Origin of the sequence: Cardinium endosymbiont of Dermatophagoides farinae (assembly GCF_007559345.1) — a bacterium.
Lineage (GTDB): Bacteria > Bacteroidota > Bacteroidia > Cytophagales > Amoebophilaceae > Cardinium.
Window position 1 is genome coordinate 865,072 of record NZ_VMBH01000001.1, and the last position, 115,343, is coordinate 980,414.

110 protein-coding genes, 1 tRNA gene, 1 other RNA gene and 8 pseudogenes (2 of these 120 only partly in view) are annotated in these 115,343 nt (G+C 39.2%); 32 read left to right on the forward strand and 88 right to left on the reverse strand.

Annotation, left to right across the window (positions count from 1 at the left end):
* The 10 genes from FPG78_RS04050 to FPG78_RS04095 all read left to right on the forward strand — a co-directional run.
* Positions 1-374: the end of a hypothetical protein gene (locus tag FPG78_RS04050; RefSeq protein ID WP_144086731.1), read on the forward strand. The gene continues 565 nt to the left of window position 1, outside the view; only the last 374 of its 939 coding nucleotides appear in the window; its start codon lies off the left edge, out of view; the stop codon is at positions 372-374.
* Between the two features lie 110 nt (positions 375-484).
* The gene (locus FPG78_RS04055; RefSeq protein ID WP_144086732.1) at positions 485-724 is read left to right on the forward strand and encodes a hypothetical protein; all 240 of its coding nucleotides are present in this window, start codon (positions 485-487) and stop codon (positions 722-724) included.
* A 24-nt stretch (positions 725-748) separates the two neighbouring features.
* A complete protein-coding gene (locus FPG78_RS04060) occupies positions 749-1,072 on the forward strand; it encodes a hypothetical protein (RefSeq protein ID WP_144086733.1) in 324 nt (107 codons plus the stop codon).
* A complete protein-coding gene (locus FPG78_RS08120; RefSeq protein WP_144086734.1) occupies positions 1,050-3,239 on the forward strand; it encodes a VirB4 family type IV secretion system protein in 2,190 nt (729 codons plus the stop codon). The genes FPG78_RS04060 and FPG78_RS08120 overlap by 23 nt, the downstream gene beginning before the upstream one ends.
* A complete protein-coding gene (locus FPG78_RS08125) occupies positions 3,236-3,508 on the forward strand; it encodes a TraG/VirB4 family ATPase (protein ID WP_255431782.1) in 273 nt (90 codons plus the stop codon). Before FPG78_RS08120 ends, FPG78_RS08125 begins: the two co-directional genes overlap by 4 nt.
* Positions 3,501-4,037 carry a hypothetical protein gene (locus FPG78_RS04075; RefSeq protein WP_144086736.1) on the forward strand — a complete coding sequence of 179 codons (537 nt, stop codon included), beginning with the start codon at positions 3,501-3,503 and terminating at the stop codon, positions 4,035-4,037. The genes FPG78_RS08125 and FPG78_RS04075 overlap by 8 nt, the downstream gene beginning before the upstream one ends.
* A 17-nt stretch (positions 4,038-4,054) precedes the next feature.
* On the forward strand, positions 4,055-4,318 hold the full coding sequence (locus FPG78_RS04080) for a hypothetical protein (RefSeq protein WP_144086737.1): 264 nt from the start codon (positions 4,055-4,057) through the stop codon (positions 4,316-4,318).
* Positions 4,319-4,576: 258 nt separating this feature from the next.
* Entirely contained in the window at positions 4,577-5,062 is a 486-nt protein-coding gene (locus FPG78_RS04085) for a VirB8/TrbF family protein (RefSeq protein ID WP_144086738.1), read from the forward strand.
* Entirely contained in the window at positions 5,049-5,390 is a 342-nt protein-coding gene (locus FPG78_RS04090) for a hypothetical protein (RefSeq protein ID WP_144086739.1), read from the forward strand. The genes FPG78_RS04085 and FPG78_RS04090 overlap by 14 nt, the downstream gene beginning before the upstream one ends.
* Positions 5,391-5,515: 125 nt before the next feature.
* On the forward strand, positions 5,516-5,869 hold the full coding sequence (locus tag FPG78_RS04095; RefSeq protein WP_144086740.1) for a hypothetical protein: 354 nt from the start codon (positions 5,516-5,518) through the stop codon (positions 5,867-5,869).
* On the opposite strand, the pseudogene FPG78_RS04100 reads toward FPG78_RS04095, so the two are convergent.
* Positions 5,819-8,716 (reverse strand): annotated as a pseudogene (locus tag FPG78_RS04100) (Tn3 family transposase). The gene FPG78_RS04095 and the pseudogene FPG78_RS04100 sit on opposite strands and share 51 nt — an antisense overlap.
* A gap of 167 nt (positions 8,717-8,883) precedes the next feature.
* On the opposite strand from FPG78_RS04100, the gene FPG78_RS04105 reads away from it, so the two are divergent.
* The 4 genes from FPG78_RS04105 (at position 8,884) to FPG78_RS04120 (ending at position 12,049) form a co-directional block, all read left to right on the forward strand.
* Positions 8,884-9,438, forward strand: a complete 555-nt coding sequence (locus FPG78_RS04105) for a recombinase family protein (protein ID WP_320411055.1) — start codon at positions 8,884-8,886, stop codon at positions 9,436-9,438.
* Positions 9,439-9,516: 78 nt separating this feature from the next.
* Complete coding sequence (locus FPG78_RS04110; RefSeq protein ID WP_144086741.1) at positions 9,517-10,221, forward strand: VapE domain-containing protein; 705 nt, start codon at positions 9,517-9,519, stop codon at positions 10,219-10,221.
* A 114-nt stretch (positions 10,222-10,335) separates the two neighbouring features.
* Positions 10,336-11,205, forward strand: coding sequence for a hypothetical protein (locus FPG78_RS04115; RefSeq protein ID WP_144086742.1), 870 nt, complete (start codon positions 10,336-10,338; stop codon positions 11,203-11,205).
* Positions 11,206-11,368: 163 nt separating this feature from the next.
* Positions 11,369-12,049 (forward strand): SMI1/KNR4 family protein, encoded by a 681-nt coding sequence (locus FPG78_RS04120; protein WP_223262001.1) that lies wholly within the window; start codon positions 11,369-11,371, stop codon positions 12,047-12,049.
* Between the two features lie 1,050 nt (positions 12,050-13,099).
* Here the strand turns inward: FPG78_RS04120 and FPG78_RS04125 are convergent.
* Complete coding sequence (locus tag FPG78_RS04125; protein WP_320411056.1) at positions 13,100-13,654, reverse strand: recombinase family protein; 555 nt, start codon at positions 13,652-13,654, stop codon at positions 13,100-13,102.
* Between the two features lie 184 nt (positions 13,655-13,838).
* Between FPG78_RS04125 and FPG78_RS04130 the strand changes: the two are divergent.
* Together FPG78_RS04130 and FPG78_RS04135 are read left to right on the forward strand one after the other, a co-directional pair.
* Positions 13,839-16,718: pseudogene (locus tag FPG78_RS04130) on the forward strand (Tn3 family transposase).
* 146 nt (positions 16,719-16,864) lie between these two features.
* Entirely contained in the window at positions 16,865-18,436 is a 1,572-nt protein-coding gene (locus tag FPG78_RS04135) for an ankyrin repeat domain-containing protein (protein ID WP_144086744.1), read from the forward strand.
* Between the two features lie 74 nt (positions 18,437-18,510).
* Here the strand turns inward: FPG78_RS04135 and tsaD are convergent, their stop codons facing one another.
* The 9 genes from tsaD to FPG78_RS04180 form a co-directional block, all read right to left on the reverse strand.
* Positions 18,511-19,521, reverse strand: coding sequence for a tRNA (adenosine(37)-N6)-threonylcarbamoyltransferase complex transferase subunit TsaD (gene tsaD, locus FPG78_RS04140; RefSeq protein ID WP_144086745.1), 1,011 nt, complete (start codon positions 19,519-19,521; stop codon positions 18,511-18,513).
* Positions 19,522-19,583: 62 nt separating this feature from the next.
* Entirely contained in the window at positions 19,584-20,423 is an 840-nt protein-coding gene (locus FPG78_RS04145) for an ABC transporter permease (RefSeq protein WP_144086746.1), read from the reverse strand.
* Positions 20,420-20,806 (reverse strand): hypothetical protein, encoded by a 387-nt coding sequence (locus FPG78_RS04150; protein WP_144086747.1) that lies wholly within the window; start codon positions 20,804-20,806, stop codon positions 20,420-20,422. The genes FPG78_RS04145 and FPG78_RS04150 overlap by 4 nt, the downstream gene beginning before the upstream one ends.
* A 4-nt stretch (positions 20,807-20,810) precedes the next feature.
* Positions 20,811-22,286, reverse strand: a complete 1,476-nt coding sequence (gene proS / locus FPG78_RS04155) for a proline--tRNA ligase (RefSeq protein ID WP_144086748.1) — start codon at positions 22,284-22,286, stop codon at positions 20,811-20,813.
* Between the two features lie 16 nt (positions 22,287-22,302).
* An RNA gene (gene rnpB, locus FPG78_RS04160) (RNase P RNA component class A) lies at positions 22,303-22,720 on the reverse strand.
* An 8-nt stretch (positions 22,721-22,728) separates the two neighbouring features.
* Positions 22,729-23,829, reverse strand: a complete 1,101-nt coding sequence (gene lepB / locus FPG78_RS04165; RefSeq protein ID WP_320411063.1) for a signal peptidase I — start codon at positions 23,827-23,829, stop codon at positions 22,729-22,731.
* Between the two features lie 272 nt (positions 23,830-24,101).
* A complete protein-coding gene (locus FPG78_RS04170) occupies positions 24,102-24,299 on the reverse strand; it encodes a hypothetical protein (protein WP_144086750.1) in 198 nt (65 codons plus the stop codon).
* Positions 24,268-24,879 carry a PorT family protein gene (locus FPG78_RS04175; RefSeq protein WP_144086751.1) on the reverse strand — a complete coding sequence of 204 codons (612 nt, stop codon included), beginning with the start codon at positions 24,877-24,879 and terminating at the stop codon, positions 24,268-24,270. The genes FPG78_RS04170 and FPG78_RS04175 overlap by 32 nt, the downstream gene beginning before the upstream one ends.
* Before the next feature lie 79 nt (positions 24,880-24,958).
* Positions 24,959-26,569 carry an ABC-F family ATP-binding cassette domain-containing protein gene (locus tag FPG78_RS04180; RefSeq protein WP_144086752.1) on the reverse strand — a complete coding sequence of 537 codons (1,611 nt, stop codon included), beginning with the start codon at positions 26,567-26,569 and terminating at the stop codon, positions 24,959-24,961.
* Positions 26,570-26,917: 348 nt separating this feature from the next.
* Between FPG78_RS04180 and lipA the strand changes: the two genes are divergently transcribed.
* On the forward strand, positions 26,918-27,781 hold the full coding sequence (lipA, locus tag FPG78_RS04185; RefSeq protein ID WP_144086753.1) for a lipoyl synthase: 864 nt from the start codon (positions 26,918-26,920) through the stop codon (positions 27,779-27,781).
* A 294-nt stretch (positions 27,782-28,075) separates the two neighbouring features.
* On the opposite strand, the gene FPG78_RS07730 is transcribed toward lipA, so the two are convergent.
* From FPG78_RS07730 to FPG78_RS04215, 6 genes and pseudogenes are all read right to left on the reverse strand, one after another.
* Positions 28,076-28,294, reverse strand: a complete 219-nt coding sequence (locus tag FPG78_RS07730) for an SET domain-containing protein (protein ID WP_223262002.1) — start codon at positions 28,292-28,294, stop codon at positions 28,076-28,078.
* A gap of 232 nt (positions 28,295-28,526) precedes the next feature.
* Positions 28,527-28,727, reverse strand: a pseudogene (locus FPG78_RS04195) (IS66 family transposase); the annotation flags it as partial.
* A gap of 15 nt (positions 28,728-28,742) precedes the next feature.
* A complete protein-coding gene (locus FPG78_RS04200) occupies positions 28,743-30,605 on the reverse strand; it encodes an insulinase family protein (RefSeq protein WP_144086755.1) in 1,863 nt (620 codons plus the stop codon).
* Positions 30,606-30,658: 53 nt separating this feature from the next.
* Positions 30,659-31,612, reverse strand: coding sequence for an insulinase family protein (locus tag FPG78_RS04205; protein WP_144086756.1), 954 nt, complete (start codon positions 31,610-31,612; stop codon positions 30,659-30,661).
* A 106-nt stretch (positions 31,613-31,718) separates the two neighbouring features.
* Complete coding sequence (locus FPG78_RS04210) at positions 31,719-32,039, reverse strand: MerR family transcriptional regulator (RefSeq protein ID WP_144086757.1); 321 nt, start codon at positions 32,037-32,039, stop codon at positions 31,719-31,721.
* A 20-nt stretch (positions 32,040-32,059) separates the two neighbouring features.
* Positions 32,060-32,971 (reverse strand): Rpn family recombination-promoting nuclease/putative transposase, encoded by a 912-nt coding sequence (locus FPG78_RS04215; protein WP_144087067.1) that lies wholly within the window; start codon positions 32,969-32,971, stop codon positions 32,060-32,062.
* On the opposite strand from FPG78_RS04215, the gene FPG78_RS07170 reads away from it, so the two are divergent.
* Positions 32,909-33,055 (forward strand): hypothetical protein, encoded by a 147-nt coding sequence (locus FPG78_RS07170; RefSeq protein WP_186292504.1) that lies wholly within the window; start codon positions 32,909-32,911, stop codon positions 33,053-33,055. The two genes, FPG78_RS04215 and FPG78_RS07170, sit on opposite strands and share 63 nt — an antisense overlap.
* A gap of 180 nt (positions 33,056-33,235) precedes the next feature.
* Here the strand turns inward: FPG78_RS07170 and FPG78_RS04220 are convergent, their stop codons facing one another.
* From FPG78_RS04220 to FPG78_RS04235, 4 genes are all read right to left on the reverse strand, one after another.
* Positions 33,236-34,204 (reverse strand): M23 family metallopeptidase, encoded by a 969-nt coding sequence (locus FPG78_RS04220; protein WP_144086758.1) that lies wholly within the window; start codon positions 34,202-34,204, stop codon positions 33,236-33,238.
* 318 nt (positions 34,205-34,522) lie between these two features.
* On the reverse strand, positions 34,523-36,439 hold the full coding sequence (gene dnaK / locus FPG78_RS04225) for a molecular chaperone DnaK (protein ID WP_144086759.1): 1,917 nt from the start codon (positions 36,437-36,439) through the stop codon (positions 34,523-34,525).
* A 168-nt stretch (positions 36,440-36,607) separates the two neighbouring features.
* Entirely contained in the window at positions 36,608-37,807 is a 1,200-nt protein-coding gene (locus FPG78_RS04230) for a MutS-related protein (protein ID WP_223262003.1), read from the reverse strand.
* Positions 37,804-38,796: a hypothetical protein gene (locus FPG78_RS04235; RefSeq protein ID WP_144086761.1), complete on the reverse strand. Its 993-nt coding sequence runs from the start codon at positions 38,794-38,796 to the stop codon at positions 37,804-37,806. The genes FPG78_RS04230 and FPG78_RS04235 overlap by 4 nt, the downstream gene beginning before the upstream one ends.
* A 714-nt stretch (positions 38,797-39,510) precedes the next feature.
* Between FPG78_RS04235 and FPG78_RS04250 the strand changes: the two are divergent.
* A pseudogene (locus FPG78_RS04250) lies at positions 39,511-40,819 on the forward strand (Npt1/Npt2 family nucleotide transporter).
* A gap of 286 nt (positions 40,820-41,105) precedes the next feature.
* Here FPG78_RS04250 and mnmA read toward each other — a convergent pair.
* Positions 41,106-42,223, reverse strand: a pseudogene (mnmA, locus tag FPG78_RS04255) (tRNA 2-thiouridine(34) synthase MnmA).
* Between the two features lie 981 nt (positions 42,224-43,204).
* Between mnmA and FPG78_RS04260 the strand changes: the two are divergent.
* On the forward strand, positions 43,205-43,714 hold the full coding sequence (locus FPG78_RS04260; protein WP_144086764.1) for a SpoIIE family protein phosphatase: 510 nt from the start codon (positions 43,205-43,207) through the stop codon (positions 43,712-43,714).
* Positions 43,715-43,879: 165 nt separating this feature from the next.
* Here the strand turns inward: FPG78_RS04260 and FPG78_RS08340 are convergent, their stop codons facing one another.
* The 33 genes and pseudogenes from FPG78_RS08340 to ftsA form a co-directional block, all read right to left on the reverse strand.
* The gene (locus tag FPG78_RS08340; RefSeq protein WP_144086765.1) at positions 43,880-44,164 is read right to left on the reverse strand and encodes a PD-(D/E)XK nuclease domain-containing protein; all 285 of its coding nucleotides are present in this window, start codon (positions 44,162-44,164) and stop codon (positions 43,880-43,882) included.
* A gap of 313 nt (positions 44,165-44,477) precedes the next feature.
* Positions 44,478-44,957 carry a 50S ribosomal protein L17 gene (gene rplQ, locus FPG78_RS04270; protein ID WP_144086766.1) on the reverse strand — a complete coding sequence of 160 codons (480 nt, stop codon included), beginning with the start codon at positions 44,955-44,957 and terminating at the stop codon, positions 44,478-44,480.
* Between the two features lie 217 nt (positions 44,958-45,174).
* Positions 45,175-46,158, reverse strand: coding sequence for a DNA-directed RNA polymerase subunit alpha (locus tag FPG78_RS04275; protein ID WP_144086767.1), 984 nt, complete (start codon positions 46,156-46,158; stop codon positions 45,175-45,177).
* Positions 46,159-46,254: 96 nt separating this feature from the next.
* Positions 46,255-46,863 (reverse strand): 30S ribosomal protein S4, encoded by a 609-nt coding sequence (gene rpsD, locus FPG78_RS04280; protein ID WP_144086768.1) that lies wholly within the window; start codon positions 46,861-46,863, stop codon positions 46,255-46,257.
* Between the two features lie 186 nt (positions 46,864-47,049).
* Positions 47,050-47,442, reverse strand: a complete 393-nt coding sequence (rpsK, locus tag FPG78_RS04285) for a 30S ribosomal protein S11 (protein WP_144086769.1) — start codon at positions 47,440-47,442, stop codon at positions 47,050-47,052.
* 59 nt (positions 47,443-47,501) lie between these two features.
* On the reverse strand, positions 47,502-47,879 hold the full coding sequence (gene rpsM / locus FPG78_RS04290; protein WP_144086770.1) for a 30S ribosomal protein S13: 378 nt from the start codon (positions 47,877-47,879) through the stop codon (positions 47,502-47,504).
* 3 nt (positions 47,880-47,882) lie between these two features.
* On the reverse strand, positions 47,883-47,999 hold the full coding sequence (rpmJ, locus tag FPG78_RS04295; RefSeq protein WP_014934282.1) for a 50S ribosomal protein L36: 117 nt from the start codon (positions 47,997-47,999) through the stop codon (positions 47,883-47,885).
* Between the two features lie 11 nt (positions 48,000-48,010).
* On the reverse strand, positions 48,011-48,238 hold the full coding sequence (gene infA, locus FPG78_RS04300) for a translation initiation factor IF-1 (RefSeq protein WP_114910315.1): 228 nt from the start codon (positions 48,236-48,238) through the stop codon (positions 48,011-48,013).
* Positions 48,239-48,511: 273 nt separating this feature from the next.
* On the reverse strand, positions 48,512-49,801 hold the full coding sequence (secY, locus tag FPG78_RS04305; RefSeq protein WP_144086771.1) for a preprotein translocase subunit SecY: 1,290 nt from the start codon (positions 49,799-49,801) through the stop codon (positions 48,512-48,514).
* Entirely contained in the window at positions 49,794-50,252 is a 459-nt protein-coding gene (rplO, locus tag FPG78_RS04310; RefSeq protein ID WP_144086772.1) for a 50S ribosomal protein L15, read from the reverse strand. The genes secY and rplO overlap by 8 nt, the downstream gene beginning before the upstream one ends.
* A 6-nt stretch (positions 50,253-50,258) precedes the next feature.
* Complete coding sequence (gene rpmD, locus FPG78_RS04315) at positions 50,259-50,438, reverse strand: 50S ribosomal protein L30 (RefSeq protein WP_144086773.1); 180 nt, start codon at positions 50,436-50,438, stop codon at positions 50,259-50,261.
* 7 nt (positions 50,439-50,445) lie between these two features.
* Positions 50,446-50,961 carry a 30S ribosomal protein S5 gene (gene rpsE, locus FPG78_RS04320; RefSeq protein ID WP_144086774.1) on the reverse strand — a complete coding sequence of 172 codons (516 nt, stop codon included), beginning with the start codon at positions 50,959-50,961 and terminating at the stop codon, positions 50,446-50,448.
* Positions 50,962-50,966: 5 nt separating this feature from the next.
* Positions 50,967-51,320, reverse strand: a complete 354-nt coding sequence (gene rplR, locus FPG78_RS04325) for a 50S ribosomal protein L18 (protein WP_144086775.1) — start codon at positions 51,318-51,320, stop codon at positions 50,967-50,969.
* A gap of 107 nt (positions 51,321-51,427) precedes the next feature.
* A pseudogene (gene rplF / locus FPG78_RS04330) lies at positions 51,428-51,977 on the reverse strand (50S ribosomal protein L6).
* An 11-nt stretch (positions 51,978-51,988) separates the two neighbouring features.
* On the reverse strand, positions 51,989-52,387 hold the full coding sequence (rpsH, locus tag FPG78_RS04335; RefSeq protein ID WP_144086776.1) for a 30S ribosomal protein S8: 399 nt from the start codon (positions 52,385-52,387) through the stop codon (positions 51,989-51,991).
* Between the two features lie 96 nt (positions 52,388-52,483).
* Positions 52,484-52,753: a 30S ribosomal protein S14 gene (rpsN, locus tag FPG78_RS04340; RefSeq protein ID WP_144086777.1), complete on the reverse strand. Its 270-nt coding sequence runs from the start codon at positions 52,751-52,753 to the stop codon at positions 52,484-52,486.
* Between the two features lie 11 nt (positions 52,754-52,764).
* Positions 52,765-53,318: pseudogene (gene rplE / locus FPG78_RS04345) on the reverse strand (50S ribosomal protein L5).
* Positions 53,311-53,658 carry a 50S ribosomal protein L24 gene (rplX, locus tag FPG78_RS04350; protein ID WP_144086778.1) on the reverse strand — a complete coding sequence of 116 codons (348 nt, stop codon included), beginning with the start codon at positions 53,656-53,658 and terminating at the stop codon, positions 53,311-53,313. The pseudogene rplE and the gene rplX overlap by 8 nt, the downstream one beginning before the upstream one ends.
* A gap of 3 nt (positions 53,659-53,661) precedes the next feature.
* The gene (rplN, locus tag FPG78_RS04355) at positions 53,662-54,030 is read right to left on the reverse strand and encodes a 50S ribosomal protein L14 (RefSeq protein ID WP_114910306.1); all 369 of its coding nucleotides are present in this window, start codon (positions 54,028-54,030) and stop codon (positions 53,662-53,664) included.
* A 2-nt stretch (positions 54,031-54,032) separates the two neighbouring features.
* Positions 54,033-54,287 (reverse strand): 30S ribosomal protein S17, encoded by a 255-nt coding sequence (gene rpsQ / locus FPG78_RS04360; RefSeq protein WP_144086779.1) that lies wholly within the window; start codon positions 54,285-54,287, stop codon positions 54,033-54,035.
* A gap of 5 nt (positions 54,288-54,292) precedes the next feature.
* On the reverse strand, positions 54,293-54,496 hold the full coding sequence (gene rpmC, locus FPG78_RS04365) for a 50S ribosomal protein L29 (protein ID WP_144086780.1): 204 nt from the start codon (positions 54,494-54,496) through the stop codon (positions 54,293-54,295).
* Between the two features lie 210 nt (positions 54,497-54,706).
* Entirely contained in the window at positions 54,707-55,132 is a 426-nt protein-coding gene (rplP, locus tag FPG78_RS04370) for a 50S ribosomal protein L16 (RefSeq protein WP_144086781.1), read from the reverse strand.
* A gap of 30 nt (positions 55,133-55,162) precedes the next feature.
* Positions 55,163-55,867 (reverse strand): 30S ribosomal protein S3, encoded by a 705-nt coding sequence (gene rpsC / locus FPG78_RS04375; protein ID WP_144086782.1) that lies wholly within the window; start codon positions 55,865-55,867, stop codon positions 55,163-55,165.
* 27 nt (positions 55,868-55,894) lie between these two features.
* Positions 55,895-56,281, reverse strand: a complete 387-nt coding sequence (gene rplV / locus FPG78_RS04380; RefSeq protein ID WP_144086783.1) for a 50S ribosomal protein L22 — start codon at positions 56,279-56,281, stop codon at positions 55,895-55,897.
* Positions 56,282-56,289: 8 nt separating this feature from the next.
* Positions 56,290-56,555, reverse strand: a pseudogene (gene rpsS / locus FPG78_RS04385) (30S ribosomal protein S19).
* On the reverse strand, positions 56,555-57,382 hold the full coding sequence (rplB, locus tag FPG78_RS04390) for a 50S ribosomal protein L2 (RefSeq protein WP_144086784.1): 828 nt from the start codon (positions 57,380-57,382) through the stop codon (positions 56,555-56,557). The pseudogene rpsS and the gene rplB overlap by 1 nt, the downstream one beginning before the upstream one ends.
* 39 nt (positions 57,383-57,421) lie before the next feature.
* Positions 57,422-57,709, reverse strand: coding sequence for a 50S ribosomal protein L23 (gene rplW / locus FPG78_RS04395; protein WP_144086785.1), 288 nt, complete (start codon positions 57,707-57,709; stop codon positions 57,422-57,424).
* A 3-nt stretch (positions 57,710-57,712) separates the two neighbouring features.
* Positions 57,713-58,342: a 50S ribosomal protein L4 gene (gene rplD, locus FPG78_RS04400; protein ID WP_144086786.1), complete on the reverse strand. Its 630-nt coding sequence runs from the start codon at positions 58,340-58,342 to the stop codon at positions 57,713-57,715.
* A 1-nt stretch (position 58,343) separates the two neighbouring features.
* Positions 58,344-58,973, reverse strand: a complete 630-nt coding sequence (gene rplC / locus FPG78_RS04405; RefSeq protein WP_144086787.1) for a 50S ribosomal protein L3 — start codon at positions 58,971-58,973, stop codon at positions 58,344-58,346.
* Between the two features lie 195 nt (positions 58,974-59,168).
* Positions 59,169-62,288: a preprotein translocase subunit SecA gene (gene secA, locus FPG78_RS04410; RefSeq protein WP_144086788.1), complete on the reverse strand. Its 3,120-nt coding sequence runs from the start codon at positions 62,286-62,288 to the stop codon at positions 59,169-59,171.
* A 41-nt stretch (positions 62,289-62,329) separates the two neighbouring features.
* Positions 62,330-62,401: transfer RNA gene (locus tag FPG78_RS04415), tRNA-Phe, on the reverse strand.
* A gap of 213 nt (positions 62,402-62,614) precedes the next feature.
* Positions 62,615-64,018: a cell division protein FtsZ gene (gene ftsZ / locus FPG78_RS04420; RefSeq protein ID WP_144086789.1), complete on the reverse strand. Its 1,404-nt coding sequence runs from the start codon at positions 64,016-64,018 to the stop codon at positions 62,615-62,617.
* Positions 64,019-64,113: 95 nt separating this feature from the next.
* Complete coding sequence (ftsA, locus tag FPG78_RS04425) at positions 64,114-65,412, reverse strand: cell division protein FtsA (RefSeq protein WP_144086790.1); 1,299 nt, start codon at positions 65,410-65,412, stop codon at positions 64,114-64,116.
* 480 nt (positions 65,413-65,892) lie between these two features.
* Here ftsA and FPG78_RS04430 point away from each other — a divergent pair, with 480 nt between their 5' ends.
* Positions 65,893-66,477, forward strand: coding sequence for an ankyrin repeat domain-containing protein (locus FPG78_RS04430; protein WP_144086791.1), 585 nt, complete (start codon positions 65,893-65,895; stop codon positions 66,475-66,477).
* An 80-nt stretch (positions 66,478-66,557) separates the two neighbouring features.
* Here the strand turns inward: FPG78_RS04430 and FPG78_RS04435 are convergent, their stop codons facing one another.
* From FPG78_RS04435 to atpD, 4 genes are all read right to left on the reverse strand, one after another.
* Positions 66,558-67,940, reverse strand: a complete 1,383-nt coding sequence (locus FPG78_RS04435; protein WP_144086792.1) for a peptidylprolyl isomerase — start codon at positions 67,938-67,940, stop codon at positions 66,558-66,560.
* Positions 67,900-68,724, reverse strand: a complete 825-nt coding sequence (locus tag FPG78_RS04440; RefSeq protein WP_144086793.1) for a hypothetical protein — start codon at positions 68,722-68,724, stop codon at positions 67,900-67,902. The genes FPG78_RS04435 and FPG78_RS04440 overlap by 41 nt, the downstream gene beginning before the upstream one ends.
* A 189-nt stretch (positions 68,725-68,913) precedes the next feature.
* Complete coding sequence (locus FPG78_RS04445) at positions 68,914-69,576, reverse strand: OmpH/Skp family outer membrane protein (protein ID WP_144086794.1); 663 nt, start codon at positions 69,574-69,576, stop codon at positions 68,914-68,916.
* Between the two features lie 413 nt (positions 69,577-69,989).
* Complete coding sequence (gene atpD, locus FPG78_RS04450; RefSeq protein WP_144086795.1) at positions 69,990-71,486, reverse strand: F0F1 ATP synthase subunit beta; 1,497 nt, start codon at positions 71,484-71,486, stop codon at positions 69,990-69,992.
* 625 nt (positions 71,487-72,111) lie between these two features.
* On the opposite strand from atpD, the gene FPG78_RS04455 reads away from it, so the two are divergent.
* The 3 genes from FPG78_RS04455 (at position 72,112) to FPG78_RS04465 (ending at position 75,395) form a co-directional block, all read left to right on the forward strand.
* Complete coding sequence (locus FPG78_RS04455; protein ID WP_144086796.1) at positions 72,112-72,594, forward strand: deoxycytidylate deaminase; 483 nt, start codon at positions 72,112-72,114, stop codon at positions 72,592-72,594.
* 89 nt (positions 72,595-72,683) lie between these two features.
* Positions 72,684-74,354, forward strand: coding sequence for an AAA family ATPase (locus tag FPG78_RS04460; RefSeq protein WP_144086797.1), 1,671 nt, complete (start codon positions 72,684-72,686; stop codon positions 74,352-74,354).
* A gap of 660 nt (positions 74,355-75,014) precedes the next feature.
* Positions 75,015-75,395: a hypothetical protein gene (locus FPG78_RS04465; protein WP_144086798.1), complete on the forward strand. Its 381-nt coding sequence runs from the start codon at positions 75,015-75,017 to the stop codon at positions 75,393-75,395.
* Positions 75,396-75,496: 101 nt separating this feature from the next.
* Here the strand turns inward: FPG78_RS04465 and FPG78_RS04470 are convergent, their stop codons facing one another.
* Together FPG78_RS04470 and FPG78_RS04475 are read right to left on the reverse strand one after the other, a co-directional pair.
* Positions 75,497-75,880 carry a hypothetical protein gene (locus FPG78_RS04470; RefSeq protein ID WP_144086799.1) on the reverse strand — a complete coding sequence of 128 codons (384 nt, stop codon included), beginning with the start codon at positions 75,878-75,880 and terminating at the stop codon, positions 75,497-75,499.
* Between the two features lie 348 nt (positions 75,881-76,228).
* A complete protein-coding gene (locus tag FPG78_RS04475; RefSeq protein WP_144086800.1) occupies positions 76,229-77,263 on the reverse strand; it encodes an ankyrin repeat domain-containing protein in 1,035 nt (344 codons plus the stop codon).
* Positions 77,264-77,727: 464 nt separating this feature from the next.
* Between FPG78_RS04475 and FPG78_RS04480 the strand changes: the two genes are divergently transcribed.
* Positions 77,728-78,600, forward strand: coding sequence for a hypothetical protein (locus FPG78_RS04480; RefSeq protein WP_144086801.1), 873 nt, complete (start codon positions 77,728-77,730; stop codon positions 78,598-78,600).
* 86 nt (positions 78,601-78,686) lie between these two features.
* On the opposite strand, the gene FPG78_RS08135 is transcribed toward FPG78_RS04480, so the two are convergent.
* The 7 genes from FPG78_RS08135 to FPG78_RS04515 form a co-directional block, all read right to left on the reverse strand.
* The gene (locus FPG78_RS08135) at positions 78,687-79,085 is read right to left on the reverse strand and encodes an aminotransferase class V-fold PLP-dependent enzyme (protein WP_255431749.1); all 399 of its coding nucleotides are present in this window, start codon (positions 79,083-79,085) and stop codon (positions 78,687-78,689) included.
* A gap of 41 nt (positions 79,086-79,126) precedes the next feature.
* Positions 79,127-79,810, reverse strand: a complete 684-nt coding sequence (locus FPG78_RS08140; RefSeq protein ID WP_186292459.1) for a cysteine desulfurase family protein — start codon at positions 79,808-79,810, stop codon at positions 79,127-79,129.
* Positions 79,807-80,355 (reverse strand): DUF6913 domain-containing protein, encoded by a 549-nt coding sequence (locus FPG78_RS04495; RefSeq protein ID WP_144086804.1) that lies wholly within the window; start codon positions 80,353-80,355, stop codon positions 79,807-79,809. Before FPG78_RS04495 ends, FPG78_RS08140 begins: the two co-directional genes overlap by 4 nt.
* Positions 80,352-82,388, reverse strand: a complete 2,037-nt coding sequence (ligA, locus tag FPG78_RS04500; protein WP_144086805.1) for an NAD-dependent DNA ligase LigA — start codon at positions 82,386-82,388, stop codon at positions 80,352-80,354. The genes FPG78_RS04495 and ligA overlap by 4 nt, the downstream gene beginning before the upstream one ends.
* 61 nt (positions 82,389-82,449) lie before the next feature.
* A complete protein-coding gene (locus FPG78_RS04505; RefSeq protein ID WP_223262063.1) occupies positions 82,450-83,127 on the reverse strand; it encodes a ZIP family metal transporter in 678 nt (225 codons plus the stop codon).
* Positions 83,102-84,184 carry a 16S rRNA (cytosine(1402)-N(4))-methyltransferase RsmH gene (gene rsmH / locus FPG78_RS04510; RefSeq protein ID WP_338140436.1) on the reverse strand — a complete coding sequence of 361 codons (1,083 nt, stop codon included), beginning with the start codon at positions 84,182-84,184 and terminating at the stop codon, positions 83,102-83,104. Before rsmH ends, FPG78_RS04505 begins: the two co-directional genes overlap by 26 nt.
* A gap of 683 nt (positions 84,185-84,867) precedes the next feature.
* Positions 84,868-85,794, reverse strand: a complete 927-nt coding sequence (locus FPG78_RS04515; RefSeq protein WP_144086807.1) for an Rpn family recombination-promoting nuclease/putative transposase — start codon at positions 85,792-85,794, stop codon at positions 84,868-84,870.
* 772 nt (positions 85,795-86,566) lie between these two features.
* Between FPG78_RS04515 and FPG78_RS07745 the strand changes: the two genes are divergently transcribed.
* The 3 genes from FPG78_RS07745 (at position 86,567) to FPG78_RS04525 (ending at position 89,245) form a co-directional block, all read left to right on the forward strand.
* Entirely contained in the window at positions 86,567-87,163 is a 597-nt protein-coding gene (locus FPG78_RS07745) for a hypothetical protein (protein ID WP_223262005.1), read from the forward strand.
* Positions 87,133-87,684: an HD domain-containing protein gene (locus tag FPG78_RS07750; protein ID WP_223262006.1), complete on the forward strand. Its 552-nt coding sequence runs from the start codon at positions 87,133-87,135 to the stop codon at positions 87,682-87,684. The genes FPG78_RS07745 and FPG78_RS07750 overlap by 31 nt, the downstream gene beginning before the upstream one ends.
* Before the next feature lie 406 nt (positions 87,685-88,090).
* Positions 88,091-89,245, forward strand: a complete 1,155-nt coding sequence (locus FPG78_RS04525) for an endolytic transglycosylase MltG (RefSeq protein WP_144086808.1) — start codon at positions 88,091-88,093, stop codon at positions 89,243-89,245.
* Positions 89,246-89,260: 15 nt separating this feature from the next.
* Here FPG78_RS04525 and FPG78_RS04530 read toward each other — a convergent pair whose 3' ends face one another.
* The 6 genes from FPG78_RS04530 to FPG78_RS04550 all read right to left on the reverse strand — a co-directional run bounded on the left by FPG78_RS04530 (position 89,261) and on the right by FPG78_RS04550 (position 98,537).
* The gene (locus tag FPG78_RS04530; RefSeq protein WP_255431750.1) at positions 89,261-92,293 is read right to left on the reverse strand and encodes a sodium:solute symporter family transporter; all 3,033 of its coding nucleotides are present in this window, start codon (positions 92,291-92,293) and stop codon (positions 89,261-89,263) included.
* Entirely contained in the window at positions 92,278-92,832 is a 555-nt protein-coding gene (locus FPG78_RS07755; RefSeq protein WP_223262007.1) for an SLC5/6 family protein, read from the reverse strand. Before FPG78_RS07755 ends, FPG78_RS04530 begins: the two co-directional genes overlap by 16 nt.
* 276 nt (positions 92,833-93,108) lie before the next feature.
* A complete protein-coding gene (locus FPG78_RS08145; RefSeq protein WP_144086809.1) occupies positions 93,109-94,383 on the reverse strand; it encodes an AAA family ATPase in 1,275 nt (424 codons plus the stop codon).
* Positions 94,376-94,855 (reverse strand): AAA family ATPase, encoded by a 480-nt coding sequence (locus FPG78_RS08150; protein ID WP_144086810.1) that lies wholly within the window; start codon positions 94,853-94,855, stop codon positions 94,376-94,378. The genes FPG78_RS08145 and FPG78_RS08150 overlap by 8 nt, the downstream gene beginning before the upstream one ends.
* Before the next feature lie 273 nt (positions 94,856-95,128).
* The gene (locus FPG78_RS04545; protein WP_144086811.1) at positions 95,129-96,967 is read right to left on the reverse strand and encodes an AAA family ATPase; all 1,839 of its coding nucleotides are present in this window, start codon (positions 96,965-96,967) and stop codon (positions 95,129-95,131) included.
* A gap of 322 nt (positions 96,968-97,289) precedes the next feature.
* A complete protein-coding gene (locus FPG78_RS04550; protein ID WP_144086812.1) occupies positions 97,290-98,537 on the reverse strand; it encodes a hypothetical protein in 1,248 nt (415 codons plus the stop codon).
* A gap of 591 nt (positions 98,538-99,128) precedes the next feature.
* On the opposite strand from FPG78_RS04550, the gene mutL reads away from it, so the two are divergent.
* Positions 99,129-100,925: a DNA mismatch repair endonuclease MutL gene (mutL, locus tag FPG78_RS04555; protein ID WP_144086813.1), complete on the forward strand. Its 1,797-nt coding sequence runs from the start codon at positions 99,129-99,131 to the stop codon at positions 100,923-100,925.
* Between the two features lie 91 nt (positions 100,926-101,016).
* On the opposite strand, the gene FPG78_RS04560 is transcribed toward mutL, so the two are convergent.
* The gene (locus FPG78_RS04560) at positions 101,017-102,807 is read right to left on the reverse strand and encodes an AAA family ATPase (protein WP_144086814.1); all 1,791 of its coding nucleotides are present in this window, start codon (positions 102,805-102,807) and stop codon (positions 101,017-101,019) included.
* A gap of 401 nt (positions 102,808-103,208) precedes the next feature.
* Complete coding sequence (locus FPG78_RS04565) at positions 103,209-103,529, reverse strand: ankyrin repeat domain-containing protein (protein ID WP_186292460.1); 321 nt, start codon at positions 103,527-103,529, stop codon at positions 103,209-103,211.
* On the opposite strand from FPG78_RS04565, the gene FPG78_RS07770 reads away from it, so the two are divergent.
* Positions 103,507-103,809, forward strand: a complete 303-nt coding sequence (locus FPG78_RS07770; protein WP_223262070.1) for a hypothetical protein — start codon at positions 103,507-103,509, stop codon at positions 103,807-103,809. The genes FPG78_RS04565 and FPG78_RS07770 overlap by 23 nt on opposite strands.
* Here the strand turns inward: FPG78_RS07770 and FPG78_RS07180 are convergent.
* Entirely contained in the window at positions 103,796-104,290 is a 495-nt protein-coding gene (locus tag FPG78_RS07180) for a hypothetical protein (protein ID WP_186292462.1), read from the reverse strand. The genes FPG78_RS07770 and FPG78_RS07180 overlap by 14 nt on opposite strands.
* 247 nt (positions 104,291-104,537) lie before the next feature.
* Positions 104,538-104,765, reverse strand: coding sequence for a hypothetical protein (locus FPG78_RS04575; protein ID WP_223262008.1), 228 nt, complete (start codon positions 104,763-104,765; stop codon positions 104,538-104,540).
* 300 nt (positions 104,766-105,065) lie between these two features.
* Between FPG78_RS04575 and FPG78_RS04580 the strand changes: the two genes are divergently transcribed.
* Positions 105,066-105,623 carry an Rpn family recombination-promoting nuclease/putative transposase gene (locus FPG78_RS04580; RefSeq protein ID WP_223262009.1) on the forward strand — a complete coding sequence of 186 codons (558 nt, stop codon included), beginning with the start codon at positions 105,066-105,068 and terminating at the stop codon, positions 105,621-105,623.
* A gap of 187 nt (positions 105,624-105,810) precedes the next feature.
* On the opposite strand, the gene murG is transcribed toward FPG78_RS04580, so the two are convergent.
* The 3 genes from murG to FPG78_RS04595 form a co-directional block, all read right to left on the reverse strand.
* The gene (murG, locus tag FPG78_RS04585) at positions 105,811-106,938 is read right to left on the reverse strand and encodes an undecaprenyldiphospho-muramoylpentapeptide beta-N-acetylglucosaminyltransferase (RefSeq protein WP_144086817.1); all 1,128 of its coding nucleotides are present in this window, start codon (positions 106,936-106,938) and stop codon (positions 105,811-105,813) included.
* A gap of 23 nt (positions 106,939-106,961) precedes the next feature.
* Complete coding sequence (gene lptC / locus FPG78_RS04590; RefSeq protein ID WP_186292463.1) at positions 106,962-107,450, reverse strand: LPS export ABC transporter periplasmic protein LptC; 489 nt, start codon at positions 107,448-107,450, stop codon at positions 106,962-106,964.
* A 118-nt stretch (positions 107,451-107,568) separates the two neighbouring features.
* Positions 107,569-109,152 (reverse strand): Do family serine endopeptidase, encoded by a 1,584-nt coding sequence (locus FPG78_RS04595; protein ID WP_144086819.1) that lies wholly within the window; start codon positions 109,150-109,152, stop codon positions 107,569-107,571.
* A 152-nt stretch (positions 109,153-109,304) separates the two neighbouring features.
* On the opposite strand from FPG78_RS04595, the gene cysS reads away from it, so the two are divergent.
* Complete coding sequence (cysS, locus tag FPG78_RS04600) at positions 109,305-110,792, forward strand: cysteine--tRNA ligase (RefSeq protein ID WP_144086820.1); 1,488 nt, start codon at positions 109,305-109,307, stop codon at positions 110,790-110,792.
* Positions 110,793-110,829: 37 nt separating this feature from the next.
* On the opposite strand, the gene FPG78_RS04605 is transcribed toward cysS, so the two are convergent.
* From FPG78_RS04605 to mgtE, 7 genes are all read right to left on the reverse strand, one after another.
* Positions 110,830-111,138: an ankyrin repeat domain-containing protein gene (locus FPG78_RS04605; RefSeq protein WP_223262010.1), complete on the reverse strand. Its 309-nt coding sequence runs from the start codon at positions 111,136-111,138 to the stop codon at positions 110,830-110,832.
* Entirely contained in the window at positions 111,125-111,427 is a 303-nt protein-coding gene (locus FPG78_RS04610; RefSeq protein WP_186292465.1) for a hypothetical protein, read from the reverse strand. The genes FPG78_RS04605 and FPG78_RS04610 overlap by 14 nt, the downstream gene beginning before the upstream one ends.
* A 32-nt stretch (positions 111,428-111,459) precedes the next feature.
* Complete coding sequence (locus FPG78_RS07775) at positions 111,460-111,678, reverse strand: hypothetical protein (protein WP_223262011.1); 219 nt, start codon at positions 111,676-111,678, stop codon at positions 111,460-111,462.
* 316 nt (positions 111,679-111,994) lie between these two features.
* Positions 111,995-113,272, reverse strand: a complete 1,278-nt coding sequence (locus FPG78_RS04615; protein ID WP_144086823.1) for a dihydrolipoamide acetyltransferase family protein — start codon at positions 113,270-113,272, stop codon at positions 111,995-111,997.
* A 19-nt stretch (positions 113,273-113,291) separates the two neighbouring features.
* Positions 113,292-113,498, reverse strand: a complete 207-nt coding sequence (locus tag FPG78_RS04620; protein WP_144086824.1) for a hypothetical protein — start codon at positions 113,496-113,498, stop codon at positions 113,292-113,294.
* Entirely contained in the window at positions 113,434-113,952 is a 519-nt protein-coding gene (locus FPG78_RS04625) for a hypothetical protein (RefSeq protein WP_144086825.1), read from the reverse strand. Before FPG78_RS04625 ends, FPG78_RS04620 begins: the two co-directional genes overlap by 65 nt.
* Before the next feature lie 111 nt (positions 113,953-114,063).
* Positions 114,064-115,343: the 3' portion of a magnesium transporter gene (gene mgtE, locus FPG78_RS04630; RefSeq protein WP_144086826.1), read on the reverse strand. The gene runs 112 nt beyond the window's last position; 1,280 of the gene's 1,392 nt are visible here — the last part of the coding sequence; the start codon falls outside the window, past its right edge — the gene reads right to left on this strand; its stop codon occupies positions 114,064-114,066.

Sequence of the window (115,343 nt, forward strand, 5' to 3'; positions counted from 1 at the left end):
AAAAAGCTGAAAAAGAAGCAGAATACCAATCTTTTCAAAGAGAAACTAGGCGTGCTATAGAAGATGAGCGCAAAACTAGAGAGGCCGATGTTGAACATTTAGAAGAAGAAATAAAAGACCTCTGTGAAAGTATGGACGAATTAGCCTCTAAGGTAAGAAGACATGATGGAAATATTTTAGATTTAAATGAGTCGTTTGATAAATTCATTAAGGATAAGAAGGATCTACTATATAGGTTAAGTAGATTAGAATCAGAAGTAAACAAACACGATATGGAAATAGATAAAATAATTGATAAAGTGTGTTATCTATTAAGTAAACGTAGTGTGGTTAGACCAAATAAAATAGATAGAAAAGTATCTGACTCTGACTAGGTTCTTACTTTAAACTCTAGAAAAATAAAGTATTCTTTCCCATTAGCTCGTTCTTTTTTGGTCAAAAAAATCCTTACGCAGTAAGGGTATAACATTAAAACAGAAGAAAAATGATATTGCTGGATATCACAGGTGCCCTTGAGGGTTGGATTACAAGTGGCTATCAGTTGCTAACCTTGGTAGCCAAACTACTAGGCGTAGTAGGCGCCTTTAGACTAACCTATTTGTACAATATTGGTAGGGATAGAGGCATGATATTTCATGAGTTATTACACTGGATAGCTGCTATTGTCTTTTTTTCGTCAATTGGCCCCTTGTATGATATGATTTCTAATTTTTTTAAACTCTAAATCAGGTAAAAAAATAAATATAACATGCAAAAATTAGTCAATAGCCCCTACTTAAAAGAAAAAGGCTTTTTAGGTCCTTTTTCGTTACCAGAAGCCTTAGTGTCGCTAGGTATTTGCTGCCTGACCTATATTACCTCTTGCTACTGTGAGGATTGGTTACACTACAACCGAATGTGGACCATTTCTTTAACCAGCCTCATGGTTATTATTTCTTTTTTGGTAAAAATATTCTTGAAAAATAGTAATCCTGCCTGGTTATCAAGTATTTTTGCTTATCAGTTTTTGCATGTACCGATAGATAGTTTTAGGATAAAATTTAAGATCAATGCTTTTCTCAAAGAAAGATAAGAAAGAAGACTTACATAGAGTCCTACCTTTTGTAGATTTTCATGATGATATGGCCATATCTGCAGATGGGACTATTTCTGTTCTATTTAAAGCCTCTTTAGTCTTTCAGGAACAGTATACCGAGCAACAGTATATAGATTGGACTACTATGCTCTCTAATAGCATGAAAGAATTGCCCTGTAACAGCCTTGTGCAACAAGTAGATATATACTACCCAGATCAATGGCATAACCCATCCATAGATAGTAACGAGCTTGATTTCTTTAAACAAAAACAATTCAGTCATACAGAAAGTCGTCCTATACTGCGCCATGAATCCTATATCATACTTTCCTTTCCTGGATTGTATAAGGACCATACGCCACTATCTACTTTTTATTCTAGGGATGAGACAAAAAGTTTTAGTAAAAATCCATTTGCTAGTTTAGAAAAGCGACTCACAATAGCTAAAAAAGATGCTGCCCAATTTCGTCAAAGTGTATCTATCCATCTTCCCTTAACCCCTCTTACTGCTGGTGCATTTTCCAGACTGGTACATAGATGTTTATCCTTAAACTTTGAAGATCCTGAAGGCACATTATATGGTGGCTTTGTCAAAGACAAGGAATATCTATTACTAGCTAATAGAAAAGCACAAGTAATTTCTTTAATGGAAAGTGCTGCTGAGCCTAGTTATACAGTGTTGGATAAATTTGGTAACAATGGTGGCGTTTATGCCCCTTTAACAGAAGGTCTTGGGCGTAGCCTAGACTTTCCACATATCATTTCTAGAGTCATTCGTATGATTGACTCTGAAGCATTTTTAAAAAACCACTTCAATGCATTTGCCTGGAGTGAGGCTACCAAACTAGATGAGCGTAAGCTGCAAAACATCAGACATATACGCAGCGAGATGGCTAAATTTGAACAAACCCTTCTCCAGCGTAACGAACCCATTGTCTATTTATCTTTCTTAGTCATACCATTTGGCATAACTGATTTGGATACCCTTAATCAATATACTTCTCAAGTATTAGCTGCTTTTTCAGGTATAGGCATGAGGGGTTATTTAGAAACCATCGATACCGCTAACTTATTTTGTACTGCTTTACCAGGCAATGGCAATCAAGTATATGGACGTATACCTATTCCTTTGTTAACAGCGGTCGCCCATATGAATAGTACCACACCCTTTACAGGCTATAAAGAAGATGTTTTACTGGTCAATAGATACAGAGAACCCATCTATTTCAACCCATTTAACACCGATTTAGACAATCAAAATACATTTATTTTCGGTCCTTCTGGATCTGGAAAATCCTTTTTTAACGGCAAAATGATTAAAGATCGATTTGAAGCAGGCCATATAGTTATTGTCATTGACAGTGGTGGCACCTATCGTCACTTATTCGGGGCTTTAGGAGGCAAATATATTGAACTCAGTGCAGAAAAATCTTTAGGCCTAAATCCTTTTTTATTTCCATCTGATGAATCTGGCAGATACCTGCCAGATAGCAGCAAAATCATCTTTCTGGTTCAACTGATTGGCAAAATGTGGAAGGGAGATTTGAATGAAAATCCAATGAGTGAAGTAGAAAAATCTTTACTCTCTCAATGGATTAGTGATTATTATAGAGATTTACCAAAAGCGGTCATCCCTACTTTAACGGGATTTTATGACTATTTACAAGCATTGGTAGCAGCTAATGGACAAGCTATTCTTGATCTAAAAAAAGATCAGTTATTCCCTTTTCAAGAATTTTTTATTGTTTTACAGCCTTTTGCCCATGGTATTTACAAAGATCATTTTAGTGCATTATCGCAAGACTATCTAGTCGACCATATGTTAGTATGTTTTGAACTAGAGGCCATTAAAGGAAATAGCAAACTCTATCCATTGGTGGTGCAAATTCTTTTTGACTTTGCTTTTGAGATGGTCGCTAAACATCCAGACTCTACTAAGTTCATAGATATTGAAGAAGGTTGGACGAATTTAGATGATGCTTCTAGAGAGCACATAGAAGCTTTTTACCGAAAAGGCAGAAAAACCAAGACTTCTATCCGAATCATCACACAAGATATTCAAGAAATAAAATCATCTAAGATAGCCAGTGCCATTAAAAACAATACAATGCAGCTACCTTTATCCTTCTGTATAACGAAAAAGCCTCTAGTAGGGAAGAAATAGGTGCTTTCCTAGGTATGAATGAGTTAGACATGCAAAAGTATGCCAGTCTGCGCAGACACAATGGCCCAGGCGGTTTTAGGGAAATCTTTATTAAAGAGATGGGTAAAAGCCATGTGTGGCTGCTAGAACCCTCTCTTTGGGAGCATGCTATATTTACCTCTCATCCATCAGAAAGAAACCAAATCGCTGCATTGACTAAAAAACATGGAAATATAGAAGATGACATTGCAGAATGGGTATATCATACTAAACAAAAATATTATGTCTAGTCATTTTCAAGGTATTCTATCTTCTTCAGTTCACCTAAACCTGGAAGCACAAAACCTAATGGTGGATACCACCATTGGAAAGATGATTGAGTTAGCCAAGTTATTACTATTGCCTTTCTTGTTGGTACGTTTAATGGTCTATTATTTTCAGTATCATTTAAGCACTGCCGAGTTATTAAAATCCTGTTATACCAGTCTGTTAACACTGACTGTTACCTTTTTGCTTTTACAGTTCTACTTGGATATTTTTCATATGCTAGACAAATTAACCGCTTTGATTATGAAGGGGTTTGATTGGCATGATCTTGTTAAACCTGATAGTTTTGAAAGTATAAAAGATCCTTCCGTAAGTATATGGCAGCTGATTAAAAATGGTTTTTCGAATGTTACTATTAGCTTTTTAAAAGGAATATCTCGTGTGATGGGTTTAACCACTACTATATTCCGTCATCAATCGATCCTATTTACCCTACAAGTAGGCCCTTTGGCCATTGCTGCTAGCCTCTTACCAGGAAATTTTAGTGGATAGTTAATTATTGGCTCAATATGCTGATTTCCTTTTTAATGTGGGGGGTAACCATTGATTTGCTAGACTATTCACTGATTTCTTTAGAGTTCAATAACGTAGATGGTATCGGTGCTGCCATAGCTACTTGCTTGATGTATGCTATGGTAGGTCCGCTTACCTCTCTATATATAGGTAACACGGTAGGGAACAGCCTTTTTGCGATAGGAGAAGCAAAGACCAGTCAGTTTATGGCTTATGGGGTTAGTCATCTGCCAAAATTTGGAAAAAAAGATAAACAATAATCCTTACTGCGTAAGGACTTTTGACAAACGAGCTAATGGGAGAAAAGGGTTGTAATTCTATTATAAAAAACTTAATAAAATATGTCAGATTAAAAAGATTATCAGTCATCAACCGTTCAATCGATTCATAAGCTAAACAGCTATCATTACGGGAATATCATTAACCTACTACGATTTTTAGTCGTTTTTCTTTTGGTATCCTTAGGTGGTTTATCTGCTTTTTTAGGCTATTTGGTATTTAAATAGAACAGAAGTGATTTGGTCTATTTTGCTACCCTTGAAGGGACCCATGTAGGTATAAGAAAAGATAATCCTACTAATAACAGTAAAGAAACCTTTGAGGTAGAAAATTTTGCTATACGCTTTATCCAAGATGGCTTTGCCCATAGCGAAAACAATTACCAAGAAAACATTGAAAGAGCTTTAACCGTTATGAATAATACCTCTAGAGTCACCTTAAAAAAACTCTTTTCTGATGATAGTTTGTTTCAAGTATATAAGGAATCTAATGGGGTAACTACGGTTTATGTTAAAAGCATACATACTGATACACAGAACTATCCCTATAGATCACAGATTTACTTTCAAACAGATTTAAAATTTTTAACTGGACAAGGGAAAGTCAAAACCCATAGCTACCATCAAGGCATTGCATTAGAAATGCAACCAACAGCTAGATGCAGTAAAAATCCATATGGGTTAATGATAACTGATTTAACCTTTTTAAACCATGAAGAAAAATAGCTTATTCATATTTTTGGTATCTTATTTTCCTGTTTTTGCATTGGATATCAAAGTTTCAGATCAATATCCTATTTTGCTGGAACTCAATGGTACGATTGAAAAGATTTCTTTTGGCAATGGAGATAAAGAGTATGTATCCAAAGAAGAAGGTAGGTTTTTAGAAGTCAAGGCTAAACATCCGAAAACAGGTAAAACCACTATTACAGTCTTTTACCTATCCAACGAAGGCAAAAAAATGAAAAGGTTGATGTATTTTATGGAACCGTTAGTTATGATGCAGGCATACAGCCAATGTATGATCTTACCCAGCATAAAGTTAAGCAGATAGAAGAAGCAGAGAAATGGGACACCGATGAACCTTTAACTGAATCCTTAACAGAAGCTTATAGAATACGTATCGCAGGAACAGCCAAATATTAAACGTTTTCATCAGACTAAACAATAAGTTGTTTTTTGAGTAATGCGGTAAGCACAGGGGAAGAAATTGTTTTAAAGTTTGTATTGAGAAATGGATCTCCTTATAACTATAAGGTAGGAAGCGTATATTTTGTAGGAAACAACAAAGACAAAACCGCTATTCCTATTAAACTAAAACCTAAACGAATGGTAGTAGCGCCTGGAGAAATCATACCTATGATTTTCGTTATCAAACACAAGGTAGAAAAATCAGGTATAATCGTTCGTTTTGAAGAGAAAAAAGGTCGTAGAGATTTAAGTTTGAACCTACCTAACAGGGGTCTCCTTGGATATGGGAAATTATTGTACGTTAAGGCTGTTTTTGTATTTTTCTATGTTAGCCGGTCGTAGAGGTCGGAACTTACTTAATGTTTTTTACGCTTTCTTGTCCAGATATAATCTCCTGTCAAATTGATATGCTCCCATCCTAATGGAGATAGATGTGATAACAATTGATCATTGATTTTTATTCCCTGTTTTTTCAGAGAGTCTACAGCTCTTTCGATGTAGACCGTGTTCCATAGCGTGATGGCAGCTGTGAGCAGTGTTAGTCCACTGGCACGATAGCTCTGATTTTCCAGGTTTCTGTCCCTGATTTCCCCCAACCTGTGCATAAATACCGCACGGGCAAGGGCATTACGGGCTTCTCCTTTATTAAGCCCTTTTTGTACACGTCGACGCAATGCTGGATCTCGAAACCAGTTCAGCATGAATAATGTTCTTTCTATTCTCCCGATTTCTCTGAGAGCTTTTGCCAGACCGTTCTGTTTTGGATAACTGGCCAACTTCTTGAGCATTAGGGATGCAGTAACTGTCCCCTGGCTGATCGAGGTGGCTAGACGAAGCACGTCAGCCCAGTTTGATTTGATATCTTTCAGATTCAGGCTGTTCGAAGATATAATAGACTGAAGTCCAGGGTATTGTTGGGCTTTTCCTTGAATAAAAAGCCGTTTGTCATGTAGATCTCGAATTCTTGGGCAGAATTCAAAACCAAGTAGGTGCATCATGGCAAATACATGATCGGTGAAACCAGATGTATCGGTATAGTGTTCCCGGATTTCTAGATCACTTTCGTGATACAGCAAGCCATCGAGTACATGAGTTGAATCTCTTACCCGGCTGATAACCCTGGTATAAAATGGACTGTATTGATCAGAGATATTCGTATAAAACTGAATACCAGGATCCTGTCCATATTTAGGATTGACTTGTCCAGCGTAGCGTCTAAGGCTTCCGACTCTGAAGTTCTGACCGTCTGAAGACGATGTAGTACCGTCACCCCAGTATATCGCCATAGGTTGCTTTCCCTGCGCATTAACTAATTCAGCAAGAGCAGCTGAATACGTTTCATCTCGTATATACCACGCCTGAATACTTTCCAGTGAAGATCTAGTAACTCCAGGACAGGCCTCTACCATTTTACCTAGCCCAAGGTTAATTCCATCAGCCAGGATAGTGGTTAGGAGGAGCCGAGTATCAGGGCGGATGACCTCATTTTTGAGATGAGAAAAATGGTCAGTAAACGCTGTCCAGTCGTTTACTTCATCCAGTATCTCTGTAATTTTAGGATGAGGTAACATACTATAAACCAGGGCTGTCAGCGGTGAAACCTCTGCAGGAACACTATTATCCAATGGCGTGACCTTTACTCTTTTATTAGATATTTCAACATTAGGTAAATCACCTATAAGGGCCATTTTGTTTACCTCTTCGAGTCGTGATTTCAATAATGTTAGGCGACTTCCAATATATTGACTGTAATCAAAAGGGACAGAAAGTGGTAACTGATGATTCTGAATCAACTTATTAAACTCCTTTTTAGGAATGAGGTAATCGTCAAAATTTTTATATCGGCGAGAACCTTTTACCCAGATATCCCCTGAACGAAGCGCGTCTTTCAGTTCGTTAAGAGCGAAAAATTCATAGTACTGTCGATTTATTCCGGTGGGTGCAATAACCACTTTCCTCCAGCTTTCAGGGATAAAATCCAACGGTTCCATTGGTGGGACCTTTCGTAACTGTTTATGATACATTTCTCTGATGACTGTCAGAGCCTCGGCTAGTGACTGTGCAGCTGGCGTGGCATTCAGTTCCAACGCAGACAACATTCTTGGAGCGTATTTACGTAACGTACTATATTTCTCAATAATAATATGCAGTGGATCAAAATTACTTTTTTTGGTCAAAAAACGGGTTTCTTCTAGACTTATAATAAATTTTTGCCATGGCATAACATGTTCAATAGCAGTCCATGGATCTTCTCCGGATTCACGGGCTTCAGTTAATGCTTGACCAATAGCAATATACTGGTACAGTTTAGACTGGATAAGTTTACCTGTTTGCTGGAGTCGCTCCGCCTGAGTCCTTTTAGCCCGGCTGAACATACTGTTCAAGATACGCTCATGCAAATCGATGATCTCATCTGTAAGTGTAGCTCTGGCTTCTTCAATCACACATATTAGAATAGCGTATCGTCTGCTTGATGAGAACTTAGTCAAATCTCGGCTGCTCATATTCCGACCCCTCACGGGCCAGTTTCAGTAACCGATTCTGATGAACTAAACGTCCGATCCCTACCGGTAAGTCTATTGCCATGATCGTATTCAAGCGTTCAATGTGCTGTAATACATTTTTTCCGTTAATTTTACCAGGAGGTTGAAGAATCCAAGATAGACGTGAAAGATGATTATTTAATGCAATCAGAAGGCTGTCTAGATTGACCTTATACTCTGATATAAGTTGAGCATTCAGTTCCGAGAATACTATTTTATCACCAGCAGCCATGGCCTTTGAGCACGTTCGTTCCAGTACATCAATAGTGGGAATAATCACGCAATTCCGCTGCATATACTTTAGAAGTTCTTGTGCAAGAAGAATACCCTTGTCAGTGCGTTTTGCAAGTGGAATTAAATACGAAATGCAATCATTTTGAATCTGTTTTGTAAATTTTTTTAGTCCTAGATAGTGGTATAGTTCTATTAAATGTTCCCTGCGAGTGGTGTCTCGTCCTGATGCATAATCTTTCCAAAGTTCATTTGATAAATTAAGTCTGCTAGCGATATGCTTGAGTAAAAAATCGGAAAGTAGTGATTTTTTATCTGGGATCATCCCTATGTTCTTCAGGTAACAAAGCAAGACAGAAAAACCGAACCTATTGGCTGGCTTGCGGTGCGTATTAAATATTTGTCTCCTAGGCATATAGTTTGCATTGATAATTATTTTGTAGATTAATTTTCGTTTAAATTTTTATCGCATAATGGTACACCTCAATGAAATATCTTAAAAATTATTAAATTGAATCAATGAAATAACCTATATGCAATAGATTCAATGACATAACCTAAATACGATAAATTCGTTAGAATATGTTCATCAGAGCTTATTTGAGAGCTTCAATAGAAGATCAGTTTGCAGATCGAGCAAAAGAAATGCTCGAGCAGTTTGTTCAGGAGAGAGGACACAAAATCGCTAGCTACTACCGAGAAAATATCAGCGGAACAAAACTGGAAAGACCAGAACTGGGACGATTACTAATGGATAGTCACCGAAATGATATTCTACTAGTAGAACAAATAGATCGGCTGACCAGACTTAGTAACAGTGACTGGCTAACACTCAAAAAGCAGATTGAACATCATGAATTGAGAATTGTAAGTCTGGACATCCCAACTTCATGGCAGGTTTTGTCTGACAAAGAACCATCACAAAATGATCCAGTAACTCGTGCTGTGATTTCTGCCATCAATAATATGCTCATGGATCTAATGGCCGCAATGTCGTATAAGGATTGGTTGAGTCGTCAGCAACGGCAAAAACAGGGAATCGAAAGAGCACGTCAAGAGGGTAAATATCGTGGAAAACAGGCTGATCATGAGCGTCACCAGAAGGTAATATATTATCGAAGTGTTAAAAAACTATAAGCATTCAAGATATCGCACGAGCTACCGGGTACAGCGCTTCGCAGGTATGTCGTATTCAGAAATTGTACTTTGTAAACAATGAAAAAAGCGATGCTAAGCACTTTTAATAATAGGAAATATTACAATGGTAATCCGATTATAAGCAATGAAAAAGATGCTCAAAAGGCTCTTATAAGAAACTTTATTATAGATTTGGATGAGCTACATCAGCTCCGTTCTAACTCAGAGGTAATTAAGACTTGGCTGTCTCAGCCTTATATTAATGTACGTTTGCCTTATCAGGAAGATGAAATAACAGCATCACGTATAGCTTCTTTTGTAGGTAGTACCAATAATATTGAATTTTTAAGGTCAGATTTGGGTAATAGTAGATGGATTAGTTTTGAAATAGATTCCATTGACTATTTAGATGATGAGGCCATATATATATTAGAGAAAGCCTGGGAACAAGCCTATAGTTTGTATAAATTAGATCACGGTAGTGGGGAACTAAGTGAAGAAGAATTTTTAGAGTTAAAAACTCGTTCTAATCAATTTAATACTAAGTCTACAGAGTCTGAATTGATAGTCCAGTATCTTTATCCCTCTACTAAGGAAGAAGGTGAGTTTATGACTACTACTGATATACTGAGATATATACAGAATATTGTTGGTACTACTATTAGACTGAATACTAAATTGATAGGCAGTGCTCTAAGAGAATCAGGGTTTATTAGGGTTATGTATGGTAATTTAAATAGAGGACCTTTGTATGGCTATTTTGTTCAAAAGTTAAATGTTTAGTTTTTGTGGAGTGGTATATGTCTGTAATCATTTGCAGATTTTTTGATTTTTTTATAAAATTAGTGGTCTTAATTGTATTAAGACGTTATTAATGTTTTGGATTAAGGTTAACGTATGGCAGGTATAGTAAATACATATAGAGGGGTATGGTATTCATTTTCTTCATTAATTGGGTTATTATTATGGTTTTTTAGTTTTTTCTTACAGTCTTGTAGCTCTATTTCATCTGGTAAGTTAAATGTGCATCTTAACAGAGGCGATTTATTAAGAGAAAATCTATTAGAAAGGCGAAAAAGGGATATTCAAGAAGGCAGACCTATTACAGTAAGAGAGGAGAACCAACCAATGCTCCATGAGATAAGAGGTAAACTTGGAAGATTGCGAAATGAAGGTTTTTTGGATCATTATAATATTCCTGCTAATCCAACTAGGATTGACAGGATGAAAAAAGAATTAATGTTTGTGTTCTGTAATTGGCTTAGGTGCAAACAAAGCAGAGATATGAACGTTCGGGCCAAGGTTACACATTTTTCTCGATTTATAGATATACAAGGACGTTATTATTACCCCAATCTTATAGATAACCCAGGTGTACAGGAGCACCCAGACACACTTTGGAAACTTATATATAATATAGAACATGATAGAGCAGAGTTTAAAATAAAAGATCTTTATAATGATCAAAGAATTCTTATGGCTGATCCTGATGAACGAGATGAACTAAAAGAGGAACAGGCTAATAATTTAGATAATACAGAACGTGGGGTAGCACCTCATTCAGATTTCGGGGAAGGATTTGAAAGGGTAGACATAGACCATTTAATTAGAAATAACCATGTGACGATCGAGTTACCATACAGTTTACATAAGTTTAAAAATAGATTTATAGATAGTCTTACAAATATTCCTAAAAGAACTGTAGATAGGAATTCCCGTGTTTATTGGATAAGCAGATTTGAAGAGAGAAATGCAGGAATATTCTAAAATAGATTTAGAGAATTTGTTAGAAGGTAGTGTTATAAATCGAATAAAAATAGGTTGACAGGATAAATTCAAAAGTAAAATAAATATTATGTGCTATACAAAAAATCACGTTATGTTAAGTATAAATAATATATACAATATATACCCTTTTTTATTAATGTGTGTGGCACAATTAGGATGTTCATCAAGTTATCGTTGTCAAATGAATACAGGAGGTGAAGGGTCTAGTTCTAAGGAGGAAATCATGTGTAGTGTATCTGGAGAAGGAGATAACAATAGCGTACCTATTGATGAAAAGATAAAGAAGTTATTGGATAAAGAAGATTTTAAAGAAGGATCACCTATAACTAGTACAGAAATAGCTTCTGTAGTTAAAGAGTTAGGTAGGAGTGTAGATATGTTCACAGTGGATAGTATAGATAAAGAGTATATAGGCTTCTTGAATAAATATGGCTCTATAAATGGTGGGGGCTTTTATATATGTGGACCTACTCAACGTACTACTAATAAAGTTAGATATATGTCATCAATACAACGTGGATTTGAAAATCGTTGTAAATCGAATGGAATGAAAGCTTTACAAATAAAATCATGTTGGTTAATAGCAGGCATAGATCAAGGTGACGAGTATTATATTAATTTATCTAGGACAAATAAAAATAATATATATTCTATGAGCCTTGATGGTAGGTCCAGCTTATTTGCTAGAAGTTTTTCAGAGTTTTTAGATAAGTTTTCTGAAGCTTATGAAAGGAAAAATGAGAAAGAAGATTATGAAAAAGATCTTTATAAGGAAGAGGAAGACGTAGAGTCGGAAGAGTTCAATCGTATGTATCAAAACTAAAAAAAATATAAAAATTTAAAAATGGGCCTGTCTGCGTAAGTGTGTAATTATGTGTGTGGTTCGTATAGGTTATTAAACCTCCCTTGTCCGGTCAAGTTTAAACCTGAAAAGTAGAAGATTGTGAAATGCTTTTGCTCACATTTCGCACCAGAAAATATTTAATAAATTGATTATTTTCTACTGATTCATAATATTTTATAACAATTATGTTTTTTACAAAAAATGATATATTTTCTTATTAAATTATAGTGGAAAATTTTTGCATTGAAAATCAGTCATCCGAAAATTAATTATAAATTAAGCGATTTTTATATTTCGCTCATAATCAATATTAAGTTTGATTAGGAATATGAGTTTTGTGTTTTCTAAGTGATTTTAATATTAGATCATATTTATAATTTTTCGTCATAAATGGCTCTTTTGACGGAGTGTAATTTTGGACCAGCAGGAGAGAATGGACATAAAGTTAGGGTTTCAAGACAAAATTCTAATAGATTTAGTTTTTGAACTTTAATTCTCTGGTTCAATTTCCATAAATAAATCTCACGGATACTTATGATTTCTAATAAAATATGTCCAATTTGGTAGTACATGTTTGCATGAGGGTACTAGTAAAAATCGCTCGTGTAGGGTCGAACAATGGCGCGGTGGTGTTATCCCCGTTTCCATTGCCCGCCTCGTCAAACGTAGCATACAGATTTCCCGTACTACGCTTTCCTGACAACTTCTTATCATTACCTATGGCCTATCTAATAGTTTTGCTTTCAGAATAAGTCTTACTCCACCTTGAACTATAGGGGTCTCCTTGGATATAGGAAATTATTGTACGTTAAGGCTGTTTTCTGTACTAAAGATGTTCTTCTTTTTCTTCCAGGTTATTGTATAAATTTACCTGATTAGCAACATGTTTCAGACATTACTTTTCCCACTTTCCAGCAATTTATTAAAAGTGCTTAGCATCGCTTTTTTCATTGTTTACAAAGTACAATTTCTGAATACGACATACCTGCGAAGCGCTGTACCCGGTAGCTCGTGCGATATCTTGAATGCTTATAGTTTTTTAACACTTCGATAATATATTACCTTCTGGTGACGCTCATGATCAGCCTGTTTTCCACGATATTTACCCTCTTGACGTGCTCTTTCGATTCCCTGTTTTTGCCGTTGCTGACGACTCAACCAATCCTTATACGACATTGCGGCCATTAGATCCATGAGCATATTATTGATGGCAGAAATCACAGCACGAGTTACTGGATCATTTTGTGATGGTTCTTTGTCAGACAAAACCTGCCATGAAGTTGGGATGTCCAGACTTACAATTCTCAATTCATGATGTTCAATCTGCTTTTTGAGTGTTAGCCAGTCACTGTTACTAAGTCTGGTCAGCCGATCTATTTGTTCTACTAGTAGAATATCATTTCGGTGACTATCCATTAGTAATCGTCCCAGTTCTGGTCTTTCCAGTTTTGTTCCGCTGATATTTTCTCGGTAGTAGCTAGCGATTTTGTGTCCTCTCTCCTGAACAAACTGCTCGAGCATTTCTTTTGCTCGATCTGCAAACTGATCTTCTGTTGAAGCTCTCAAATAAGCTCTGATGAACATATTCTAACGAATTTATCGTATTTAGGTTATGTCATTGAATCTATTGCATATAGGTTATTTCATTGATTCAATTTAATAATTTTTAAGATATTTCATTGAGGTGTACCATTATGCGATAAAAATTTAAACGAAAATTAATCTACAAAATAATTATCAATGCAAACTATATGCCTAGGAGACAAATATTAATACGCACCGCAAGCCAGCCAATAGGTTCGGTTTTTCTGTCTTGCTTTGTTACCTGAAGAACATAGGGATGATCCCAGATAAAAAATCACTACTTTCCGATTTTTTACTCAAGCATATCGCTAGCAGACTTAATTTATCAAATGAACTTTGGAAAGATTATGCATCAGGACGAGACACCACTCGCAGGGAACATTTAATAGAACTATACCACTATCTAGGACTAAAAAAATTTACAAAACAGATTCAAAATGATTGCATTTCGTATTTAATTCCACTTGCAAAACGCACTGACAAGGGTATTCTTCTTGCACAAGAACTTCTAAAGTATATGCAGCGGAATTGCGTGATTATTCCCACTATTGATGTACTGGAGCGAACGTGCTCAAAGGCCATGGCTGCTGGCGATAAAATAATATTCTCGGAACTGAATGCTCAACTTATATCAGAGCATAAGGTCAATCTAGACAGCCTTCTGATTGCATCAAATAATCATCTTTCACGTCTATCTTGGATTCTTCAACCTCCTGGTAAAATTAACGGAAAAAATGTATTACAGCACATTGAATGCTTGAATACGATCGTGGCAATAGACTTACCGGTAGGGATCGGACGTTTAGTTCATCAGAATCGGTTACTGAAACTGGCCCGTGAGGGTCGGAATATGAGCAGCCGAGATTTGACTAAGTTCTCATCAAGCAGACGATACGCTATTCTAATATGTGTGATTGAAGAAGCCAGAGCTACACTTACAGATGAGATCATCGATTTGCATGAGCGTATCTTGAACAGTATGTTCAGCCGGGCTAAAAGGACTCAGGCGGAGCGACTCCAGCAAACAGGTAAACTTATCCAGTCTAAACTGTACCAGTATATTGCTATTGGTCAAGCATTAACTGAAGCCCGTGAATCCGGAGAAGATCCATGGACTGCTATTGAACATGTTATGCCATGGCAAAAATTTATTATAAGTCTAGAAGAAACCCGTTTTTTGACCAAAAAAAGTAATTTTGATCCACTGCATATTATTATTGAGAAATATAGTACGTTACGTAAATACGCTCCAAGAATGTTGTCTGCGTTGGAACTGAATGCCACGCCAGCTACACAGTCACTAGCCGAGGCTCTGACAGTCATCAGAGAAATGTATCATAAACAGTTACGAAAGGTCCCACCAATGGAACCGTTGGATTTTATTCCTGAAAGCTGGAGGAAAGTGGTTATTGCACCCACCGGAATAAATCGACAGTACTATGAATTTTTCGCTCTTAACGAACTGAAAGACGCGCTTCGTTCAGGGGATATCTGGGTAAAAGGTTCTCGCCGATATAAAAATTTTGACGATTACCTCATTCCTAAAAAGAAGTTTAATAAGTTGATTCAGAATCATCAGTTACCACTTTCTGTCCCTTTTGATTACAGTCAATATATTGGAAGTCGCCTAACATTATTGAAATCATGACTCGAAGAGGTAAACAAAATGGCCCTTATAGGTGATTTACCTAATGTTGAAATATCTAATAAAAGAGTAAAGGTCACGCCATTGGATAATAGTGTTCCTGCAGAGGTTTCACCGCTGACAGCCCTGGTTTATAGTATGTTACCTCATCCTAAAATTACAGAGATACTGGATGAAGTAAACGACTGGACAGCGTTTACTAACCATTTTTCTCATCTCAAAAATGAGGTCATCCGCCCTGATACTCGGCTCCTCCTAACCATTATCCTGGCTGATGGAATTAACCTTGGGCTAGGTAAAATGGCAGAGGCCTGTCCTGGAGTTACTAGATCTTCACTGGAAAGTATTCAGGCGTGGTATATACGAGATGAAACGTATTCAGCTGCTCTTGCTGAATTAGTTAATGCGCAGGGAAAGCAACCTATGGCGATATACTGGGGTGACGGTACTACATCGTCTTCAGACGGTCAGAACTTCAGAGTCGGAAGCCTTAGACGCTACGCTGGACAAGTCAATCCTAAATATGGACAGGATCCTGGTATTCAGTTTTATACGAATATCTCTGATCAATACAGTCCATTTTATACCAGGGTTATCAGTCGGGTAAAAGATTCAACTCATGTACTCGATGGCTTGCTGTATCACGAAAGTGATCTAGAAATCCGGGAACACTATACCGATACATCTGGTTTCACCGATCATGTATTTGCCATGATGCACCTACTTGGTTTTGAATTCTGCCCAAGAATTCGAGATCTACATGACAAACGACTTTTTATTCAAGGAAAAGCCCAACAATACCCTGGACTTCAGTCTATTATATCTTCGAACAGCCTGAATCTGAAAGATATTAAATCAAACTGGGCTGACGTGCTTCGTCTAGCCACCTCGATCAGCCAGGGGACAGTTACTGCATCCCTAATGCTCAAGAAGTTGGCCAGTTATCCAAAACAGAACGGTCTGGCAAAAGCTCTCAGAGAAATCGGGAGAATAGAAAGAACATTATTCATGCTGAACTGGTTTCGAGATCCAGCATTGCGTCGACGTGTACAAAAAGGGCTTAATAAAGGAGAAGCCCGTAATGCCCTTGCCCGTGCGGTATTTATGCACAGGTTGGGGGAAATCAGGGACAGAAACCTGGAAAATCAGAGCTACCGTGCCAGTGGACTAACACTGCTCACAGCTGCCATCACGCTATGGAACACGGTCTACATCGAAAGAGCTGTAGACTCTCTGAAAAAACAGGGAATAAAAATCAATGATCAATTGTTATCACATCTATCTCCATTAGGATGGGAGCATATCAATTTGACAGGAGATTATATCTGGACAAGAAAGCGTAAAAAAACATTAAGTAAGTTCCGACCTCTACGACCGGCTAACATAGAAAAATACAAAAACAGCCTTAACGTACAATAATTTCCCATATCCAAGGAGACCCTATAAAAGCAGATAAACTAGATCTGCTGAAAAAATTTCTAGCACACATTAAAAGTAACCCCGAAAAATATCCTATTAAAAAAGTAATACACCTAATAGCCGGCCCTGAAAACGAAATAAAAGGCATGAAAATACCGCTTTTGATGCGCGTAGTGAGTAAAAGCGGTCCTGATAACACGCACAACCAGAGTATTATATTGAGTATATTAAGGATATTATTTGACACACTCCGTGATTATGACTTAGCCGCGTATGAAGAAGTTTTTGTTCTAAAAGTTGGTGCCCAGCAATACACCATAATCCACGAAGTGGTAGAACGCTGTAGCTTAATAACATTACAATACTTAGTAAACGAATACCGTAACATCAAAACAGCACAAGGGCTAACAGGTGTTTCCCTATCAAATAGCGTAGTAGAAATTTTAACCACAAAAAATAGTATAGGCGTAACACCAATACGCCTACTGGTTCAAAACTGCTCTTTATTAAAGCCTCAACCCCTTTTAAAGATGCTGCAATACTTGTCACAATATCTGATTTATTTTTCGGAATCAGAAATACAATCGGAACTTAGTCCTATATTTGATGCTATAGTCGTCCGTGGCAATACCAAGCTCTTAAAAGATATCATCGATGCTGTAATAACAGGGTCAGAAAAAGAAGATAAGCAACAAGGCAATGAGATGGCACGCAGGATTGCCAATCTAATTGTCAATCTATCAGACGACCATAGTCGTACCCTACTACATCATGTGATTATATGCGAAGGGGCAAAACAATCTAGGCCTGATACAGTCGAATATCTTATGCAATTAGGGGCTAGTTGCACATGCTTCGATGATAATGGAATATCCCCACTCTTTATAGCGATTGCCTTTGGTGCGCTACACATAGTGGAGATGCTATTAGATAAAACATTTGTTCAGAATAGATATTTACAATGGGATATCAATAAGCAAGGTAGGGATGACCTAACGCCTCTGAATTTTGCAGTTTACGGCAAAGATAAGGTGATTATCTCAGTCATATCAACATTATTTAGTTCATTTCTAAGAAAGTGTGATGCAGCTATGGATCAAGAAAATATAAACCGTTCCATTTTAATAGGAAAAGTTGATCTTCAGATAATTAAATTATTGCTACATGCTGGTGCTGATGTTTCAGAAGGAAATAATGCTGGTGAAAAGCCTATTCATAGAGTAGCTAAAAACAATAAAAATCTAAGCCATGAGACTACAACTGAGCTTATAAAGCTGCTTCTGAATGCTGGAGCTAATCCATTGGAAACAGATTCCAAAATATATAATGCTTTCGATATGGTATTGGACCAGATACCTATTAAAGACCCTAAAGGAGATAAGCAGAGAGCGATCAATCACCTGCTTGCCCTACTCGTCTGTAAAGCAATAATGTTAAACCAAGCTGGCGCACAAGTTAACTTCATGGATAGATACATGGATATATACATGGATATTGATGCCATTTACAAATATAGTGACCACAAAGGTGAGCGGGCTCGACTGCAACAGTTGTTGGCTTCATTCCTCCAAAGTCATAACATAGAAATTAATGGGCAATATAACGCTAGGAAAAAGCCCTGCGATTCTGATATAAGCTGTATTGTAAGTAAAAAGCGCAAACAGAAAAGTGCGCAGCAGTGTGATGGTTCAGGTAGTGGCAGGTCCCATGCAACCTAATTGTATGCTTTAGCGCACTTTTTGCTTGATAAAAAAGTAGCCAAAAAATCAAGCCCTTGGCAAAAAGCTTTTATCTAAGCTCTAAGCGGATACCTAGGCAAAGATTTCGCATCTAAACCAGTAAAGGCTTTTAGCTGATGCTTATAATAAGCGGTAATGGCTACCATAGCGGCATTATCGGTACAATAGGCGATAGCTGGTACAAAAATGGTCCAATGGTGTTGTGCAGCTAACGCTTTGAGCTGCTGGCGCAAATAGCTATTGGCTGCTACGCCTCCGGCCAATGCAATGGTGCCAATACCGCTTTTTTGAGCCGCTTTGGTTAACTTATCCAATAACATATGCACCAGAACGGCTTGAATACTAGCAGCGATATCGGCTCGATTGGCTTGGATAAACGCAGGGGTTTTGCTGCGAATAAAAAGGGAAAAAACGGTTTTAATGCCGCTAAAGGAAAAATCAAAATGGGGCATATGGGTAGCTGGAAAGGCAAAAGCTTGGGGGTTGCCTTCTTCTTGGGCATAGCGATCGATTAACGCACCACCTGGATAGCCCAGCCCCATTAAATGGGCTATTTTATCAAAAGCCTCTCCTGCGGCATCATCTTGCGTTTCTCCTAAAACCTCCATAGAAAAATAGTCTTTGACCAAGATAATTTGGGTATGCCCGCCACTCACGGTCAAACAGAGAAAAGGGAAATGGGGTTTAGGGTCATCGATAAAATTGGCCAGTACATGTGCTTGAATATGGTGAACACCTATTAAGGGTATACCCAGCGAAAAGGCTAAGGACTTGGCAAAGCAACTGCCGACTAAAAGGGGACCTAGTAACCCTGGACCTTGTGTAAACCCAATCGCATGCAATTGCTCTTTTTCCATGGCTGCTTCTTTGAGTGCAGCGGTTACAACAGGGATTATATTGGTTTCATGGGCTCTTGCTGCAAGCTCTGGAACAACGCCACCATACTGTTGATGGATCAATTGGCTCATGACTACATTGCTAACTATCTTGCCATCATGGATGACAGCAGCAGCTGTTTCATCGCAAGAGGATTCAATACCAAGAATGGTTAATGGATGGGTCATTTTATCTGAATGGATATTATTTTGCTACTGAAACAAACGCCTAAAAACTACGATTGGGAGGCTTACCCCTCTTGTAATGCTTCTACCAGCTTTTTTTGCCTTAACCAGTGCATGGCAAGGTATAAGACAACAGAAAGGGTGCCAAATATCAACAAATTGGGAAATAGCATCACTTTCCAATGGCTATAAATGGGAACGTAACGCATATAGTAGAGTGCTGGTTCAAGTGTAACCCATCTATAATGGTCCTGCAATAGACACAATCCTATACCTAGGATATTGCCATATACCATGCCCAAAGATAAAGTGCGTAGACTATTATAGAGCAAGATGGCATCTACCTGCCAATGATAGGCTCCCAAAACTTTTAATACCCCTACCATATAGCTGCGCTCCATCAGTTGAATGGTAACGGTAGCAACCATAGTAGATGCTGCTACCAATAATATAAAAGCAATAAGAATAGCTGTATTCTTTTGAATAATAGCGAGCCAATTATAAAAACTAGCATACTTGCGCGCAGTGGGCATAAGGCACAAATCGGGGTCTATCAGACGTAGAATAGTGTCTCGTAATGGTTTGGTCGGAGTCGCATCTGCTTTCAAAAAGATGGTATAGCCATTGACCGTTTCTGAAGACCAATTGTTGAGCCGCTGTATAAGCCGCATATCAGCAAAAGCTAAGTTTTCATCTATATCACTTAAATAGGTGCAATAGATGCCAACAATCTTTAACTTCCGGTAGCGTGGATCTACTGTATGGACTACTACGCTGTCGCCTAATTGAATGGATAGCCTTTGGGCAAGATAATGGCTAATAACCAATTCATTTTGATAGACGGCCTTGGTTACATCAGGCAGCCTGCCTGCTACTAGGTAATCTGCTAATGTGGTATGGGTCACGATAGGGTCAATCCCTTGCACAATATACCTTCTACACCTGATTTTGTATGGATGAGCATAAGCTTTTGGGTAAATGGGACTACTTTTTCAATGGAGCTGGGTAAATGCGTGATGAGACGACTCACTTGTGCAGCTTGCAAAGATGGGTCTTGGGTACTGCTGTATGTAGTAATCTGGAAGTCTCCAGCAAAAGCAGTTATCTTTTTTGTAATTTCTTTTTGAAACCCAATCATTACCATTGAAGCCATCAATATAGCAGCGGTACCTACGGTAATGCTTAAAGTGACGATTTTATCTATGGAGGCAGAAAAGGCACCCCTACCGCGCTGCCTTACGCGACCTGCAACCCATCTAATCCAGCAAAGGGCCTGAAAGGACAGCATTGGGTTAATAGGCCTGCGCAAAAACCACCCGCCCTTTAGAGGGCTTTCCTGAATAGATACAATGGCCTGGCTCCTGGCTGCCATCTAATGGTATACAACGGATCGTAGCTTTTGTCTCGGCTTTAATCTTTTCTTCTGTTTCGGTAGTACCATCCCAATGGGCCAGCAAAAAGCCACCTGTGGTAGCGATAAGCCTTTTAAAGGTAGCATAATCATCTACCAATAGCGTACGCTGTTGGTGTGTTATAAGGGCCCGCTGGTAGATGTGTGTCTGAATCGCTTCTAGCCAATCGGTAATGTGCTGGACCAAATGGCCGCTAGGGATGGTTATTTTCTCCTTTGTATCTCTACGTGCCAGTTCCACCGTCTCGTTTTGCAAATCATTAGGCCCTAACGCTATACGAATGGGTACACCTTTTTGCTCATACTCCGCAAATTTATAACCTGGCTTACGGGTATCCCGATCATCTAATTGTACACGCACCCCATGGGTAATTAATAACTGCTGCCAATCAGCCAATTTAGAAACTACTGCAGCACGTTCTACCTCTGTTTTATAGATTGGCACCATTACTACCTGTATGGGGGCAATTTTAGGAGGCAGCACCAAGCCATCATCATCTGAATGGATCATAATCAATGCGCCCATCAGCCGGGTGGTAATCCCCCAGGAAGTACCCCATACATAGTCACGTATGCCTGCTTGATTGGTAAAGGTTACGTCAAAGGCTTTGGCAAACCGTTGGCCTAGGTAATGGGCCGTACCGGCTTGTAGCGCTTTGCCATCCTGCATAAGGGCTTCAATGGTATAGGTCGTTTCTGCACCAGCAAAACGCTCATTGAGGGTTTTCATACCTTTTATTACAGGTATAGCCATATAGTCTTTGACAATGCGCTCATACAAATGCAAGATTTGCAACGCTTCTTGTTCAGCTTCTGCTTGGGTAGCATGGGCGGTATGGCCTTCTTGCCATAAAAACTCTGTGGTACGTAAAAAGAGCCGCGTACGCATTTCCCAACGGACTATGTTACACCACTGATTGAGTAAAATAGGTAGATCCCTGTAGGATTGAATCCAATTTTTATAGGTACTCCATATAACGGCTTCTGAAGTAGGGCGCACAATAAGTTCTTCCTCCAGCTTAGCAGCAGGGTCGACTACCACACCAGAACCATCTTCTGCCATTTTCAAGCGATAGTGGGTGACAACCGCACATTCCTTAACAAAACCTTCCACATGGCCCGCCTCTTTGCTGAAGTAAGACTTTGGAATGAATAAAGGAAAATAGCCATTTACATGGCCTGTTTCTTTAAAGGCAGCATCAAAAATGATTTGCAACTTTTCCCAAATGGCATAGCCATAAGGTTTAATAATCATACAGCCCCGTACAGCAGCATTTTCTGCCAGACCTGCACGTACCACTAATTCATTATACCAAGCGGAAAAATTCGATGCTCTTGTAGGTAAAGGAGCCATAATTTAAAGTTCATAAATAAAGAAAAACAAGCCTATAAGCCGGGTTCTGTAGTGCGCCAAGGCGCACTGCTTGTCATTTATCTGGAGCCATAATCACTTATGGCCTCTAGCGGCCCACCCACATGGCTTAAAAACGAACGAGCAGCCCGTCACGCTATAGCGTAGCCATGCCTATTTGGCCTTGCAATCCCTAAGGTTTACCCTGCCTCTATGGTCACCCATAGAGCGGTAAGCTCTTACCTTACCTTTTCACCCTTACTATCCAGAGATAGCGGTTTGTTTTCTGTGGCACTTGCTGTCATATATTTAGACCGCTTTCGAAAGCAAGTTTCGAAAGCGGTCTAAATATGCCTTCCCGTTAGGAAGTAGGGTGCTCTATATTGCCCGGACTTTCCTCTTTGGCCTTACATAACCAAAGCGACAAGCCAGCTTGTTTTTCGATTGGCTAATTTACGAAGTGAAACAACCTATTCCAACGCATACCACTAAAAAAAGATTTGTTTCTATCTGAAGACAACAACACCATAACTGCTTTACCCACAATATGATCTTCTGGAATAAACCCAATAAATCTAGAGTCACCAGACTGGTCCCGATTGTCTCCCATTGCAAAATAGTAATCCTTAGCAAAAGTATAGTGGGCTACTTCCTGGCCATCTATCCAACATGCGGTTTTAGTAAACCGAATATTCTTTTTTCCTTCAAATTTTTTGATAGTAGGGCTATATAATAAGATATGGCGTGCATCCATTGGCACAACCATGCCTTTTTTAGGCACCTGCAGTGGTCCAAAGTTATCTTTACTCCAACCCAAAGCAGGGTTAAAAGCATACATACTAGGGTACAATACCTCTTTCTCATCTTCTACGGGATCTATAGACTGTATACAGGTAGGCAAGACAGTAATCAATTGCTTGACCTTTTCTGGTGTAGTATAAATCGTATAGCCTTCACGACCTGGAATAGTAGACCGTACCGGGTTTTTAATATCATTTTTTTCAAAAAAAGCAGCCGTTAAGATCCGTTTAGTTTTCATAAAATAACGATATTGAACGCTATATGGGAGATCAGCTGGCGTATGGTTCACATAAAGTTGCTTATGGACTATATGGACCAGGTCACCAGGAAGGCCAATGCAACGTTTGATCCAATACTCGCGTAAATCAGGGGGCTCATGACCCACTGGGGTATTAAAAACAATAACATCATTGCGTTGGATCTTACTGAATCCAGGCAAACGATATTGCGGCAATTCAATCCAGTCTAGGTAAGCAGGAATCTTTGTACCTGGAATGGTTTGATGGGTAATTGGAATTTGCAATGGAGTAGCGGGTGTACGGGCACCATAGTGCAGCTTGCTGACCAGTACAAAATCTCCAGGAAAAAGTGTTGGCTCCATGGAGCCAGAAGGTATAACGTATAGCCCAATCACCATCCAACGGATTACGGCAGCTGCCATAGCGGCAAAAAAAACAGAGCCTACCCAACTCCGAATGGCAGCTATAACTGAGCCCCCCCTCCTGTTTTTTAGCTGAAAAAGAAGTATTCATTCGTGCGCTTTATTATAAAATAACTACTTTAATCGATTAAAGGGCAATATAAGATACTCTTGGGAATTTTGCTACAAAAAAGGCGATTATACAAGAGGTCTAATAATAGACCTTCTTCAAAACCTATTTGTGATCAGCAGTTTTTAGGAGAAGCGCAGTCGCCAGAGTACTAAATGTATTTGAGGAGCATAGACAAGCTTCGACACCAAAATTGCCATTTAGCAATAGATTTTGCAGAAGGTCTAATAAAATAGCGCCTAAGCTTAGCCTATACAAACTTAGCAAAATTATAGCCAAGAGATAGCTGAAAGGATGCTACATTAGGCCGAAGCTCCTTATCCTTTTCATTCATCAGATTATAAGGCAACATAGCTTTTATTTCCAGCAGCAACCCATTGGTAAACTCTAAAGAGGTTCCACCTATAAAACCAACTTTAAACCTTTGGTAATCTATCTTTTTGGTCATCTTTAGGGAATTCGATATCTTTTTTGTGAGTTTTACCATTTACTTGACACAATACGCTATACGTACGTGCAACCAAATAAAAAGGGTGCACACCCACAAAAAGACGACCAAGGAAATAATCATCTTTGAAATCTGGTCGAACAGCCGACGTCCAGTACCATGTAAGCAGCATAGGCAGCCCAATGGTATCAAAAGATGTTTGAATTTTGATTTCGTTTGAAGGTAATACACCTTTATCATTCGGTTTATCTAAACTCTGAAGAGTTTTTTGATATCCATCTTCAGTGAGCTTCATATGTACTAATTGGTCAAATCTATTATACAGTAACTCTGCACCTAATCCTAGGTGATCATTAAGGGCATATTCCATATATAGCGCTACTCCAAACGAAGGATTCCACATCCTAGAATCTAATTCTAGATATTGCTTGCCATTTTCCTTTTGTTTGTCGTTTAATCTAGCAAAAGAAGTAGCGAATCCTACTTTTACACCATAACTCAAACTTTCTGCTGCAGCTTTTGGGGGTAGCATAAAGCCAAAAGCAATTAAAAATGGCAGGCCTTTTTTTAATCTATTCATTTTAATTTTAGTTAAGGATTTAATGATAAGGCATTTTTATACTACCTTTTGCTTGATCAAAAAGTTTAATCCCCCTCATCTAACTCAACTCAACCACCTCTTTAAATTCTTCGTAGCTGCCAGGGAAGACTTTAACTTTTTTGTTTTCGATATACCAAATCTTATTGGCAACTTGTTGGATAAAGTTACGGTCGTGTGATACAAACAAACAGGTGCCTTCATATTGTTGTAGCGCTTGTCCAAGTGTATCAATGGAATGCATATCTAAATGGTTGGTTGGCTCGTCGAGTACTAGAAAATTGGCTTGCGAGAGGAGTACCGTTGCTAAGGCAACGCGGGCTTTTTCTCCACCGGAAAGGACCTCTATCTTTTTAAATACATCATCCTTAGTAAAAAGAAACATACCGGCTATGGCACGCAGTTCTTGCTCTGTACGTTCTACGCCATTGCTGCTGCTATGGGCACGCAGTGCTTCTATAATGGTGTGTGCTAGATTTAATGCTTCCAACTGATGCTGGGCATAAAAAGCCATCTCTACATTATTACCAAAACGTCTTTGTTGCTGCTCAGCTGGTTCGTGCTCAGCTATAATGCGCAGCAACGTGGTTTTACCACGTCCATTTGCACCAATTAAAGCAATTTTATCGCCTCTGTTGATTTCTACAGTGGCATCTTTTAGAATCGATACAGGACCATAGGATTTGTTTATCTTTTCTATTACAGCAATAATCTTACTGGGATTTTGTTTGATGGAAAACTGTATTTTTATGGTTTTGCGATGGGCAGAAGGGGCTTCTATTTTCTCTACCTTATCTAATGCTTTAATCCTAGACTGAACGAGCTTAGCTTTACTGGCCTTTGCTCTAAAACGATCTATAAATTCTTGTGCATGCTTGAGTTGTTTTTGTTGATTGGCATAGGCGTTTTCAAGTAAGGCGCCTCTTTCTGACTTTTGTATTTCATAAGCACTGTAGTTGCCTACATAAACGGTAAACTTCTTATCGGAAATCTCTACAATTTTACTAGTGGTACCATCTAAGAAGCTTCTATCGTGTGAAACGACTATAAAGGCACTATCGTAGTTTTTTAAATAGGCCTCTACCCACTTAATGGAAACCAAGTCTAGGTGGTTGGTAGGTTCATCCAATATCAATAAAGAAGGTTGCTGCAACAGCAGCTTGGCAAACATAACGCGCATGCGCCACCCTCCTGAAAACTCAGCAAGCGAACGGTCCAAGTCTTTAGTTAAAAAACCCATACCCTCTAACATCGCTTCCGTCCTTGACTGCATATCATACCCTCCTATCCGTTCAAAGGTTTCTTGTAGATTCGATAGCTGCGTTAGCAAATCATCTGAATAGTTGCGCTCCATATCTTGGCACAACGACTCAATCTTTTTTTGGGTAACCAATGCCTCATCAAAGGCTTGCATGGCCACATTGCGAATGCTATCTTGAGATTGATAAGAAAGCAAGTCCTGGTTTAAAAAGCCAATAGAGCATTCTTTTCTTCTGGTTACCTTGCCACTATCTGGTCTAAGGTCACCCGTAATAATCTTTAACAAAGTAGATTTTCCGGCTCCATTAGGGCCTATTAGGCCAATTTTATCTTTGGGTTTAATGTGCAGCGAAGCTGCATCATATAAAGTTCGTTTGCCCAAATGGTAGGTAAGGTCATTGATTACAATCATGGAATTTTTTTAGCTTTTTCGAGCATTTTAGGGAAAAGAGACCACTAAAAATAGCATCGTAGGAAATGATATAAGATCACTTTTAATAGAAGGCAAATATAAGATAATTTTTATAATGATGATATGCTTACTGTAGATGGATGTCTAATAGACCTTCTGCAAAACCTATTGCTAAATGGCAATTTTGTGGTCTATGCTCCTCAAATACATTTAGTATTCTGGCGACTGCGCTTCTCCTAAAAACTGCTGATCACAAATAGGTTTTGAAGAAGATCTTATATTGCACAGGTTTTGATATATTGGAGCTCTCTAAGCTATAAAGCATTAAGCTATTTTTTAATCATTACCATGGAGCCAAAAACACCACCGATTCCAACGACCCAACGCCCAGATTGGCTGCGGGTTAAGTTACCAATAGGTAAGCACTATAGAGCCGTTCGTGACATTGTAGATCAGCACAAGCTACATACCATTTGCACCAGTGGCAACTGTCCCAATATGGGTGAATGTTGGGGAGCCGGTACGGCTACTTTTATGATATTGGGCAATATTTGCACACGAAGTTGTGGCTTTTGTGCAGTAGCAACTGGCAGACCTACTGCTTATGATAAGGAAGAACCAAAACGGGTTGCACAAGCGATTCAGCTGATGGGGGTTAAACATGCGGTGATTACTTCGGTGAACAGAGATGAGCTGAAAGATTGTGGCGCAGAAATTTGGCATCAAACCGTCAAAGCGATCAAAGCCTTGAATCCGACTACCACTATAGAAACCTTAATTCCAGATGTTAAAGCAATTTGGTGGGCACTAGAGCGGATGATTAGTGCGGGTCAAGAGGTAGTCTCTCACAATATGGAAACGGTAGAAAGACTCTATAAAACCGTCCGGCCACAGGCTAAGTATGCACGCAGCTTAGAGCAACTGAAACGGATTAAAGCATATGGAAAACGCTCTAAATCAGGTATTATGATCGGATTAGGCGAAACAGACGCAGAGGTGTATCAGGTTATGGATGACCTGCGGGAGCATGGCTTGGATGTGTTAACATTAGGTCAATACCTACAACCTACTAAGCAACATCTTGCAGTCGTGGATTTCGTACATCCAGATAAATTTGCCCATTTTAAAGAAGAGGGGCTCAAGCGTGGCTTTTCTTATGTAGAGTCAGGTCCACTTGTGCGTTCGTCTTACCATGCCGAACGACATGTATAGCAATATTATTTTTAATACTGTTGCCTATCAATTTAAAAGTTAAAATATGATTCAGAATAAGGCCTCTATAATAGGCAATATGGACAGCTTTGTCAAATAATAATAGTCTTGTAAGACATTTTTATCTTAACCTTTTGCTTGATCAAACGGATGATGATGCCTACCATCTTTTGCTTGATCAAAAAGTGGAAAAAAAATCAAGCCCTGTGCAAAAAGTTGCTAAAAGCAACGCCTAGAGCTGGAAAAACAGAAGCCACCCTGTGGCCTCCATTAAACTGTTTTTTCTATTCAGCTCTAGGCGCTGCTTTCTAAACGTAACTTTTTACAATGGGCGTTTTTCTTTTTTTGGAGTATAACATTGCCAGATGGCTTCCAAGAAACTGCACCCAAATGTAGTTTCTTTTTTAGGTATAACCCGCGTCCGTGGGTGGGAGCTGAATGGATACCGTTGAACGCATACCTTATTTTGGAGTCAATATTGCGATACCGCTTTCTAGCCGTAACTTTCTCCAAAGGCGCAGTTTTGCTTGCTTTTGAGGTAGTAGTACCGGCTAAAAAGATAGATTTACTTATTGTCAGAAATATTAAGCTTCAAATTAATCGCAAAGAAGGTATAAATATTTGTACAATAATCCACACGATCTTTTAGATCATTTCCTGCTCCATGTCCACTGTCGTTACTTTCCAACAACCAGGATTTTGCATTAGGATGCTTTTCCGTGTGCGTCGTTCAGCACAGTGATTTTTAGGCCATTATATTTTGCAACTGTTTGAAAGGATTTAGTTTTTGTTGTTTAGCAGTTAGATACAAAGAGATGACGCGTTCTAAGAATCTATCATCCCTTTCTGATTGGGTAAAGTAAGAGTTTTTACGGTATACCACATAACGCCTGATTTGTCTTTCAGCTAAGTTGTTGGTCAAAGGAATGTTGTCCGGATTTTGTACTCGTTCAGCCTTATATCACTTTTCAAAACCTGTAGCATATTTCCCCTCTTTAAAGGGTCCGCTAGCGGAGCGCGCTTTGTAGGAAAAGTTATGCGTTTCTGGAAGTTTTCCAGAAACAGCAACAGCAAGCCGTTTCCGATTCTCCCTAGAGAAAAACTCCTTGGCATATTTTAAAAAGTCTTCATAACGCAGTGCTTTGGCAGCTGCAATCTGCTTGTCTAGCCACTTAAAGTCTCCATCACATTTAAAGGCAAGGGCATCTAAATACACCGCCTTATCTTGGAGGTTAGGGAATAGATTTTTTAAAGTAAGCAGATAGTTTTCCCGTATTGTTTCAAAGCGTTCCATAGGAATATCATGGGGCATTTCTTGAAGGCAATTTTCTAAGAATAGCTCAAAACGACAAAGAAGATCTTGAGGATGATGGGAATTTGACTGGACAGCAAAGAACTGAAATAATCTTTTTTCTATCTCTTGACCCCAACTCCAAACGATATATCCTGTTTCTTGCTTTGTTCGGAGCGTGGTAAAAAATGCTTCTTGTAAAGCGATTGCAAGCATGGCTTGTGCTGCTCGTTTTTCAAAAGAAAACGCACCTTGATCAATGGCTAAGATGATCCCATTGCCTTGCGCCGTAGTTTGTTCTTCCACTAGATAAGGACCTTGATCAGAAAGGCAAAAAACACCCCCTTTTGGATGGAGTTCCTTTGGAAAAGGAGTATGACCTAGGAGCTGTTTAAGGTCAAACCAACAATTTTTTGCTTCTTTAATGGTAAGGTTTCCTGAAAAAAAGCCTTCAATATAAGTCTGTGCAAAAAGCTTGGAATGAAATGCAAGAAAATCTTGATAGGTCAAGGAATCCAGTTCTTTTAATTTTTCTATAGAAGCAATCCTTGTTTTTTGAAGGATACTAAAAAGCCTTTCGCCTGCTTGTTGCACAGGCAATTTCTTTTGGGCATTTTCATAACATTTTGAAAGGCTAGCGCAATAAAGCTCAAAATCGCTGCTCTGAGGTTTAACACGTGTTAATTCTTTTAAAACCTCTTTAAGGAAAACGCGCGCTTTATCACTGAATCCGGAAATCTTGATTTTAAAACTGTTTCGAGCATGTTCAAAGTGCGCCTTCAATCCTGCAGCTGCTGCAGAAGCAAGGAGTGGTGAAAGCTTATCTTGGATGGACGCAAGATAAAGATCCATTAAGGTTGCACTGCGTGGCGTGCCATCGATAAGGGGACTCTTGATATGGACCAAGTGAACGACTTCTGGTGTCTGATAGACATTGTCTTTGAAATAAAAAGCTTTGCCATGTTTATTATCTGCTATTTTTAAAGGGACTGTGCTTTTAGTTACTGGAAGCAGCTGCAGTTTTGAAGGAACAAAAAGATTCCTTTTCGGAAGCACAATAGCTGGATGAGGACAAGCGGCTTTCCAAGCGGATAGCTGTGCTTCGGGAACTGCTCGAACGGCATATTCGCCTCCTAGCCATTTCTCTTTTCGATCAGGTCGAACTTTTGTTTTTTCAGCATGGGCAAGCATATAGTACTGGCAATTTTCAGGTTGTAAAAATTCTACAAGCGATTGGACTTTTTGAGGTTCATAACGACTCGGCAATAAAGTTTTTGCTGGATAGGTTACCAGGGGTTCATATAAAAAATCCCTGGAGTGATCCATAATAAATTTAAAAGCATCTTTTCGTGGTTGATATTGATAGAAAAGCTTGCGCATCGCAATCATTTCTTCAAAAAGATAGCTGGGAATGCCTGTATTACGAAAACCAGCTAATGTTTCAAAACAACGCTGAATCACAAGTGGGATTTGTGCTACCCCTTGATCTGTTAAGATGATTCGGACTTGAAAAAAAGCGTTATGACGCCCCATCTTGTATGTAGAAACCTTAATATTTTCAGCTAGTCTTTCTTTTTTTAGCGTTTCTAAAAGATTATTTTTTGCCCTTGGTTGATGGTGTACGCAAGGAGATCTGCTGCCTTTGTTTCATCTTCTACAAACGAAGCAGGAAGCTCCCACCTCATAGTTAGATGTTGGATTTTTTTAACAGGTTCAATATAGATAAAGTGGCCAAGCTGTGCATTTGAAGATAAAGGCTGATCTATTTCAGCAGGTTGAATTTTTTTATTTTCAATCTGAGTAAAAGTATCTGTAACCAGTTTTATTAATGCATCTATAGGTTTAGAGGAATAAATCGCAAGGGTCATTAGGTTGGCGTTGTAGTTTGTTTCATACCATTTACGGAGCACATCTTGAGGAATCTGACCAAGCGTTTGAGCGTTTCCTGTTGAGAAGGCTCGGTTGGGGTGATTAGGGTTACCCAATTCTTTACTAATCATATATGCTCTCCGTCCATCATCTTCAATATTTTTCGCATATTCTTGATCAACTGCATACAGCTCCCTTGCGACAGCTGATGGATTAAAAAGAGGAGCGATAAAGAACTGAGCCAAACGATCGATCGCTTGGTCAAAAGCTTGGTGGTGAATGGAAAATAAATAGACCGTACGATCTGGAGCAGTATAAGCATTATGTATTCCACCATGGTCTTTTATAAAACGAACAAACGCATATTCATCCAGATATTTTTCACTACCCATAAAGAGCATATGCTCGAGAAAATGTGCAGTTCCAGGATACTCTTTTAGATCTTGCCAGGCCCCAACTCTTACGCCTAAGGCTACTGAGGATTGCTCGGCTTTCTGGTCAGAAATTAAATAGACCTCCAGACCATTCTTTAATCGAAGCTTTGCCGTTTTGCGCTTTTGTAAAGAAGGAGCCAGCAGTGGAAGAGCGCATTCATCTTTGATAAATTCATAACTTTCATTTGCAAAGGCAAAAGTAGCTATAAAAAGGAATAAAATAATTTTTTTAATCATATTGAAACGGTTGAATATAACAAAACGGCAAAAGAAGCTTTGCAAGCTTCTTGCACTAAAAAGAATAGGCAATCTTAACTATAATATAGAATAAACACAATAGCTGCTATATATCCTTTTTCAAAGCAACCAAGAAAGAACGCAATGCATGCAATCGCTGAACAACCGCTGCTGGTGTAATGGTAGGCGCACTGCTATGCTTCTGGATTACCTTACGCGCGCCTGCTAAGCTGTATCCTTTTTCTTTAACAAGCATATAGATATAACGCAATTGAACAATATCTTTTTCTTGGTACCTTCTAGCCCCTTTGCTATTTTTACTGGGTTGGAGAATCCCACTAAAAGCTTTTTCCCAAAAACGTATCAAAGAAGAAGCTACCCCAAAATGACGGGCTACCTCCTGAATGGTAAAATACTTTTTTTCCATTGTATTGCTCCGATAGCAATCTATACAAGATCCTGAAGATGCGATCTAGATAAACCCGTAAGGAGTATAATATCATCTATAGGATACCCCTTTCTAACCATAGACCGCGCTATTTCTATCTTACCCTCTAGCTTACCTTTTTCTTGACCTATTTGGATGCCTTCTTGAATGTCTTGTTCGATGCCTTCTTCTTTAGCTTTCTTTTGAAGCTTTTCTATTGTACCAGCTTCTATTCTGAGCCATTTCAAGCGATCTTCATAAGCCATTCTTTCCTCATCGGTAAAGTTCAGCGTCTCTAAAATATGTAAGGCCTTTTTTAAGCTGCTGCTGGCCAACAGACCGGGCAAGTTATCCTTATTAAGTAAGTCGTTACGGGTCAGAAAAGCGGTCCAAATGTCTAGCCCATTCTTTACCTTTTGCAATAAGCTGTCTAGCGTTTCCTTAGGATCGTTGCTGAACTTAACCAACTCTATTGTATGCAATTCTAAATCGGAAAAATAGGGCATGCGACTCTCTTTTTCTGTGATATGGAAGACATTATGATACTTCTTACTATCCGGTATAGAAGCAAAGTTAAGAATATGAATGCCTATTGCTTTGTTTAAAGTGGAATAATGCTGTGAAGCTTTTAATTGGTCTGTATACAACTTAGCCCAATAATATAAAGCACGTTTATCATAATCTGACTCATCTGTGATTTGAATCTCTATATTAAACCGCTTGCCTGTCTCACTTACTGCTTTTATATCTAGTATAGATAATTTATCCACTACAAAATTTTTGGCATTATAGGGATTTAATAGGGTCACATCACATACTTGATCTTCTGGCGAAACCGTAGCATTGATTAAGGAAATCAGCAAATCCTTATGCTCCTCTACACCAAAGATTTTTTTAAAGGCAAGGCCGACTTTTGGGGTAATTTTTTCCATAACTTGTTCCATAGACCTTCTTCAAAACTTATTTGTGATCAGCAGTTTTTAGGAGAAGCGCAGTCGAGCACCGCAGCATACTAAATGTATTCGAGGAGCATAGACAAGCTTCGACACCAAAATTGCCATTAGAAATAGGTTTTGCAAAAGATCTTATTTTATTTAGCTGTAACAACAAATATATAAGCTTTTTGGATCAGTGCTTGATTTTTTTGCTTATTTTTTGACAAAAAAAAAAGAAGCAGCACAGCAATGATCTACCTCCTAAAAATTTGAACAAAGGGCTTGTGTTTGATGTACAGCTTGCTTATGGATCGCTTCATATTCAATAGGTGTAAGCTCACTTACAAAATACTTAGCCGGATTGACACATTTTCCATGATAGTAGACCTCATAATGGAGATGAGGGGCGGTTGAATCCCCGGAATTGCCAACAGTGCCAATCTTCTGCCCTCTTGTTACGACCTGCCCTTCTTTAACGTTTATAGCATGCATATGGGCATAGTGGGTTTGAAAGCCATTGCCATGTTCAATAAGCAGATGATTGCCATATCCTTTTTTATCATTTTTAACCCATTTAACATGGCCATTCGCAGCAGAATAGACATGCGTACCAGTACGAGCTGCAAAATCAATACCTTCGTGCATCCTAAATATTTTATAGATTGGATGTATACGCTTACCAAACTGGGCGGATATCCTTTTCAAATTGTCCTTATCAACGGGTATCAGGGAAGGCATGGATTGCAACTTACTCGCGGTTTTTTTAGCAAGATTGAGTATTTGATCATACGATTTCTTTTGAATGGTTAGCTGACTGGTTAATTGGTCTACTTTAGACAGTGTTTGCGCAATTAATGTATCTTTCCCTAAATGGGCATATGTATTGACCCCTCCTATGCCTGCGTTGCGCTCTGAAGCAGAAAGTGGGGTAGTATTCAACAATACCCTGATGGTATCATCACGCTCTTGCAGGATATTTAAAAGCGCAGTGCTGCTTTCTATTTTTTTTTGTACCATATGGTAATAGGCCTTCAGCTTTTCATTAGCCTGCAATAGCTCTATCTCCTTAGGAGAAACAAAACGACCTTGATAATATTTAACCATTAAAATAGCTAATACTACAGCAAAAAATATATAAACAAAGCTACGTACAATAAAGGATGATATAGATGTTTCTACAGGCTCATAGCTACAAGCAGCAGGGTTGTAATAGTACTTGGTTTTAAGCATAAAAAATATATAATTATGGAATATAGAGACCCAGGCTACTTTAATGTAACTAAATTAAACAAAATAGTCAACAATGGAAGCTATTTCTAATGCCAATTTTGTTGTCGAAGCTAGTCTATGCTCCTCAAATAGATCCAGTATGCTGCGGTGCTCGACTACACTTCAAAATTGCTGATCACAAATAGCTTCCATTTGAAAGCTATTGCTAAATGGCAATTTTGTTAAGGCATATTACCTGCAGACGCAATATAAAAAAGCGACTTCCTAAAAGCAAATTAGAAAGCCGCTCTTAGAATATAGAGGCATAAAGAAAAAATATTATTTTACCTCTTCAAATTCAGCATCTGTGACATTTCCGCTACCTTCTTTGGGCTGTTCCTGCTCCACAGTGGAAGCTGATGTAGCCCCGGTGGTCTGCGATTTTTGGTAAACCTTAACCATGACCTCACCCCAAATCTTGTTTAAAGCTTCTAAGCCACGATCCACACCGGCCATATCTTTGTCGGCATGTGCTTTTTTCAAATCTGCTAAAACGGGCTCTACATTTTTTCTATCTTCTTCTCCAATTTTATCACCCAATTCTTTGAGTTGTTTTTCAACATCAAATATCAATGAATCGGCTTGATTGAGTTTATCTATTTGCTCTTTTTCTGCTTTATCTTCCGCTGCATTGGCTTCTGCTTCCTCGCGCATTCGTTTGATTTCATCTTCGGTTAAACCAGATGAAGCTTCGATTCGAATCTTTTGTTCTTTTCCAGTGCCTCTATCTTTTGCAGAAACATTCAAGATACCATTGGCATCTACATCAAAAGCAACCTCTATCTGCGGAGCGCCTTTAGGAGCGGGTGGTATATCAGATAGGTGGAACTGACCAATGGTACGGTTGTGTTTGGCCATAGGTCTATTGCCTTGTAGTACATGCACCATAACAGAAGATTGGTTATCTGAAGCTGTAGAAAACACTTCTGATTTCCTTGTCGGAATGGTAGTATTGGCTTCAATCAACCTGGTAAAAACACCGCCTAATGTTTCAATACCTAACGATAGCGGAATCACATCCAGCAATAAAACATCTTTTACCTCTCCAGTCAAGACACCTCCTTGAATAGCTGCACCTACAGCGACCACTTCATCAGGGTTAACGCCCTTAGAAGGTTTTTTACCAAAGAAACGCCCTACTTCTTCTTGAATCTTTGGTATACGGGTAGACCCGCCTACTAAAATAACCTCATGAATCTTGCTGCGTGGATCAGAGATATCACCAAATGCATCTTTTAAAGCTTGTCTACAAGGGGTTAGGGTACGTTTTACCAAGTCATCTACCAATTTCTCAAACTGTGCCCTAGATAGCTGTTGTACCAAGTGTTTAGGAACCCCATCAATGGCTGTAATGTAGGGAAGATTAATTTCGGTAGTGGTTGCACTAGAAAGCTCAATTTTGGCTTTTTCAGCAGCTTCTCTTAGGCGCTGTAACGCTGTTGGATCTTTTCTTAAATCAGTCCCTTCTTCTTTTTGAAAGTTATCTGCCAGCCAATCTGTTATCTTTTGGTCAAAATCATCTCCACCTAGATGGATGTCTCCATTGGTAGATTTTACTTCAAAAACGCCATCACCTAGCTCTAGAATAGAAATATCAAAGGTCCCCCCCCCAAGGTCAAATACAGCAATGGTGCTATCTTTATTTTTTTTGTCCAGGCCATAGGCCAAAGCAGCAGCAGTTGGTTCATTAATAATGCGCTTTACAGTTAGCCCAGCTATTTCTCCTGCTTCCTTAGTGGCTTGCCGTTCTGCATCGTTAAAATAAGCAGGCACCGTAATCACCGCATCTGTAACGGTAGTACCTAAATAATCTTCTGCACTACTTTTCATCTTCTGCAAGATAATAGCGGAAATCTCTTGGGGTGTATAGAGCCGATCACCAATCCGCACACGGACGGTATTGTTGGCCCCGCTTTCTACCTTATAGGCCACTTCATTGAGCTCATTGGCTACACTATTGTAACCTTTACCCATAAAACGCTTAATCGAGCTTATAGTATTGTGCGGGTTGATAATCGCCTGACGTTTGGCAGGATCACCTACTTTACGTTCACCCTTTCCTCCATTTAAAAAAGCAACTACAGATGGCGTAGTTCTTTTACCTTCATTATTAGGAATCACTACTGGCTCGTTGCCTTCCATAACGGCAACACAGGAGTTAGTGGTTCCTAAGTCGATTCCAATTATTTTTCCCATGTCTAATTTCTAGTTTGATGTGATTATTTTCTCTATCGTAGAACAATTTATTTTATACATTAGGGAAATACAAAGTCCATGCCAAAATAGCTATTTTATACTAGGTTATGCCAAAATGACATAATCTGCAACAGCATAGTGCATAAAAGGTAGTTTGAAAAGCTTTGCTTATGCCCTTTTCGCTCGAACTGGTTGAGCACCTTTCTGGCTTTTTACAATGTTTTGGTTGGATGGCTCTTCTGAAAAGTTTTTCTTGTACTTGTCTGGATGGCTGATAATATCTCTGGCTTGCTGCAACATTTCAGCTGCATAGCCTTGTTCTGCCAGTATATCTATGGCAATGGTTTGGTTAGAGGCACCAGGGACCACTTTATAGGTATACTGTATTTTGCCATCTTTGCCCATAGGTTTGATAAAAACTTTATAATTTTTAAAGCCTTTTTGGGGTTCGCGTTTTTCTAAAAGCATAACGATTGGGTAGTGGGTGGCCACAATGTTGAGCGCATTGCTATATCTTGCAATATAATTTAATACGGAATATTCTGCTGCGGCACCTTCTATTGGATTGGTTCCACTAAAGGGTTCATCAAAAATAGTAAAACTAAATTCTCTTTCTTTTAACTGTTTCAATAGGTTTAAATGGGACTGAAACCGATCCACTTCTGCCATAAAAAACGATTTACCGGCGGCAATGTCATCGGTAATATCGATATAGGTATTGATCTTACTAAATGGGGTCATTTCACAAGACTTAGCGGGTGCAATACCAAAGGTTTGACTGAGCAAAATAGTGATGGCCACGCCGGTTAAAAAGGTAGATTTACCACCTGCATTGGGACCGGTTAAAATGATATTTTGACTTTTAGTGGCGCCATCCATGGTTACATCATTGCCAATAGCAGTAGTAGGGGTTAACATGGGGTTCCACATTTCAACAAAGGACAAACGAGGCTTTGTATATAGTTTGGAGGATAAGAACTTGGTAAATGTATAGCGATGTGGCCCATTGATAGCAGCTGTTTCTTGCATCAGTGTGGCCATGGCTAAAAAAGTATCCAACTCCCCTAAGGCATACATGGCATCATGGAAAACTGCTTTATGCTCCACAAAAAGCTTATAGCTGGCAAGTAACTTACCAGCATTATTCCACAAATAGGACCAAGAACGGAGGGGCAAGCTCTCTAGGTAACGCAATAAATTACCAAACTCGGAGGATTCATTCGAGCGTGCCAGTAGCGCGCTTATAGGCTGGATTTGCTTGCTATACAGTGCTGCCAACTCAGGATTCTGTTCAACCAATGCATTGACTCTTTTAGCAGCAAATAAAAAGGTTTGCAGATCTGCCATACGCAAAGCAAGGTTTCTCAAAACGCCTGCATACTCTTTGTAGTTGGCATATCCTCTATAGTATTGGTAAAACGAATGGATAGTATAAAAGGCATTAATGGTATAGATCGCGTACTGATCTTTAGAAGAGATCGGTTTCCCGTTTTTTTTTGCTTCATTAAGCAAATCATTAGTTTAGTGTGGAAAAAATTGTATATAGGTATCCACGTCCCAAACCCTTTGTAGTGATCAGAATGTGATTTTTTTTCACTCTTAAAGAAGAAATATTGTATTTCTGTAGACAAAAACCCCATCACTGGATACCAGATATAATTAGAATAGATATTCCAAATATCTCGCAGCCATATTTTTTTTGTCTGCAATAGGCTAGCCGATTTATTTGAAGCAGGAGAACTCGTATAAAAGAGATTGGTTAAATATTTAACATATTCTTTGGTATAGAGCGGATCTGTTTCTGTCCATAAAGAGAGCATCGTTTTTTCAGATGTTCTATAATTTTTTAGCTCGTTTCTTAAATCATGATATAGCTGACTATTTTGGCACAAAAAGGCTATCAGTCGCTGCCGCTGCGTAAGGGTTTCTAGGTTGGTAATGGGTGCGCTAATAAATGAAGCAAGCGCTACTTCTCCTAAAACGGTAATGGTCTTATTAATCCGGGATAAGAAATGATAATCAGGCGTAGTAGTAGTAGTACCACAAAAAAGATTCAAATCATTCCAAACATATGGGTTCAATAGCTTACCCGCCTCTTGACACTGCGCCTGGTAGGCATCACTCTTGGCAAAAATTTCATTGAATACTACCGCTCGTTCTGTTCTTGGTGAAAGATGGATATTGGTAACATCTACACGGCTGCCTTGTTTAGCTTGAGGAGCCACGGGTTGTACCGCTTCAGCAAATGATTTCAGATAGTGATCGGCCAATTGTGTAGCCAGGGAAGGACGCTTTTCGGTAGCTGTAACCGCAACCGGCAAACAAAACATAAATAGTAAGGATGAAATGATACGCATAAAAAATTAAATTTATCTATTAAAATTTGACTTGCTAGAACAAGGTATTCAGTATCTGCTCCAATCAGTAGTAAAAAGGCGTTTATATCACATTTTTTCTTGATCACCAGGATGATTATGCCTACCACTTTTTGCTTGATCAAAAAGTGGGCAAAAAATCAAGCCCTGTGCAAAAAGTTGCTAAAAGCAGCGCTTAGAGCTAGAAAAACAGAACTCGCCCGCTATGCGGGCTCAGACATGCTGTTTTTCTAGCTCTAAGCGCTGCTTTCTAAACGTAACTTTTTACAATGGGCGTTTTTCTTTTTCTCGGGTATAACCTTTCCAGACAGCTGAATGGATAGCCTACTTAGTTAATAGGTATAAAGTTACACAAAAAAAACAAACCTTGCCTAGCTACTGATTGAGCGCACAGGCCCTCTTTTGAAACGCGATATGCTAAATGGCACACCACAAATAAAGACCTTCTGCAAAACCTCTTTCTAATGGCAATTTTGTGGTCTATGCTCCTCAAATACATTTAGTATGCTGCGGTGCTCGACTGCGCTTCTCCTAAAAACTGCTGATCACAAATAGGTTTTGAAAAAGGTCTTAGGCTTCGAAAGCGGACTACCATATGGCACATCTACAATTTTTTACTAAATTGCCACGGAAGCGCAGATTTTGATCTAAATCAACCACTATGACACAACAGACATCTTTATCCTGGTTTAAAAAGTGGTTACAGGTTATTTTTCCCATACAAAAGGGGAAAAGCAAAAAATATTCCTGCTGCTTTTTTTAAAATTTCTTATCTCTTTTGTTTATTGCATCTTAGCGGCACTTAAAGACACGGTTATCGTTACAGCGAACTGCTCTGCTGCTGAGGTTATTCCGATTGTAAAAGGTTCGGTCATCTTTCCCATCTCCATAGGTGTGGTAGTGTTGTACACCAAGCTAAACAATTGTTTAAAGCAGTCTACCCTTTTTTATAGCACCATTCTCTTTTTTTTAGGGTTATTCTTCTATATGGTTTTGTTTTGTATCCCAATTCGGGTAAGGTAAGTCCGCATGCGCTAGCAGATTGGCTAAGCATGCATTATATGGGGTGGTCGCATTGGATTGCGGTATTCCGCCATTGGATTCACGTATTATTTTTTGTAGTTGCAGAGCTTTGGGGCAAGTAGCACTTATGTTACTCTATTGGAGTTTTGTAAACAATGTTTGTAGGATGCAAGATGCGAAACGCTTCTATGCTATTTTAATTGCTGCGGGAGATGTAGCACTGATTATTACGGGACCACTGGTTTTGGCCTATACTAAAAAGTATAGCCATAGTGACTTTATATACACGGTACAAGCATTAATAGGATATGTGGCTTGCTGTTGCCTAGCGATTCTATTTACCTATTGGTTTACCAATCACACCCTACAGCCAGATGCGGCAAGCATGCAGCGCAACACCCCAACTAAAACCCTACGGTTATCCCTCTGGGAGAGCCTAAAACATGTAGCCGCTTCTGGGTATCTAGGCAATATAACCATTATGGTGGTTGCCTGCGGGCTCTCTATCAATATTGTAGAAGGGACTTGGAAAGCTTATCTCAAAGAAGCCTTTCCAAAAGCAGTAGCTTATCAAAGTTTTGTATCAGCGCTTAACTTTTGGACAGGGGTTATTGCCCTGATCATCTCGCTGTTCTTTAGTGGCGGTATGCTTAGAAAATTTGGGTGGAAAGCAACTGCACGCATCGCACCAGTCGTTATTGGAATTACCGGTAGCCTTTTCTTTTTAATGAGTTATAGTAAAACCAACGCACCTTGTTTAACCCATTGGATGGGGTCTAAACTGGTTCTATACTTAGTAATCTTTGGTGGCATCCACAATATAGCCGCCAAGTCTATAAAATATGCTTTTTTTGATAAAACCACCCAAATGGCTTATATCCCACTTGACCCAGAAACAAAAATCAAAGGCAAAGCTGCTGTAGACCTATTAGGTTCTCGCCTGGCAAAGCAGGCTCCTCTTGGATTCAAATTGGCTTACTAGAGTTGCTGCATACCAATAGCATTCAACCGATTTCTGGATATTACTGTTTTTCTTGCTTATAACCACTATTGCTTGGTACCGCGCCACTGGCAAGGTGGGTCAAGCATTAGATCAATTGGAAGCAAAAGCAGCCAAACAAACTTAGACCTTCTGGAAAACCTATTTCTAATGGCAATTTTGGTGTCGAAGCTTGTCTATGCTCCTCAAATACATTTAGTATGCTGCGGTGCTCGACTGCGCTTCTCCTAAAAACTGCTGATCACAAATAGGTTTTGAAGAAGGTCTCTTAAATAAAAGGGTTACTTTTTTTCAAAAGCCGCCACAATCCATCCCCTCCTATTACATCTTCTTCCTCATAAAAAACAGCGGCTTGGCCTGGTGTAATGGCATGGACACCGGTGCCAAAAAATACATGCATTTGATCACCTACTTGTTCAATGACGGCAGGGGTGCCTGGGTCGTTATACCTAACCTTTGTAACGGTATCTAACTTTTTTCCTTTTAGGTCTAGGTATTTAGATAAATTGAGTTGGTGTACATACATACCATCCCGGCGCAACTGATCAAAGGTACCCAATACAACCCGATTGGTTGCTTTCTCTATAGCAGTTACATAGACTGGATAGCCCAAGGCAATATGTAACCCTTTCCGTTGGCCAATGGTATAAAAGGGATAGCCTTCATGATGGCCTACTACGGTCCCATCTTCTAATATAAATTCTCCTCCCTTAACCCTTTCTTCTAATCCAGGGACTTGTCTTTTTAAGAAGCCACGGTAATCATTATCTGGAATAAAACAGATTTCGTATGACTCAGATTTATTCACCAAATCTGTAAAGCCACGTTCAGCAGCAAAGGTACGAATAAAAGATTTTGTAAATCCGCCCAGTGGCAGCAAGGTCCTACTCAGGCTTTCCTGCGAGACGCCCCATAGGGCATAGGATTGGTCTTTTTTAGGATCTAGCCCTTTGGATATAATATAACGCCCCCTTCTGCGCGTACCTTTGCATAATGCCCCGTTGCCAGGTAATCACAGCCCAACTGATTGGCACGTTGCAAGAGTGCATCCCATTTAATATGGGTATTACACAATACACATGGATTCGGCGTCCTACCTGCTAAATATTCAGCTTTAAAATGGTTAATAACATGGCCCCCAAATGCTTCCCTTATATCGACCACAATATGAGGGAAGCCCAATTCAACCGCCACATTCCTTGCATCATTGATCGCATCTAAGCTACAACACCCCGTCTCTTTTTTCTTACCACCACTACCCGCATAGCTCCATGTTTTCATCGTAATACCCACTACTTCATACCCTTCCTCATGCAGCATCACAGCCGCTACAGAACTATCTATGCCACCACTCATGGCTACCAATACACGCCCTTTTTTACGCATTTGAGTAAATTCTTAAAAGATATAAGACCTTCTGCAAAACCTATTTGTGATCAGCAGTTTTTAGGAGAAGCGCAGTCGAGCACCGCAGCATACTAAATGTATTTGAGGAGCATAGACAAGCTTCGATACCAAAATTGCCATTAGAAATAGGTTCTCCAGAAGGTCTATACACTAAATCTTTACCAAATATACTATAAAATTTTAGCGCGCATAGCGCCGGCTACTACGCAATAGGGTTAAAAGGGGGAGACAAAAGGTCTAGGATAATTTTTTTTGGTAAAGGATACATATTTTGCAGAATCCATTATTTATTGCTAGAATTGCAAATATACATAGTTATTATGTAAGCCTAGCCAACCTAGGTTAGGGTAGGCTTTGATATAGGCTCTGGCGCTTAGCCCACAGCCATTGAAATGTGATCTTTATGTTTCAAATACTTAACCGTGTATAGTAATACTAAACTAAATTTAAACACATTAATAATATCATATCTCATTTTTCACCTTCTTCACTTAAAAAGCTATTTGTTTATCCAATAGGATTAATCGTTACCTGGTTTTTCTATTTCAAGTTGTGAGTCTCCGCCTCAATCTCCGCTAGGTGATGTCAATACGGCCTCTATCAGGGATATAAACTTGAAAGGTATAAGCGTTAAAAGTATAGCTTGCAATGGTATTTCGTGCATAGCAAAATATGAACACTACTATATTGATTTCAAGCAATTCCGTAAAGACTATGAGATTACTAAAGAAGGGTCATTATATTTATATATGGGCAAGATGCTTGTTGTGTTACAACTAAAGGAAATACAGTTGTAGCTATTACCGCAGATGGTGTGGCTGGAGCTGGTATAGGTTCACGAGAATTTGCTAAGAAATTAGTCGGCCATATCGCATCATCCCCTTTTAAAAATCCAACAGAAATGCTTAATGATGTGTACAAAAAAATACCGAAAATATTCCCTAAAAATAGTCTGAAGGGATCTTCCACTGTTTTTGTATAATAGCTATTGACCCATCTCGTAAACTAAAATACAGGAATATAGGAGATTCCGCATTCATCATAGTTCGCAACAACGAGATTAAGCATGAATCCATAATAAACCCAAAAATGCCTAACGCACCCTACTGCTTATCTTTGTGTTTCGATCCAGGGCATCGGTCATGCCTTCATGATAGATCAGTAGACTCTACTTCCGGAGAATTTCAATTAGAACCAGGAGACGTTGTGATTTCATGTACAGATGGTGTATGGGATCAGTACCCTAACAAACAAGATCTTGTTGATGATATTCTACAGAATCTTAATGCACAAGAAGAAGATAATATTTTACAGAATCTTAAGAATCTTGAGGATTTTAATGCACAAGAAATAGCAAACTACATGCGAGAAAAAATAGCCGAAGTTCATAGAGGTCCAGGACCTGTCACAAAGGGTTCTAAAAAAGGTAACAAAGATGATGCATCTATAACTGTTATTATAATTAAATGATTTATCCGTATAGCGGGCTGAGCTGTTAATTTTCCAGCTGGAAAACCGGACATTCCATTAATATTACTCCTAAGAAACTGCAGTCAAATGCAGTTTCTTTTTTAGGTATAACCGACATCTGTGGGTGGGAGCTGAATGGATACAAATCTTTACTGCTGTGCGTTGCTATCCTACTTCTTGAAAATAACCAACCGCATCAACGGTAAAATGCTTACGTGGCATCACTTGAAAGATATGTTCCTTATTGCGTTGATGTACTTCAATAGCTTCCTCTGTAATATTGAGTCTTATAGGATCATATTTTAAACCTATAAGCACTTTCTTATGGCATAAATCATACTGAATGCTATAATCTTTGCTATGTATTTGCTCCAGCGCTTCTAAAGCTGGTTTGTCTACTTTTAACTCAAATACATAAGACCTTCTGCAAAACCTATTTCTAATGGCAATTTTGGTGTCGAAGCTTGTCTACGCTCCTCAAATACATTTAGTATTCTGCGGTGCTCGACTGCGCTTCTCCTAAAAACTGCTGATCACAAATAGGTTTTGAAGAAGGTCTATTGATTTTGTATATCACTCTCCGTAATTTATAGCATATTTTTAGATTTTCCATCTTACTTCCTCGAGGCAAGTAGAATTGAAAAAAGTCTTTTAATAAGCAGCACTTACCTGGCTCGGTAGTGCCACGGTAGGAAGGGAAAACGCTTGATTTGCCCCTTGCCTTTGGATCAAGAGGCAAATAAGATAAGATAAAGTAAAAGCGCTATGCTTTATCAGCAACGGTTTCAACAGCTGTTTCAGCTGCTTCTTCTACAGGAGTAGTGGCACTTTTTCTCCTCCTTCGTCGTGTTGTTTTAACGGCTTTAGCTTCTTTTGTATACATGTCATTGTAATCAACCAATTCAATCATACACATAGCTGCATTATCGCCAGCACGATTGGCCAACTTAATGATGCGCGTATAGCCACCTGGACGCTGCTCAATCTTTTCAGCAATATGATTAAAGAGTTCTTTTACAGGCTCTTTGTCTTGAAAATGCGAAAAAACCATTCTTCTAGAATGGGTAGTATCCTGCTTTGCTCTGGTAAGAATAGGCTCAATAAATGAACGCAACACCTTTCCCTTAGCCAGGGTGGTAACAATACGCTTATGCATAATGAGCGACTTAGATAAATTCATAAGCAATGCCCTCCTATGACCTGCCGGCCTGCCGATCCGATTAACTTTGTTTCTATGCCTCATTGGTTTGTCCTAATACGACCTTAAATTTACTAGACTTTACTACAAAACGCGCTTATGCTCTGGAATTTGTAGGAGATACGGAGCGCAAAACCGCAGCGTACTAGGTGTACGTGAGGATTTAAACACTGGATCGGATCTCCTGGATCATCGTGCAAATTACCAGCAAAAGTTAGCGTTTAGCAGGAAGCCTACTCTATAACTTAACTTTAAATAAAACCTACCCATCTAACTTATAGCCAGAGAGATCCATACCAATTTTTAAATTCTTTTCTGCTAAAAGTTGATCGATCTCATCACGTGACTTCCGGCCAAAGTTTCTAAACTTCATGTTGTCAAAATCCTTGACCGTTACCAAGTCTTCTAAGGTCTCGATGCCTGCGGATTTCAGACAATTTAACACGCGAGAAGAACACTTCAACTCAGTAATATGGGTTTTAAGATTTCTTTGCATGGCTACCGTTTCTTCATCTAAGATCTGAACGATTTCATCATCTGGTGATTGTGGAACAATCTCCTGACCAGATAACAAATTCAGATGCTGAATCATTAACTTAGCCGCTTGCCTAATGCTTTCCTCTGGACTTATAGAACCATCCGTTTTTACTTCAAAGGTCAATTGCTCATAATCTGTACGCTGCTCCACACGCATGTTCTCTACACGGTATTGAACGCTTACAATAGGAGAAAAAATGGCATCAATAGAGATAAGACCTAAAACTGGATCTTTAGGTTTATTATCCTCAGCTGAAAGATACCCCCTATGCTTGACTATATGGAGCTCTATATCAAAACTGGCCGATGCATCAAGCCTACAAATTAACAAATCTGGATTTAAAACCTCAAAAAAAGGAGTGGCTTTAGCAATGTCACCTGCACGAAACTCAGATTTATTAACCCGAACCGAAACAACAGCATCACCGCCTTCTGCAATCTTCTTTAAACGAACTTGTTTAAGATTTAAAATAATCTCTACCAGATCTTCTTGTACCCCTTCAATGGTAGAAAACTCATGACGGATGCCAGGAATCTTAATGGAAACAATAGCATACCCCTCCAGGGAAGATAACAATACCCGCCTAAGGGTATTACCAATCGTAGTGCCATACCCCTTTTCAAGTGGACGAAAACTAAAAATGCCACGTACGGGATCAACCTTCTCCACAAATATCTTTTCGGGCATTTGAAATGCTAATGACGACATATAGAATTTATATTTTATTTAAAAAGTCTAATAGACCGCTTTCAAAACTGAATGGCCAGTGGCAACTAGGTCTTGAAAAAAGCCTATATAGAAGCACTATTTAGAATGGAGCTCAACAATGCTTCGTTCATTAATTTCTTCTGGTATTTCAGAACGCTGTGGAAAAGCAAGAAATTTTCCTACCATCAATGATGGATCCCACTCCAACCAACTATATTTATTAGATGGATTAGTTGCTACGTTATGAACAATCAAAGCCATTTTTTGTGCTTTCTTTGCGATGCCGATTATTTCCCCAGGCCTTAAAGTATAAGAAGGAATATCCACTATTCCTCCATTCACTGTAATGTGCCCATGGGATACCATTTGCCTTGCTTCGCCGCGTGTAGTAGCAATGCCTAGCCTATAAACGGTATTGTCTAAACGTGCCTCTAGCCGCTGAAGGATTACTTCACCGGTAATGCCTTTCGCTTTAGCAGCTTTTTCACAAAGGTTCTTAAACTGACGCTGCAGTAAACCATAGGTATATTTTGCTTTTTGCTGCTCTACCAATTGAAGCCCAAACTGGGAACGCCTTTTACGCCTTTTACCATGCTGCCCCGGTGGGTAATTTTTTTTCTGCAACACCTTATTAACAGACGAACCAAATATGGAACTATTATATCTTCTTGCAACTTTTGCTTTTGGACCACGATATCTTGCCATAGATTATTTTCTTCTCTAACTTAAAAATAAGTAACCTTAAGCCTCTTTCGAAACTCGATTGCTAAATGGCAATTTTGGTATCAAAGCTGGTCTTTGCTCCTCAAATACAGCTAAGTATGCTGCGGTGCTCGACTGCGCTTCTCCTAAAAATTGCTGATCACAAACCGCTTTCGACAGCGGCTTATTTTATGGGCGCCTACGCTTAGGTGGCCTACAACCATTATGCGGGAGAGGCGTAACATCTTTAATCGACATTACTTCTATAGAATGCTCTTGAAGGGTGCGAATGGCTGATTCACGACCAATCCCTAGCCCCTTTACAAATACATTTACCCGTCGTAAACCCAACTCATGGGCAGCTTTTGCACAGTCGGCCGATGCCATCTGAGCAGCATATGGAGTGTTTTTTTTAGATCCCTTAAAACCCATCTTACCGGAAGAAGACCAAGCAATCACCTGACCAACCTCATTTGTAATCGAAATAATAAGATTATTAAAAGTAGCTTGAATATGGACCTGCCCCTCTTTACCAACCTTTACAACCCTTTTTTTAACTTTACTTTTTCCCGTATTTTTCATAGTAATTTTCTATAAACTTCCTTTAATAAGAAAGGAAAAGCATGCACTGAAAGGAAACCTTATTTAATAGCCTTCTTCTTATTGGCAATGGTTTTAGGCTTTCCTTTACGCGTTCTGGCATTGGTTTTGGTCCGCTGACCACGAACAGGTAACCCCATTTGATGTCTATGGCCTCTATAACACTTAATCTCAACCAACCGCTTAATATTCAAACGAATCTCTGATTTTAAGTCTCCTTCTATTTTATATACACCACGAATGGCCGTTCTGATGGATTTTAATTCATCATCTGTCCAAGTAGATACCCGACGGTCTTTGTCCATCTGAACCGATTCAAGAATTTTATTTGCAGAACTTCTGCCAATTCCATATATATATGTAAGCGCAATCTCTCCTCGCTTGTTATCTGGAATGTCTACACCTAATACCCTAGCCATATTCTACCCTTGTCTTTGTTTAAATTTAGGCTGCTTCTTATTGATTACATACAATACACCTTTACGGCGTACAATCTTGCAATCCACACTTCTTTTTCTAACAGATGTTTTAACTTTCATAATTCGTCTACCTATTCGGTTGTTTTGTATCTGTGCACAATCCTGGCTTGCGTTAAATCATACGGGGTTAATTCCATTCTAACGGAATCGCCAGGAAGAATCCTAATATAGTTTTTACGCATCTTCCCAGAAATATGCGCCCTAACGATATGACCATTTTTAAGCGCAACCTTGAACACTGCATTTGGCAATGCTTCTTGTACTATTCCACCTTGTTCAATAGGAGGTATCTTAGCCATACTATTTTTTCTAATCTTGCTTTATCTTTGCTTATCTACGCTTTTCTATTTTGCCTAGCACCGTGGCTACACTACTCAAAAGCCAAGGACAACGCCCCTTGTAACAATCTGTTTTTAGCCGTTCGGGGGTAATATACTAAATTATTGCGAACATTAATAACCTCCTTTCGAAACGCTAACTTCTGCTGGTAATTTTCAGACCGTTTCTCCTACAAATTCTGCACTATAAGCGCATTTCAATTAGAAGGCTAAGTATTCAACATACTATAATTACTACGCCCTAACTCCTTTGTTAATAATTACTTCATACCGACGCATTAACAGGTAACTTTCAATTTGTTGAATCGTTTCCAACATGGAACTGACCATAATTAACAAAGAAGTGCCTCCGTAGAATCTAGAAAAAGGTAAACTTAAACCAGCCATACAGGCGAAAGCAGGCAAAATAGCAATTATGGCCAAAAAAACAGCACCTGGAAGAGTAATCCGATCCAAGACACCATCTAAAAAACGAGCGGTTGCATTGCCAGAGGTTACACCAGGAATAAAGCTACCGGCACGCTTCATATCTTCTGCTATTTGAACAGGGTTGACTGTAATAGCAGTATAAAAAAATGTAAAAACAATAATGAAAAAGGCAAACAAAAGGTTAAATAGCCAACTAGTGATATCTTGCAACATGCCACTGATATGGGCCAAACAAACAAACTTATCTTTCCATAAACCCAATAAAAATGAAACAGCAACAATCAAAAGATTGGCAAATATAATGGGCATTACACCTGCACTATTGAGCTTAAAAGGTATATATTGACGCTGGCCTCCATATATAGTACTGGTACTCAATTGCTTTGCATATTGAATGGGAACCTTACGTGTGGCTTGTGTAAAGGCAACTAGGGTCAGGACAATTAAAAACAAGACGAATAGTTCAAGTACAAATAAAAACATAGACCTACTGCCACGGTAGACTGCTTCTTGGTATAAAGCAGAGGGAAAAGAAGATACGATACCAACCATCATTAACATGGTTACGCCATTGCCAATGCCTTTGTCTGTAATTTTTTCTCCTAGCCACATGCAAAATAGGGCGCCTGCGGTTAAAATAATAATAGAAATAAAAATAAAAAAGGTGCGACTGATAGACACATTGCCGCTGCCTGTAGCAATGAACAAATATTGAAAAGACTGAAATATAGCAATAAAAATAGTAAGGATGCGGGAAATTTGGGCGATTTTACGTTTGCCCATCTCTCCTTCACGTTGTATCTTTTGAATTTTTGGCCAAGCAATGGACAAAAGCTGCATAATGATAGAGGCGGAAATATAGGGGGTAACACCAACTGAAAAAACAGAAACTTGGCTCAGCGAACCGCCTAGAAAACTATCAAGTAAGCCAAAGACGCGTTTTGCACTGCCAGAAATTTGTGTTACATCTATACCGGGCAAAACAATAATGCTACCTATTCGGAAAATTGCCAAAAAGAACAAAGTATTCCTTATACGGATACTAAGCTCCTTGATCAAAAATATATCCTTAATAACCTTAAATAATTTATTCATAAATAGGCAATATAGTAACTGCTCCGCCAAGATCTTGAATAGCTTGTAAAGCAGCAGCTGAACAACGATGGGCAGCAACAGAAAGCTTAAAGGTTAATGCGCCACCTCCTAATATTTTGTACTTTTCATGCTTGCCAATGATGCTATGCTTTCTCAAAAAGAGATGATCTATACAAGGGACTTGATACTTCTCGGCCAATACTTGTAAGGTAGAAAGATTTAAAGGTGTAAACTCAATGCGACTAGGACATTTAAATCCATACATGGGAATACGCCTCTGCAATGGCTGCTGCCCGCCTTCAAAGCCAATTTTTCTTTTATAACCAGATCTAGACTGGGCACCATTATGACCACGGGTAGCAGTGCCTCCTTTACCAGAACCTTGACCTCTACCTACACGCTTTTTATGCTTTAAAGCGCCTACTGCTGGTTTAAGTGTATGTAATTCCATAAGCAATTATATCTTTTCTGTAACCACTAAATGGTTAACTTTTGCTACCATACCCAATATTTGAGGCGTAGCTGCAACGACAACAGGCTTGTTGATGCGACCCAACCCAAGTGCTTTAATGGTAGCTTTTTGGGATTTAGGACGCCTGATTAAACTGCGTACCTGAGTAATTTTAATTTTTTCCATAAGAACCTTATCCATTAAAGACTTTATCTAAGGAGATGCCACGCTGTTTGGCAATGGTCAAGGGATCACGCAATTGCAATAGGGCTTTAAAGGTTGCCTTGACTACATTATGCGGGTTAGAAGAACCTTGAGACTTAGACAAAACATTTTTCACGCCTACACTTTCTAAAACAATGCGCACACCGCCACCGGCAATGACACCGGTACCAGAGGCTGCTGGCTTAATCAGCACATGCCCACCACCATACTTACCAACTGCACCATGCGGAATGGTGTCACGTAAAATAGGCACTTTGATGAGGTTTCGCTTGGCTTCTTCTACTCCTTTTGCAATCGCATCTGTTAACTCTTTTGCCTTGCCAAGTCCATAGCCTACCACACCATCTCCATTGCCCACTACTACCACCGCAGCGGAACTAAACCTACGCCCACCCTCGACTACCTTGGTAACACGCTTAATGGCTACTACCCTCTCTTCAAGATTATAGTCACTGGCTTTGAGTTTTCTACCACGTAATATCATTTTAACTAAAATTTAAGACCTTTTACCCGAGCACCTTCAGCCAACGCTTTGACCTTACCATGGTAAATATAGCCAGAACGATCAAATACAATGGCTGTAATACCTTTAGCTAGCGCTTGCTCAGCAATAGCTTCTCCTAACGCCAATGCTCCAGCAACATTATTTTTACCAATCTTTAACTTATACAGAGAAGTAGAGAGTAGCGTTTCTCCTTTATCATCATTAATAAGCTGTACATACATAGAAGTATTGCTCTTAAAAAGAGAGAGACGGGGCTGCTCTAGTGTCCCATGCAAACGCCTTCTAATCCTTTTTCTAACTTTAAGCCTTCTTTCTACTTTTTTATCCTTTACTTTCATCTTTTCTACTGGATACTAAATAGTTCAAATATACATTAGACCTTTTTTGAAACCTATTTGTAATGCGCAATGACACCAAAATTGCCATTTAGCAATAGATTTGCAATCTATTTCTTAGTAGACTTACCCACCTTACGTCGCACCTGCTCACCCAAGAATCTAACACCTTTGCCTTTGTAAGGCTCTACTTTTCTCAAGGAACGAATTTTAGCAGCCATCTGACCAAGGAGTTGCTTGTCGATGCATTCCAAGTGCACCAGTGGACTTTTTCCTTTAGGCAGTTCAGCCGTAACAGTTATTTCTTCTGGCAAAACCAAAACAATATCATGAGAATAACCTAAACTTAGCTCTAACAAGTTGCCTTGAACATTGGCTTTGTAACCAACCCCACTAACTCTAAGGTGCACTTAAACCCAACACTAACGCCTACCACCATATTTTGAATCAAAGCCCTATATAGGCCATAAAGGGCCTTAGACTTTTTAGCATCTAACGGTACAACCTTAACCAATCCCTCGGAAACTTCAACCATAATGGTTGGATCAACTTGCTGTTGCAAGACACCCTTAGCCCTTTAACTTGTATGATTCCTCCATCTACCACGGATACTACAACGCCTGGTGGCACATTAATGGGCTGCTTCCCTATCCTTGACATTTTTCCTAATTTTAGTAAACATAACAAAGTACTTCACCACCAACATGGGCTTTTCGCGCTTCTTTATCGGTCATAATGCCCTTGGAGGTAGACAATATGGCAATACCCAATCCATTAATAACACTGGGCATAGCAGCAACCGTGGCATATTTACGCAAGCCTGGTTTGCTTACACGCGTTAACTTTACAATAGCTGATTGCTTTGTAAAAGTATCATACTTGAGGGCAATTTTAATAATGGGCTGGACGCCATTTGGCACCACCTTATAGCCGCAAATGTATCCTTTTTCTTGTAATACTTCTGTAAGCTTCGTCTTTGTTTTTGAAGCGGGAATTTCTACAATGCTATGTTTGGCATGAATAGCATTCCTGATCCTAGTAAGATAATCAGCTATTGGATCTGTAGTCATAGTAATTATATATATATTAACGAAATCATAAAAAGATATATAATATCTTTCAAAACTCGATTGCTAAATGGCAATTTTGGTGTCATAGTAAGATGCCTACCAACTTGCTTTTTGTATACCTGGTAGCTTCCCCTCTAAAGCCCATTTTCTAAAGACCAATCGGGAGACGCCAAATTTTCTAATATAGCCACGGGCCCTGCCGGTTATATTACACCTGTTGCGCAACCTAACAGGAGAAGCATTTTTAGGAAGCTTATCGAGTGCCATATAGTTTCCCTGTTCTTTTAACGCAGCTCTTTTGGCAGCATATTTTGCTACCAAGTTCCTTCTTTTCCTATCTCTTGCTTTGACGGATTCTTTTGCCATAACTTTTTAAATTAATCTTGCTCGACATTAAAGGGCATGCCTAAAGCTTTCAAGAGCTGAAATGCAACTTCATTGTTCCAGCAGTTGTAACAAAAGTTATATTCATACCATTGATCTTAATCACTTTATCAATGCTAATTTCTGGGAATATGATTTGTTCCTGAATGCCAATATTGTAGTTACCTTTCCCATCGAACCCAGTGGTGCGTAAGCCCCAAAAATTTCTAATCCTGGGCAATGCAATAGATATCAGTCGATCGAGAAATTCATACATAAGGCGCCCACGTAAAGTAACCTTTACACCAATAGGCATACCAAGCCTCAGCTTAAAGTTAGAAACTGATTTTTTTGCACGGGTAGCTACTGCACACTGGCCAGTAATAGCGGTTAACTCTTCTAACCCAAGCTGGATAAGCTTTTTATTGGATACGCCATCACCTAATCCTTGATTGATACATATCTTATGTAATCTAGGGACTTGCATAGGAGATGCATACCCAAATAGCGCTTTAAGGGAGGGAATAACTTCCGAAAAATACTTTTCTTGTAATCTAGGCTTAAACATTTTTTATAAAATTTCCTGTTTTTTTAGCATACCGCTGGAGCGAACCGGCTTCATTGTGCTTTCTGCCCACACGAGTAGGCTGGCCACTTGCCGGATCTATTAACATGAGATTGCTGATATGGATAGGCGATGGCTGTCTCTGGATCATTCCTTTAGGATGCTCCGCAGAAGGCTTTAAATGTCTAGCTACTAGGTTCATACCCTCTACAACTGCACGATATGTTTTAGGAAATACTTTTAAAACAGCACCTTCTTCATTTTTATGCTTCCCTGTTAAAATTTTTACACGATCTCCTCTTCGAATGTGAATCTTGAGGTTCTTTTTTATTGTTGTCTTCATGCTTTATAGTACTTCATCAGCTAAAGAGGCGATTTTCATAAATTTCTTATCTCGAACCTCACGCGCAACTGGCCCAAAAACACCTGTTCCTTTAGGCTCATTGTTGTTTTCAATTAAAACAATAGCATTGTCTTCAAAACGAATGTAAGACCCATCTTTGCGCCTTACCTCCTTTCGGGTACGAACGACGACAGCTTTAGAAATGGTGCCCTTTTTAAGGGTACTAGAAGGGTTAGCTGTCTTTACGGTTACTACAATTTTATCACCCACATGGGCATAGCGCCTGCGCGTTCCACCCAAAACGCGAATGCAAAGGGCTGTTTTTGCGCCACTATTATCGGCTACTTTTAGTATTGATTCCTGTTGTATCATGGTTATTTAGCTCTTTCTATGATTTCAACCAGCCTCCATCGCTTTTTTTTACTTAAAGGACGTGTTTCCATAATGCGCACCAGGTCACCAATACTGCAACTATTTTCTTGGTCATGTGCCATAAACTTGGTGGCTTTTTTGACAAACTTACCATATATAGGATGGATGGCCTTCGTATCCATGACAACGGTTATGGTCTTATGGGACTTATTACTGGTGACCCTCCCTACTTTTTCTTTTCTTCTATTTCTCAGCATGGTAATTACAATTCTAACGGTTGCCGCCGCAATCTATTCTGAGCTGTTTTTAGTCTTGCAATGCATTTTCTTGCCCTCCTAATCTTCATCGGATTCTCAATCGGAGAAACCGAATGGGCAAATCTTAACTTTACTAAATAATCCAACTCTTGCTTTAACTTATCGTTGCATTCTTCAGAAGAAAGTAACTGAATTTCTCTATATTTCATTTTAACACCTTGTTAGACTTCTTTGAAAACGCTACCTTCTACTGGTAATTTGCTTATCGATCCGGTGCTCAAATCCTCACGTACATCTAGTACGCTCCGGTTTTCCGCTCCGTGTCTCCTACAAATTCCTCAGCACAAGCGCATTTCGAAAGAAGTCTATTGAATATCCACCTAACTTAACCACCCTACACTTCATACGACCCATGCAATCTATAGGGCTACATGATAATCCCTCCGGACAACAAAATTTGCCTTAATGGGTAACTTATGCATGGCAAGACGCATGGCACGCTCTGCTACTTCCCTAGAAACCCCATCTAACTCAAAAAGAATTCTACCAGGTTTAACAACCGCTACAAAAGAATCTGGAGCACCTTTACCTTTACCCATCCTTACCTCAGCTGGCTTTTTGGTTAAAGACTTATCTGGAAAGATTCTATTCCAAACTTGCCCTTGCCGTTTCATCTCTCTTGTAATGGCAATACGCATCGCCTCAATCTGCCGAGCAGTAATATAGGAAGGTTCCAATGCCTTCAGCCCAAAGGTACCAAATTCTAATGAATTTCCCTTCATAGATAAGCCCTTTATTCTACCCTTCTGCGTTTTTCTGTAACGTACTCGTTTTGGTTGTAACATTTTAGTTTATTCAATATAATGGGCATCTAGCTATTTCCGCTCCCTAGAGGAGGCCATAGCTTTCTCTCCTATTCTACTTGATTTGGCTGCTGAACGTTGGGCATGGTGGAATACTACATCACCCCTGGAAATCCAAACTTTAACACCTATTCTACCATAAATGGTATGGGCTTCAACAGCAGTATAATCTATATCATTACGAAGCGTATGGAGTGGAACAGAGCCTTCTTTAAATTCATCTGACCTGGCCATTTCAGCGCCATCTAATCTTCCGGAAATCTTCACCTTAACGCCTTGTGCACCGGAACGGATGACTGCAGCTACCGCTTGCTTTACCACGCGCTTATAAGGCATACGCCCTCTAATCTGTTGTGCAATTTGCAAGGCAACCAACCTAGCTTCTAAATCTGGTTTTTTTATCTCAACAATATTGAGCTCAACTTCTTTTTTAGTAAGCTTTTTTAGCTCTTCTTTTACTTTATCAACCTCTGTACCCGACTTGCCAATCACAATGCCTGGACGAGCGGTCCGAATGGTAACGGTAATTTTTTTTCCCGCACGCTCTATAAGTACTCTAGCAACACTAGCTTTAGCCATTCGGGCATCTAGATAGGCACGTATTTTTTCATCCTCCATTAATTTTTCCGCATAGGAGGCTTTTGATGCAAACCAACTGGAATCTGGCTTTCGGATGAACCCAACTCTAAAGCCGACGGGATTAACTTTTTGACCCATTGTAGTATTTTTTCGTCTATAGTGTGGTTACGTTGTTGTATCTGAGGCGACCTCATGGGGTAGCGTAGCAAAATGTTCTATGCTATCTACCACAATAACAACATGACTAGATCTTTTTCTAATTCTGTGCGCCACACCTCTTGGTGCAGGCATAATTCTTTTGAACATACCTGCTCTATCTACCGTTATGCTTTTTATAAAAATCAACGCCTCTTCCAAATCAATTCCATAATGATTTTGCCAATTTGAAATAGCAGAAAGTAGGAGTTTTTTAAGCTGAACAGCAGCTTGCTGTGGCTTACTCTCTAAAATAGCCAATGACCTAACTACGTTTTTACCTCTAATAAGGGCTGCTAAGCGTCCAATCTTACGCGCAGATATAGGCAGTTTTCTTAACTTTGCGGTTGCCTCCATAGTTCAAATTATCTTTTTTTAGACGTATGGCCTTTAAAATTTTTTGTTAAGGCAAACTCACCGACCTTATGGCTTACCATGGACTCTGTAATAAAAACGGGAATAAATTTATGACCATTGTGTACCGCAAGGGTATGGCTACAAAATCTGGTGTAATGGTTGACCGCCTAGACCAGGTTTTGACTACCGTTTTTTTACCACTTTGATTCAGCATATCTATTTTTTGTTGTAGATGATGTGCCACATAGGGTCCCTTTTTTATAGATCTACCCATTATTTTTTCTTTTTACTAATGATCAGTCTAGCAGAATATTTATTGCGATTTCGGGTCTTTTTACCTTTTGTATACAACCCTTTAGCAGACCTAGGATGTCCTCCAGAAGCTTTTCCTTCTCCTCCACCCATTGGGTGATCGACAGGGTTCATTACAACGGCTCGGACACGTGGTCGCTTGCCTAGCCAACGGCTTCTGCCTGCTTTAGCAATGGTAACATTATCATGATCACTATTGGAAACAGATCCAATAGTAGCCATACAGTGGCTTAATACCAAACGCCTTTCACCAGAGGGCAACTTAATGGTCACATACTTGCCACTTTTAGAAAGCAGCTGCGCATAAGACCCAGCACTTCTGGCCAATGCAGCGCCACGCCCAGGGGCCAGCTCAATATTATGGATAATGGTTCCGAGTGGAATATCTTTCATCTCCATAGCATTACCTAAGTCTATTGGTGCATCTGAACCCGCTACAACTTTGGACCCAACTTTAATGCCTTCCGGAGCTATAATATAACTCTTTTCACCATCTACATAATGCAATAGCGCAATGTATGCCGTACGCATGGGATCATACTCAATAGAACGGACAAATGCAGGAATACCCAATTTCTTTCTTTTGAAATCAATAAGACGGGCACGCCGCTTATGTCCACCTCCTCTATGCGGAACAGTTATTCTACCTCGATTATTCCGACCACTTGTACGCTTGGTCTTCACTAAGAGTGACTTTTCCGGTTTGCGCGCAGTGATAACGGTAGAAAAATCTGGCGCTATCCTAAAACGCTGACCGGGAGTGGTTGGATTAAGTTTCTTTAATGGCATAACTAGATCAACTAACAGCTATAAATTCAATATAAAAGGCTAGAAATTACTGTAAAAATCTATAATATCTCCTGCCTTAAGGGTTACAAGAACTTTCTTATAAGAAGGCTTTTTCCCTTTCATCACGTGGGATTTGGTATGCCGCGTAACGGATTTACCAGCATAACGCATGGTATTAATTTTATCCACTGTAACGCCATAAAAGCGTTCAATTTCTTTTCGTATCTGCTGCTTACCAGCACGGTTATCCACAATTAGACCATATACACCATACTTATTCAGTGCGGATACTTTTTCGGTTACCAGCGGTTTTTTTAAGATACTCATCTGCTACTGTCTCAATTTTTCTACGATAGGTGCTATAGCACTCTCCACAATCAACAATCTTTTTGCATGCAACAGGTCATAGGTATTGACGTGATCGACACAAATTACTTTTGTTTGCTTAATATTCCTACTGGATAGGACAATATTTTTATCTACATTAGGCAGGATCAACAATGTTTTGCTATCCAGAAAAGACAAGTTCTGCAACATGCCTAAGTAATTTTTTGTCTTTGGTGCATCAAAAGAAAAAGACTCTAAAATCGAGATACGATTTTCCCTAGCTTTATAGGTAAATGCAGACTTTCTAGCCAACTTCTTTACCTTTCGATTTAACTTAAAGCTATAATCCCTTGGCTTTGGCCCAAAAACACGCCCACCTCCTCTGAATAAAGGTGACTTGGTGTCACCGGCTCTAGCGGTACCGGTACCCTTTTGTCTTTTAATTTTTCTTCTAGAACCGCTTACTGCATTGCGCTCTTTGGACTGATGGGTTCCTTGACGCTGGCCTGCTAGAATAGCTTTTACATCCAGGTACATAGCATGATCATTTGGCTCGATGCCAAACACTTCCTCTGGCAATAGAATAGAACGACCTGCCGCTTCCCCTGTATATTTTAATACTGATAGGTTCATTTTATTTCTCCAAAATTAGATAACCATTATTGGCACCAGGGACTGCGCCATGGAGCACAATCAGATCTTTCTCTGGCAACACTTTAACCACCTGCAGATTGGCTACCTTAACCCTACTGCCACCTGTTCTTCCAGCCATACGCATTCCCTTGAATACGCGGGATGGAAAAGAAGCAGCACCAACAGAGCCGGGTGCTCTTTCTCGATTGTGTTGACCATGAGAACGTCCGCCTACCCCACTAAAACCATGCCGCTTGACCACACCCTGAAAGCCCTTGCCTTTGGATGTACCGACAACATCTATAAACTCACCCTCGGCAAAAACATCTGCTATACGAATGACTTGACCCAATGCAACTTGCTGCAACAGCTCCTCATCACACCTAAACTCAACCTGTTTTTGCTTGGGGGTAGTACGAGCCTTAGCAAAATGACCGATAAGGGGCTTGATCGTATTTTTCTCTTTTTTATCGCCATAAGCCAACTGAATAGCCTGATAACCATCTATGGCCTTTGTTCTAAGCTGGGTAACTACACAAGGCCCCCCTCGAATAACGGTGCATGCCCTCTTTTGACCTTTACTGTCATAAAGACTGGTCATCCCAATTTTTTTTCCTATGATTCCAATCATGACTTAACATTAATCATACCCACTCAATCGCTCCAAAGCTAGCAAAAAAAACCAGGAAGGATATACAGCGAGAGGGCAAATTTAAATAAAAATCTAAGCCGGATCAAGAGATCCTTCTTAAAACCCCACCACATCGAGGATGCGCGTGATCCAAAGATATGAAAATTAACGAATAAAGAAAAATGAATTTTGATTTTACTTTTTGTAACCCTCTTTACCCGACTGGTCCGCTGTATGCCCTTTGCCTGGCAATTGCACATAACGAGGGGCATGAAACAAGAAAGAAATAATTTCTTGGCTGACGGTAGCCATAAATTTTCTAAATAAGTGGTAGGCTTCAAACTTAAAAGTTATAATAGGATCTTGCCTTTCATAAACCGCATTTTGAACCGATTGCTTTAAATCATCCATCACCCGTAAATGACTTTTCCAATGCTGATCAATTACATGAAGGACAACCATGCACTCTAAATTTTTAACCAGTGCCCTACCCTGCGTATCCATAAAAAGAAGAGGGTAAGCAGTGGCGCTGATATATGTTTTACCATCAAAAAATGGGACTTCCAAGCCATCACCCTTGGCTGGAGGAGACTCCTTGAAATGGGAAAACAACAGCTGCTGCAATGCTCTAGTGCGCTGGGCATATAGCTTTGCTAGCCGCTGATAGCTATCCTCTATAAGGACTTCTTTCTTTTTGCCCTCAAAAAATGATGCTGGAAAACTATCTCCAAATACAGTAGAAAAAATCGGGTTTAGAAACGCTGCTTCTAGTTTACTATCTTCATGTTCTATAATATTGGTCACCGTATCGTAGAGCATATTCATAATATCCACCTCAACGCCCTTTCCTAATAAGGCATGGTTGCGCCTTTGATAAACCGCATTACGATGGGTACCCATTTCGCGGTCATACTCCAACAAGCGCTTGCGCATAGCAAAGTTGTTCTGCTCGACTTTTTTTTGTGCCCGCTCAATAGACCTACTGACCATGCTGTGCTGAATGACCTCTCCCTCTTCTAAACCAATTCTATCCATTATAACCGCAATTCTATCGGAACCAAAAAGACGCATTAAACTATCTTCTAAGGAAAGAAAAAACTGAGAGGAGCCTGGATCACCTTGCCTTCCAGAACGGCCACGCAATTGCCTATCGACGCGTCTTGATTCATGGCGTTCCGTTCCAATAATGGCCAATCCACCGGCTTCCTTTGAGGCCTGGTCCAATTTAATATCTGTACCACGACCTGCCATATTGGTGGCAATCGTAACGGTACCCGCCACGCCGGCTTGTGCTACTATTTCTGCTTCTTTTTGATGGTGCTTGGCATTTAAAATTTGATGCGGAATTTTACGAAAGGTCAGCATCTTACTGACCAATTCAGATATTTCTACCGAGGTAGTACCTACTAAAACTGGCCTGCCTTGACTCGATAAGGCAACAATTTCTTCAATGATGGCATTAAATTTCTCCCGTACTGTCTTGTAAACTTTATCTTCTCTGTCGGCTCGCAAGAGTGGCCTATGGGTGGGAATGGGTACTACCGCAAGGCCATAAATATCCCAAAACTCCTCCGCATCTGTCTCGGCTGTACCGGTCATACCGGCCAACTTATCATACATATGGAAATAGCTTTGCAGCGTAATGGAGGCATAGGTCTGAGAGGGTTTTTCAATCTTAACGCCCTCTTTTGCTTCTAAGGCTTGATGCAGACCATCTGAATACCTACGGCCATCCAATACCCGACCAGTTTGTTCATCTACAATTTTTACCTTACCCTTGGCCACAATATAGGCCACATCTTTTTCAAATAAGGCATATGCTTTTAACAATTGGTGCAAGGCATGAATGCGTTGTGCTTTTACCTTATAGGCTTGCTGAAAATAAGAACGCTTGGCCATGCGGGCTTCATGGGTCAAAGCAGTATCATGCTCAATAGCTGCAATATGGGCTGCTACATCTGGTAATACAAAGAAAGATGGATCTTGCTCTTGCTCGGTTAAGTAGGTTAACCCTTTTTCGGTGATCTCCACATTGTTGTGTCGTTCATCAATGGCAAAGAAAAGCGGCTGGTCTGCTTCAGGCATCATCTTAGCATTCTCCTGTATGTAGTAAGATTCTACATTATCTAGCATCTGACGCATGCCTTTTTCACTAAGGAACTTAATTAAAGGCTTATATTTAGGCAATCCCCTATAGGCACGAAAGAGCGCAAGCCCTCCTTCCTCAATATTGCCTTCTTTTATTTTTTGCTTTGCTTCTTGTAACAGCTTAATAACGAGCTCCTTTTGTAGCATATAGAGCTGGGCAATCTTAGCAGCCAACTCTTTATAAATATGCTCGTCGCTCTCTTCTACAGGACCTGAAATAATAAGTGGGGTTCTAGCATCATCAATAAGAACAGAATCAACCTCATCTACAATAGCAAAATAGTGCGCACATTGTACCAAATCACTGGCATCGGTTACCATATTATCCCTTAGGTAATCAAAACCAAACTCATTATTGGTACCAAATATAATATCTGCCTGATAGGCACGCTGACGCTCGATGGAGTAGGCAGGATAGTTATCGATACAGTCGACGGTAAAACCATGAAATTCAAAAATAGGTGCCATCCATTCTGCATCTCTTTTGGCCAAATAGTCATTTACGGTAACTACATGAACGCCTTGATTGCTTAATGCATTTAAAAAAGCAGCTAAAGTAGTAATAAGGGTTTTACCCTCTCCAGTAGCCATTTCAGCTATCTTTCCTTGGTGTAAAACCATGCCACCTATTAACTGAACATCATAGTGCACCATTTCCCATACAACCATACGCGCACTGACTTCCCATCGATTTTGCCAAATGGCTTGATCACCGGCTATGGTCACATAAGACTTACACGCAGCAATGGCTTGATCATGATGATTGCATGAAACGCTTAGCTGGCTATGATCCCTAAAACGGCGCGCGGTTTCTTTTACAATGGCAAAAACACGGGGCAACACCCGATCTAAAATGGTTGCCAAAGCTGCTTTGTGGACTTTTGTTAGCTGCTCCAACTCCTTATACCCATCTAGCTTGGCATGTATTAACCCATCGGTTAGCTGTTCATTGGCTGACCTGTTTAATGCTTCGATTTGAGATGCAATAGGCTGCAAGTGAGCGGCTATCTCTTCACGAATAGCTGTAACTTCGGCTCGTAATGCATCATGAGAAAGGGGCTGCAACAACTGATAAATTTGATTGATTTCAGCTACTTTTTGATGGTACAAACGGCGTTGTTTTTCTTTCTTGGAAGTAAAAAGCTTAGTAAAAAGTTGATTAAACATCTTAGTATGGATAAAAAGAGGCCTATTGATAAGATATAAGGTGGTGATGAGAGGACTCGAACCCCGGCCCACGGATTTTCAGTCCGATGCTCTACCGACTGAGCTACATCACCAACATAACTAAGGGAAAGGCAATTTAAGCATTTTAAAAAACTTACACAAATGAATCAAGCAGTTGCACCTTGCTTTTTGTTTAGACCTTCTTCAAAACCTATTTGTGATCAGCAGTTTTTAGGAGAAGCGCAGTCGCCAGAATACTAAATGTATTTGAGGAGCATAGACCACAAAATTGCCATTTAGCAATAGGTTTTGCAGAAGGTCTTTTGTCAAGTATCCTTTTGCAGGGAAGCTTGATCTACTGCATCATCCAACTGATAGCGGATGCATTCTTTTGCTGGATCTGCAGCATCAAGCACTATTTTTTTTCTCAGATAAGTAGGTATTTCCAATTGTTCTTTTAAATAACGGTCATCCCAACTTCTGGGTGGACTGTCGCGTTTGGCATGGGTATTGACCGCATGGCCATATGGACAACTTTTTTCCAACACTGCACTAAAAGGTAAAGGCAACTGTATAGCAGCTTCTTCCGCTTCACTAGATTCTTTTGCTCTTTTTTTAGATGATTTTACTTCAACGATTGGCTTATCGGCTTCCAAGACCTGCCTATTGGGTGCTGGATGATGCAACGTTTCAGGGCTCAGCTGCATGGCATGGGGTTTTGAATCGTCACAAAGCGCTTGACTGACCGCCTCTTCATCTCTACTAAACCCGGTGGCAATAACCGTAACCCTAATGCGTTCTGACATTTCCGGATCAGAACCATGGCCAAAAATCATTTCCGCATCATTGCCTGTTTGCTCTTGTATATAATTGGTAATAATGGTTAACTCATCCATTTGCAGCTCGGCTGCTTTACCAGAAACGATAGATAAGAGAATCTTTTTTGCACCACGGATATCGGTATAGTCCAATAAAGGAGAAGCAAGGGCTATTTCAGCAGCTTGCAATGCCCTGCCTTCACCCTCCGCTTCACCAGAACCCATAACAGCTGCACCTGCATTTTTCATTACAGTCTTGACATCTTCAAAATCCACATTTACATAACCAGGAACCGTAATAATTTCCGCAATGCTTTTAGCAGCTGTGGTTAAGACATTGTCTGCTTCTAGAAAAGCTTCACTAATAGATAGCCCCCCTAATATGGTTTGGATTTTATCATTTAAAATGATCAGAACGGTATCACAATGCTTACGCAATTCATTGATGCCTTCTTGCGCTTGCAAATGCTTTTTTTTACCCTCAAATGAAAAAGGTAAGGTAACAATGCCAACGGTCAAGATACCCTGCTTACGGGCAATGCCAGCAATTACAGGGGCAGCGCCTGTACCGGTTCCACCACCCATACCAGCGGTAACAAAAAGCATTTTTGTATCATTATCCAAGAGTTCTCGAATGCTTTCTTTGCTTTCTAATGCAGCATTACGCCCTACTTCTGGATTGGCACCAGCGCCTAGCCCACTGGTAAGTGCCGCGCCAATTTGAAGCTTAATGGGTATAGGACTACTTTGTAGCGCCTGCACATCGGTATTGCACACAATAAAAGAAACATCTTTAATGCCACGCTTGTACATATTGTTTACCGCATTGCTGCCACCACCCCCTACTCCTATTACTCTAATAATAGACTTATGGTGCGTAGGTACATCAAACTTATAGGTAATCTCCTTCATAATTTATACGATGAGGTAGTAAAACAACTTGGGCATTTTTTCTTTTCTCTTAACATGACCCACATGACCAAGGAAAAGATACAATATTTTGATCACTAATTATCGTCATAATCATCTACTAAAAAAGCCTTCGTCTTGGTAATCATACGCGCAAAAGAAAAACTGCTTTTCTTTACTTTTTTAGTATTCTTTTTGGTAAAATTCAAATCAGCAGACTGAGCTGCTCTATAGTAGGCTTCTCTATAATCTAATGTTTTAAATCCAGCCAACGCCAACCCAACAGCAGTGGCATAGCTGGGGTCACGTAGCTGTTTTCTACTGCCCTCTTCTAAGTACTCATCTGGGAAGCCCAAACGTGTATCCAGCCCGGTGATCTGCTGAACAATGGATTGAATGCCTGGCAAATTAGCCGTTCCACCTGTTACAACGATACCAGCCACCAGTTTTTCATAAAAACCGGAGCGTAGCATTTCTTCATGTATAAAGGTTACCATTTCTTCTACACGTGCCGCTATAATTTTAGTCAAATTGGTGCTAGCCACCTCTTTTGGCGCACGGTTGCGCAATCCTGGAATGGTGATGACCGCTTGAGCAGCATTAGGTTCAATATTACCAAATTTTACTTTTAACAGCTCCGCTTGCCGCTCCATCACCATACAACTCTGTTGTATATCTGAAGTAATCATATGCCCTCCAAGTGGAATGGTAGCAGTATACCGAATAATGGCATCGCAAAAGATGACTAGGTTAATAATACTCCCACCAAAATCAATCAAACAGACACCTGCTTCTTTCTCTTCGTCGCTCAATAGAGCCAAACTGGCTGCTAGTCCAGATGCCATAACCATTTCTGCTTCTACACCAGCCTTTTTAATACATTTGTGTATGTTTTGAATGGCATGCGTCTTAGCGGTAATGAGATGAAAATTTGCTTCTAACTTTACGCCTAACATACCTACTGGATCCTGGATTACAATTTCATAATCTATGGTATATTCTTGCGGCACGGCATGCACAATTTCTGTACCTAGAGGAGTTACAATGCGGTACATATCGCTGGTAAGCTTTTTGATGTCTTCGACTGTAATCTCTTCTTCTACAGTATCTCTAGTAATGCTACCATGGTGGCAAGAACCTGCCACATGCTTGCCCGAAACATTGACATTAACGACATTGATATTGATACCAGAATCCTCCTCAGCAGCTTGCAGTGCTTGCTTGATGGCAATAGCTGCTTTGTCAATGTTAACAATCATACCACGTACCATCCCATCTGCAGCAGCAGTTCCCATGCCTAGCACCTCAAGTTTACCAGCATCATACTGGCTTTGTGCCCCTATAACTACACAAATTTTACTGGTACCTATGTCAAGACTAGCGATAATTTCTGACATGCCTAAAAGGATATATGGTGATGAACACTGCGCTATAAAGAGCAGACAGATGTATAGTTAAATAAAACCTACCCTATTGCCTGGTAATAAAGGACTTATGTTAAGCACAGCAATTTATTAAAATTTATCGAAAATAAACATGGTAACATGGATTAACTACAACAGCAACTACCTATTTGCATAAATAGAAAAATTTACTTAATATAAAATAATGTGGATTTATTTTTTAGGTATCCATTCAAGCAATGGAGTCAGTTTCAGCGTTCTACGGTTGGCAAATCTTAGCAAATTAGAGCACAACGTTCATTTAATTAATAATAGACCTTCTGTAAAACCTATTTGTGATCAGCAGTTTTTAGAAGAAGCGCAGTCGCCAGAATACTAAATGTATTTGAGGAGCATAGACAAGCTTCGACACCAAAATTGCCATTTAGCAATAGGTTTTGCAGAAGGTCTAATGTAAACTTAACGCATCATATCATGAATAATATATACAGATTACCAAAGCATATTAGCCATATCATATCACGGTATATAATGGCTAGCATTATAGGCACACCACTTATTACTGCTTGCAGCAATGGCGGCCCCAGTTATGGCATGGACAGCAAAGAAGCTAATCAAATAAGTTCAAGCCCAGCAACTAAAAACGCAGCAGTACAAACGCTAGATGAACACGACAATGCTGCAATACATGTAGCAGCAGAAAGAGATAATCTGGATGATTTTAAAAGGCTAATTACAGAAAATCCAAAAGTTTTGGAAACAGTTAATAAATATGGGAATACACCACTCCACATAGCAGCACTTAGGGGCCATATAGCGCTAGTCAAATGGATAGTTGAATGGATAAAAAATGACCCAACAAGCAGTAACCTACTCAACATACAAAATAACAATGGGCATATTCCGGCACATCAGGCAGCACGTAAAGGTCGTCAAGAAGTATACAATTTACTCGCAGCAGCTGGAAGTGATTTAACCATAAAATGTATAAAACATGGAATGACTCCTCCAGAGGAACTGGAAAAGGCATTGAAAGAGGCGCTGGAAACTAAAAAGTAGGATTTTATATCCTACTTTCTATTGCATCAAAAGGCATTTCCTTCATTTAAAGCTATGGATATATCATCAAAAGGATTCCATCAAAGCAACTGCTCAACTGTGCGATATTCTGGGGCAAAATAAATTACAAACTCCGACTTAGCGGTTTGAATCCATTTGTCAACGGCTTCTTTTTTTCTCTTTTGGAGCAAGCCATAATGGATCTGTTCATAATCCTGCGTGAGGTTCATCAGATGGGCCTCTACTTTTTGTTTGAGCAAGAGCAAGCGCCAAGCTGATTTATGAGATGTACCCATATACTGGGGCGCGCTGACTTCACCTACTTGAAGCCTATCAATGGCAAAATAGACTTCTGAATCTAAGGATTCAACAGGAACAAATAGGCTAGGCAAGCGGTCACCGCCTTGGTAAGGGGTTGCAATCAATCCTCCCTGAGCGGCTGTTTCCTTGTCTTCTGAATATTGCTGGACAGCTGCTTCAAAGGTCAATTTCCCAGCAACTATTTCGGCTTTAATCTTATCCAATTCAACCTTAGCCAATCTAATTTCTTCTTCTGTTGGTTGGACAACCTGCAGGATATGGCGGGTATTGTACTGGTTTTTATTACGGCCTATTAACTGTATAAGATGCCACCCAAATTCAGAAGCAATAGGATCACTGATCTCCCCACTCTTGAGTGCAAGCGCAGTTGATTCATAAGCTGGAGCCAATGCACCCAAAGGAACCCAGCCGATTTCACCCCCTTTATGGGCAGAATAGGGGTCATCGGAATGTTCCTTAGCCAATTGCACAAAATCCGCCCTACCAGCTAGCAGCAATTTTTTTAGATGCAAAAGTTTATTTTTGACAGTTTCTTGTCTGGCTGCAGCTACCTTAGGATAAACAACCAGTTGATGCACCTGAACAGAAGAAGGACAGTAAGAACGTTTATCTAAAGGTAATGCATTGAAATAAGCTTTTACCTCTGCTGGCGTAACCACTACATGTTTTGTAAGATGCTGATAGACCTGTGAAGCCAAAATTTCTGACTCTATCCGTTGCTTGATATTTTTCTTAATATGGTAAATAGGTTGACGCGCAGCCTCTACAAGTTTTTCCTCAGAACCAAACCGCTGTACCAAACCAGCTATTCTAAAGTCACATGTCTTTTGAATATGTTTCTTGGGAATGTTAATATTATAGGATTTCGCCTTTGATAGAAAAATCTTGTTTAAAACCAACTCCCGCAATACATGCATCTGTAGCTGTTCATCAATCTTTTTGCCCTCTAAAGCCAATCGGTTGCACTCTCTTTGTAAATCAGAGTATAAAATCTCCTCTTTGTTGACTTTAGCAATGACCTTATCCAACAACACTGTACCACTGACCCTAGCTAGGGGCAACGCCATACAAGTGAGTAGCACAAAAACGCCCATAAGGCTTCTAGTTAATCTGGATAATACAGGTATGGTTTTTTTTAGCATTTTCTAAAAGTTTATATTTTATTTTGTTAATCAGATCTACCCTTCTTTTATGTAGTATAATCGCCCTAATCCGACCTTCCACTACTTCTAATGGAGCAATTTCTTGTGCTATTTTATACTGATTTATTTTTAAAAAATAGATATGCTTCCGGCCTGCTACATGGATAAATTTATTTGTTTTTAACAATCTAGTTGCATCCACAAGTGGGCGGTAACCAATTTTAGCTAAAACCGCTTCCCAAGCAAACCATTGATCTGCTTCTAAAATAGCAGTATCGAGATAAGGCTTGCAACAGGCTTGTAATTTTTTTTGATCCGCAGTTTTATTCGATAACATGAGTGATTTTACAGCATTAACACAAGCTGCTTTTTTGGGAATCGCCAAAAAAATACCCTTTACAATATCATGATGGAGTATAAAGTCACTTTGCTTGTATTTTTGGTAATAATCGGCCACCTCTTCTGACGATACATGCGCATCAAACTCACGTTGAATAAGGGTTTCTAAAGAATGGTATGCCAACAAGTCATGCTTATAGTCATTTAAACTACTTTCTATAGCAAGCTGGATAGATGAATCGCTCGCCTGGGCAACAAGGAGTTGTTTGCATGCCCATTCTTCCACATATTTTTTAATAAAAAAATCAGTATCTGCAGCATCAACATGGGAAAAGCCCATTGAGGCAAGATCTGATGGATAGAGATATTGCTTACCTACACAAGCAATAAAAGACTCCCTTTGCGCATTTTGTGTGCTTTTCTCCGCACCACAACTGCGCATCATCCAATAAAGAGGGACCAGTAGCAAAAAGCTACAAGCAAAAAGCCTACTCAAACGAGATATCCTCAAAATAAATCTATAAAAATGATATTACACTAAAATATACTGGTTACTAACTAAACTAATAGTCATAGCAACCAGTATTTATCTAACGCACGCCCTCTACTATCAAACAGTTCAGTGCACAACCCTTTATTTTTTCTTACCAGGCTTAGCTGGAGCTGATTTCTTAGCAGAAGGCTGCTGACTGCCTACTACAGGGATTGGTAGCGCCTTAGGGGTCATTTCTTTAAGCTTTTCCAAGACAAGATCAGAAATATCAAATTCCTTCTGACCAAAAAGTATTACAGGACCAGCATCTGTATTTTTATTGAAGATAAAAGTATACTTGTGCTCCGCTGCAATTTTATTGACTACTTCTTGCATTTTATCATGGAGGGGTTGCATCACTGTCCTATACTTTTCTTGCATTTTAACCTCTTTTTGCTGGTGAAGCTCATTAATCTCTATTTCCAACCCTTGCAACTCCTTAGTCTTCTGCATTTTTTGAGCATCTGTAAGCGTAGCCAACTGCTGGTGGAAAGCATCAGCTTTTTCCTTAAAAAGGTTGATTTTTGTTTGAATCTGGTTATCCAATTGCTTTTGAAAGCTCTGAATTTCAATGCTATTTTTTTTAGCTTCTGGTAGCATTCCTAAAATATAACCTACATCTACAAACCCAATCTTTAAACCAGCTGGTGCTACCTGAGCTGTTGCTGCCTGAGGCTGTACCGTGGCCTGAGGTCGTTGATCCGCTTTTATATCAATATACATGGAGAAAACCAATGCGAATGCAGATAAAAATTTATAATTCATTAGCGTACAATTTTAACGTTTAACTATATCAATAGGCAAGGGCATTGGATAAGACATACCCCACCTCCACTTACTATACGCCCACCCATTTATACCAACAGATAGGCAATGCTACATAGTTACATATAAATAAGATAAAGATCAAATTAATAAGCGCACAAAAACAGCTATTGGGTTAATAAATCGTTACAATAGACCTCCTGCAAAACCTATTTGTGATCAGCAGTTTTTAAGAGAAGCGCAGTCGACAGAATACTAAATGTATTTGAGGAGCATAGACCACAAAATTGCCATTTAGCAATAGGTTTTGCAGAAGGTCTTATGTATGATAGTAACCTTAAAAACAGTAAGTTATAAAAGGTTTGTCAGAAAACCCTTTTTAACCCAACGGTCAGGGTTAGCAGGCTTTAATTTCAACTACCCTGTAGTTTTTCTGCTTTGCGCATAGCTTGTTCAATATTACCGACTAAGTTAAAAGCCATTTCAGGGAGATGGTCTACCGCTCCATCAATAATCATATTAAAGCCTTTAATGGTATCTTCTATAGGCACACGTTCTCCCTTGATGCCTGTAAAGCGCTCTGCTACATTAAATGGCTGGGATAAAAAGCGCTCTACTTTTCTAGCGCGGTAAACGGTCTGTATATCTTCCTCCGAAAGTTCATCCATACCCAAAATGGCTATAATATCCTGTAGCTCTTTATAACGTTGCAGGGTCCTTTTTACTTTCTGAGCAGTCTCATAATGCAGATCTCCCAATACTTCGGGATTTAAGGCTCTAGAAGAAGATGCTAAAGGATCTACTGCAGGATAAATACCCAGTGCGGCTATCCTTCTGGAGAGAACCGTAGTGGTGTCTAAGTGGGTAAAAGTAGTAGCAGGCGCAGGATCGGTTAAGTCGTCTGCCGGAACATAAACGGCCTGAACAGAGGTAATAGAACCATGCTTCACAGAGGTAATGCGTTCTTGCATGGCACCCATCTCTGTGGCCAGGGTTGGTTGATACCCTACCGCAGAAGGTATGCGCCCCAGCAAAGCAGAGATTTCTGCGCCAGCTTGTGTAAAACGAAAAATATTGTCAATAAAAAAAAGAATATCTTTTCCTGATGCACCTTCACCATGGTCACGAAAATACTCTGCAATAGAAAGTCCGGTGAGCGCCACACGGGCTCTTGCGCCAGGGGATTCATTCATTTGGCCAAATACCAATGCAGCCTGAGAGGTCTTTAACGCTTCATGATCCACTTTGCTAAGGTCCCAATGACCCGATTCCATAGCCTGTACAAATGCCTCCCCATAGTTGATGACGCCTGCTTCAATCATTTCTCGTAAGAGGTCATTGCCTTCACGTGTGCGTTCCCCTACACCGGCAAATACGGAAAGGCCATTATAGGATTTAGCAATGTTATCGATCAGCTCCATAATCAAAACCGTTTTACCTACACCTGCACCACCAAACAACCCAATCTTACCACCCTTTACATAAGGCGCAAGCAGGTCAATAACTTTGATACCGGTATAGAGGATCTCTGTTGTGGAGGAGAGCTGATCAAAAGGGGGTACTGCTCTATGAATGGGTAACTTCTGATCGGTTTCTGGTTGCGCCATGCCATCTATAGCTGTTCCTATCACATTAAAAAGACGGCCACGTACCACATCGCCTACAGGTACTTGAATAGGGGCACCTGTATCTATTACCTCTAGACCTCTTGTTAACCCCTCTGTGCCTTCCATAGTAATGGCTCGTACGCAATGCTCACCTAGGTGCTGTTGGCACTCTACAGTAACCAATTTGCCAGCAGGTGTCTTGATGTGGAGTGCATTCAAGATGCTAGGTAAGCTAGCTGACTCACTAAAACGAATATCAATTACAGGGCCTATAATTTGAATAATTTTTCCAGTATGGGACATTGTTTTTTTATAAAATCAAAAAATTAAAGATATAATGCAGCATCTAAAGGGCCAATGGCGGTGGCTTAAGGAAAAAATATGCTAATACAGCAGTAGAAAAAGCAGTTTATGGATAGTTAGCATACGCCTCTGCCCATGGCCGCCAATAAAAAGTTTGGCGCGCAGTAAAAACAACGAAACGCGCTATTGTTCAGCGGGAAAAACAGAACGCGCCGCGCTACGCAGGCTTTAAACAAGCTGTTTTTCTGATCCGCTGAACAATAGCGCGTCTAAAGATTACAAGTTTACTGAAGCGCCAAGTTTTTTTATCGGCGGCCATTAGCACCTTAAGTTGACGCAATGGAAACAATCACACGTAACATGATATTTTATTTGACAGCCAATAAAATATACTCCTTAAGCCCCCGCCATTGTCTAAAGGGCTGCTTAAATTTATAAAAAAGGATTGGATTTGCTATTAGTAGTATAAGGCTAATTTTAGGATAGCAGGAACGCAGATGCACAAATAATCCTTTGCTTCTATTTCCGCTTTATTAAAAAGCATAAAAAAAATTAAAGGAAAATATAAAAAAATGATTAATTTCCCAGCATCAATAGGACAGATACCATTATAGTAAAAAAACTGATGACGCAGAGGCCTACATTTGATGCTATTTTCATGTCACTGGCCATTCAATTGGCGCAACGCTCACACTGTGTTAAAAAAAAGGTAGGCGCTGTACTAACAAAAGAGACACGAATCATTTCCATAGGATACAACGGCCCGCCACCAGGGACCTATAATTGCGACGAAATATGGCCTAAAACGGGTTGTGCGCGGAATATAAAAGGGAGTTGTTCTTTAGCGATTCATGCCGAACAAAACGCTGTCCTGTATGCATTAACAACCAATCATGCCAATGTAAAAGATGGGGTCCTCTACACAACCCTTTCGCCATGCCTGCCTTGTGCCCGTATTATATTTGGTGCAGGGATTAAAAAGGTGGTATATAAGGATTCTTACGCCGCTTATAAAAACCTGGATTATGAAGAAGGATTAGATTTTCTACATGCATTTGGTGTCACGGTAACGCAATATGACCCATATAATAAGGATATAGAGGTGTAAAAGAAAGGGTTGTATTTTAACCTTTTTCTTGACACAAGGAATCTTTATTCTTACTTTTTGCTTGATAAAAAAGTAACAAAAAATATAAAATGATGCGTAAGATAGATGCACTGCCTATTGGCTACTCAGATGTTGAAAGGGTGATCAGAACAGGCTATTATGTAGATAAAACCAAGTATGCACAGGAGCTAATAGAAAAAGAAAATCCTGTATTTATAGCTCGGCCTAGGAGATTTGGGAAATCACTATTTATCAATACACTGGCTACTATATGTAACGGAGAAAAAGAATTTTTTAAAGATTGCTATATAGGTAAACTGAAAAATGGATATGAATGGAAGAAATATCCCGTGATTAAGCTAGATCTTTCAGGCGTATCTAATAACACGCCTGAAGAACTCAGTACATCTATTAAAATGGTACTCAAAGAAATAGCCTTTTCATATAATGTAAAAATAGAAGATGTTACGGTAAAAGATGCACTACGTAGCCTAGTGCTGCAATTGATACATCTAAAAGATACTACAGCAAACAATGGAAATATAAAACCTCTTTATGCGTCCAAAATAGTAGTCCTTATAGACGAATACGACGCGCCTATAGTGCATCTAACCAAAGGTTCTGACCTAGAAAAAGCCAATATCAAAGTCATGAAGGATTTCTTTATGACTTTAAAATCACTAAATGACTACTTTCAACTTACTTTTATCACTGGCGTAAGCAAATTCAGTTTATCTGATGTATTCTCAGGGGCCAATCATTTAAAAGACATTACTATTGATGCGTCTGCTGATGCCATGTTTGGTTATACGCAGCAAGAAATTGTAACCATATTCTCAAAAAACTTAGAAGATATTGCTAAAAAACGGAGTACAAAGGAAAACAAAAAAATAACTCAATCAAAGGTAATGGAACAAATTGCAACCTATTACAATGGCTATAAGTTTTATGAAGATGGTCTAAGTGTATATAATCCATGGTCTACGCTAAGATTTTTAGACGCTGGTAAACTAGAAAACTATTGGTATGAATCAGGAAGCCCAAGCCTACTGATTAACCAAATGTTGGCAGATCCTGATAGATTTGACCTTAACATGGATAATCTGCAAATAGAAGCTACTAGAGAAGATTTTATGTATACAGGGAGTAGGAATGAGATTAGTTTAAAATCGCTGATGTTTCAAACGGGGTACTTAACCATTCACAATTATGATGCATCTACTGGCCTATATATATTAAAGTTTCCTAATAAAGAAATAGAAGCCTCTTTTCAGAAAAGTATACAATCCAGTTTGGAAAAGGGTGTAAAGGATTATTTTTTACAAGAGCGAGATAAAATTAGAAGTGCACTAGCTGACAAAAAAATTGAAATGTTTATAGAACATATCAATACGGCTTTTGCCACACTGCCCTATTATATAGATACAAAACAGGAAAAACAATACCACAGCAATTTACATATGCTGCTGCAAGGATTGGGATTTTTAGGTGGGAGAAAAATGCATATGCATAGTGAATCAGCGTCTAGTCAAGGCAGATCAGATATCGTTTTAGAATCAGAAACAGCCATTTACGTTATAGAGATCAAGTATAAATCCAGCGGAAAAATAGCCTTAGAACAAATCAAAGCAAACGGGTATTATACCCCTTACTTGCTTAGACAAAAAGCAATTATACTACTCGGCATTAACTTCAATGAGGAAACTAGAATGATAGATAGTTGGGATTATGAAATACATGAAGCGCATATAAAAATATAAAGTCAAAGGAAGCTTGTCTCTTACTTTTTCCAAAGGGGTGCGTCTTTGCTTGTCTTTAAAAGACCTTCTGCAAAACCTATTTGTGATCAGCAGTTTTTAGGAGAAGCGAAGTCGAGCACCGCAGAATACTAAATGTATTTGAGGAGCATAGACAAGCTTCGACACCAAAATTGCCATTAGAAATAGGTTTTCCAGAAGGTCTACTGAAGGAAGATATTGTAAAGCTGATTATAAGCTTAAAAGAAAATCCTACTCAAGGGATTTCGCAAAGAAAAGGAAAATCTGGTGGTATACGCATTATGACACTTGTCAAACCTCAAGAAAATAGCATAATCCTATTTTTATTTACAATAAAGGAAATAGAGATGCCCTTTCTAAAAAAGAGATCAAGGACCTTATTAAGGATCTATAATAACTGATTATGAATCGAACAAATTCTTTAAACGCTACTTAACGATCGTAACCCTTTCCAAGGTCACAGTTTTTTAACCCCTGAAAAGCTTATTGGAATTAAAAAAAAATTACCTATATTTGCTTTAGACTTGATCAGCATAATACACCAGCCAAGTAAAAGGAGTAAATGAGTGCTGGTTTGGTTGTAGTTCTTTGAAATAAATGGCTAATAGGTATATTTGTAAGGCACCTTACAGATGCCTTACTATGGATCAGGTTGATACAGAAAACTACCACTTCCAACCAGAAGTTGTTGCGTTTGAATGTAGGCCATTCTCAGGCTTAGCATTATATGATGACCTCACAGTCCAACCAGCAGCGAACCATGCTCCCATTCCTATTAGTGTTTCTGGGCGTGTCCTTCGCAAACATTCGACCGCTGACCCCGCAGCATTCCTTATAAAACTAAACCTACCTACTAATTCCGGACTACGTCTATCACGGGCTTCTTCTATATGTTGGTTACCACGACCACGTGGACGTACCGCCTGGCTTGTGCTTACGCAAGAAGGCAAAGCATTTAAGCTTAATAGCCCAATAAGTAAGTTTAATCTATATCTTATATATTTTTTTTTCACAACCTTATGATTTTAAACTTAATTTAGTACTGCTAGACTAAGCGCCTCCAGATTGACAATAACCCTAGGCTACCCTCGCAACGTAATCAGAACCAAGCGCCGTTCCTGCCCCTACCGGTTAGGAGTATCCATACCCCATCCATACCCAGTATTATGAGACCCCGTAGTGTTATATCCAGAATTGTGAGATCCAGTACTTCCAGATTGAGACCAATAATTAGCGGCTGCATCAACGGCTGCTTTGGTACCGTAGCCAACAGCAAACGATCCTCCATATTTTAGTGCCTCTTTTCCATACTCTTTGTATTTGTCATACTTACCTCCTGCTTGCGAACTATTCCCATTATCGCCCCTTTCTGCATCTTTACCATTATTCTTACTACTCCCGCCTCCCATACCGAGCCCTTGCGCTGTATTTACACAGGAAGATAAGGTATTCAAACTTAATAGCCCAATCAATAGGCCTACCCTATATTGTATATGTTTTGTTTTCATAATGAAGATATTTATTTAGTTAGTTGTATGTTATCATAACTACCAAGCAAGACTATGTCAATGAATGATCCATCACATTCATAAATCTGCTTAAGTATAATTGTAAGACAAAAAAGAAACCTTAATAATAAGGCAATATATATCCTCAACTCTTTGAGAGTTAAGAATATAAGATCCTAATAAAAATTAAACAAATTTGTAAATTATATTGATTTAAAAATCAAACAATAATGTAAAAAGATATTATAGCCATTACTTAAATGGAAAAATCAATACCAGCCTCTCCTAAGATCTCAAACAAATTGATTTTTTAGCCCTATATTAAGACCAGTATTGATCAGCATCTTATTAAGCTTTACATTTGCGTTCTGCGTCTACCAATAATTTTCGTATCCTAGGGGATTTTGCATAAAATGAAGCCTTGTTACTCTTGTTATTTTCTATACATGGATTTAGACCAGATGCTAGCAAATCTCTAATGATAGTTTTAGTAGCGTTCTCATTATTTGACTTGCTATTATGTACTGCATAGTGCAGAGCTGTATTCCCAATAACATCTTGTTTATTCACATCGAGTCCCTCATTCACTAGGAACCGAACGGCTACTGGAACTTTATTGCCTGCTGCGATCATTAATAGGTTAACCCTACCTGGATCCGTTGCCTCCTTTATATTTACGCCTTTAGACTGCCAATATTTTATCCTTGATTCTGAAACACCATTCTCCTCAAAATCCTTTTCGATTTCTTTACTTAGAACCATAGAATCCTTTACAAGATCATTATCTTCTATAAGATCATTCGAATAAACTGGACTTAATGGTGTAGCAATAACATTGCTATCATTCGATCTATTGGGCATCAATGTTGTAACTAGACCTGCCGTAGGCAATAGTGTTGTCAAAGCTGTTGCTGCAGCTGTCGTTGTATTGACTATAAAGGGGACTGCCGTTGTGTTTACCATATCCCCTAGTAGTGCTAGATTAGACCCCGAAGCCATCGTTGCGTTCCCTAACATCGTTGTGTTCATCGGTATTCCAATAGGGGTACCCGTCGATAGCATATTATATACCAGGTATCCTCCTCCTACCAGTCCTACTACAGCCCAAGCTCCTCCTACCACTGCTACTGACCGCCAAAAACATGGGGATTTACACCATGGCCTTTTTGAATCATATTTTTTCGGATTTTTCCCAAGTGTCTGAAAATAGCCTGCCTGTAGCTTCTCCAACTCGTCTAGGTTGTTTGGGTTCTTTATTTGTTCACTTCCCCTACCCATACCCAACTCTCGCCCTGTGTTTACACAGGAAGATAATGTATTGAAGCTTAATAACCCCACTAGTAGGCCCACTCTAGCATGTGTATATGTTTTTTTTAGTTTCATAGTATTTAGTATTGATGTTTAACTGTGATGGCACCTGCCGATTCACTTAGCTTTCACTTGTAATGTAACAAAAAACAAATACAAATACAAATCGCAATCAATAGATTAAACTAAATCTTATGCACAGCATAGACAATTTGGATAATTGTAGAAATTTACATACCATCCATTAGAAGCCTTATTGTACGAAATACGCATTTACCTAGCATAGTAATACATAAGACCTTCTACAAAACCTATTTGTGATCAGCAGTTTTTAGGAGAAGCGCAGTCGAGCACCGCAGCATACTAAATGTATTTGAGGAGCATAGACAAGTGCCAAAATTGCCATTTAGCAATAGGTTTTGCAGAAGGTCTATAGATGCATATATCGCGCCTAGGCTACCTAGCAACATGCGCTTCCATAAAACAGCATACTGCACAGTTATATAATTTTATAGTTTTTATAATTAATTAGATAGATAATGAAAACAACAAAAAACAAAATAATAAAGGGGATAAAAACCTTATCAAACGCTCCATTGTATTGTGCTATATTCGTTTCAGCTGGATGGGTGGGGAAGGGCTGCAAAGGCCAAGAAGGGATTAAAACAATTCCAGATACTCAAGAAGACCAAAGTTCAATATGTGATCCAACGGATGGCAGGTCAAATGGACTAATTGGCCAAGATAATCCAGCATATAAGCATAGTTCAACAGATGAAGGTGAAGATGAACATAATAATGTAGATAAAAACAACAACAAGCTAGATGATGTAGACGAAAACAACAACAAGCTAGATGAAAATAACAATGTAGTGAAAGCACCCAATAATGCAGAAAAAGTATATACTAAACAAAAAGAGCGGCCAAATGCACCTCCTAAAGCTTCAGAAAAAGCTAACAAGACCAATAAGACGCTCCCTTCAGCGAAAAATGACGACACTAAATCGAGTGATAAACCAGACCAGCCGAAGCAAAACATAAATAAAACCCCAAATACAATATCAAAAAGTCCTAAAAAGCATGAGCCTGATGGTAAAAAAGTGGTAGACCCAAATCCCAAATTCAATTATCAATTATCAAAAAACACTAAAGATGAAGATATAGAAAAGCCTAAGCAATATACACTAGAAGATTTAAACAAGCTGATCCCTACTCTAAGGAATCTATACAACAAGGTAAAGAAGATAAAGAATAAAAACGAAAATACAGAGAAACTACTAAATAATGTAAAACCATTCTTAAAAAGTGTATCGGATATACAAAAAGACAACCAAGAATGTATATGTAACGCTGTAAAGCTAGTAAATGGCTACATAACAGCCCTCAAAAATGAGCAAATTATACCATCATGATAAGTTTGACAAGCAAAAATGTTATTATTCTTCAGAAGAAACTGTTAGTCAGAAATTTTCTTGCGTTGACACCATTGAATATGCACTTACTTCCTATACAGCTCCGCCAGCAATTCAACGGTTTTTTCCACTTCTGAAGGGGTGGTATATTTACTAAAGGAAAAGCGTATGGCATGGCTAGTTTCTTTTTGCAAAGCAGCTATAACGGGCGAGCCTAAAGCGCTGCCACTGGTACAAGCACTGCCTGTAGAAGCAGCAATGCCATGGATATCTAAATGATAAACCAGCATATCATGGGCCTCTGAAGCAGGGAGTGTAATATTTAACAAATGGGGGCTGCTTTGGGTAAAGCTTACACTATGGCCATTAAAGGTTATATCGGGAATATAGGTTTTTAGTAAGGTGACCATATGCTGTTTAATGGCCAACAAATGTGCAGTTACTTGTTCCCTATCGCGAAAAGCAATGGCTAATGCCTTGGCCATGCCAACGATATGGGCTACATTTTCAGTGCCTCCGCGCCTATTTAACTCTTGGCTGCCTCCGGTAATAAGGGGGCAACAGCAACTGTCGAATCTATATAGGCAAAACCAATGCCTTTAGGGCCATGTATTTTATGGGCAGAGCCAAGGGCAAGATGGCAAGCTGAAAAGTTAGGAAGGCCACAATAGATCGCCTGAATGGTATCTGAATGGAAAAATGCGCCAGCTGCCCGACAAAGCTGCACAATGGCTGCTATATCTGTGATATTCCCGATTTCATGATTGACTTGCATCAAACTGACCAAACCACGGGGATGCTTTTTTACCCACTGCGCTACTTCATCTAAGAGAAAATCCCCGCTTTGGTCGACCTGCAAATAGAATAATCTAATCTTGCCCTGTTTGGCCAACGCCTCTAAAGGCATCCGAACGGCAAGATGCTCCAATGGAGAGGTTAAGACATCTGTAATGTGCATCGCCTCTATGATGCCCTTTAATAGCATATTGTTCCCTTCTGTGCCGCCAGAGGTAAAAACTATTTCAGCAGGCGCAACATCAAATAACCTGGCTATCTGTTTTCTAGCCTTTTCAATGGCTGCTTTTGCCTGGCAACCATAACGGTGCACAGAAGAAGGATTGCCACATAAACCAGTCATATAAGGCATCATAGCAGCCAATACTTCTGCATCTAACTGAGTAGTAGCTGCATTATCTAAATAAATATTCATAACCCTTCCATACATCCCGTATAATGCAACATCTGGCTGGCCAGTCTTTTAATGTCTTCGCTTGGAGTAGTTCGATTGACTTTTACCATGACTTCAAATAAGTTTTTACGTGTAGGGTCAAAATGACCGACACGACATTTGGCTTGATGTTTGGCTACCAAACAATCTAACACCGGATTTGTAGTCAAATCTAAGTGAAATAAATAGTCAAAAGAAGTCTCTGTAAACTTTTTGATGCGGTCACTTTTTACTTTCCCTAAAATAGTAATGGCCTTATGGCCAAAGGCATAACGTAAATAACTAGTAGGATGGATACGGTCTTTTTTTGCAGTATAACAAAGTACGCTAACGTTTTTATCAAGATTTTTTAAATCTCGAATAAAACGTTGTACGGCTTCATGTTTGGCCGGACTCTCATAGCTATACAAGACGCCTATGGTAGTGGCTTTGTTTAACCCTACATTGCTGCGCGGGGCAATCTTACGTTTTGAAACAAAACGGGTAACGATTCCTAAAACAACAAACTTTACGTATAAACAGATCATTGTATCATCTTTATAAGCTCATTTTCATCTAAAATAGGAATTTCCCATTGCCTTGCCTTAGCCAGCTTTGATGGGCCAGCCTTGGCTCCTGCTACTAAGTAATCTACCTTAGCAGAAAGCGCAGAGACGACCCTCCCTCCTGCTTGTTCAATGCATGTAGTCAATTCGACTCTTGTAAATTTTTGAAAAGTACCCGAAATAACAAATTTTTTTGAGGCAGATAGACTGGAAAATTGCGATTTCGCAATCGAGTCTCCAAGGTGATCTAACGGCAAAGGGGCTGCTTCTGGCAGGGCAAATTGCAGCCCTGCAGCTTGCAGCCTATTCAGAATGGCTTGTTGGTAAGGATCTTGTAGATGGGCTACTATACAAGTTGCAATTTTTGCGCCAATATCTGGTAGCTGCAATAGCTCTGCTTCAGTAGCGCGCTGCAAACGCTCCATAGATCTAAAGTGTAACGCTAGTTTCTTGGCTACCGTCTCTCCTACCTGTTTAATGGCTAAGCCAAACAATAAGCGATCAAAGGGTTTGGTTTTGGATGCCTGAATGTTAGCTAATAGTTTTCGTGTGGATAACGCTTGAAATCCTTCTAGCCTGCTGACTGCCTCGTAACGCAATGTATAAAGATCTGCTACATTTTGAACCAACTTAGCCTCAAATAGTGCATCAATCGTTTTAGGGCCTAATGTATGAATATCCATAGCTTTTCGATGGGCAAAATGCAATAAAGTGGCTTTTAGTTGGGGCAAACATTGCTGGCTATTGGGGCAATAGTAGACAGCTGTTCCTGGTGTTCGATGGAGCGGTGTCTCACAAGCAGGGCAAGCATCAATAAACAGAATGGGCTTACTGGCTTTATTCCGGCGCGTGCTATCTACGCCAACTACTTTAGGAATAATCTCTCCCCCTTTCTCAATAAAAATCGTGTCGCCTAAATAAAGATCCCGCCTAGCAATCTCATCTGCATTATGCAACGATGCACGGCGCACCATAGTGCCGGCCAGTAGAATAGGGCTAAAATGGGCTACTGGCGTAACCGCACCTGTTCTGCCTACCTGAAAACTTACTCTTTCTAAGATAGAATGGGCCATCTCTGGTTGGTATTTATAGGCAATGGCCCAACGGGGTGATTTTGAAGTCATACCCACCATACGTTGCTGATCAAGATTATTAACCTTTACCACGATACCATCCACATCAACGGGCAACTCCTTTTTATGTTGCGCCCAATAATGGATATAGTCCATTATAACGCCCACACTAGAACAGACTTTATAGGTAGATGGAACAGCAAAACCTAACCTATCTAATAAGGCTAAGGCTGCTGCTTGCGTAGCACAGCTATAAGATGCCGCATAAAAACTATACCCGTAAAATTCCAACCGACGCGCTTTAACCAAGTCTAGATCTAACGTTTTTAATGTGCCTGCTGTAATATTACGGGGATTGGCCCATAAGGGTGCGCCTGCTGCTTGACGTTCACTATTTAACGCTAAAAAAACCGCTTTGGACATAAAGGCTTCTCCACGCACCTCAAATGAGGCACATGGGGCATCTTGAATCTTTTGAGGCAAACAGATAGACTGGATCACATTGCGTGTTACATCATCTCCCTGCCTGCCATCACCACGTGTCACCACACGCACCAAGTGGCCATGCTCATAAAGGATACTTAAGGCAACCCCATCTATCTTAGGCTCGCATATAAAATCTACAGCCGCATCTGGAACCATTTTTTTAATCCTTGTAACAAATTGCGCGATCTCTTTTTCTGAATAGGTTTTAGCCAAAGAGAGCATAGGCGTTTGGTGATCAACAGCTGCAAAGCAAGGCCGTTCGCCAATCCCTTCCGTTGGAGAATCAGGGCGCTTTAAATGAGGATAGGCCTCCTCCAATCGAATCAGCCGTTCCAATAATTGGTCATATGCATAATCAGAAATCTCAGAAATCCCCTTTTGGAAATAACACTCATTGTAATGGGTCACTAAATCCACTAAGCGTTTGATTTCTTTACTGATATCGGATGGTTCCATAGATGGGGTAGTGTATATTAAATTAGACTTCTTAAGAAACCTATTTGTTTAGAAATAAATTTCAAAATACAAATTCGACCAATGCCGCCAATCCAGCCCCCAGTAAACTAATCCACAGCGTAAATTGGTTCGAGTGGTGATTGGGGCTCGCTTCAAAAAGCATCGTAGCCGAAATGTACAAAAAATTACCAGTTACAATAGATAGTAACATGATGCTAGCATCATCCGAAATATAATGATTCAGATAGCTACTGAGCCACAATCCTATTGGAGAGGCTAAAGAAAAAAGCGTTAAATAGAGCAAGATCCATCTTACCGATAGGTTAAAGCCACCGAGTACACTGACCAAAGCAACGGCTTCTAAAAATTTATGGAGCATCATGCCGAGTAAAAGCCCTTCTTGAGTAGCATGACCGGCATGGCCATGGGCCAAAAGGGTACCATCTAAAAGCGCATGCAGGGCTATAGAAGTTAAAAAAGAGAGTGTTTTGTAGTTTCTTACACAAGAATGGCCGGAAGCTGGAACAATAGCATGGCCATGCTCTACGCCCGCACTAAAGGTTTCAATAAAACGCTGCAAAAAAAATCCAATCATAATATAACCACCCACATGAGTGGCCAAAACCTTGGAAATAAAAAGCTCAGGCATAAGATGCAACAAAGTATTGGCCAGTAGGTAACCACCCGAAAAAGTTAATAAAAGTGGTAAAATGTTAATGGAACATTGCGCAATAATCACTAGGCCTCCCAGTAATACGGAAAAAAAAAGTGCAAAAAACGCTACAATCATTATTCAATTCATAAACGTTAAAAGATGGATAGATCGCTTTGGAAAACGGTCCAATAGATCTCATATTCCCTAAGTTAATAGGGCGATGCAACACGCACAGCCACCCGTAACCGTGCACTTCGGGCGCGACTGTTTTGATGCACCTCCTCGATAGAAGGTATAAAAGGCTTTTTTTGTAGGGGTACAAAAGGACGCAATAAGTTCCCATAGCCATCTTGTTGCACTTTCCCAATAGATTACCTGTATTAAAAAAGTTTTTAACCAATCGATCTTCTAAAGAGTGATAGGCAATAATGGCCAAGCGTCCTTTAGGCTTAATCAGCTCCACACTACGCTGTAGCAACCCTTCTAATTCAACAAGCTCATTATTCACTTCAATACGAAATGCTTGAAACACCTTTGCAAGATACTGATTTACTTTTAGCTTAGGTGCAAATGGTTCAATAATAGCTTTCAACTGATGGGTGGTTACAATAGGTGCAGCACCACGCGCCTTTATAATTGCCCTAGCAATAGCGGTAGCACCAGCCACTTCCCCATAACGATGCAATAAATCGGCCAACTGATCTACTGTATAGGTATTTACCACACGCGCTGCTGAATGGGGCGCATTTGGATCCATCCTCATATCCAATGTGCCATTAAATCGAGTAGAAAATCCACGCGCTGGGGTATCTATTTGGTGAGAAGAGGTGCCTAAATCTGCTAGCAGGCCATCTAGTTGCTCCACACCATAAAAGTTTAAAAATTCCTTTGCAAACCGAAAGGATGTTCTGATAAAAGTTAAAGGCTGACCGCTAAAAGCTTGGGCCATTTTGGCCGCCTCTGGATCCTTATCAAAGGCAAATAAATGGCCGCTAGAAAGCGACTCCACTATTCTCCTGGCATGACCACCTCCACCAAAAGTAAGGTCTGCATAGTTGCCTGTTGGTACTATAGCCAACCCCTTTATCACCTCATCCAATAGCACTGGTATATGATAACCCGCTGAAATAGTTGTCACCATAAATTAAAATTATAAATGCTAAGATTGTTTATAAAGATAATGAGACCCTGACCAATAAACCAATAGACCTTCTGCAAAACCTATTGCTAAATGGCAGTTTTGTGGTCTATGCTCCTCAAATACATTTAGTATGCTGGCGACTGCGCTTCTCCTAAAAACTGCTGATCACAAATAGCTTTTGCAGAAGGTCTATACTTATTTATCAATAAAAAATTAGGCAAGATAGGAAAATAGATTTCACCCTTAAAAATCCAATATTTTCCAAAGGTGATTTTCTAAAGTATTTCCATAGAAAACCTGAAAAATAAAGATATCCATAACTATGGGGAAACTGGTAGAAAGAATGAATAGAATTTAAATTCAATTAGAAAAGTTACTTACTTTTTGCTTGATCAAAAAGTAAGCAAAAAATCAAACGCTAATGGAAAAAGCTACTGAAAGCACACCTTACAGATGGAAAAACAGGAGCCGTGCTACAGCCCTCCCTGCAAACTGTTTTTCTTTTCATCTGTAAGGGACAGGTTCTATTTCACAACTTTTTACAGGGGCATTTTTCTACTATGGCTATAGCATTGAACACATACGTATAAACCACATCTACGGGTAGGGGATGAATGGATACGTCTGAGTTGAGATAAAAAGGGGCAAATAACACAGTGTTAAAGAAGACTTTTTACAAAGAGCTATAGAAGTCCTTGAATCTGAGAACGAGATAAACCAGTAAGAAAAATAATATCCTCTATAGGATAACCCTTTAGAAGCATAGATTTAGCAACCTCTAGCTTACCTTTCTCTTCCCCTATTTGGATCCCTTCTTGTCTTCCTTTTTTCTCTCCTTCCTGTCTTCCCCTTTGCTCTCCTTCTTGTCTGAATCTTTCAGCTAGTGACATGGCTATTTTCCTTAATTTAGGATCAAGTAATTCCACTGCATTGATATGATCATCTATTGATAGCATATACCAAAGCACATTACTAATATAAGGAATATATCCTTTTTTTTCTAAATTAAGCAATATATCTTGATGGGTTGGTAACCACTCACAAAAGTCTCGATGTATGCCTTGCTTGAGTACCATGGCAGCTCCGGCTGCTTGTTGCCAATTGAGCAGTTCTTCATTTGTTGTAACATGCAGATCTACTAAGTGAAAGCCTTGAAACATATACCTTTCTACCTGCTTTAAATGGGGAAATAAATCATGAAAGTTAGTAGGACCTTTATATGGCTTATTGCCGTTGTATAAACAGATGTTGACGATAGCTGGTAAAGACGTATTCCCATGCTCACTTATATGTTGCCTGATTAACTGTGCATTATACTCTAAAAATCTTACTAACATTAATGGATCTTCCTCAGACTGATGCTCTACGTGCAAATAGATATAGTGCTGTGTACCCTTGATAAGCGCCTTAAAAATACAGTCACTGCTTCTACTTTTACCTGTAACACTCACAAACTCTCTATTGGTCAATAGTAAGTTATCTTGATCTATTTGATTAAAAATTTCTTCTGGCAATCTCGCTTTTAGAAATGATAATATTACTTCTTTCCTACTAAATGTTTGCTTAAAGAACTTGTCATGGGGCCGTCTTTCTTTATCTTTTTTTTCCATGTAATCAATTGACCAACACAAACAATAATGTAATAAAAATCAATATATGTGTTTTTATGTAATTTAGTTTTATAAATAAAATTAAAAATATTTAATTTTTATGTAAAATTTTGATTAAATAAGTGTTACTTGGAATAGATACTGCATAGCATAAGACCTTCTGCAAAACCTATTGCTAAATGGCAGTTTTGTGGTCTATGCTCCTCAAATACATTTAGTATGCTGGCGGCTGCGCTTCTCCTAAAAGCTGCTGATCACAAATAGGTTTTGAAAAAGGTCTAATAGATGGGTTACTGGAATTAATCATTGCATCAGCCCCACCCTACTACAGCAATAAATTTTTATCACGTTTCCTGATCAATAAAATTTATATACCACCAATAAATTTAAAACCGACTCTATTTTTTTGTAAAATTAATATTTTTTTGTAATACGTAATAAATATTTCTTTAGCTTTGTTAGGTTACCATTAGACCTAAGGTTTATTTTTAGCAGGTGATTATTTTTGCTGTTAATGTGATTAATTTGTAAATTAAGAGACATAAAATGTACAGACCTTCTGCAAAACCTATTGCTAATGGCAATTTTGGTGTCGAAGCTTGTCTATGCTCCTCAAATACATTTAGTATGCTGCGGTGCTCGACTACACTTCTCCTAAAAACTGCTGATCAAAAATAGGTTTTAAAGAAGGTCTTACGATAAAGGCAATCGATCCATCAAAAATTACAAGCTAATAAAGCTGGCTAATGTGCAAATTTTTTGATTATACAGAATGATGAAAAGACATGAAGTCCCTGATGTAAACAGCTGGAATCTCCATCAGCTTGCAAGAGCGGTAAGCAAAAGCCCAAATGATATGCAACAAGCTTGGTCTACGATTCAGGAGGCATATAAATGGGCAGAAACTTTTGAAGAAAAAGTCGATAAGATGCGACTCAAACGTTGCGTAAAAGATTCCCTACAGGTAGCAATTGTTGCTGCTACGGAGATGTCTTTGGATCTTTCTACAACTATAGCCGCAATCTTAACACCAGCTTTTTTAGCAGGATTGATTGAAAAAGAAGCCATTGAAAAGCGATTTGGCCTGAAAACAGTCTCCATACTCAAAGAGCTGGAAGCGTTAAAGGGCTATAGATTACGTAGGGATACCATTCGCAACTATCCACCTTATCCTGATATAAATTGCCACCATGTTTTAGCCATTTTGCTGCAAATTTGTGACATCATTCGCCTGCACTGCAGCGGTGTAGCCTTGGAAAATCTAGACTCAGAACTCGTCCATTCTAGTACGCAGCTACTACTTGAGCTAAAATATTTTTATATCCGCTATCCCATAGAATGCGGCTGTATAATATTCAAACCAAGTTAGCAGATTTTTGGTTAAAGCATACAGATACACTTAGTTATTATGCGATTACTGCTAAACTTGGGATGACTAAAATGAAAAGGCAGCAAAAGTTAAACCTTATTGCTGAAGAGGTTCAAGCGGCGTTACAAGCACGCGGCATCGATTTTATCATAAAAAAACGGATTAAGTCTGTCTATTCCATTTGGTATAAAATTCAAAAGCTGAAGGTTGATTTCGATCAAATACATGACCTTACTGCCATCCGAATCATTCTAACCAATATGGAGGGTAAAACATTGCAGGAGGAAAAAGTAGCTTGTTGGAGAATGCTTGGTATTATCAGTAGCCTGTATAAGCCAATATGTAATATTATGAGGGATTGGATCAGTACACCAAGAGATAGTAGCTATGAATCGCTCCATCTTACCTTTGAGACCTATAAATATGGCCAATTAGAGGTACAAATACGTACAGAACGGATGGACTATATAGCTGAGTATGGTCAGGCTGCACATTGGAGGTATAAGTATACCACCATATAATCAGAAACGAAAGGAGTATATAAGGAATTTGTATGCTACTTTTTGCTTGATCAAAAAGTAGCCAAAAAATCAAGCGCTGATAAAAAAAGTTGCTGAAAGTGCAGCTTACAGATGGAAAAACAGGAGCCGTCCTACAGCCACCCCTGCAAACTGTTTTTCTTTTCATCTGTAAGCTGCACTTTCTGATCGTAACTTTTTTCAAGGGCGCGTTTTTCCTTGTCGTCATACGTTTTAGGTGGTCAGAAGACTGAAAAGACAGAAGTTATTAAGTTATAACTTATAATACGCAATCAAGTTAAGGCCTTTATCGGCGGTCAGTAGCATCTGTGTGCCAAAGGCCTTTATCGGCCGCCACTAACAAAGAGGACACTATGGTTTTAGGATTTATTTTTTATTTTTTGACAGGATGATCAGAAAGATACAATGGGTGATTCGGATTAGTTTTTTGATTTGCATCACTTTGTATATGGTGCTCGGGCTGCCCAATATCCATTCTTCCAATCGTTTATTGATTATTCCAAGAGGGTGCACCCGTTACCAACTCAAAGCGCAGCTAAAAAATGAGGGGTACATAAAAAATGGCACTACTTTTTTATGGGCAACCTGCTTATTAAAGTATGATCCCAAACACAGACCTGGTCAATACCTACTGACTGGTAATATGAATAATTGGCAACTTGTTAGAATGCTACGTGGCGGCATACAGCATCCGGTTAAGCTTACCTTTTCTACTGCGGCCCATAAAGAGGCTTTAATAGACCAATTGGTCAGCCATATAGGCATAAACAAAGCAGCCCTATGGGCTTTGCTGCATGATGCGAAAACATTAGCTTCCTACGGGTTTACTCCGGAAAATGTATTAACCATGTTTATTCCAGACACCTATGAAGTATACTGGACCATCACGCCAGCGCAATTGCTATCGAAAATGCACCTGGCTTATAAACGTTTTTGGAACACAACACGACTCAATCAAGCCAAAAAAATAGGACTAAGCCCCATTCAGGTTTCTATTTTGGCTTCTATCGTTCAAGCAGAAACAAACAACCAACAAGAAGCCGCTATGATTGCAGGTGTCTACCTCAATAGACTCAAACGCAAAATGCCGCTTCAATCCTGCCCAACCTTAATTTATGCGCTAAAGGAAGATCAATCGGGTGCTAGACTGCTTTCGAAACCTATTTGTGATCAGCAATTTTTAGGAGAAGCGCAGCCGAGCACCGGAGAATACTCAAGTGTATTTGAGGAGCGTAGGCCACAAAATTGCCATCTAGCAATCGAGTTTCGGAAGCGGTCTATTAAAAGGGTGTTGCAGCAAGATACCAATATCGATTCTCCCTATAATTCCTATCGTAAAAAAGGGTTACCCCCTGGGCCTATTGGTTTACCTACCACAGCTATGATTGAGGCTGTGCTGAATTATATACCGCATGATTACCTTTTCTTTTCAGCGAAAGAAGATTTTTCAGGGTTGCATTACTTTGCACGTAATTATAAAGAACATGTAAAAAATGCAAATAAGTACAGAAAAGCACTGAATGGATTAAAAGTGATGCGTTAAAATGGATACCATCCATTAACTGCTTTTTTCTGTGTCTTTGCCAGCAGATTTACAAATCTTTGATGCCTGTTTGGCTGCTTTTTCTAATGCCTCCGCTATTGCTGGATCTAAGTAGGTATGGGCTATCTTAGCATCTATGGCCAGTGTTTCTTGCACCATATGGTGGACTTCTGTTAGATGGATGTAACCTGCTGCATGACGCAGATCATAGAGCCGTTCAGCTAGTTTAATGAAAAGAACAGAAAGCTGTACATGGTCTTCTTTAATCGCTTCCTTCAAACGATTTTGTACATAGAGCAACGAAGGATGATCCAATGCTTCACGTTTATCTATACTGATCACATTCAAGACAAAAGCATAGACCCCTAAATTATAATGTTCCTTAACATAAGAAAGCGGCAAACAGGTATGGCGCACCAACTCATAGAGCAAAGCGGCATAAATTACTTTAGGGGAGTGAAACGCCCATTCTACCACTAGCTGGGCAATGCCTACCGCACGAACATAAAACAATTGACCCGAAGCATGCCGCTTAAAACCAAAGTGCTGCCGTAATAGCAAAAGCAAACCGGAAATTGCACCCACATCAATAGGATCCATATTATAAGAAGATTTGCAAACATAATCATGGAACTGCATCAATGCCATCATAGAATCAGCTTGCTCCTTAGGCGTAACAGGGCCTTCTGAGGTTAAGCAATCTATAGGTAGTGCAGCAGTCATCTTACGCAAGATGTCTGTAACATCATTAGGCAATGCCAGTAGGATAGTGGGTTGCTTCTGGCAGTCACCATATTCCAAATAGCCATAGTGGGCCGCAACAATACTAGATATGGTTGCCTGCTGCAGATCTATAGATGGTGCTGCTTCCTGCTGCCCTTGAGGCCCCATTGCATCCATCCTATCATCATAGAGTGGCTTCACCTTAGGAAGCTCCCCAGCAGCAGTATTAACCTGACTGACCACCAAAGCAGTAGCTTGAAAAAGATTCAGTAGAGGAGCGTCCTGGGCAATAGGATCGGCTTGCTTAAACTGTAAAGAAGTGTTGCGCAGCTGTATGCTAACAATTGGTGCAGCAGAACCAGCCAGCTTACCAACCCGTAAAACAACCTGAACCAATAGGTAAACCACTTGATTGACATCGCATACAATATGGGGGGATAACGCGCGATTGGGATCACCTATTTTTTCTACCAGTAGCCTAGGCGGATCAGTTACCTCTTGAGACAAAGCCAACTCGACCTTACGCATCAGCTTATCTACAGTAATGGTAGCAGGCTGCAACAGTGCATGTTTTTTGGCTTTTTCCCTTCTATTAAAGTAGGCCACCCAATCATACAGCTTATTAATAATACTCTGAAAGTCTTGCTTATAAAGCGGTGTGCTGCCATCTAAAAAAGAAATAGACTCCTCAATTTTTCCTATCACTTGCGCTAAAATAGCACCATAGCCCTTTTCCTTACCAACTGTAGCAGTAGGCACCATAGCAGAGTCGTAGAGGGATGCCTTTAGTTGCTGAGCGGCCCTAATCTTTTCTTGCGTTTCAAGGTAAATAATTTTAGTTAAATAGCGACCTAGTTTGATTTTCAAGCAAATAACCATAGAAAACACCAGCAGACTCGCTATTAATAACGGAAATAGGGAAGACAATACTGAAAAAGAGACTCCAGTGTAGATAGGATAAATAGCCACCAGTGAAGTAATTGCTACCACCCCTATAGCCAGGTAGAGGGGCAATAACCATAAGATTACCGTACAATGAGCTAAATACAAAGATACGGTAAAGATCGGATCCACTAGGTGCCACCAGTGCCAAATCAAATTTCGAGGAAGATAGACCACTAGCCATACCAGCCAAAATAGGCTGATACACCAACTTGGAATCGCTCTAATCTTTTTAGAGATATCATAAAGAAACGAATAGCCCAAAAAACAAGCCGATACAAAAAGTTGAAAGACAAGCCAGCAGCCATGATGCGTAATACGCGCTATAAAATAAGCCAGCAAGCTAGTGATGGCCGTATAGAATCCTACATATACCATGGTAGTATGGCTAGGCATTAGCTTGGCTAAAGTAGCTTTTCTATTGGTCCAACCACTTTTAATCGATTCCCTTTGTTCCGAGCGCTTACGCGCATTTTCCTGCACTATTTGTTTAAACTGGTCATCTGGACCCACCCAACCTGCATCTTCTGGCTGCTTCAGCAGATAATGGGCCGCCATCATAGCCAAGCCATTGGCCAACATAGCAAGGAAAGACCCATTTATCCCTGTTGAAGGCTCAACCCATTTGTTCCAAGCCAAAATTGTTAACCCACCTGTAACCATACCAATTAAGGCCGTTCGGGCAGTGCCTCGAAAACTAAAAATAGCTAATATAAAAGGAGCAGCTAGTATTGGTCCCGTGGAATCAAGAGACCAATAGAGTAATTGTAGGAGGTCTTGACACTTAAAAGCCAACAGCATAGCCAATATGCCCACTACCAAAGTAGTCCACCTAGCTATCTTAAGTTGCGTTACATCAGTAATCTCCTTTTGCTTTTTTATATTTTTCGCTACATCATGGCTAACCATAACCGCACAAGAATTCAGGAAAGAATCAGCTGTAGACATCGCCATAGCCAGTAAACTAATGGCAACAAACCCTTTAAAAAAAGGAGGAATATGGGCCATTATATAGCCCCACATCTCTGCCTTTGGTAAATCTGATGCCCCTACAAAAGTAAATAGACCAATTAGAACTATAAAAACCTGAATAATAATGCTAAAAACAGTAGCACACGAAAAAACTTTTTGGGCCTGAATAGGACTAGAAGCCATATACACCCGCTGCACAAGAGCGGGCGCTATTATATAAGTTGGTAAATCAGCTAGCAACAATAGCACTACACTCGCCAGTTGGGTACTAGAATGGAATAGGCTGCTCAATTGAAATTTGGTGTGGCACTCTAGCATAGGAACAATTGCTGCAATGGGTTTGCCTATCTTTATAAAAGTAAACCAACAGAGTAGAGGAATAATAATGGAAAAGGTTATAAACTGTAACACATCTGTAAAGGTAACCGCACGAATACCCCAAAGGTCGAATAAAAAATAAGGAGTAAGGTCGAGAAAATAGGTATTACATAGGAGTTAGCTAGAGTTACACACATGCCAATAGCCTGAGACATTATGATGATTTGAGAAGTAACCCCAATAATACAATTGCATATACTAACCAAAACAGTGATAAACATTGGATATCTACCATAGATACTACCCATCGTCTCTGCCATAGATAGATGCGCCATAAATGGGCCCATACGTAAAGATAACCTGCTAATAATCCAGATACCAAAGGGAACTAAAAGCAAAACACCTATAAACCACAAGCCAAGGTCATAAATACACTCTACATTACGCACCAACCCACCTCCTTCAAAAAAAGTAGCCAATACCGTAGCCACTAAAGTAGCGGTAGCAAAATCTTTATTCCCTACTGCATATTCCCGGAAGGTAGTTTTTTTTCTACTAAAGTAAAGGCCTACTAACAAGGTTAATACCAAAAAGCAAGCGACTATAAATAGAGGCATATTACAATATATCATAAAGCAAGAGGTTAAAAAGGTAAAAAAATAATCATAGAGCGCGGACTATAATCAATGGTAATGATTTTTAATTAAAAATCAAAAAATCATCACCATCATGTTTACTCTTAAGTGTGTGATTCGTAGAGGTGTGTGAGTCTTTAGTTCTAAGTGTGTAAATGTTTTTCAGGTTGTATATTTACACACTTAAGTGGACAGACCCCAGACCCGACAGGCCTATATCCTCTGTTTCTTGAAAATAACCAACGGAATTAACGGAAAAATTTTTAGGTGGCATCACTTGAAAGTCATTTTTATCATCTTTTTGATGTATTTCAATAGTTGCCTCGATAATATAGCATCGCATGTTAGGCCTATAAGCACCTTTTTATGACAGGTTCCATATTGAATGCTATAATCTTTACTATGTATTTGCTCCAGAGCGTCTAAGGCTGGTTTGTCTACTTTTAGCTCGAAGATATATACGGTTCTTTTTTCATTATACTGATCTTCCATAACGATATCCAAACGACCTATGGCACTATCTCTTTCGGCGCTAGCATTTGTATCATGCATTGCATGGAAAGCACCATTCAGAAACGCATATAAAGTACCCTGAAAACTTTTTTCGGTTTTATCTAAAAAACGGTAACCCGCTTTGGCTAAACAATTGCTTCGCACGATGTTAAGAAAAGAAACCCATGCCTCTTTTCTTAAAGCATCCAAAACAGATGCGCTACATGCCTTTCCTGCTTCATGGTGCGATTGAGCGATAAAATCAGCTAATATAAGCTTTAAAGAAGATTTTACTTCCTGGTTAGGAAACTTTAAATAATAAGTTAGATTATTATCTTGTACATGAGATGGGTCAAGATCCATTGTAAGGTATCCAGTTTGGTACATCAAGGGTAGCAAAGGAATCTCTTGAAGAGAAGGGTGTACGAGTTTAAACCTGACCTTATCTATTGGGAAACTACATTTATCCCAATCCATATTAAACCGATGTATATTTTTCTTCATTTGTTGCAATAGGATAGTAGGACTGCCAAAGTTAAACCAAGAATTCTCAAAGTCTTTTGCATAGAAGAATCTTAGTATAGAATCTGGATTGTATACACCTTGCTTAGCACCTCTAGTAAAATAATAGCCATTATAATAATCCTTCAAGTCTTGTTTTAATTGAGCAGTTGTATAATCCTCACCTTTTCCACACTCTGCTTTTAGGTTTTCTATAACACCCTGAATATTAACTTGTTTTCCTTTAAAAAAGTTATCTATATCATCCTCTGTATAGCCCAACATCTCTGCATAATCCTTATGAAATGATATGTCATTGGCTGAATTCGCTCCTGAGGTAAGTCCAGATAAATGAAACTTAGTTACACCTGTTACAAAAATAAATTTACAGTCCTTCTGACGACTTTTTAATACTTTAAAGAATGAGCTAATCACAGCAAGCACTTTTTCATACTGCTCCTTTTCGCAAGCAATTAATGGGCTGTCATACTCATCTATGAAGATAATAGGTGTAGGTTCGTAATTGTCACCTAGTTTGCTTAATGCATCAATCAACTTTCCTAGTGTACCCTCTTGTGGGCTTGCCTATAATAGGATCTATTGCACTTCTATCTATGGCGTGTTTTTTAGCAAATGTGTATAGTATATCTATCAAGTTGTGTTGTAGTTGTTCTGGATTATCTCTAGCTAACTCCGAGAAATTCAACCAAATAACCGGATGTTTTTTCCACTTATAGGTTTTATCTCTATAAATAGCACATGCCTTGAATAATTCTTTATTTCCTTTTGCTATTTGGTCTATGGTACCTAGGAGTAGAGATTTACCAAATCTACAGGGTCTTGTAAAGAAATAATATATGCCATTCGTTTTGAAGAGTTTAGTGATATAGGCGGTTTTATCTGCATACAACTTTTGTGCGATCATCTCTTTGACATCAGCGCTGCCAACCGGAATTTGAACACTTTCGGTAATAGCTACTTGTTGATCCTTTCTTTGTAGTGCTGTATCTCCTTTTTTAGAATCCATATTCTGTTACTTTTATTTAGAGGTATATAATCGTAGACCTTCTGCAAAACCTATTGCTAAATGGCAATTTTGTGGTCTATGTTCCTCAAATACATTTAGTATGCTGGCGACTGCGCTTCTCCTAAAAACTGCTGATCACAAATAGGTTTTGAAGAAGGTCTTTTGATCGATAATCCTGTAAAACGCATGACTTTTTCTACTGGTTCACCTGCTTCAGGTATTGCCTTAACGTGCTTTATTTTCCATTTTATAAGTTTACCCCAAAAAGAAGTATTAGACTTCTATACCTTTTGATGTTACTTCTTGAAAATAACCAACGGAATTAACGGAAAAATTTTTAGGTGGCATCACTTGAAAGTCATTTTTATCATCTTTTTGATGTACTTCAATAGTTGCCTCGATAATATTTAGCTTTATAGCATCGCATGTTAGGCCTATAAGCACTTTTTTACGGTATGTTCCATATTGAACGCTATAATCTTTACTATGTATTTGCTCCAGAGCGTCTAAGGCTGGTTTGTCTACTTTTAGCTCAAAGATATATACGGTTTTTTTTTCATTGTACTGATCTTCCATAACGATATCCAAACGGCCTATCGCACTATCTCTTTCGGCGCTAGCATTTGTATCATGCATTGCATGGAAAGCACCATTGAGAAACGCATATAAGGTACCCTGAAAACTTTTTTCGCTTTTATCTAAAAAACGGTAACCCGATTTTGCTAAACAATCGCTTCGAACGATGTTAAGAAAAGAAACCCATGCTTCTTTTCTTAAAGCATCCAAAACAGATGCGCTACATGCCTTTCCTACTTCCTGGTGTGCTTGAACGATAAAATCAGCTAATATAAGCTTTAAAGAAGATTTTACTTCCTGGTTAGGAAACTTTAAATAGTAAGTCAGGTTATTTTCATCTTGTACATGAGATGGGTCAAGATCCATTGTAAGGTATCCAGTTTGGTACATCAAGGGTAGCAAAGGCATTTCATGGAGAGAAGGATGTACGAGTTTAAATCTGACCTTATCTATTGGGAAACTACATTGATCCCAATCCATATTAAATCGATGTATATTTTGCTTCACTTGCTGCAATAGGATAGTAGGACTTCCAGAGTTAAACCAGGAATTATCAAAATCTTTTGCATAGAAGAATCTTAGTATGGAATCTGGATTATATACACCTTGCTTAGCACCTCTAGTAAAATAATAGCCATTGTAATAATCCTTCAGTTCTTGTTTTAATTGAGCAGTTGTATAATCCTCACCTTTTCCACATTCTGCTTTTAGGTTTTCTATAACACCTTGAATATTAACTTGTTTTCCTTTAAAAAATAAGTTATCTATATCATCCTCTGTATACCCTAACATCGCCGAATAATCCTCATGGAATGATATGTCATTGGCCGAGTTAGCCCCTGAGGTAAGGCCAGATAAGTGAAATTTAGTCACGCCTGTTACAAAAATAAATTTACAATCCTTCTGACTGCCTTTTAAAACTTTAAAAAACGAACTAAGAACAGAAAGTATCTCTTCATACTGCTCTTTTTCACAAGAAATGAGTGGACTATCATATTCATCGATTAATACAATTGGTTGAGATGCATAATTACTACCTAATTTTCGGAGTGCTCTAATCAAGTCACTCAGTGTGTCATTCACGGTTGGTGGCCCAATGATAGGTTGCATTTTAGATTTATCTATATCATAATCATCGGCGATGTCGTATAATTTTTTTACTAAACTAGCCTCCAATGATGATTCTGTTTTAGCACTTAACTTTGAGAAATTCAACCAAATGACTGGATATTTTTTCCATTTATAGGTTTTATTCTTATAAATATTACAACCTTTAAATAACCTTTTATTCCCTTTTGCTACTTGGTCTATGGTATCTAGGAGTAGAGATTTACCAAACCTACGTGGCCTTATAAAGAAGTAATATATACCATTCGTATTGAAGAGTTTAGTTACATAGGCCGTTTTATCTGCATACAACTTTTGTACGATCATCTCTTTGACATCAGCGCTGCCAACCGGAATTTGAACACTTTCGGTAATAGCTATTTGTTGATCCTTTCTTTGTAGTGCTGTATCTCCTTTTTTAGAATCCATATTCTATTACTTTTATTTAGAGGTATATAATGGCAATTTTATCCTGGTTACTTAAGTAGATCAACATAACATTATCCTAATTTAAATATTATTGGATCGATTCTATTAAGATATATAATGTGTTTTATACAAAATAAACACTTATATGGACAGACCCTACTTTTTGGTTGATCAATTAGCCTATCATTTATCATTAATATAAACTAGCTGATAATAGTCCTGTACAGCTTCATTACACCCCTTTAGTATATTAGGATTATAATCAACTTCTTCCACCTGATAATCATCGTTTTTAACTTCTATACGATTATCTTCTAGGCCATCACCGTACATCATATATACCAGAATCTTCCAAAGAACTATGACCTTTTTTTTGCTCATCAGTGTATTCCTCTCCGTAACCACTATCTTCATCACTATTGCTATCGGAGTCAGTACTACCGTCACTTATATTAGATGTATTGGATTGCATATTTAGAGTATGATCATCATCACCATCTTCTGCACAAAAAGACGAGGAGTTGTAGGAGCCATCCCAATAATATTCATCATCACCTTCTTCTGCGCAAAAAGACGGGAAGTTGTAGGAGTCATCCCAAGAATATTCATCATCACTACAAGATTCTTCTCGTGATAGAACCAAGTCCGACTGGATCGCTACATCAGCAGTTTCTTTAGTTTTTTCCAAACCATCTTCCACCACTACTGCCACTGGAAGCGGCGGGTTTAAACCATCTACTTTCTGGGCGGCCCTTCTATCGATAGCCCCATGATGGTAACAATATCCAGCGCATAAGCCATTGTTTAAGGGCATCAGCCGGTAACGCCAACCATTTCCAATATAGCAATAGGGAATATTGGCTGATTTGTTTTTAGGTTGTAAGCTATTGTCAGAAACCAGCGCAGAACAGACCATATCTGTATGCTGAAGGGTATTGGTGGAAAGATGTCTGATCAGCTGGGCTAACGCACTAGTGGATGCAGGCATGCGCTTTGTAACCATAAAACCTGCATGATAAAGCGCTTCAAATCTTTTCTTATCTTGGCTCCCTTCAAGAAGCGCTAGGCTATTGGTACCATCAAGTGGTGCTACACCATAATCTGAAAGCTTGAAAAGCCTAAAATCAGTAGTACAGGTTGCTCGTATCCTACTACGACCATCTTGATCAAGCAATGGTTTGACTTGCTTTTCTTCAAATAACCCATCAAGCCACTGGCCATCAACCTCTATACAGCTGCTCATCAGCGGCTCACTACTCCCATCAAAATAGGATAACACAACCCCTTTATTGGAAATAGCCATCCCTACACAATCTTTTAAAGACCGAGCAGCGTAAAATAGCAGCCCTATTTTTTTATATTCCGTTCCCCCAAACTGGTCTGGCGCATCGATCTCTATAAGCGCAATCTGATGATCCCTCTTTAAGTAACCTACCACACCCAGAGAACAGCTCGCATGATCTTCTGAATCAAATATACTAGCTTGAGATTCTACTCCTCGACCTTGTGGCCTGGCTGACAAAGATGACGCAGGTCGCTTGCGTTTTGCACCAGAATCAGCATTCAGCAAAAGACCAAAAACAATTCACTTGATTACCAAGTAAAAAAGAAATAATCGTTAATAACGCTATATTTTTAAGCATGGATTTTTTGCATACGAATTGATTTTTATGTATATTCCTGTTCATGTTTGTTTTTTTACTAGTATAAATAGCAGCCCGTTGAGCAACCTGGCGGCTATAGGATGGCTCTTGCCTAGCAACCATTCTGCTTATCGAATCATCTTACATGGTTATAATGCACCTGCATGCCTAGTGAAGGCTGTCTATGGTAACTGAAAAGTTGCATAGCCCCCCAAATACCCATGAAAGGTCTATAAGGACAGTAATTTTTCCTCATCTTTAAGACCAAAAAACACAGTAAAAACCATATCTTCTTGCTAAGGTCTGTGTTATCCATAGTACCAAAAAAAATTAGAATCTACAAATGCATATATGCTAAATATGAGACCTTCTGCAGAACCTATTTGTGATCAGCAGTTTTTAGGAGAAGCGCAGTCGCCAGAATACTAAATGTATTTGAGGAGCATAGACCACAAAATTGCCATTTAGCAATAGGTTTTGCAGAAGGTCTATGTTAACCATTATATCCGATTACTATCATGCATACCATTCATCTGCTTTCTGACTTACTGATTAATCAAATAGCTGCTGGGGAAGTGGTACAACGCCCTGCTTCTGTAGTCAAAGAACTACTCGATAACGCAATAGATGCAGGAGGAAAAAACATAAAAATCGTTATAAAAGATGCTGGAAAGCAACTTATTCAAGTGATTGATGATGGAATAGGAATGGGGGAAACAGATGCGCGAATCTGCTTTGAAAAACATACAACATCTAAGATTGCAAAGACCGATGATCTATTTAAAATACAAACCATGGGTTTTAGAGGAGAAGCTATGGCCTCTATCGCAGCAGTGGCACAGGTAGAAATGGAAACCCGTCTACATGAAGCGCCTACTGGCGTTTTTATTGCTATAGAGGGATCTAAAATCAAAAAACAGGAAGCAATCGCTACACCACCAGGCACTAAGGTGAGCGTTAAAAATCTATTTTATAATGTTCCAGCACGAAGAAACTTCTTGAAATCTAACCCGGTAGAATTCAAGCATATCCTAGAAGAAGTCCAACATGCAGCACTGGCCAGAACAGAGATTGGATGGAGGCTTTACCACAATGATATGGAAATATATAAACTATCACCAGAAAAATTAAGCCATAGAATTGTACATCTATTTGGAAAAAGTTATAAAAAACAACTGATTCCCTGCAAAGAAACTACTAATATAGTGACCATAGAAGGCTACATAGGCAAACCAGAACAAGCAAAAAAAACAAGGGGAGAACAGTTTTTATTCGTAAACCAACGTTTTATAAAGAGCCCATTTCTAAGCCACGCGATTAAAAATGCCTACGAAAGGCTCTTGCCATCCGATGGTTTTCCCTTTTATGCGCTCTATCTAACAATTGATCCTCAATGGATTGACATCAATGTGCACCCTACGAAAACAGAGATTAAATTTCAAGATGAAAAAGCGCTTTATGTGATTGTACAAGCTGCGGTTAAAAAAAGTCTGGCGACCCATCATGTGGCTGATTCTTTAGACTTTGAACAGGATACCAATTTCTCGCTGCTGCGCTTTACCAATCCCATCCAATTGCACAACGATCCTACACACTCAGAAAAAGAACGCAATTACACACAATTTAAAACAGATAGCCCATCCTTTACGTCGCCTAAAGGGTGGCAAGGTTTATTTACAGATCCAAAAGATCATAGCGCTACACGGCCACCCACATTAGACCAAACCGATGCAACACTGCAGAACCAACATAACGCAGGAACCGCTATACAATTATATACCAGCTATATTATTGTTCAGGTACAATCTGGTGCGCTTTTAATTGATCAGCAAGCGGCGCATGAACGGGTACTGTATGATAGGTTTATGGATCACTTTCAAAATAAAAGCGGGGCATCGCAACAGTTGCTTATGCCAGAACATCTCGCCCTAAACCCTGTTGATTATATGGTTTTATTAGAAAATAAAGCCATTTTACGGGCATTAGGCTTTATCATTGACCCATTTGGGGAATCCACTATTATTATCCATGGCTGCCCAGCTGAACTAAGCCACCATGCACCCAAACAATTATTAGAAGGGCTTATAGAACAACTTAAATGGAACAATAGCAACCATAGACTGGAGACGTCAGAATCTTTTATCAGGGCATTGGCTAAAAAAGCGAGTATAGCGCATGGCACAAAGTTAAATGGAGTGGAAATAGATGCCTTGCTGGCGCAGCTGTTTTCATCTAGTAATACGATGTATACACCAGATGGCAAAAAGATATGTGTGATGTTATCAAAGGATGGTCTAGGGGCTTTGTTAAAATGATCTAAGCACTCAAGCATCGTGAGACCTTCTGTAAAACCTATTGCTAAAAGGTCTATGGTATGTTTGCCCTTTTAGGTTTTCGATTTGTTCTTTATAATCTTTCCTCACACTGCCCATATCTATTGGTTAGCAGCACATCACCAGCTTGTTGACCAGCCAAATCATAAGTTGCGTAAGCAGCTACAACTGACTTTCCTGAAAAAGCAATACCCACTTCTACTACTTCCTGTACATAAGGATATTGTAATATTTCAGTATGGTAGGCTTGTATTTGTATTTGAGATAAGGCAAGTTTAGCTGCAGTTTCCAATTCTTCTTCTTTACGTACCTGTTTAAATTCCAATAGCAGCGCTTTTGAACCTTCTTTTTTAGATATTAATAGCAGATCATAACGACCTAAACCGCTTTCTCTGTTGGAGCGTATATAATAGGTTATACCCAAACTTGATAACATCCCTAAGACAAAACCATGATAAAACCCTTCTGATGTTTTACTTTGTTTGGTATCAAAGTAGCTATCAAAGTAGCTAACACTGCCTCGTAAGAAGTAACCAAGTTGTTCTACAAAAGAAGCAACCTCACCAGCTACCAAATGTTTCAAAAAAGAATCATATTGCCTCCTTCGTTCAAACTGATTGACGAACCATTCCTGAAAAAATGTACTATAGAGTCGCCATATTTCATAATTAGGAACCTTGACTGTACAGTCATATACATTTGTATAGGCACTTAAATGACTTGTTTCAAAGGTTAAATAGCCAGCAAATAATAAAAGACTCCAAAAAGATGCATCATCTTTATCTAAGATATCAAAAGCAAGATGTTTGTTGATAGATACAGCTAAGGATTCCCCTCGCATCAATTGTTCAAATTGCGCTTTAATCTCAGAATGACTAGAAAGCACCTTTTGTTCGATTAAGTTGTTATTACCCGTATTTACCCAATAGACATCAAAACAACCTGATCTATTCATACAAGAAATAATAGACCATGGATTATACATAACCAAGTTCCCTACCCTATAACCATTGTACCAATGTCTTACTTCTTCCATAGAAGTACCAAGATCTTTGGCTTTAAATAAATAGGAAGCTTCTGTTTCACTAAAGCCAAAATAGGAACTATATGCTTCATCTAATAAAGTATAAGTTTCTAAGTTATTCAATCCAGAGAGCATGCTGTCTTTAGAAACACGCAATATACCCGTTAAAACCCCTTTTTCTAGCGCAGTATTACTTTTTAAACCAGCACTAAATAGATTACGCATCAACGCAACCATAGCTTTCAAGTATACCTCATCACCGTAAGCCTTGTTTAGGGGAGTATCATATTCATCTATCAGCATATAGACCTTCTGTCCATGGTGTTGATAGAGGCACTGACTGAGCAGCTTTAAGGATTTTTCTAATGCTTGCTGATTGGCTTCCTTACTCAGGATAGTATGTAATTGTCTGAACTGTATTTCATTAACTGCATCACTTTTTAATAGGTAAGCATAGGAACTATACACCTCCAATATCAATTCATACACCGCATTGTAAGCCCCTTGAAAATTGTCTGCATTGACATCTTTAAAACTGATCATAATGACAGGGTGCTTTCCTTGATGTTCCCTAATGTACCTGCCACCTTCTAAGCTTCCAATAGCTAAATTATCAAATAAACCTGCTGTACGTACGCCATTCACTTCTGAGGCAAAAAAATGATGCAGCATAGACATATTGAGTGTCTTACCCCAACGACGGGGACGGGTAATTAAGGTAACTTCTTCTCCATTTTTGAGTAAATCAGCAATCATAGCTGTCTTATCACAAAACAGGTAACCGCTAGATACCAACTTATGAAAGTTATCAACACCAATCGGTAATTTATGCGTATTCATATAAGATTATTTGAGTCAACCTTAGTCTATAGCTGCAGTTAAACATTTCCATAGACCTCCTGCAAAAGCTATTTGTGATCAGCAGTTTTTAGGAGAAGCGCAGTCTGCCAGCATACTAAATGTATTTGAGGAGCATAGACCACAAAATTGCCATTTAGCAATAGGTTTTGCAGAAGGTCTCATGATTATGCTACAAGCTAATATAACGATAAAAGCTTGCGCTGGAAATTTTTAATGTTGCACAGATAGCATTAAGGGTCATATCATAATCCTTGTGCATATTTTTAGCCATTAATATTTCAGGATCTGTAGCAGATACTTTTTTTCGGTTACCTTTTTACATATTTAAAAAAGTTACCCTTTCCAAGGGCACGTTTTTGCTTATCGTCTTAATTAGGGCATTACGCCTCTGGACATTTCTTCGTCTTTGGGTACCGTTCTGCTATAGCTGTGTCCAACATTGCTATAACACTAGACACCTTTTCAGAAGGTTTTTTGTTGTTTTCTTCTTCTGCATAGAATCGCGCAGTATTTTGAGACTTATCTTTTATACACGGATCTGCATCATGATCCAGTAAATGCTTAACAATACGCTCATCAATATCGCCATGTACTGCCATAATTAGGGCTGTCTGCCCATTACTATCTTTTAGATCCACCTCCGGAGCCCTAGTTAGCACGAATTCAACAGCGGGTTCATTGTTATATCCTACTGCACCCATCAATATGGTACCCCCACCTCCTTATATCTGTGCATCTACATGTAGCTTTCTATTAAGCCAATCCTCTATACATTCTTTCGAAAATTTATTCGCTACAAGGTCTGCCATGATCTTCTTATCTAAAACCATAGAATTCTCAACTTCCGGCACGTCATCATCGGGTTTCTCAGTAGTAGTACTGGATGGTTTTTCTGTAGCAGTACTGGCAGTAGTAGTAGATGGCGTTTCTGTAGTAATAGTAGTAGTAGTAGTACTGGATGGATTTTCTATAGCAGTGTAGTAGTAGTAGTAGTAGTAGTAGTAAGTAGTAGTAGTAGTAGTAGTAGTAAGTAGTAGTAGTAGTAGTAGTAGTAGTAGTAGTAGTAGTAAGTAGTAGTAGTAGTAGTAGTAGTAGTAGTAGTAGTAGTAGTAGTAGTAGTAGTAGTAGTAGTAGTAGTAGTAGTAGTAGTAGTAGTAGTAGTAGTAGTAGTAGTAGTAGTAGTAGTAGTAGTAGTAGTAGTAGTAGTAGTAGTAGTAGTAGTAGTAGTAGTAGTAGTAGTAGTAGTAGTAGTAGTAGTAGTAGTAGTAGTAGTAGTAGTAGTAGTAGTAGTAGTAGTAGTATAGTAGTAGTAGTAGTAGTAGTAGTAGTAGTAGTAGTAGTAGTAGTAGTAGTAGTAGTAGTAGTAGTAGTAGTAGTAGTAGTAGTAGTTAGTAGTAGTAGTAGTAGTAGTAGTAGTTAGTAGTAGTAGTAGTAGTAGTAGTAGTAGTAGTAGTAGTAGCAAATGGTTGTTCTGTTGGTTGTGCTGTAGTACTACTATTCCATTGTTCTTCGCCATTTTCTAGCATCTTAGTAATTTTCTGCCTGCTCAGGAGTGACGGTCGTGGTTATAGGTATAAATGGTCCAAAACTGGTTCCATTAGTGCCATTATTTGTACTAGGTATCATTCCATGATTCCCCATCAAATAACTAAGGCCCCAAACAGCACCACCAACAGCACCACCAACAACACCAACACCAAACAGTACAGCTAAACAACGCTTAACCCATGCCGGTGCGTTCGGAAGGCAAAAGGATTTGCCGTCGTCGTGCCCGCTATTATTTTATTTATATTTACACCTAGCGCTTGCCTGGTATGTACACAAGCAGATAGGGTATTGAAGCTTAATAGCCCAATAAGCAGGGCTGCTCTATAGTTAATATACGCTTTCATAACATTGAGGTTTAATTGTATGCTATCATCACCAACAAGCAGCATGGCTTCAATGGGTGGCCCCTAACGAATCTATTCCTACCAAGCGAGCTGCTTAACTTTTAAATAGGTAAAAAAGCTTTTATGCGGCATAACGGAACCAAAGGGTCCGCTTGACCATATTTAAGCTTAACTGTACTATAATAAAAAATAGATACAACTACAAATACCCATTCTTAAAATCTTAAAATAAGACTTTCTGCAAAACCTATTGCTAAATGGCAATTTTGTGGTCTATGCTCCTCAAATACATTTAGTATGCTGGCGACTGCGCTTCTCCTAAAAACTGCTGATCACAAATAGGTTTTGCAGAAGGTCTATTATCAACTGGTGGACTTATATGCCATGCCAGATGACCAAATCAAGCAGAAGCAACATTTAGGAATGATGGAGTACTTCATGAAGTATATTCATGTGCGTGATACGCTTAAATTATGGGAGGAATTTTTAGAAAACTTTAAATCTTGTATTCTCCTTGATAAGGAAAAAGGTTATATTTATATAAGAAATTTTCTATGGTATAGTGATAACAAGTTACCTGAAGATAAACAACCCGTTTTAGAAAAAATTATTACAAAGCATCTACCCAAAAAAGATAAAGAAGATATTATGAGAACTATAGCACAAAAATATAGGGATGAAGGTATCCGAATAGGGGAAGAAAATATGAGAACTATAGCACAAAAATATAGAGAGGAGGGTATTAAAATGGGTCAGGAAAAAGGCAAGCTAGAAGGTAAGCTAGAGGGTAAAGAAGAAGGTAAGTTAGAGATAGCTAAAGCCACGCTTTTAAAGGGTTACCCTTTAGAGGATATTACGCTTCTTACTGGTTTATCTCGCGCTCAAATCCAGAGCATTTTATAGAATGCTTGGGTCTTTCTAAAAGAAGGCATTTTTGCGCACTTTTTCCAAGGGCGCGTTTTTAATTGAGCGCTTAATGTGCTAGTGGCCGCCGATAAAGGAATGCAGCACTTCAGAAAAAATAATTTATTTTTCAGCAACTTGACGCCACTGGCTAAACAGATAGGCAAAAAGCAGGGTAAAAATTTCTTTACGATTCAGATGGATAGCAATCAGCGCTGCATTTGACCAAATCAAGCACTACTTCAACAATCTTATCCTGTGCATTGGTGTGTAATGTAGTAAAAGGTTCCATGCATTTGACGAGCTCTAATTGTTGGGCCTCGTCATTCAATAGTTCTATTACCTTAGGTATCAGTAAAAAGGGACATTCCTGGTCTGTAACATGTATCACCGCGCCCTGATGGGCCAATGGCAAGCTGTTCTTCGTCTGATGATCACCTGCTACATTAGATGATGGCACCAAAATAGTCGGCTTCCTCCTTACACAAAGCTCTGCAATGGATAAAGCACCGGCTCTAGAGATAACAATATCCGCAGCTGCATAAGCCATTTCCATATTGCTTAAAAAGCCATAGCATTTTATATAACGATAGTCTTTCATAGCCTTTTTAATAGGCTCCAAATACCGCTCGCCTGTTACCCATATAACTTGTATATCCAAGGCAGACAACTGCTCCTTCCATTCCAAAATAGTTGTATTCAATGGATTTGCACCTCCGCTTCCACCAACTACCAGTAGGCATTTTTTATTCTGAAAGGCAGAAAAACTAAAATACTCAAGCGCATCCATGCGGTCTTCCCGGAAGGTACAAAGCGATGAACGTACAGGATTGCCGGTAAATATTATTTTTTCCCTTGCACAAGGAAAAAATACATTTGGATAGCCCGTACAAACCTTATTTACAAACCTAGAAAGGAATTTATTGGTCAACCCAGCAACACTGTTTTGTTCTTGAATAAGCGTAGGAATCCTTTGCGTAGCAGCTATAAACAGGGTGGGAAAAGAAGCGTATCCACCTGTACCAATAACGACATCAGGCTTAAATGATTTAATAATGCGCCTTGCTTGATATAGACTTTTTAAAATAAGAAAAGGCAACCATAGATTTTTAATGAGCTTATTTCTTTGCAACCCTCTTATGCTAATCCGCATAATCGGATAACCGGCAGCAACTACTAAACCTACCTCTTTACCCCCTTTTGTACCTACAAACAAGAACGCTGCATCGGGAAACTGCCGCTTAATGCCATCAGCAATGGCTATAGCAGGATAAATATGCCCCCCCGTACCTCCACAACCTATCAAAACACGCATAAATAGTATAATGAATGAGCTCCCTAGAACTGCGACGCTTGCTCTACCTCTACCGCTCCACTAGGATTAGTAATCGTATATTTGGTTAAATCCTTTGTAGCACGCAGTCCACTCCCTTTTAATATATTCTCTTTATCTACTATTACAATAGATAATGCTGTAGAGATTATTTCTTTCTTTATATCATAAGACAAGTGTTCTGTGCGGATGCTTAATTGCTGCTGTGGCTTACTAAGCAGTACATTCCCTGCTAGCACACAAAGATCTTCTGCTTTATTATAAGAAAGTGTATCAGCTTGAATATTCGTAGGATTATCCTCTTTATTTTCATATAAAACGATTGTTATGCCACCTGCTAATGTTGCATTTCCATTTTCGTACTGACACATCTTATGTGCCTTAACCGTTAAATGTAAGCTACCACCATCTGTACCCAATAACTCAAAATCAGTAGTTTCTAATACAGGTAGCCCTTTTTGCGAATCTGCATATAGTGGCACCCAACATGCCATTATAATAAAAGAGAATAACCAGCGACTGCAACTATAGATATACCTAAAAGAAAAGTTTTTGCGCATCATTAATTTTTTTTAATAGCATATAGCAGCCAGCAAAACGATCTATCAAGGCTTATTTTTGCTTACAAGAGCTACCACCCAACTCAACTGCCAAGTAGCTAATAGTCCCTTTATTCGGTTCCATTACCTGTATCAGAACAGGTTCTGTGGTACGCCTGATCATTTCAGCTAAGCTTGCTATACTCGCAACAGGTTGCTTATCAAAGGCTAATAAAATATAGCCCTTTTTAAGGCCAGCAGCTTGAAATTTCCCTTTGGAAACCTCCTGAACCAACACGCCTCCAGAAAGCTTAAGCTTTTTCTTGGTTTGCGCATCAAGATTCTGAAATATAGCCCCTTCGACTTTTAATGTATCATCTTTTTGTACAATTTGTATCGCATCAGGCTGTTTTTTCAATAATATATGCACTACCTGCTCTTTGCCCTTACGACATAGCGTAACAGCTACCTTATCACCTGGTTTAGAACAAGCTATTACTTCTTGTAAATCTGCACTTTTATTAATTTTTCGGCCATTAATTTGGGTAATCACATCTTCTTTTTGCAGTAACTTTACACAAGGACTATTGTCTTGAACCGAATCAATATAGACCCCACTAATTACCTTCAAACCCAATTTTTTGGCCAATTCAGCATCGACATCCCGAATGGTTACACCTAATAATACCCGCTGTACGGCACCATACTGGATGAGATCATTGGCTATCTTTTTGACCAAAGAAGAAGGTATCGCAAAGCCATATCCCATAAATGAAGCTGACATTGAAGCATACATAGCTGTATTAATCCCTACCAATTCTCCATACAAGTTGACGAGTGCCCCACCACTATTACCTGGATTGATCACTGCATCGGTTTGAATAAAAGACTGGATGCTTAATTTTTCAGATTTTCCATTGTCAGGTCTATCTAAGGATCTAGATTTAGCACTTACAATCCCTTTGGTAACGGTAGAATACAAGTTAAAGGGATTTCCAACGGCTAAAACCCACTCTCCTACCTGTAATTTATCGGAACTACCGAGCACCAAAGCAGGTAAATTGCATGCTTCAATTTTTAAAAGTGCTAGGTCGGTAAAGGGATCAGTACCAACTAATTTTGCTTTATAGGATCGATTGTCATTTAAATTAACCTCTATCTGATCTGCATCCTCAACCAGATGATTATTGGTAACGATATACCCATTACTGGTATAAATAACCCCAGAACCAGCACATTCTTTGGCTGGTCGTTCATATGCTCTAGGCCCCAGTATGCCTTCTCCAAAAAATTGTTTAAACAATTCCTCTACAGGGCTAATAGCGTCCCGTTTAACTACTTGAGGCTTTCGGGATGCTTTTATATATACCACGGCTGGTATAGCAATTTTAGCTGCATAGGTAAAATCAGGTAAAGATTTCAGGTAAGGCGCACCTTCTGGGGTTGATGGGGTTTCTAGGTGTTTTTCCAATGGTTGTAGCCTTTGCGCTAATGGTTGATGGGACTCCACAGGGGCAACCTGCTGCACATAGGGCGCTAAGCTTTTTTGCTCACTCCATGCATCAGGACGCATGAACAACCATAGCAATAAGCCAAACAGAATAGCACCAATACAGACCTTTTTACCTACAACTTGCTTGTTAAATTGTTCGTACATAGCGATTTTATTTTTGTATTTTTACAATCATTCTTTTCCTTGGCCCCCTAAGGGGACCTTATACATCATAGTACTATTTATTTAGTATAGTAAAAGCTAATGAAGCATAAACATGCTAGCAAAAATCTAAAATATTTTTCACTCATACAAAGATGCATCAAATATTACGGATCTACAACAGCCTAACCAGGCAAAAAGAAGTTTTTCAGCCACTCAGGCCGCCTTTTGTGGGTATGTATCTATGTGGCCCTACGGTTTATGGGAAAGCCCATCTGGGTCATGCACGTGCGGCTATTACCTTTGATATCATCTTTCGTTATCTAGACCATTTGAACTATAAGGTTCGCTATGTGCGCAATATTACTGATGTGGGCCATCTGGAAAGGGATTTGGATGAGGGCAAGGATAAAATACAGCAACAAGCCAAACTGGAAGCGGTAAGCCCTATGGAGGTAGCACAACGTTACACCTATACCTACCGTAAAAACATGGAACAGCTGAATGTATTGCCTCCTAGCATTGAGCCCTGCGCAAGCGGACATATCTTGGAACAAATTGCCATGATTGAAAAAATTATTCAAAATGGCTTAGCCTATATCGTAGATGGATCTGTCTATTTTGATGTGGCTGCATACAGCCAAATGCACCACTATGGCAAACTTTCTGGAAGGAGTATAGCAGCTACCCGCTCAGGAACGCGTACATTGGCCAAGCAAAGAGATAAAAAGGAACGGGTAGATTTTGCTTTATGGAAAAAAGCAACCCCAATGCATAGTATGCATTGGCCCTCTCCCTGGGGAGCGGGTTTTCCTGGATGGCACATTGAATGTTCTGCGATGTCTACAAAATATTTAGGCAAGCAGTTTGACATTCACGGGGGAGGCATGGATTTGCTTTTTCCGCACCATGAATGTGAAATCGCACAAGCACAAGCTGCATTAAAAACAGATTTGGTCACCTATTGGATCCATAATAACCTGGTTACGATTGATGGGGTAAAAATGGGTAAATCATTGGGCAATTTTATTACACTAGATGAACTGTTTACAGGAAGCCATCTGGCCATAGACCAGCCTTACAGCCCTATGGCATTGCGCTTTTTTATGCTACAGGCGCATTACAGAAGCACCCTTTCTATTACGATAGAGGGCTTAAAAGCAGCCTACCAAGGTTACCGTAAATTAATGAATGGCTTGCACCTCCTAACGAAACTGGACCAAGAAGGCATAACCCCATCGGGAACAAATGGCAGGCTAGATGCAGCCATTCATGCAGATTGTAGCGCTTGCTATAGCGCTATAAATGATGACTTCAATACCGCAAAGGTGTTAGCCAGCTTATTTAATTTGTTAAAAAAAATAAATGGATGGCACAATGGTACACTAGGTGATGCATCGATTTCAAGCGCTGCATTTAACCACCTGCGTAATACCTATACTACCTTTATGATAGACCTATTGGGTTTAAAAGAAGAACATGCAGCTACTACTAACCAAATGATAGAAACACTATTGACCCTTTACCAAGAGGCTAAAGCAGAACAGCGTTACAACCAAATTGATTGCATACGGACTGCATTCCATAAAATGGGTATTGCCATCAAAGACCACCCAAATGGCGTGAGCTGGGCATATCAATAAGGAAATTTGTAGCTTACTTTTGTATTTGTTCTATGATTTATTCCCCTTTTTCTTTAGGAGGCTCAAATGCTTTTTCTATCAAAAAATCCATCTCCTCCTTAGAATAGCCTTTCGGTTTATTAGAACGGTTTTTTTCCAAAAAGGATTTTGGCGTATCCCCTTCTTTATTTGGTATAGATGGATCTGCACCTTCACCTATCACAGTGGAAAGCATAGTAAAATCAAACTTGTGTGCTGCACGCATTACGATGGTATTGCCATCACGATCTTGTAGATTACAATTGGCCTTATGCTCAATTAAGAAGGCAATAATCTTCATAAGATCGTTTAAGCTAGGTCTGGCCAAAACGGTTGGCTTTACTGGCGGTTGCTGCCTCATATGCATGCATCAATAGCGTCTGCCCTTTTTGATCTTGTGCATCTACAGATAAACCTTGGGTAACCCAGTATTGCATGCTTTCCTTGGAGAAACGGCGCTCCCGAATATCCTTCAAGACCTTCTCGTCTAAAACCATAGAGCCTTTTAAGCTTAATTTTGCCAGCTTATTGGTAGTCGAACCATTATGGAATGGTGCTACCGGCATAGTACTATGAAAGCCATCTGCTGGATTATTCGTAGTTGCATTAAGGATCAAATCTATTTTCTGCGGATCGATGTTTGGGTTTGTTAGTTCCCTGGAGTTGCTGTAATCCCACCAGCTGTCCCCAACAGCCAAGTAGTTCCTGGATTATGAGTTTTATTAGGTATCATGAAGCTATCTCGACTATAATCAGGAGCAAAATAATAGCATCCACCAACAGTTAAAGAACTCACCAGCAAAACAAATGATCCAGCCAGACAAACCGCTTTATTGAATGTTGGCAAAGCATTCCATGCTGTTTTCATCTCACCAATTGAAGACCCTGGGCATGAAAAGTAGTCCTTCTTTGTCGTTACACAAGAAAGTAGGATATTGCAACTCAGTAACCCAACAAGAAAACCGACCCTAGCGTATTTATACCTTTTCATCATAAGCGCAAAACTTTAATGAGGCCTAATCGAAACGGAAGCTTCCCTTAACTATTTACTCAATCAAGCTATTTGTACGATACAAAAAAATTTTTTTAAAACAAAAATTGTAAAAAGATGCATCTAGAGGACGCTACAATAGCAGTTAAGATTTGTAACAAGGGAAAGGGTTAAATATTTATAAGATTGATTATTATGTAAAGGAATACTCCCCTATCTTATTCACAAAAGATCCCAATTCCTTGGCCAAACATTTTAAAAATCCCCCTCCTATTGCGCCATCTATAATCCGGTGGTCATAGGTATGGGATAGAAACAGCTCATCACGAATTGCTATGCGCTCTTTTCCATCAACACAAACAACAGCAGGGCGTTTTTCAATAAGGCCTAAGGCAAGAATGGCTACCTGGGGTTGCACAATAATAGGGGTTCCCATCAGATTGTCAAAGCAACCGATATTAGAGATGGTATAGCTGGCGCCGGTTAATGCATCTGGCATAATGGTACCGCTACGTGCTTTATGGATCAAAGCATCGATCTGAGCTGCCAATGGTACCAAACCAAGCTGCTCTACGCGCTGCACAACAGGAACGAGCAGGTTACCATCAGCGCATGCTACCGCAAAACCCATATTAATATGCTTGCGTTTAATAATCCGATCATCCACTACTACCGCATTCAGCAATGGGAACTGCTGCAAAACACGCGCAATCACTGCCATAAAAATAGGATTATAAGTCAGCTTAATCCCATATTTTTCTTCAAAAGAAGCTTTATGCTGATTCCTCCAGGCAACAAGTTCCGTTACATCAGCACGTATAAAAGAGGTAACATGAGGGGCAATCTTCTTAGAGACAACCATACGATCGGCAATAAGTTTTCTAACACGATCCATTTGAATCACCTCGTCTCCCTCCATAGAGGCAACCCGATCTAGCTGGCGATCAGAAGTATTGACTGGCATACGCTTGTTTAAATAAGCCAAAAGGATTGCTTTAGTAACCCAATGGTCCTTAGCATAACTGGCTAACTGTTCCAGTTCATCTGGCCGTATACCATGTTCTTGCGCAATATGCTTGGCCAAAGGTGTTAATTTTACCTTGCTAAAGGATGGCAAAGGCAAAGAGGTAGGCAAAGAGGTAAAGGGAGTAACTGCTACATTAAGGGATGGCATGGTAGCTGCCAAATCAGGTTGTAAACTGAATGTTTCATGGGTTAAAGGTGGTACAGTATCCGTTTCTAATAACGCAATAGGCGCTCCAATGGGTACCACCGCTCCTTTTGCTACCAATAATCTTTTAATCTTACCAGCGTAAGCAGCAGGGATTTCTGCATCAACTTTATCTGTAGCCACCTCCAACAGCGGTGCACCTTCAAAGACTACCTCCTCCTCTCTTACACACCAAGCCAATACTACAGCTTCCATCACACTTTCACCCATCTTTGGCAAATAAAGCGTTATTAAAGACATACTAACTCTTCTTAAAAAATTAAATCCATGCAAAACCTATTTCTAATGGCAATTTTGGTGTCGAAGCTTGTCTATACTCCTCAAATACATCTAAGTATTCTGCGGTGCGCGACTGCGCTTCTCCTAAAAATTGCTCATCACAAATAACTTTCGAAAGCGGTCTATTGGCCAGCTGGAATAGGATCCGTAGTAGCGTTAGGATCCACAGTAGCGTTTTGTAACACATCCTTTTTAGGAATTAAAGCATCTACTGTTTGATTCAACTGACCCCATGCTTTCCTGAACTGGTTTTTATCGCGGCCATCGGGTAGATCGTCTATATCTTTTTGTAATTCGATTAATTTTCCACGCACTTGCGTTAAAACGGTTGCTGGGATTGGATATCGTGTCTTAACTAACCATTGTCCTAAACTTTCTTGTACATCTCTGAATAATTTACGTGCTTTTGGAAAATTTTCTCTACAAGGTTCTTCCCGAAATATCGTGTTGCCATTATTATCGATTACTGGTACTGTTTTCCTTGCTGTAATACATAAAGATATATCGTCCAGCTGTTTCAGCAACTCATTGGGTAAATCCAATAAATCCGTGTTTTCTCCTCTTATACATGAAGCAAAAGAAATACCGAATACACATAGACAAGTCCAGCGTTTGATTAAATCAAATAGTCTTAAGGTCATTTTATGTAGTGCGTAAGCCATGCAAAAAAGTAGATATAACGAATACATGTATTATACGCTTAAAAAATCCAACCACCATGAGCGCGCCTATTATTAACCCATTAAAGCAGCCTAACAGCTACCAACTGGATTAATAAGCCAACAGATGACAACATAATAAATGATCACGCCCAACAGCTCTACCGTTGTGTTGATTGCAGGATTGGCCGCTACTGCAGGGTCTCCATTAAAGTATTTAGCAGCCAATGGAAAAGCCGCACCTATAAAGGCAGAAAAAATAACTTGTAAAACAATACTCAATGCCACCACAAACATCACGTGATAGTGCCTATTGATCTCTGCATCTAAACTGGAGGTTAAGAATACTTTAATATAAGCAAGAAAAAATAAAACAGAAGCAAGCATAATAGCAATCCTTAATTCTTTTAAAATAATCCTAGCCCAGTCAGACAACGTGACTTGGCCACGGTTCAATGCTTGTAATACTACTGAGGCAACTTGACTTCCTACATTCCCTCCAGTATCGGTAATCATACTTAAATAGAAAATCAGATTAAATGGGGTAAAAAAAGCACTCTTAGCATGGGTAAAAGAGTGGCCAACAATACTGGCCATAAATACGATTACAATCCATTTGATTCTTTTTTTAAGATGTTGTAAACTGGATACCTTTAGATAATCTGGCGCATCTTCTTCTGAAGTAATACCCATAAATTTATCCATATCCTCAACTTGTTCCGCCCTGATAATATCTATGGCATCATCATAGCTTACAATACCTACGATTTGTTCTTCCTGATTGAGAATAGGAATAGCTACCAAATCATATTGTTCAATTTTTTTGGCAACAACTTCTTGGTCTTCATCAACTGTAGCATAGATAAAATTCACATTGAGTATAGTCTCTATCTTCTCTTCTGGAGAACGCATCACCAAATCCTTTAAAGAAATAAAGCCAACCAACTTCATCTTTTCATCCACCACATAGATGTAATAAAGCATCTTTTTAGAAGGTGCATCCTCACGGATTTTAGCGATTGCTTCCTCTACAGTCATTGAATTTAAGACCGTGGCAAAATCTGTATTCATAATACCCCCTGCTGTATCTGGCAAATAGGCATTGAGCATAATCACATCTTCTCGAACTTTTCTACTCAAATAGGGTAGCAAATGGGCATGCTCCTTACTGCTCAATCGTTGGTAAAAATCAACACGCAAATCAGAAGGCATACAAGAAAAAAGCTTGGCAAAACTACTTTTAGGAATGCTATGGTAAATTTGCATCTGTAATGCATTATCGTTCAATAAGGAAAATATCTCTCCTTGCCGTGCAATAGATAAGGCATTAAATATTGCTATAACCACCTCAAAAGACTGCTTTTCTAAAAACC

Coding starts and splice junctions, on each gene's coding strand:
- FPG78_RS04430 (WP_144086791.1), top strand. CDS start 65,893: ATGAATAATATATACAGATTACCAAAGCATATTAGCCATATCATATCA.
- FPG78_RS08120 (WP_144086734.1), top strand. CDS start 1,050: ATGCTTTTCTCAAAGAAAGATAAGAAAGAAGACTTACATAGAGTCCTA.
- cysS (WP_144086820.1), top strand. CDS start 109,305: ATGCATCAAATATTACGGATCTACAACAGCCTAACCAGGCAAAAAGAA.
- FPG78_RS04115 (WP_144086742.1), top strand. CDS start 10,336: ATGGCAGGTATAGTAAATACATATAGAGGGGTATGGTATTCATTTTCT.
- FPG78_RS04200 (WP_144086755.1), bottom strand. CDS start 30,605: ATGGGGCGTCATAACGCTTTTTTTCAAGTCCGAATCATCTTAACAGAT.
- rplR (WP_144086775.1), bottom strand. CDS start 51,320: ATGAAAGTAAAGGATAAAAAAGTAGAAAGAAGGCTTAAAGTTAGAAAA.
- FPG78_RS07745 (WP_223262005.1), top strand. CDS start 86,567: ATGATGAAAAGACATGAAGTCCCTGATGTAAACAGCTGGAATCTCCAT.
- FPG78_RS04620 (WP_144086824.1), bottom strand. CDS start 113,498: ATGTGTTACAAAACGCTACTGTGGATCCTAACGCTACTACGGATCCTA.
- FPG78_RS04575 (WP_223262008.1), bottom strand. CDS start 104,765: ATGCTGCTTGTTGGTGATGATAGCATACAATTAAACCTCAATGTTATG.
- ftsZ (WP_144086789.1), bottom strand. CDS start 64,018: ATGAAGGAGATTACCTATAAGTTTGATGTACCTACGCACCATAAGTCT.
- FPG78_RS04080 (WP_144086737.1), top strand. CDS start 4,055: ATGCTGATTTCCTTTTTAATGTGGGGGGTAACCATTGATTTGCTAGAC.
- murG (WP_144086817.1), bottom strand. CDS start 106,938: ATGCGTGTTTTGATAGGTTGTGGAGGTACGGGGGGGCATATTTATCCT.
- FPG78_RS07775 (WP_223262011.1), bottom strand. CDS start 111,678: ATGAAAACAGCATGGAATGCTTTGCCAACATTCAATAAAGCGGTTTGT.
- FPG78_RS04615 (WP_144086823.1), bottom strand. CDS start 113,272: ATGTCTTTAATAACGCTTTATTTGCCAAAGATGGGTGAAAGTGTGATG.
- rpsQ (WP_144086779.1), bottom strand. CDS start 54,287: ATGCTGAGAAATAGAAGAAAAGAAAAAGTAGGGAGGGTCACCAGTAAT.
- lptC (WP_186292463.1), bottom strand. CDS start 107,450: ATGGCATGTTGGGTGCCACTATATGCAGATTCGCAAAAAGGGCTACCT.
- FPG78_RS04525 (WP_144086808.1), top strand. CDS start 88,091: ATGATCAGAAAGATACAATGGGTGATTCGGATTAGTTTTTTGATTTGC.
- FPG78_RS07755 (WP_223262007.1), bottom strand. CDS start 92,832: ATGATATATTGTAATATGCCTCTATTTATAGTCGCTTGCTTTTTGGTA.
- rpsC (WP_144086782.1), bottom strand. CDS start 55,867: ATGGGTCAAAAAGTTAATCCCGTCGGCTTTAGAGTTGGGTTCATCCGA.
- FPG78_RS04060 (WP_144086733.1), top strand. CDS start 749: ATGCAAAAATTAGTCAATAGCCCCTACTTAAAAGAAAAAGGCTTTTTA.
- lipA (WP_144086753.1), top strand. CDS start 26,918: ATGGAGCCAAAAACACCACCGATTCCAACGACCCAACGCCCAGATTGG.
- rpmD (WP_144086773.1), bottom strand. CDS start 50,438: ATGGAAAAAATTAAAATTACTCAGGTACGCAGTTTAATCAGGCGTCCT.
- FPG78_RS04515 (WP_144086807.1), bottom strand. CDS start 85,794: ATGGAAAAAAAAGATAAAGAAAGACGGCCCCATGACAAGTTCTTTAAG.
- rplC (WP_144086787.1), bottom strand. CDS start 58,973: ATGATTGGAATCATAGGAAAAAAAATTGGGATGACCAGTCTTTATGAC.
- FPG78_RS08150 (WP_144086810.1), bottom strand. CDS start 94,855: ATGGATTCTAAAAAAGGAGATACAGCACTACAAAGAAAGGATCAACAA.
- FPG78_RS04560 (WP_144086814.1), bottom strand. CDS start 102,807: ATGAATACGCATAAATTACCGATTGGTGTTGATAACTTTCATAAGTTG.
- dnaK (WP_144086759.1), bottom strand. CDS start 36,439: ATGGGAAAAATAATTGGAATCGACTTAGGAACCACTAACTCCTGTGTT.
- rplO (WP_144086772.1), bottom strand. CDS start 50,252: ATGGAATTACATACACTTAAACCAGCAGTAGGCGCTTTAAAGCATAAA.
- tsaD (WP_144086745.1), bottom strand. CDS start 19,521: ATGACCCATCCATTAACCATTCTTGGTATTGAATCCTCTTGCGATGAA.
- rpsE (WP_144086774.1), bottom strand. CDS start 50,961: ATGATATTACGTGGTAGAAAACTCAAAGCCAGTGACTATAATCTTGAA.
- atpD (WP_144086795.1), bottom strand. CDS start 71,486: ATGTCCCATACTGGAAAAATTATTCAAATTATAGGCCCTGTAATTGAT.
- FPG78_RS04175 (WP_144086751.1), bottom strand. CDS start 24,879: ATGAATAGATTAAAAAAAGGCCTGCCATTTTTAATTGCTTTTGGCTTT.
- infA (WP_114910315.1), bottom strand. CDS start 48,238: ATGGCTAAGATACCTCCTATTGAACAAGGTGGAATAGTACAAGAAGCA.
- rpsH (WP_144086776.1), bottom strand. CDS start 52,387: ATGACTACAGATCCAATAGCTGATTATCTTACTAGGATCAGGAATGCT.
- FPG78_RS08135 (WP_255431749.1), bottom strand. CDS start 79,085: ATGGCCAAGGCATTAGCCATTGCTTTTCGCGATAGGGAACAAGTAACT.
- rplV (WP_144086783.1), bottom strand. CDS start 56,281: ATGGAGGCAACCGCAAAGTTAAGAAAACTGCCTATATCTGCGCGTAAG.
- FPG78_RS04275 (WP_144086767.1), bottom strand. CDS start 46,158: ATGTCGTCATTAGCATTTCAAATGCCCGAAAAGATATTTGTGGAGAAG.
- FPG78_RS04215 (WP_144087067.1), bottom strand. CDS start 32,971: ATGGAAAAAATTACCCCAAAAGTCGGCCTTGCCTTTAAAAAAATCTTT.
- rpsN (WP_144086777.1), bottom strand. CDS start 52,753: ATGGCAAAAGAATCCGTCAAAGCAAGAGATAGGAAAAGAAGGAACTTG.
- FPG78_RS04445 (WP_144086794.1), bottom strand. CDS start 69,576: ATGAATTATAAATTTTTATCTGCATTCGCATTGGTTTTCTCCATGTAT.
- FPG78_RS07750 (WP_223262006.1), top strand. CDS start 87,133: ATGCGGCTGTATAATATTCAAACCAAGTTAGCAGATTTTTGGTTAAAG.
- FPG78_RS04495 (WP_144086804.1), bottom strand. CDS start 80,355: ATGATCTGTTTATACGTAAAGTTTGTTGTTTTAGGAATCGTTACCCGT.
- FPG78_RS04440 (WP_144086793.1), bottom strand. CDS start 68,724: ATGATGCGCAGTTGTGGTGCGGAGAAAAGCACACAAAATGCGCAAAGG.
- rpmC (WP_144086780.1), bottom strand. CDS start 54,496: ATGAAATATAGAGAAATTCAGTTACTTTCTTCTGAAGAATGCAACGAT.
- FPG78_RS04480 (WP_144086801.1), top strand. CDS start 77,728: ATGAAAACAACAAAAAACAAAATAATAAAGGGGATAAAAACCTTATCA.
- FPG78_RS07170 (WP_186292504.1), top strand. CDS start 32,909: ATGCTCCTCTACACCAAAGATTTTTTTAAAGGCAAGGCCGACTTTTGG.
- rpsD (WP_144086768.1), bottom strand. CDS start 46,863: ATGGCAAGATATCGTGGTCCAAAAGCAAAAGTTGCAAGAAGATATAAT.
- FPG78_RS04205 (WP_144086756.1), bottom strand. CDS start 31,612: ATGATTAAAAAAATTATTTTATTCCTTTTTATAGCTACTTTTGCCTTT.
- FPG78_RS04595 (WP_144086819.1), bottom strand. CDS start 109,152: ATGTACGAACAATTTAACAAGCAAGTTGTAGGTAAAAAGGTCTGTATT.
- rplW (WP_144086785.1), bottom strand. CDS start 57,709: ATGAGTATCTTAAAAAAACCGCTGGTAACCGAAAAAGTATCCGCACTG.
- rpmJ (WP_014934282.1), bottom strand. CDS start 47,999: ATGAAAGTTAAAACATCTGTTAGAAAAAGAAGTGTGGATTGCAAGATT.
- FPG78_RS04470 (WP_144086799.1), bottom strand. CDS start 75,880: ATGAAAACAAAACATATACAATATAGGGTAGGCCTATTGATTGGGCTA.
- ftsA (WP_144086790.1), bottom strand. CDS start 65,412: ATGTCAGAAATTATCGCTAGTCTTGACATAGGTACCAGTAAAATTTGT.
- FPG78_RS04435 (WP_144086792.1), bottom strand. CDS start 67,940: ATGCTAAAAAAAACCATACCTGTATTATCCAGATTAACTAGAAGCCTT.
- rplX (WP_144086778.1), bottom strand. CDS start 53,658: ATGAAGACAACAATAAAAAAGAACCTCAAGATTCACATTCGAAGAGGA.
- rplQ (WP_144086766.1), bottom strand. CDS start 44,957: ATGAGGCATAGAAACAAAGTTAATCGGATCGGCAGGCCGGCAGGTCAT.
- FPG78_RS04545 (WP_144086811.1), bottom strand. CDS start 96,967: ATGGATTCTAAAAAAGGAGATACAGCACTACAAAGAAAGGATCAACAA.
- FPG78_RS04075 (WP_144086736.1), top strand. CDS start 3,501: ATGTCTAGTCATTTTCAAGGTATTCTATCTTCTTCAGTTCACCTAAAC.
- FPG78_RS04135 (WP_144086744.1), top strand. CDS start 16,865: ATGAAAATACCGCTTTTGATGCGCGTAGTGAGTAAAAGCGGTCCTGAT.
- FPG78_RS04455 (WP_144086796.1), top strand. CDS start 72,112: ATGACGCAGAGGCCTACATTTGATGCTATTTTCATGTCACTGGCCATT.
- FPG78_RS04055 (WP_144086732.1), top strand. CDS start 485: ATGATATTGCTGGATATCACAGGTGCCCTTGAGGGTTGGATTACAAGT.
- FPG78_RS04625 (WP_144086825.1), bottom strand. CDS start 113,952: ATGACCTTAAGACTATTTGATTTAATCAAACGCTGGACTTGTCTATGT.
- secA (WP_144086788.1), bottom strand. CDS start 62,288: ATGTTTAATCAACTTTTTACTAAGCTTTTTACTTCCAAGAAAGAAAAA.
- FPG78_RS04150 (WP_144086747.1), bottom strand. CDS start 20,806: ATGCTGTCCTTTCAGGCCCTTTGCTGGATTAGATGGGTTGCAGGTCGC.
- FPG78_RS04110 (WP_144086741.1), top strand. CDS start 9,517: ATGAAAAAAGCGATGCTAAGCACTTTTAATAATAGGAAATATTACAAT.
- rplD (WP_144086786.1), bottom strand. CDS start 58,342: ATGAACCTATCAGTATTAAAATATACAGGGGAAGCGGCAGGTCGTTCT.
- FPG78_RS04125 (WP_320411056.1), bottom strand. CDS start 13,654: ATGTTCATCAGAGCTTATTTGAGAGCTTCAACAGAAGATCAGTTTGCA.
- FPG78_RS04170 (WP_144086750.1), bottom strand. CDS start 24,299: ATGACCAAAAAGATAGATTACCAAAGGTTTAAAGTTGGTTTTATAGGT.
- FPG78_RS04090 (WP_144086739.1), top strand. CDS start 5,049: ATGAAGAAAAATAGCTTATTCATATTTTTGGTATCTTATTTTCCTGTT.
- rplB (WP_144086784.1), bottom strand. CDS start 57,382: ATGCCATTAAAGAAACTTAATCCAACCACTCCCGGTCAGCGTTTTAGG.
- rpsM (WP_144086770.1), bottom strand. CDS start 47,879: ATGGCTAGGGTATTAGGTGTAGACATTCCAGATAACAAGCGAGGAGAG.
- rpsK (WP_144086769.1), bottom strand. CDS start 47,442: ATGAAAAATACGGGAAAAAGTAAAGTTAAAAAAAGGGTTGTAAAGGTT.
- rsmH (WP_338140436.1), bottom strand. CDS start 84,184: ATGGTGACAACTATTTCAGCGGGTTATCATATACCAGTGCTATTGGAT.
- FPG78_RS04220 (WP_144086758.1), bottom strand. CDS start 34,204: ATGCTTAAAACCAAGTACTATTACAACCCTGCTGCTTGTAGCTATGAG.
- FPG78_RS04475 (WP_144086800.1), bottom strand. CDS start 77,263: ATGAAACTAAAAAAAACATATACACATGCTAGAGTGGGCCTACTAGTG.
- rplN (WP_114910306.1), bottom strand. CDS start 54,030: ATGATACAACAGGAATCAATACTAAAAGTAGCCGATAATAGTGGCGCA.
- mutL (WP_144086813.1), top strand. CDS start 99,129: ATGCATACCATTCATCTGCTTTCTGACTTACTGATTAATCAAATAGCT.
- FPG78_RS04460 (WP_144086797.1), top strand. CDS start 72,684: ATGATGCGTAAGATAGATGCACTGCCTATTGGCTACTCAGATGTTGAA.
- FPG78_RS04180 (WP_144086752.1), bottom strand. CDS start 26,569: ATGATTGTAATCAATGACCTTACCTACCATTTGGGCAAACGAACTTTA.
- secY (WP_144086771.1), bottom strand. CDS start 49,801: ATGAATAAATTATTTAAGGTTATTAAGGATATATTTTTGATCAAGGAG.
- FPG78_RS04465 (WP_144086798.1), top strand. CDS start 75,015: ATGGATCAGGTTGATACAGAAAACTACCACTTCCAACCAGAAGTTGTT.
- FPG78_RS04235 (WP_144086761.1), bottom strand. CDS start 38,796: ATGCGTATCATTTCATCCTTACTATTTATGTTTTGTTTGCCGGTTGCG.
- ligA (WP_144086805.1), bottom strand. CDS start 82,388: ATGGAACCATCCGATATCAGTAAAGAAATCAAACGCTTAGTGGATTTA.
- FPG78_RS08140 (WP_186292459.1), bottom strand. CDS start 79,810: ATGAATATTTATTTAGATAATGCAGCTACTACTCAGTTAGATGCAGAA.
- FPG78_RS04210 (WP_144086757.1), bottom strand. CDS start 32,039: ATGGAAAAAAAGTATTTTACCATTCAGGAGGTAGCCCGTCATTTTGGG.
- rplP (WP_144086781.1), bottom strand. CDS start 55,132: ATGTTACAACCAAAACGAGTACGTTACAGAAAAACGCAGAAGGGTAGA.
- FPG78_RS04565 (WP_186292460.1), bottom strand. CDS start 103,529: ATGGGTGCAGTAGGATATAACAATGAACCCGCTGTTGAATTCGTGCTA.
- FPG78_RS04105 (WP_320411055.1), top strand. CDS start 8,884: ATGTTCATCAGAGCTTATTTGAGAGCTTCAATAGAAGATCAGTTTGCA.